At 68.9% G+C, this 110899-nt stretch carries 110 protein-coding genes and 1 tRNA gene (2 of these 111 cut by a window edge); 63 read left to right on the forward strand and 48 right to left on the reverse strand.

Annotated features, from left to right (window positions below; translation table 11 throughout):
- The 3 genes from rpoZ to folK all read right to left on the reverse strand — a co-directional run.
- On the reverse strand, positions 1-145 hold the start of the coding sequence (gene rpoZ, locus O4N75_RS13775) for a DNA-directed RNA polymerase subunit omega (RefSeq protein WP_183770296.1). The gene continues 215 nt to the left of window position 1, outside the view; the window shows 145 of its 360 coding nt (coding positions 1-145); it begins with the start codon at positions 143-145; its stop codon lies off the left edge, out of view.
- Between the two features lie 85 nt (positions 146-230).
- A complete protein-coding gene (locus O4N75_RS13780) occupies positions 231-869 on the reverse strand; it encodes an HAD hydrolase-like protein (RefSeq protein ID WP_269626085.1) in 639 nt (212 codons plus the stop codon).
- 82 nt (positions 870-951) lie between these two features.
- A complete protein-coding gene (folK, locus tag O4N75_RS13785) occupies positions 952-1488 on the reverse strand; it encodes a 2-amino-4-hydroxy-6-hydroxymethyldihydropteridine diphosphokinase (protein ID WP_348649500.1) in 537 nt (178 codons plus the stop codon).
- On the opposite strand from folK, the gene O4N75_RS13790 reads away from it, so the two are divergent.
- Together O4N75_RS13790 and O4N75_RS13795 are read left to right on the forward strand one after the other, a co-directional pair.
- The gene (locus tag O4N75_RS13790) at positions 1487-2089 is read left to right on the forward strand and encodes an NYN domain-containing protein (RefSeq protein WP_269626087.1); all 603 of its coding nucleotides are present in this window, start codon (positions 1487-1489) and stop codon (positions 2087-2089) included. The genes folK and O4N75_RS13790 overlap by 2 nt on opposite strands.
- The gene (locus O4N75_RS13795) at positions 2089-2748 is read left to right on the forward strand and encodes a uracil-DNA glycosylase (RefSeq protein WP_269626088.1); all 660 of its coding nucleotides are present in this window, start codon (positions 2089-2091) and stop codon (positions 2746-2748) included. The genes O4N75_RS13790 and O4N75_RS13795 overlap by 1 nt, the downstream gene beginning before the upstream one ends.
- On the opposite strand, the gene O4N75_RS13800 is transcribed toward O4N75_RS13795, so the two are convergent.
- Genes O4N75_RS13800 through dapA form a run of 3 tightly spaced genes read right to left on the reverse strand, consistent with a single transcriptional unit; the run spans position 2745 to position 4811 of the window.
- The gene (locus O4N75_RS13800; RefSeq protein WP_269626089.1) at positions 2745-3485 is read right to left on the reverse strand and encodes a GNAT family N-acetyltransferase; all 741 of its coding nucleotides are present in this window, start codon (positions 3483-3485) and stop codon (positions 2745-2747) included. The two genes, O4N75_RS13795 and O4N75_RS13800, sit on opposite strands and share 4 nt — an antisense overlap.
- Positions 3472-3927 (reverse strand): SsrA-binding protein SmpB, encoded by a 456-nt coding sequence (gene smpB / locus O4N75_RS13805; protein ID WP_267232838.1) that lies wholly within the window; start codon positions 3925-3927, stop codon positions 3472-3474. Before smpB ends, O4N75_RS13800 begins: the two co-directional genes overlap by 14 nt.
- Complete coding sequence (gene dapA / locus O4N75_RS13810; protein ID WP_269626091.1) at positions 3927-4811, reverse strand: 4-hydroxy-tetrahydrodipicolinate synthase; 885 nt, start codon at positions 4809-4811, stop codon at positions 3927-3929. The genes smpB and dapA overlap by 1 nt, the downstream gene beginning before the upstream one ends.
- A gap of 125 nt (positions 4812-4936) precedes the next feature.
- Between dapA and O4N75_RS13815 the strand changes: the two genes are divergently transcribed.
- A complete protein-coding gene (locus tag O4N75_RS13815) occupies positions 4937-7108 on the forward strand; it encodes a lytic transglycosylase domain-containing protein (protein ID WP_269626092.1) in 2172 nt (723 codons plus the stop codon).
- 24 nt (positions 7109-7132) lie between these two features.
- Here O4N75_RS13815 and O4N75_RS13820 read toward each other — a convergent pair whose 3' ends face one another.
- Together O4N75_RS13820 and O4N75_RS13825 are read right to left on the reverse strand one after the other, a co-directional pair.
- Positions 7133-8437 (reverse strand): serine/threonine protein phosphatase, encoded by a 1305-nt coding sequence (locus tag O4N75_RS13820; protein WP_269626093.1) that lies wholly within the window; start codon positions 8435-8437, stop codon positions 7133-7135.
- 22 nt (positions 8438-8459) lie between these two features.
- Entirely contained in the window at positions 8460-10835 is a 2376-nt protein-coding gene (locus O4N75_RS13825; RefSeq protein WP_269626094.1) for a TonB-dependent receptor, read from the reverse strand.
- Positions 10836-10980: 145 nt separating this feature from the next.
- Here O4N75_RS13825 and O4N75_RS13830 point away from each other — a divergent pair, with 145 nt between their 5' ends.
- Positions 10981-11613, forward strand: coding sequence for a TetR/AcrR family transcriptional regulator (locus O4N75_RS13830; RefSeq protein ID WP_269626095.1), 633 nt, complete (start codon positions 10981-10983; stop codon positions 11611-11613).
- A gap of 19 nt (positions 11614-11632) precedes the next feature.
- Here O4N75_RS13830 and O4N75_RS13835 read toward each other — a convergent pair whose 3' ends face one another.
- From O4N75_RS13835 to O4N75_RS13845, 3 genes are read right to left on the reverse strand one after another with little or no spacing between them, the layout of a single operon-like run.
- Positions 11633-13165, reverse strand: a complete 1533-nt coding sequence (locus O4N75_RS13835; RefSeq protein WP_269626096.1) for a DHA2 family efflux MFS transporter permease subunit — start codon at positions 13163-13165, stop codon at positions 11633-11635.
- A gap of 12 nt (positions 13166-13177) precedes the next feature.
- Complete coding sequence (locus tag O4N75_RS13840; RefSeq protein ID WP_269626097.1) at positions 13178-14329, reverse strand: HlyD family efflux transporter periplasmic adaptor subunit; 1152 nt, start codon at positions 14327-14329, stop codon at positions 13178-13180.
- 38 nt (positions 14330-14367) lie between these two features.
- Positions 14368-15780 (reverse strand): efflux transporter outer membrane subunit, encoded by a 1413-nt coding sequence (locus tag O4N75_RS13845; protein WP_269626098.1) that lies wholly within the window; start codon positions 15778-15780, stop codon positions 14368-14370.
- A gap of 111 nt (positions 15781-15891) precedes the next feature.
- On the opposite strand from O4N75_RS13845, the gene O4N75_RS13850 reads away from it, so the two are divergent.
- On the forward strand, positions 15892-16527 hold the full coding sequence (locus O4N75_RS13850) for a TetR/AcrR family transcriptional regulator (RefSeq protein ID WP_269626099.1): 636 nt from the start codon (positions 15892-15894) through the stop codon (positions 16525-16527).
- A gap of 115 nt (positions 16528-16642) precedes the next feature.
- Here the strand turns inward: O4N75_RS13850 and O4N75_RS13855 are convergent, their stop codons facing one another.
- Positions 16643-17278 (reverse strand): TetR/AcrR family transcriptional regulator, encoded by a 636-nt coding sequence (locus tag O4N75_RS13855; RefSeq protein WP_267232850.1) that lies wholly within the window; start codon positions 17276-17278, stop codon positions 16643-16645.
- 198 nt (positions 17279-17476) lie between these two features.
- Here O4N75_RS13855 and O4N75_RS13860 point away from each other — a divergent pair, with 198 nt between their 5' ends.
- The 4 genes from O4N75_RS13860 (at position 17477) to O4N75_RS13875 (ending at position 20542) form a co-directional block, all read left to right on the forward strand.
- Positions 17477-17698 (forward strand): hypothetical protein, encoded by a 222-nt coding sequence (locus O4N75_RS13860; RefSeq protein WP_269626100.1) that lies wholly within the window; start codon positions 17477-17479, stop codon positions 17696-17698.
- A 49-nt stretch (positions 17699-17747) separates the two neighbouring features.
- Positions 17748-18650 carry a class I SAM-dependent methyltransferase gene (locus O4N75_RS13865; protein ID WP_269626101.1) on the forward strand — a complete coding sequence of 301 codons (903 nt, stop codon included), beginning with the start codon at positions 17748-17750 and terminating at the stop codon, positions 18648-18650.
- The gene (locus O4N75_RS13870; protein ID WP_269626102.1) at positions 18647-19432 is read left to right on the forward strand and encodes an RNA methyltransferase; all 786 of its coding nucleotides are present in this window, start codon (positions 18647-18649) and stop codon (positions 19430-19432) included. The genes O4N75_RS13865 and O4N75_RS13870 overlap by 4 nt, the downstream gene beginning before the upstream one ends.
- A gap of 84 nt (positions 19433-19516) precedes the next feature.
- Complete coding sequence (locus O4N75_RS13875) at positions 19517-20542, forward strand: protein kinase (protein WP_269626103.1); 1026 nt, start codon at positions 19517-19519, stop codon at positions 20540-20542.
- A 19-nt stretch (positions 20543-20561) separates the two neighbouring features.
- Here the strand turns inward: O4N75_RS13875 and hrpB are convergent, their stop codons facing one another.
- The gene (gene hrpB, locus O4N75_RS13880) at positions 20562-22997 is read right to left on the reverse strand and encodes an ATP-dependent helicase HrpB (protein ID WP_269626104.1); all 2436 of its coding nucleotides are present in this window, start codon (positions 22995-22997) and stop codon (positions 20562-20564) included.
- 175 nt (positions 22998-23172) lie between these two features.
- Here hrpB and O4N75_RS13885 point away from each other — a divergent pair, with 175 nt between their 5' ends.
- The 5 genes from O4N75_RS13885 to O4N75_RS13905 all read left to right on the forward strand — a co-directional run bounded on the left by O4N75_RS13885 (position 23173) and on the right by O4N75_RS13905 (position 28035).
- Entirely contained in the window at positions 23173-24720 is a 1548-nt protein-coding gene (locus tag O4N75_RS13885) for an amino acid permease (RefSeq protein WP_269626105.1), read from the forward strand.
- 64 nt (positions 24721-24784) lie between these two features.
- Positions 24785-25453 carry an MBL fold metallo-hydrolase gene (locus tag O4N75_RS13890; RefSeq protein ID WP_267232863.1) on the forward strand — a complete coding sequence of 223 codons (669 nt, stop codon included), beginning with the start codon at positions 24785-24787 and terminating at the stop codon, positions 25451-25453.
- 43 nt (positions 25454-25496) lie between these two features.
- The gene (locus O4N75_RS13895; RefSeq protein ID WP_267232864.1) at positions 25497-26243 is read left to right on the forward strand and encodes a response regulator; all 747 of its coding nucleotides are present in this window, start codon (positions 25497-25499) and stop codon (positions 26241-26243) included.
- On the forward strand, positions 26240-27589 hold the full coding sequence (locus O4N75_RS13900; RefSeq protein WP_269626106.1) for an ATP-binding protein: 1350 nt from the start codon (positions 26240-26242) through the stop codon (positions 27587-27589). Before O4N75_RS13895 ends, O4N75_RS13900 begins: the two co-directional genes overlap by 4 nt.
- A gap of 227 nt (positions 27590-27816) precedes the next feature.
- Positions 27817-28035, forward strand: coding sequence for a general stress protein (locus tag O4N75_RS13905; protein ID WP_056018305.1), 219 nt, complete (start codon positions 27817-27819; stop codon positions 28033-28035).
- A gap of 32 nt (positions 28036-28067) precedes the next feature.
- Here the strand turns inward: O4N75_RS13905 and egtB are convergent, their stop codons facing one another.
- Entirely contained in the window at positions 28068-30293 is a 2226-nt protein-coding gene (gene egtB, locus O4N75_RS13910; RefSeq protein ID WP_269626107.1) for an ergothioneine biosynthesis protein EgtB, read from the reverse strand.
- A 211-nt stretch (positions 30294-30504) separates the two neighbouring features.
- On the opposite strand from egtB, the gene O4N75_RS13915 reads away from it, so the two are divergent.
- Both O4N75_RS13915 and O4N75_RS13920 read left to right on the forward strand, forming a co-directional pair.
- Positions 30505-31041, forward strand: coding sequence for a sigma-70 family RNA polymerase sigma factor (locus O4N75_RS13915; RefSeq protein WP_267231899.1), 537 nt, complete (start codon positions 30505-30507; stop codon positions 31039-31041).
- A gap of 154 nt (positions 31042-31195) precedes the next feature.
- A complete protein-coding gene (locus O4N75_RS13920; protein ID WP_269626108.1) occupies positions 31196-32467 on the forward strand; it encodes a M20/M25/M40 family metallo-hydrolase in 1272 nt (423 codons plus the stop codon).
- On the opposite strand, the gene O4N75_RS13925 is transcribed toward O4N75_RS13920, so the two are convergent.
- Positions 32464-33084, reverse strand: coding sequence for a hypothetical protein (locus tag O4N75_RS13925; RefSeq protein ID WP_269626109.1), 621 nt, complete (start codon positions 33082-33084; stop codon positions 32464-32466). The genes O4N75_RS13920 and O4N75_RS13925 overlap by 4 nt on opposite strands.
- 166 nt (positions 33085-33250) lie before the next feature.
- Between O4N75_RS13925 and O4N75_RS13930 the strand changes: the two genes are divergently transcribed.
- The 9 genes from O4N75_RS13930 (at position 33251) to O4N75_RS13970 (ending at position 44630) form a co-directional block, all read left to right on the forward strand.
- Positions 33251-33973 carry a hypothetical protein gene (locus O4N75_RS13930; RefSeq protein ID WP_269626110.1) on the forward strand — a complete coding sequence of 241 codons (723 nt, stop codon included), beginning with the start codon at positions 33251-33253 and terminating at the stop codon, positions 33971-33973.
- Between the two features lie 193 nt (positions 33974-34166).
- Complete coding sequence (locus O4N75_RS13935) at positions 34167-34769, forward strand: response regulator transcription factor (protein WP_269626111.1); 603 nt, start codon at positions 34167-34169, stop codon at positions 34767-34769.
- 146 nt (positions 34770-34915) lie between these two features.
- Entirely contained in the window at positions 34916-36457 is a 1542-nt protein-coding gene (locus O4N75_RS13940) for a globin-coupled sensor protein (RefSeq protein WP_269626112.1), read from the forward strand.
- The gene (locus O4N75_RS13945; RefSeq protein ID WP_269626113.1) at positions 36450-38384 is read left to right on the forward strand and encodes a PAS domain S-box protein; all 1935 of its coding nucleotides are present in this window, start codon (positions 36450-36452) and stop codon (positions 38382-38384) included. Before O4N75_RS13940 ends, O4N75_RS13945 begins: the two co-directional genes overlap by 8 nt.
- Positions 38385-38453: 69 nt before the next feature.
- Positions 38454-39623 carry a TetR family transcriptional regulator gene (locus O4N75_RS13950; RefSeq protein WP_269626114.1) on the forward strand — a complete coding sequence of 390 codons (1170 nt, stop codon included), beginning with the start codon at positions 38454-38456 and terminating at the stop codon, positions 39621-39623.
- Between the two features lie 121 nt (positions 39624-39744).
- On the forward strand, positions 39745-42024 hold the full coding sequence (locus O4N75_RS13955; protein ID WP_269626115.1) for a TonB-dependent receptor: 2280 nt from the start codon (positions 39745-39747) through the stop codon (positions 42022-42024).
- Between the two features lie 14 nt (positions 42025-42038).
- Complete coding sequence (locus tag O4N75_RS13960; RefSeq protein ID WP_269626116.1) at positions 42039-43238, forward strand: Ca2+-dependent phosphoinositide-specific phospholipase C; 1200 nt, start codon at positions 42039-42041, stop codon at positions 43236-43238.
- A 248-nt stretch (positions 43239-43486) separates the two neighbouring features.
- Positions 43487-44260: an alpha/beta hydrolase gene (locus O4N75_RS13965; RefSeq protein ID WP_269626117.1), complete on the forward strand. Its 774-nt coding sequence runs from the start codon at positions 43487-43489 to the stop codon at positions 44258-44260.
- Between the two features lie 46 nt (positions 44261-44306).
- Positions 44307-44630, forward strand: a complete 324-nt coding sequence (locus O4N75_RS13970) for a hypothetical protein (protein WP_269626118.1) — start codon at positions 44307-44309, stop codon at positions 44628-44630.
- Between the two features lie 72 nt (positions 44631-44702).
- Here the strand turns inward: O4N75_RS13970 and O4N75_RS13975 are convergent, their stop codons facing one another.
- Together O4N75_RS13975 and O4N75_RS13980 are read right to left on the reverse strand one after the other, a co-directional pair.
- Positions 44703-45833: an acyltransferase gene (locus tag O4N75_RS13975; protein WP_269626119.1), complete on the reverse strand. Its 1131-nt coding sequence runs from the start codon at positions 45831-45833 to the stop codon at positions 44703-44705.
- A 247-nt stretch (positions 45834-46080) separates the two neighbouring features.
- Positions 46081-46170, reverse strand: a tRNA-Ser gene (locus tag O4N75_RS13980).
- A 172-nt stretch (positions 46171-46342) separates the two neighbouring features.
- Here O4N75_RS13980 and O4N75_RS13985 point away from each other — a divergent pair.
- On the forward strand, positions 46343-46603 hold the full coding sequence (locus O4N75_RS13985; RefSeq protein ID WP_269626120.1) for a hypothetical protein: 261 nt from the start codon (positions 46343-46345) through the stop codon (positions 46601-46603).
- A gap of 186 nt (positions 46604-46789) precedes the next feature.
- Here the strand turns inward: O4N75_RS13985 and O4N75_RS13990 are convergent, their stop codons facing one another.
- The gene (locus tag O4N75_RS13990) at positions 46790-46999 is read right to left on the reverse strand and encodes a hypothetical protein (protein ID WP_269626121.1); all 210 of its coding nucleotides are present in this window, start codon (positions 46997-46999) and stop codon (positions 46790-46792) included.
- Positions 47000-47149: 150 nt separating this feature from the next.
- Here O4N75_RS13990 and O4N75_RS13995 point away from each other — a divergent pair, with 150 nt between their 5' ends.
- Together O4N75_RS13995 and O4N75_RS14000 are read left to right on the forward strand one after the other, a co-directional pair.
- Complete coding sequence (locus tag O4N75_RS13995; protein ID WP_269626122.1) at positions 47150-47989, forward strand: alpha/beta hydrolase; 840 nt, start codon at positions 47150-47152, stop codon at positions 47987-47989.
- Positions 47990-48408: 419 nt separating this feature from the next.
- A complete protein-coding gene (locus O4N75_RS14000; protein ID WP_269626123.1) occupies positions 48409-49905 on the forward strand; it encodes an exopolysaccharide biosynthesis polyprenyl glycosylphosphotransferase in 1497 nt (498 codons plus the stop codon).
- A gap of 6 nt (positions 49906-49911) precedes the next feature.
- Here O4N75_RS14000 and O4N75_RS14005 read toward each other — a convergent pair whose 3' ends face one another.
- From O4N75_RS14005 to O4N75_RS14025, 5 genes are all read right to left on the reverse strand, one after another.
- Positions 49912-50400, reverse strand: coding sequence for a hypothetical protein (locus O4N75_RS14005; protein WP_269626124.1), 489 nt, complete (start codon positions 50398-50400; stop codon positions 49912-49914).
- A 17-nt stretch (positions 50401-50417) separates the two neighbouring features.
- Entirely contained in the window at positions 50418-51026 is a 609-nt protein-coding gene (locus O4N75_RS14010; protein WP_269626125.1) for a TetR/AcrR family transcriptional regulator, read from the reverse strand.
- Positions 51027-51204: 178 nt separating this feature from the next.
- Positions 51205-51900 carry a sugar kinase gene (locus O4N75_RS14015; RefSeq protein WP_269626126.1) on the reverse strand — a complete coding sequence of 232 codons (696 nt, stop codon included), beginning with the start codon at positions 51898-51900 and terminating at the stop codon, positions 51205-51207.
- An 87-nt stretch (positions 51901-51987) separates the two neighbouring features.
- On the reverse strand, positions 51988-53310 hold the full coding sequence (locus O4N75_RS14020) for a lipopolysaccharide biosynthesis protein (RefSeq protein ID WP_269626127.1): 1323 nt from the start codon (positions 53308-53310) through the stop codon (positions 51988-51990).
- A 252-nt stretch (positions 53311-53562) separates the two neighbouring features.
- Positions 53563-54612 (reverse strand): helix-turn-helix domain-containing protein, encoded by a 1050-nt coding sequence (locus O4N75_RS14025; protein WP_269626128.1) that lies wholly within the window; start codon positions 54610-54612, stop codon positions 53563-53565.
- Between the two features lie 287 nt (positions 54613-54899).
- On the opposite strand from O4N75_RS14025, the gene O4N75_RS14030 reads away from it, so the two are divergent.
- Positions 54900-55430, forward strand: coding sequence for a PEPxxWA-CTERM sorting domain-containing protein (locus O4N75_RS14030; RefSeq protein ID WP_269626129.1), 531 nt, complete (start codon positions 54900-54902; stop codon positions 55428-55430).
- On the opposite strand, the gene O4N75_RS14035 is transcribed toward O4N75_RS14030, so the two are convergent.
- From O4N75_RS14035 to O4N75_RS14045, 3 genes are all read right to left on the reverse strand, one after another.
- Entirely contained in the window at positions 55427-55552 is a 126-nt protein-coding gene (locus tag O4N75_RS14035; protein ID WP_269626130.1) for a hypothetical protein, read from the reverse strand. The two genes, O4N75_RS14030 and O4N75_RS14035, sit on opposite strands and share 4 nt — an antisense overlap.
- Before the next feature lie 103 nt (positions 55553-55655).
- Positions 55656-56417: a class I SAM-dependent methyltransferase gene (locus O4N75_RS14040; RefSeq protein WP_269626131.1), complete on the reverse strand. Its 762-nt coding sequence runs from the start codon at positions 56415-56417 to the stop codon at positions 55656-55658.
- Between the two features lie 14 nt (positions 56418-56431).
- Positions 56432-56695 carry a sel1 repeat family protein gene (locus O4N75_RS14045; protein WP_267231878.1) on the reverse strand — a complete coding sequence of 88 codons (264 nt, stop codon included), beginning with the start codon at positions 56693-56695 and terminating at the stop codon, positions 56432-56434.
- A gap of 380 nt (positions 56696-57075) precedes the next feature.
- Here O4N75_RS14045 and O4N75_RS14050 point away from each other — a divergent pair, with 380 nt between their 5' ends.
- A complete protein-coding gene (locus O4N75_RS14050; protein ID WP_269626132.1) occupies positions 57076-57606 on the forward strand; it encodes an RcnB family protein in 531 nt (176 codons plus the stop codon).
- Between the two features lie 45 nt (positions 57607-57651).
- Here O4N75_RS14050 and gatB read toward each other — a convergent pair whose 3' ends face one another.
- Positions 57652-59148: an Asp-tRNA(Asn)/Glu-tRNA(Gln) amidotransferase subunit GatB gene (gene gatB / locus O4N75_RS14055; RefSeq protein ID WP_269626133.1), complete on the reverse strand. Its 1497-nt coding sequence runs from the start codon at positions 59146-59148 to the stop codon at positions 57652-57654.
- 124 nt (positions 59149-59272) lie between these two features.
- Between gatB and O4N75_RS14060 the strand changes: the two genes are divergently transcribed.
- Together O4N75_RS14060 and O4N75_RS14065 are read left to right on the forward strand one after the other, a co-directional pair.
- Positions 59273-59587, forward strand: coding sequence for a hypothetical protein (locus tag O4N75_RS14060; RefSeq protein WP_269626134.1), 315 nt, complete (start codon positions 59273-59275; stop codon positions 59585-59587).
- Positions 59588-59744: 157 nt separating this feature from the next.
- A complete protein-coding gene (locus O4N75_RS14065) occupies positions 59745-60677 on the forward strand; it encodes a slipin family protein (protein WP_269626135.1) in 933 nt (310 codons plus the stop codon).
- Positions 60678-60698: 21 nt separating this feature from the next.
- On the opposite strand, the gene gatA is transcribed toward O4N75_RS14065, so the two are convergent.
- The gene (gatA, locus tag O4N75_RS14070; protein WP_269626136.1) at positions 60699-62171 is read right to left on the reverse strand and encodes an Asp-tRNA(Asn)/Glu-tRNA(Gln) amidotransferase subunit GatA; all 1473 of its coding nucleotides are present in this window, start codon (positions 62169-62171) and stop codon (positions 60699-60701) included.
- Entirely contained in the window at positions 62171-62458 is a 288-nt protein-coding gene (gene gatC, locus O4N75_RS14075) for an Asp-tRNA(Asn)/Glu-tRNA(Gln) amidotransferase subunit GatC (protein ID WP_267231873.1), read from the reverse strand. Before gatC ends, gatA begins: the two co-directional genes overlap by 1 nt.
- Positions 62459-62536: 78 nt before the next feature.
- On the opposite strand from gatC, the gene ruvX reads away from it, so the two are divergent.
- A complete protein-coding gene (gene ruvX / locus O4N75_RS14080) occupies positions 62537-63010 on the forward strand; it encodes a Holliday junction resolvase RuvX (protein WP_269626137.1) in 474 nt (157 codons plus the stop codon).
- Here ruvX and O4N75_RS14085 read toward each other — a convergent pair.
- Positions 63007-63375 (reverse strand): PilZ domain-containing protein, encoded by a 369-nt coding sequence (locus tag O4N75_RS14085; RefSeq protein WP_269626138.1) that lies wholly within the window; start codon positions 63373-63375, stop codon positions 63007-63009. The genes ruvX and O4N75_RS14085 overlap by 4 nt on opposite strands.
- A gap of 115 nt (positions 63376-63490) precedes the next feature.
- Between O4N75_RS14085 and O4N75_RS14090 the strand changes: the two genes are divergently transcribed.
- The 9 genes from O4N75_RS14090 (at position 63491) to rnr (ending at position 74601) form a co-directional block, all read left to right on the forward strand.
- A complete protein-coding gene (locus O4N75_RS14090; RefSeq protein WP_269626139.1) occupies positions 63491-64468 on the forward strand; it encodes an aspartate carbamoyltransferase catalytic subunit in 978 nt (325 codons plus the stop codon).
- Positions 64468-65058, forward strand: coding sequence for a TIGR00730 family Rossman fold protein (locus O4N75_RS14095; protein WP_269626140.1), 591 nt, complete (start codon positions 64468-64470; stop codon positions 65056-65058). Before O4N75_RS14090 ends, O4N75_RS14095 begins: the two co-directional genes overlap by 1 nt.
- Positions 65055-66341, forward strand: a complete 1287-nt coding sequence (pyrC, locus tag O4N75_RS14100; RefSeq protein ID WP_269626141.1) for a dihydroorotase — start codon at positions 65055-65057, stop codon at positions 66339-66341. The genes O4N75_RS14095 and pyrC overlap by 4 nt, the downstream gene beginning before the upstream one ends.
- Before the next feature lie 94 nt (positions 66342-66435).
- Entirely contained in the window at positions 66436-66978 is a 543-nt protein-coding gene (locus O4N75_RS14105) for a hypothetical protein (RefSeq protein ID WP_269626142.1), read from the forward strand.
- A 131-nt stretch (positions 66979-67109) separates the two neighbouring features.
- Positions 67110-67706, forward strand: coding sequence for a hypothetical protein (locus O4N75_RS14110; RefSeq protein ID WP_269626143.1), 597 nt, complete (start codon positions 67110-67112; stop codon positions 67704-67706).
- A 58-nt stretch (positions 67707-67764) separates the two neighbouring features.
- Entirely contained in the window at positions 67765-68403 is a 639-nt protein-coding gene (gene plsY, locus O4N75_RS14115) for a glycerol-3-phosphate 1-O-acyltransferase PlsY (RefSeq protein WP_269626144.1), read from the forward strand.
- Entirely contained in the window at positions 68400-69491 is a 1092-nt protein-coding gene (gene dprA, locus O4N75_RS14120) for a DNA-processing protein DprA (RefSeq protein WP_269626145.1), read from the forward strand. The genes plsY and dprA overlap by 4 nt, the downstream gene beginning before the upstream one ends.
- 88 nt (positions 69492-69579) lie before the next feature.
- The gene (gene topA, locus O4N75_RS14125) at positions 69580-72240 is read left to right on the forward strand and encodes a type I DNA topoisomerase (protein ID WP_269626146.1); all 2661 of its coding nucleotides are present in this window, start codon (positions 69580-69582) and stop codon (positions 72238-72240) included.
- A gap of 54 nt (positions 72241-72294) precedes the next feature.
- Positions 72295-74601, forward strand: a complete 2307-nt coding sequence (gene rnr, locus O4N75_RS14130; protein WP_269626147.1) for a ribonuclease R — start codon at positions 72295-72297, stop codon at positions 74599-74601.
- Between the two features lie 62 nt (positions 74602-74663).
- Here rnr and O4N75_RS14135 read toward each other — a convergent pair whose 3' ends face one another.
- Complete coding sequence (locus O4N75_RS14135) at positions 74664-75578, reverse strand: type II toxin-antitoxin system prevent-host-death family antitoxin (RefSeq protein WP_269626148.1); 915 nt, start codon at positions 75576-75578, stop codon at positions 74664-74666.
- A gap of 251 nt (positions 75579-75829) precedes the next feature.
- Here O4N75_RS14135 and O4N75_RS14140 point away from each other — a divergent pair, with 251 nt between their 5' ends.
- Entirely contained in the window at positions 75830-77533 is a 1704-nt protein-coding gene (locus O4N75_RS14140) for an acyl-CoA dehydrogenase family protein (protein ID WP_269626149.1), read from the forward strand.
- A gap of 36 nt (positions 77534-77569) precedes the next feature.
- Here the strand turns inward: O4N75_RS14140 and ybaL are convergent, their stop codons facing one another.
- On the reverse strand, positions 77570-79534 hold the full coding sequence (gene ybaL / locus O4N75_RS14145) for a YbaL family putative K(+) efflux transporter (protein ID WP_269626150.1): 1965 nt from the start codon (positions 79532-79534) through the stop codon (positions 77570-77572).
- A gap of 117 nt (positions 79535-79651) precedes the next feature.
- Positions 79652-80338 (reverse strand): phosphatase PAP2 family protein, encoded by a 687-nt coding sequence (locus O4N75_RS14150; RefSeq protein ID WP_269626151.1) that lies wholly within the window; start codon positions 80336-80338, stop codon positions 79652-79654.
- 26 nt (positions 80339-80364) lie between these two features.
- Between O4N75_RS14150 and O4N75_RS14155 the strand changes: the two genes are divergently transcribed.
- From O4N75_RS14155 to O4N75_RS14200, 10 genes are all read left to right on the forward strand, one after another.
- Positions 80365-80793, forward strand: coding sequence for an EamA family transporter (locus tag O4N75_RS14155; RefSeq protein WP_269626152.1), 429 nt, complete (start codon positions 80365-80367; stop codon positions 80791-80793).
- Between the two features lie 96 nt (positions 80794-80889).
- Positions 80890-81558, forward strand: coding sequence for an NUDIX domain-containing protein (locus tag O4N75_RS14160; RefSeq protein ID WP_269629374.1), 669 nt, complete (start codon positions 80890-80892; stop codon positions 81556-81558).
- Positions 81559-81659: 101 nt separating this feature from the next.
- Positions 81660-82337: a PepSY-associated TM helix domain-containing protein gene (locus O4N75_RS14165; protein ID WP_269626153.1), complete on the forward strand. Its 678-nt coding sequence runs from the start codon at positions 81660-81662 to the stop codon at positions 82335-82337.
- Positions 82338-82348: 11 nt separating this feature from the next.
- Complete coding sequence (locus O4N75_RS14170; protein WP_269626154.1) at positions 82349-82864, forward strand: DUF2271 domain-containing protein; 516 nt, start codon at positions 82349-82351, stop codon at positions 82862-82864.
- 11 nt (positions 82865-82875) lie between these two features.
- Positions 82876-83694, forward strand: coding sequence for a DUF4198 domain-containing protein (locus tag O4N75_RS14175; protein WP_269626155.1), 819 nt, complete (start codon positions 82876-82878; stop codon positions 83692-83694).
- The gene (locus tag O4N75_RS14180; protein ID WP_269626156.1) at positions 83694-84686 is read left to right on the forward strand and encodes an FAD:protein FMN transferase; all 993 of its coding nucleotides are present in this window, start codon (positions 83694-83696) and stop codon (positions 84684-84686) included. The genes O4N75_RS14175 and O4N75_RS14180 overlap by 1 nt, the downstream gene beginning before the upstream one ends.
- A gap of 113 nt (positions 84687-84799) precedes the next feature.
- Positions 84800-84967: a 50S ribosomal protein L33 gene (rpmG, locus tag O4N75_RS14185; RefSeq protein WP_269626157.1), complete on the forward strand. Its 168-nt coding sequence runs from the start codon at positions 84800-84802 to the stop codon at positions 84965-84967.
- 123 nt (positions 84968-85090) lie between these two features.
- On the forward strand, positions 85091-85840 hold the full coding sequence (locus O4N75_RS14190; protein WP_269626158.1) for an AraC family transcriptional regulator: 750 nt from the start codon (positions 85091-85093) through the stop codon (positions 85838-85840).
- Positions 85841-85885: 45 nt separating this feature from the next.
- Complete coding sequence (locus tag O4N75_RS14195; protein ID WP_269626159.1) at positions 85886-86845, forward strand: DMT family transporter; 960 nt, start codon at positions 85886-85888, stop codon at positions 86843-86845.
- The gene (locus tag O4N75_RS14200; RefSeq protein ID WP_269626160.1) at positions 86823-87194 is read left to right on the forward strand and encodes a tRNA-binding protein; all 372 of its coding nucleotides are present in this window, start codon (positions 86823-86825) and stop codon (positions 87192-87194) included. The genes O4N75_RS14195 and O4N75_RS14200 overlap by 23 nt, the downstream gene beginning before the upstream one ends.
- An 18-nt stretch (positions 87195-87212) precedes the next feature.
- Here the strand turns inward: O4N75_RS14200 and O4N75_RS14205 are convergent, their stop codons facing one another.
- Entirely contained in the window at positions 87213-88577 is a 1365-nt protein-coding gene (locus O4N75_RS14205; RefSeq protein WP_269626161.1) for a PleD family two-component system response regulator, read from the reverse strand.
- 8 nt (positions 88578-88585) lie between these two features.
- The gene (locus O4N75_RS14210; RefSeq protein ID WP_267231847.1) at positions 88586-88951 is read right to left on the reverse strand and encodes a response regulator; all 366 of its coding nucleotides are present in this window, start codon (positions 88949-88951) and stop codon (positions 88586-88588) included.
- Positions 88952-89061: 110 nt separating this feature from the next.
- On the opposite strand from O4N75_RS14210, the gene O4N75_RS14215 reads away from it, so the two are divergent.
- On the forward strand, positions 89062-89730 hold the full coding sequence (locus O4N75_RS14215; protein ID WP_269626162.1) for a hypothetical protein: 669 nt from the start codon (positions 89062-89064) through the stop codon (positions 89728-89730).
- Here O4N75_RS14215 and O4N75_RS14220 read toward each other — a convergent pair.
- Positions 89727-90437 (reverse strand): YceI family protein, encoded by a 711-nt coding sequence (locus O4N75_RS14220; protein WP_269626163.1) that lies wholly within the window; start codon positions 90435-90437, stop codon positions 89727-89729. The two genes, O4N75_RS14215 and O4N75_RS14220, sit on opposite strands and share 4 nt — an antisense overlap.
- A 125-nt stretch (positions 90438-90562) precedes the next feature.
- Between O4N75_RS14220 and O4N75_RS14225 the strand changes: the two genes are divergently transcribed.
- From O4N75_RS14225 to clpA, 4 genes are all read left to right on the forward strand, one after another.
- Positions 90563-91456, forward strand: a complete 894-nt coding sequence (locus O4N75_RS14225) for an ROK family protein (RefSeq protein ID WP_269626164.1) — start codon at positions 90563-90565, stop codon at positions 91454-91456.
- A complete protein-coding gene (locus O4N75_RS14230) occupies positions 91453-92721 on the forward strand; it encodes a DNA polymerase IV (protein WP_269626165.1) in 1269 nt (422 codons plus the stop codon). Before O4N75_RS14225 ends, O4N75_RS14230 begins: the two co-directional genes overlap by 4 nt.
- A 151-nt stretch (positions 92722-92872) precedes the next feature.
- Positions 92873-93202, forward strand: a complete 330-nt coding sequence (clpS, locus tag O4N75_RS14235) for an ATP-dependent Clp protease adapter ClpS (protein ID WP_056734830.1) — start codon at positions 92873-92875, stop codon at positions 93200-93202.
- A 6-nt stretch (positions 93203-93208) separates the two neighbouring features.
- Positions 93209-95530, forward strand: a complete 2322-nt coding sequence (gene clpA / locus O4N75_RS14240; RefSeq protein ID WP_269626166.1) for an ATP-dependent Clp protease ATP-binding subunit ClpA — start codon at positions 93209-93211, stop codon at positions 95528-95530.
- A 75-nt stretch (positions 95531-95605) separates the two neighbouring features.
- Here clpA and O4N75_RS14245 read toward each other — a convergent pair whose 3' ends face one another.
- Positions 95606-96043 carry an HIT family protein gene (locus O4N75_RS14245; RefSeq protein WP_269626167.1) on the reverse strand — a complete coding sequence of 146 codons (438 nt, stop codon included), beginning with the start codon at positions 96041-96043 and terminating at the stop codon, positions 95606-95608.
- 138 nt (positions 96044-96181) lie between these two features.
- Between O4N75_RS14245 and O4N75_RS14250 the strand changes: the two genes are divergently transcribed.
- A complete protein-coding gene (locus tag O4N75_RS14250) occupies positions 96182-97720 on the forward strand; it encodes an acyl-CoA synthetase (protein WP_269626168.1) in 1539 nt (512 codons plus the stop codon).
- Between the two features lie 121 nt (positions 97721-97841).
- Here the strand turns inward: O4N75_RS14250 and O4N75_RS14255 are convergent, their stop codons facing one another.
- The 4 genes from O4N75_RS14255 to phaP form a co-directional block, all read right to left on the reverse strand.
- Positions 97842-99002, reverse strand: a complete 1161-nt coding sequence (locus tag O4N75_RS14255; RefSeq protein WP_269626169.1) for a GNAT family N-acetyltransferase — start codon at positions 99000-99002, stop codon at positions 97842-97844.
- On the reverse strand, positions 98999-99745 hold the full coding sequence (locus O4N75_RS14260) for a glycerophosphodiester phosphodiesterase family protein (RefSeq protein WP_269626170.1): 747 nt from the start codon (positions 99743-99745) through the stop codon (positions 98999-99001). Before O4N75_RS14260 ends, O4N75_RS14255 begins: the two co-directional genes overlap by 4 nt.
- Positions 99742-100203 carry a RidA family protein gene (locus tag O4N75_RS14265; RefSeq protein WP_269626171.1) on the reverse strand — a complete coding sequence of 154 codons (462 nt, stop codon included), beginning with the start codon at positions 100201-100203 and terminating at the stop codon, positions 99742-99744. The genes O4N75_RS14260 and O4N75_RS14265 overlap by 4 nt, the downstream gene beginning before the upstream one ends.
- Before the next feature lie 132 nt (positions 100204-100335).
- Positions 100336-100770 (reverse strand): TIGR01841 family phasin, encoded by a 435-nt coding sequence (gene phaP, locus O4N75_RS14270; RefSeq protein WP_267231837.1) that lies wholly within the window; start codon positions 100768-100770, stop codon positions 100336-100338.
- 308 nt (positions 100771-101078) lie between these two features.
- On the opposite strand from phaP, the gene O4N75_RS14275 reads away from it, so the two are divergent.
- On the forward strand, positions 101079-102371 hold the full coding sequence (locus O4N75_RS14275; protein ID WP_269626172.1) for a D-alanyl-D-alanine carboxypeptidase: 1293 nt from the start codon (positions 101079-101081) through the stop codon (positions 102369-102371).
- 3 nt (positions 102372-102374) lie between these two features.
- Here O4N75_RS14275 and O4N75_RS14280 read toward each other — a convergent pair whose 3' ends face one another.
- Positions 102375-102794: a DnaJ domain-containing protein gene (locus O4N75_RS14280; protein WP_269626173.1), complete on the reverse strand. Its 420-nt coding sequence runs from the start codon at positions 102792-102794 to the stop codon at positions 102375-102377.
- A gap of 10 nt (positions 102795-102804) precedes the next feature.
- On the reverse strand, positions 102805-103629 hold the full coding sequence (locus tag O4N75_RS14285) for a division plane positioning ATPase MipZ (protein WP_269626174.1): 825 nt from the start codon (positions 103627-103629) through the stop codon (positions 102805-102807).
- Positions 103630-103798: 169 nt separating this feature from the next.
- Between O4N75_RS14285 and panC the strand changes: the two genes are divergently transcribed.
- Complete coding sequence (panC, locus tag O4N75_RS14290; RefSeq protein WP_269626176.1) at positions 103799-104650, forward strand: pantoate--beta-alanine ligase; 852 nt, start codon at positions 103799-103801, stop codon at positions 104648-104650.
- Positions 104651-104654: 4 nt separating this feature from the next.
- On the opposite strand, the gene O4N75_RS14295 is transcribed toward panC, so the two are convergent.
- Both O4N75_RS14295 and O4N75_RS14300 read right to left on the reverse strand, forming a co-directional pair.
- The gene (locus O4N75_RS14295) at positions 104655-105053 is read right to left on the reverse strand and encodes a DUF1489 domain-containing protein (protein ID WP_269626177.1); all 399 of its coding nucleotides are present in this window, start codon (positions 105051-105053) and stop codon (positions 104655-104657) included.
- Between the two features lie 5 nt (positions 105054-105058).
- Positions 105059-105895, reverse strand: a complete 837-nt coding sequence (locus tag O4N75_RS14300) for an enoyl-CoA hydratase-related protein (RefSeq protein WP_269626178.1) — start codon at positions 105893-105895, stop codon at positions 105059-105061.
- A gap of 98 nt (positions 105896-105993) precedes the next feature.
- On the opposite strand from O4N75_RS14300, the gene O4N75_RS14305 reads away from it, so the two are divergent.
- The gene (locus O4N75_RS14305) at positions 105994-107772 is read left to right on the forward strand and encodes a patatin-like phospholipase family protein (protein WP_269626179.1); all 1779 of its coding nucleotides are present in this window, start codon (positions 105994-105996) and stop codon (positions 107770-107772) included.
- Positions 107773-108070: 298 nt separating this feature from the next.
- On the forward strand, positions 108071-108877 hold the full coding sequence (locus O4N75_RS14310) for a helix-turn-helix transcriptional regulator (protein WP_269626180.1): 807 nt from the start codon (positions 108071-108073) through the stop codon (positions 108875-108877).
- Here the strand turns inward: O4N75_RS14310 and O4N75_RS14315 are convergent.
- The 3 genes from O4N75_RS14315 to mgtE form a co-directional block, all read right to left on the reverse strand.
- On the reverse strand, positions 108874-109188 hold the full coding sequence (locus O4N75_RS14315) for a DUF3574 domain-containing protein (protein WP_269626181.1): 315 nt from the start codon (positions 109186-109188) through the stop codon (positions 108874-108876). The genes O4N75_RS14310 and O4N75_RS14315 overlap by 4 nt on opposite strands.
- Before the next feature lie 146 nt (positions 109189-109334).
- Positions 109335-110597 (reverse strand): glycoside hydrolase family protein, encoded by a 1263-nt coding sequence (locus tag O4N75_RS14320; protein WP_269626183.1) that lies wholly within the window; start codon positions 110595-110597, stop codon positions 109335-109337.
- A gap of 67 nt (positions 110598-110664) precedes the next feature.
- Positions 110665-110899, reverse strand: partial view of a magnesium transporter gene (gene mgtE, locus O4N75_RS14325; protein WP_269626184.1) — the final stretch only. It continues 1196 nt past the right edge of the window; 235 of the gene's 1431 nt are visible here — the last part of the coding sequence; its start codon lies off the right edge, out of view; it ends in the stop codon at positions 110665-110667.

Here is a 110899-nt window from a genome sequence, read left to right on the forward strand (position 1 = left end):
ACACGACCGGGTTCTTGTCGTTGTCGCGGTCGACCATCAGCGGGGCGCCGGCGGAAATGGCGCGGGCGCGATGGGCCGCCAGCAGCACGAGGCTGAAGCGGTTGGGGACCTTCTCGACGCAATCTTCGACGGTGACGCGGGCCATGGAATCCTCAGAGCGACGGTAGAACCGCACAAAATAGAGGGTCCGCGTCGATTGTGCAACGCCGCATACCCTCGGAAAACGAAGCTCAGGCGCCGCAGAGCCCGGCTTCGCGCAATACATCGTCGGTGGTCTCGAACACCGCGCTCGGCCGCTGGGCCCGCAGGATGTCGGCCGTGGCGTAGCCCCAGGTCACCGCCCCGGCAGCCAGGCGCATCTGCCGCGCTGCCTCGATGTCGCGCACCTCGTCGCCGACGCTCAGCACGTCGGCCTCGGCCACCCCGGCCGCGCGGATCACCTGCCGGAACTTGGCCGCCTTGCCGAAGATCGACGCCCCGCAGCCGTAGTACGCCACCAGGCCGGCCAGCTCCCGCCCCAGCACCTGGCGGACCACCGCCTCCCCGTTCGAACTGACGACGGCCACCTTCACGCCGCGCGCCGCCAGGCGGCGCAGCATGTCGGCCACGCCCGGGAACAGGGCGATCGTCGGCGCGGCCTGCGCCGCCAGCTTGCGCATGTGCGCGGCGATGAACGGCAGCTTCCAGGGGCTGACCTTCAACGCCTGCATGATCTCGCGATTGGGCCGCCCGCGCAGCTCGGCCATCTCGGCCAGGTCGATCTCGCGAAAGCCGTAGCGGCGCGCCACGCCGTTCAGCGCGCCGGCGAACCAGGCGGCGCTGTCGGCCAGCGTACCGTCGAAGTCGAAGATGATGAGCCGATAGCCCACGGGCCGATCCTGCCGCCTCGAAAGGGGCCGCGCCGTATACCCGCCTGACGGGCGCGTCAACTTCGGCGATCGCCCTGCGACGTTATAGCGGGGTCGAGTCCAGCCCGACCGTGGCGCTCGCCGCCAGCTCGGCCGCCGTCCGCCCCAGCACCGGATGGCGCCACTCGGGCGCGATCTGCGCCAACGGCCCCATGACGAACAGCCGCTCGTGCGCCCGCGGATGCGGCAGGGTCAGTTCCGGGTCGTCGGAGACGATTCGACCATGGGCGATGAGGTCGAGATCGAGCGTCCGCGGCGCGTTCCGGACGCTGCGCATGCGTCCGAATTCGTTCTCCAGCATGAACAATGTTCGGATTAGCGCCTGCGGCGAAAGCCGAGCCTCGACAAGCACAACGCCGTTGCGATACTCCTGATCGCTCGGGTCGGGCCAGGCGGCCGAACGCCACCAGGACGACCGACGCAGGATGGGCAATCCCGCCTCCGCGAAACGAGCAAGCGCCGCCTCGAGAAGGGCTTCGGACGAACCATAGTCGCCGGCGACATTACCGCCCAAGGCGACAACAGCAGCCTCGTCCGGACTTACGCCCAGAGACATTTTCGCAGGATTATTCGCACTCATGACTTTCTACCCTACGGACAGGCTGGCGCTCTTCATTGACGGAGCGAACCTGTACTCCGCCGCCAAGGGGCTGGGCTTCGATATCGACTATCGCAAGCTGCTGGAAGAGTTCCGCAAGCGCGGCGTGCTGGTGCGGGCCTATTACTACACCGCCCTGGTCGAGGATCAGGAATATTCGCCGATCCGCCCGCTGGTCGACTGGCTCGACTACAACGGCTTCCGGCTGGTGACCAAACCGGCGCGCGAATACACCGACGCCCAGGGCCGCAAGCGCTGGCGCGGCGACATGGACGTCGAGATCGCCGTCGACATGATGGAGATGGCCGCCCACGCCGACCATCTGGTGCTGTTCTCCGGCGACGGCGACTTCCGGGTCCTGGTCGAGGCTGTGCAGCGTCGTGGTTCGCGCGTCACCGTGGTCTCGACGGTCAAGTCGCAGCCGCCGATGGCCTCGGACGACCTGCGCCGCCAGGCCGACAACTTCGTGGATCTCGCCGACCTCGCCGACATCATCGGCCGGCCCTCGCGCCTGCCGCGCTTCATCCAGGAAAGCCGCGCCGCCCGCGACGAGCACGGCCACGACGTCGACGCCGAGCTCTGATGTCCGTTGAACTTTGGGGCGCCGAGCCGCCCCGCGACTGCCCGCTGTGCCCGCGCCTGGTGGCCTACCGCCAGGCCAACGCCGCTCAGAACCCCGACTGGTGGAACGGCCCAGCCCCGTCGCTCGTGCCGGTCGGCGGACCACAGAGCGTGCGCCTGCTGGTGGCGGGTCTTGCCCCCGGCCGCACCGGCGCCAACCGCACCGGCCGCCCCTTCACCGGCGACCATGCCGGCTGGATGCTCTACGACACCCTCTTCAAGACCGGCTTCGCCAACGACAAGTTCGACGCCCGCACCGACGACGGCCTCGAACTGTACGACTGCATGATCACCAATGCGGTCCGCTGCGCCCCGCCCGGCAATAAGCCCGAGACCAGCGAAGAGAACACCTGCCGCCCGTTCCTGACCCAACGGTTCAAGGACCTGCCGAACCTCAAGGTGATCGTCACCCTGGGCGACGTCTCGCGCCGCAACGTGCTCAAGGCCCTGGGCCTGAAGGCTTCCGCCGGCATTCCGGGCCACGGCACTGAATTTCAGGCCGGCCCCTACATCGTGCTGAACAGCTACCACTGCTCGCGGCTCAACACGAACACTGGCCGCCTGACCGCGCCGATGTTCGAGGCCGTCTTCCGCCGTGCCCGCGAGTTGGCCGACGCCTAGCGGCTCCAGTAGAAGTACCGCCAGGCCTGCGTGAACCCGGCGCGCCGATAGAGACTGCGCGCGCCGGCGTTACCTTCCTCGACCTGCAGGAATACGCGCTCCACGCCCCGCGCCTGGGCCGCGGCCGCCAGCCCTGCCAGCACGCGACCAGCCAGCCCCTCGCCTCGCCGCGAGGCGTCCGTGCGCATGCCATGCACGCTGGCCCACCCATGGCCGAAGGCGGCGACACCGACCGCCAGAGTCAGGTCGCCCTCCGAAATTCCGCCATAGACTGCGTCCGGCGAACGCGTCAGCGCCGCCACCCGATGACGGCCGTCCGCCTCGTCGAAGCCTTCGCTGGTGAACACTCGGGCCCAACCGGCGTCTGGTGCCTGCGTCAGCTCCGCCGCCGCGCCGCGGGCCGCGGCGATCATGCCGGCCGCGCCGCCGACCTTGACCAGCGTCGGCTGCTCGAAGCCATAGCCGCGCCGCGCCAGTTCGGCGCGCACGGCCTGCAGTCCGGGCGCGTCGGCGACCCGGAACGCGGGCGCCAAGCCGCGCGCGGCATAGGCCACCTCGATCTGCTCGATCACGCCGGGATCGGCCGCCAGCTTATGGCTCAGCGGCACTGCGCTCGCAGCCCTGCGAATGGTTCCGTCGTTCAGGGCGACCAGCCAGCCGCCGATCTCCAGCGCCTCGCGCGGCGCGACCGCCGCGACGGTCGCCCGCTCGATCGCCTCGACGTCAGCCCCGGTCACGCAGCAGCCGGGCCTTGTCGCGCTGCCAGTCGCGCTCGGCTGTCGCCTCGCGCTTGTCATGCGTCTTCTTACCCTTGGCCAGCGCGATCTCCAGCTTGGCCAGGCCCTTGTCGTTCCAATAGAGCTTGGTCGGGATGATCGTACGCCCCTCGCGGGTCACGGCGCCGATCAGCTTGTCCAGCTGCTTGCGGTGCAGCAGCAGCTTCCGGTGCCGCCGCGGCTCGTGATTGAAGCGGTTGGCCTGGGCGAACGGCGGGATATCCGAGTTGATCAGCACCACCTCGTCGCCCTCCACCGAGGCGTAGGACTCGGCGATGTTGGCCCGCCCGTTGCGCAGCGACTTGACCTCCGACCCGGTCAGCATCAACCCCGCCTCGAAGGTCTCTTCGAGGAAGTAGTCGTACCGCGCGCGGCGGTTCTCTGCGATCAGCTTGCCAGCCATCAGATGACGCCGGCTTCCCTCATCCCGGCCAGCACCTCGGCGCGCGAGGCCTCCGACGCCGGCACGATCGGCAGGCGCGCGTCCTCGGTGCAGAGGCCCAGGTGAGCCAGGGCGAACTTGGTCGGCGCCGGCGAGGCGTCAGAAAACAGCGAGCGGTGCAGGCGGAACAGGCGGTCCTGCCAATAGAGCGCGGTCTTCCAGTCGTCGCCCATGGCGGCGTTGTAGAAGGTGGCGCACAGGTCTGGCGCGATATTGGCGGTGACCGAGATGCAGCCGTGGCCGCCGTGGGCCATGTAGCCCAGAGCGGTCAGGTCGTCGCCCGACAGCAGCACCCAGTCCTCGCCGCACAGCTGGCGCTGGACGGTGGCGCGGGTCATGTCGGCGGTGGCGTCCTTGATGCCGATGATGTTCGGCAGCTTCGACAGCCGGCCCAGGGTCTCGTTGCTGATGTCCACCGCGGTGCGGCCGGGCACGTTGTAGACCAGCACCGGCAGCTGCACCGCCTCGTTGATCGCCGCGTAGTGGGCGTAGAGGCCCTCCTGGCTGGGGCGGTTGTAGTACGGCGTCACCACCAGGGCGGCGTCCGCGCCGATGGTCTTGGCGTGCTGGACCAGCTCGATCGCCTCGTCGGTCGAATTGGAACCGGCGCCGGCGACCACCGGCACGCGGCCGGCGGCGGTCTTCACGGCCAGCTCGACCACCCGGCGGTGTTCGTCATGGGAAAGCGTCGCGGTCTCGCCGGTCGTGCCCACGGGCACGATGCCGTGGACGCCGCCCGCGATCTGACGCTCGACGAGGGCCACGAACGCCTTCTCGTCCACCGCGCCGTCGCGGAACGGAGTCACCAGGGCCGGCATCACGCCCTTGAACAAGGTATCTGACATGGTCTGCAAAAAGCCGTGAAAGCGAGGCCAGTTGTTGCGGCCTCATGATTTGGCCGGACAATATGGCGGGGCGCCCCCGCGCCGCAACATAGTTTCATCCTTCAGCGAGACCGGAGTTCGTCACCTTGCCGTCCAAGGCCCGTAAAGCGTTTCTGACCACCGCCTCGATCGCCCTGCTGGCCACCGTGGCCAATGCCCAGGCGCCGGCCGGGGGGGCTCCGGCCCAGGGACCCTACCGGCCGTTCTCCGGCGCCGATCGCCCGCCCTCTGAGGGTCCGCGCCCGATCGAGCTGACCCAGACCCCGCCGACGGCTTATCGCCAGTCGCTGTCGATGACCGATTCCACGACCCTCGCTTCCGCCCTCGCCGCGGCCAAGCGCGGCGACGTCACCACCGCCCGGTCCGCCATCGCCGCGCTCTCCGACCCGATCGCCAAGAAGCTCGCCACCTGGGCCCTGGCCGACTCGTCGGCGGAATCGATGTCGTTCTTCGAGCTCGACCAGGCTCGCCGCGATCTCGCCGGCTGGCCCCGCGCGGGCCGCCGTCAGCTCGGCGCTGAAAAGCTGCTTGAGACCTCGGGCCAGACGCCCCAGCAGGTCATCGCCTGGTTCGGCGGCTCCGATCCCCAGACCGCCGAGGGCGCCATGGCCCTAGCCAGCGCCTATCAGGCCAGCGGCCGCCAACAGGACGCCCAGGACCTGATCCGCCGCTTCTGGCGCGACAAGCTGTTCGAGGTGACGCCCCAGCGCACCATGCTGGCCCGCTTCGGCGCGATGCTGACGCCTGAGGACCACGTCCGCCGCGCCGACATCCTGCTCTATGGTCCGCAGGGTCCGGCCGCGCGCGACATCCTGCCGCTGCTGCCGCCCGACCAGCTCCAGGTCGCCCAGGTGCGGATGGCCTACCGCGCCGGGTCCTCGGCCGCCAATGACCAGGCTAACGCCCTGCCCGGCAATCTTTCCAACGATCCGGGCGTCGCCTTCGAACGCGCCAGCTTCTACCGCCAGCGCAACCTCGAGACCCTGGCGCTCGCCAATCTCCGCTACTTCCCCACCGACCTGGCGCACGGCGACATGGCCGACCGCATCTGGGCCGAGCGCTATCGCCTGATCCTCTACGCCCTGCGCAACGGCGACGCCGCCGGCGCCTACGCCGCCGCCGCCAATAGCGGCCTGACCACCGGCGGACCGGCCGCCGACGCCGAGTTCTACGCCGGCTGGATCGCCCTCACCCGCCTGAAGCGGCCCGACCAGGCCGCCGTCCACTTCGCCAACCTGGAGCGGATCGGCCAGTCGCCGATCACCCGCGGCCGCGCCTTCTACTGGCAGGGCCGCACCGCCGAAGCGCGCGGCGACCAGGCCGCGGCCAAGGGCTTCTACGCCGCCGGCGCCAAGTTCAACACGACCTTCTACGGCCAGCTCGCCACCGAAAAGCTCGGCCAGCCGCTGGTGCTCGGATCGGACCCGCAGGTCACCCAGGCCGATCGCGCGCGGTTCGAGAGCCGCGACACGGTGCGCGCCGCCCGCCTGCTCTACGAGATCGGCAATCGCGACCTCTTCAAGACCTTCGTACTGGCGCTGGACGACATCCTGCCGACGGTCGAGGAACAGGCCCTGCTGGTCGACCTGGCGCGCGGCTACGGCGACCAGGACACCTCGATGAAGGTGGTGCGGACCGCCGCCCAGCGCGGGTTCATCCTGCCCGAACGCGGCTATCCGCTGCGCAACCCGCCGCCGGTGGCCGGCGCGCCCGAACCCGCCCTCACCCTTGGCATCACGCGCCAGGAAAGCGGCTTCGACCCCATGGCCCGCTCGGGGGCCGACGCGCGCGGGATGATGCAACTGCTGCCCGCCACCGCCGCCAGCACCGCGCGTGGCCTGGGCATGAGCTTCGAGACCTCGATGCTCTGGCAGCCTGACTACAACATGCAGCTGGGCCAGGCCTTCCTCGGCCGGCAGATCAACAACTTCTCGGGCTCGTACCCGATGGCGATCGCCGCCTACAATGCCGGGCCGGGCCGCCCCCCGCAGTGGGTGCAGTTCTGCGGCGACCCGCGCGGCGGCTCGACCGATCCCATCGATTTCGTCGAGTGCATTCCGTTCTCGGAAACCCGCAACTACGTGATGCGGGTCATGGAGGGCATGCAGGTCTATCGCGCCCGCCTGGCCGGCGGCTCCGCGCCGATCACGCTCAGCGCCGACCTAAAGCGCGGTTCGTACGGCGGCTATGCCGGGCCGGCCGCCCCGCAGCAACCGTTGCCCCTGGGCGGAGCGAACGCGCCGATCCCTAATCCCTAGGGACCGGCGCTCGCGGCGCGCGCTCTACTTCGCGCCGTTTCCGAACCGCTTGCGGAAGTCCTCAAGGCGGATCGTAAAGTCGTCAGCGGCCAGGAACTCCTGGTCGCTCATCTTCGGCTGCTCGACCTTGCGGTACCAGGCCGCGTATTCGGGCGTCTCGCCGGAGAATTTCTTGTAGTAGGTCGAATAGGTTCGGACCTTGATGACCGGCGTCTCGCCGCTCATGTCGAAGGTCATGAACCGCATCCAGCCGTCGCCGATGCCGACCGGCCAGGCGGCCTTCACCCCGGCCGCGATCGCCGTCTGTCCGCGATCCTGATAGTCGGCCAGCACCTGATGCACCATCGCCCCGCCGGCTCCGGCGTCGGCGCGATAGGCTTGGCCGTGCTGGTGGCCGTTGAGCGCCAGGAAGATCTGCGGGTGGCGGCTCAGGAACTTGTTCCACACCGCCTCGGGATTGTTGTGCTCGGGATGGACCATGGCCATGTCGACCATTGGGTTCGGGGCCCGCTCGCCGGCGGTGTTCAGGTGGTCGTGGGTGCTGACGATGGTCGGCAGCCCCGGATGGGCGGCGATCACCTTCGCCGCCCATTCCAGCACCTCGTCGCTCGGCGCCATCTCCAGGCCGATATGCAGGAAGCGGTAGCCGCCCGCGGTGAAGATCTGCGCGCTGTCGGCCCCGCCGTTGAAGGAGGCGACATACCAGGGCTTGTCCTTGAAGAACGCGGTCTGCGCCCCGAAGACCTCACGCCAGTTGTCCAGCCCGCCCGGGTGCAGCATCCCGTACGGCCGCGGATGGTCGCCCGGGCTCATAAAGTCCTTGATCGGCAGGTAGCGGGAGTCCGTCCACATCGCGTCGTAGTCGTGATTGCCCGGAACCACCGAGAACGGCGTCTTGCCGGCGATGATCTCGAAGCCCTGCTTGGCGGTCGGCATCTCGACGCTGCGGACCTTGTCGGTCGGCGCGAAGTGGGCGTCCAGCAGCGGGTTGGCGCCCTTGCTGACGCCGAACCCCGCATGGGCCTCGTCGAACGGCTTGGTCTGGTGCTGCCAGGTGTCGCCCAGCGAAGTGACGAAGGCGATGTCCCCGCCGTTCGTCTGCAGCCGGCTGGCGATGTAGCTCATCTGCTCGAAGAACAGCTCGCGCGCATTGAACGGAAAGCCCTCGGCCTTCTGGTGGGTGTAGTCGACATAGTTCTGGGTGTCGGGGATCACCGCCAGGGTGAAGCTGTCGTCTTTCGCCCAAGCCGCGGCGGGGGCGAACATGGCGGCGCTGGCGGCCAGGGCCAGCGCCAGCGCCAGCGCCAGACGGCGTGTCTTGCCGATCATAAAATCTCTCCGGAATTGGGGCTTAGAACTGCAGGCCGAGCTCAAGGCCGAAAGTCCGCGGCGCGCCGGCGATCGCGGTCGGGGTGCCGAAATTCTCGCCGGAATTGCCCGCGTCCAGCAGGTATTCCTCGTCCAGCAGGTTGTCGGCGAACAGCCGCACGCTCCACCCCTGCGCCTCGTTGCGGACGCCCAGGTTGCCGCTGACGAAGACGTGGCCCTTGTCCATCTTCGGGGCGACGTTCTCGTTGTCGAAATAGATCTTCGACTGGTAGCGGACGCGGCCGGAGAAGAAGCCCGTCAGGTCGCCGCTCAGCGGCCGCTCGGCGTTCAGCCCGACCGCGGCCTGGTATTCCGGCGAGATCCGGAAACGGTGGCCAGTGAAGTCCCCCTCCGACGACTTGAAGTCGTCGAACTTGGCGTCGAGGTAGGAGAAGTTGGCGAAGGCGTCGATGCCGGTCGCCAGCAGGAAGCTGCCGGCGAACTCGAACCCGGTGGCGCTGGCCGAGCCGGCGTTCACCGCCCGCTGGCCCAGGGTCGGGTTGGCGGGATCGATCAGCTCCATGGTCTGAAAATCGGTCCAGGCGTAGTGGAACAGCGCCGCGTCGAACCGGATGCGGTCAAACGCCCCTTTCAGGCCGACCTCGTAGTTCCACAGCTGCTCAGGATCGACCGGCGCCACCGCGCCCTTGCTGTCGGCCTGCAGGAAGCCCGAGCGCTGGCCCTTGGCCAGGCCCGCATAGGCGTGCAGCCCATTGTCGAAGTCGTACTGCACCGACAGGCGCGGCAGCACCGCATCGAAGTCGGCGTCCCCGTCCAGGGCCCCGTCTGTCGCCGCGAACAGCAGGTTCTTGGGCGCGGCCGCGTAGGCGCCCGGCAACGCCGCCTGAACCGCCGAATAGTAGCTCGTAAACAGCGGGTGGCGCGGGTTCGCCGCGCTGAAGGTCGGGTCCAGGGCCACGAACTTGGCCGCCACCGCGCTCGACACTGCGCTGTAGACGCCCAGCTTGATCAGGCCCGACTGGCCGACCGCCGGCTGGTTGGAGACGAACCGCCGCTCGTTGCGCACATAGCGGACCCCGCCGTTCACCGTCAGCTGGTCGGTCAGCTCGTAGCTCACGTCGACAAAGGCCGAGGTGTCGGCCTTGCGGCCCTTCTGCTCGCGGTATTCGCGGCGGTTCGGATCCAGTGTGATCCCCAGCGACGCCGGCAGCGCCAGCTGATTCGGCTGGCCGTTGGGCAGCACCCACACGCCGCTCTGCAGGATCCCGAAGATCGGCTCGCTGAAGGTCAGGCCGATGGTCTCGTCGACCGCCTCGCGAATATAGCTGACCCCCGCAAAGCCCTGCAGCCGTTCGCCGGACGAGAAGTTGACCCGCGCCTCCTGGTAGAAGCTCGAGGTCTCATTGGCGATGTCGCTGTCGACCAGCGGCACGAAGCCGCCGTCCATGTCGAAGTACTGCTGGTAGTCGTACTCACGATAGCCGGTGATCGACGAGAAGCTCAGCTTGTCGTTCAGCTCAGCCTCGAGCAGCAGCGTGCCGCCAAAGACGTTGCGCTCGAAGTTCGAGGGCTTGCGCGGGGCCTGGTAGGTTTCCTTGTAGTAGTCGGCATAGCCCAGGCTCGGCGTCGGGATCGTGAAGCTGGTGAACTGCGTCCCGGTCGGATTGTCGTGCTGGACATAGGCGACCGCCGTCAGACTGAAGCGGTCGTTCGGTTCGAACTTGAACGACGCCCGCGCCCCGGTGGTGTCCAGGCCCATATAGTCCTGCGCATCGCCGCCGGCGGCCGCCTTGTTCTCGATGTAGCCCGTGCGTTCTTCATGGAAGCCGGCGAGACGGAAGGCCGCGACGTCGGAGACCGGCAGGTTCACCGCCCCCTCGACCCGCCGATAATCCAGGTTGCCGACCGCTGCGTTCACATAGCCACCGACTTCGTCCTGCGGCTTGCGGGTGATCAGCGACAGGCCGCCGATCTGCGAGGCGGTCCCGAACAGCGTGCCCTGCGGCCCGCGCACGATCTCGATGCGGTCCATGTCGTAGATCGCCATCTGCGCGCCCTCGCGACGGCTGATGTCGACCCCGTCCAGATAGGTCGAGACGGCAGATTCCGACCCCGCGCCCGACTCGTCAGAGGTGATGCCGCGGATGCTGATGCTGGGCGCCGCAGGGCTCTGGTTCTTGTAGTTGGTGCTGGGCGCCAGACTCGCCACTTCCTCGACCGAGCGCAGCCGCATCTTCTCGATCGTCTGGCCGCCATAGGCCGAGATCGCGATCGGCACGTCTTCCAGCGCCTCGGCGCGCTTCTGGGCGGTGACGATCACCTCCTCCAGCGTACCCGGCAGGTCGGCCTCCTCAGCCAGCGCCGGCGCGGCGACGATCAGCACCGACGCCAGCGACATCAGGCCTGCCGCGCGGCGGGCCACACCCCGGCGGCGCACTGATTGCGCGCACCCAGAGAACTTACTCGACATGATTGACGCCCCTTGCCATCGCAATTTACGTTCCTGGCGTGTAACGTTATTGAACGATGGTTTTGCGACGCCGATGCAACGCAATGACGACAGCCGCCCCGATCAGGCCGCCCCGCCCCGCCGCGGCCGCGGCAGGCCTCGCGACCTGTCCATGGAACCGGCGATCATGCGGGCTGGCTGGGAGTTGCTGGCCGAGCGCGGCTATGCTGGCCTGGCCTTCGAGGAGTTGGCCGAGCGCGCCGGCTGCAGCCGCCCGGCCCTCTATCGGCGGTTCGCCAACAAGCGTGAGCTGATCATCTGGATGCTCGACAACGCCGCGCGCGACACCGACCCGGCGCTGCCCGAACATGTCCCGCCGCGCACTGTGCTGATCGAGAACCTCTGGGCGTTCGTGCGCCACCTGGGCGGCCCGGCCGGCGTGGCCACGCCTGAGCTCGCCCAGGCGCGGCGGCGCGACTCCGAGCTCTCGGCCGCCCTCGACGCGCTCTATGAGCGCGAGCGTCAGCCCTATCTCCTCGCGCTGAGCCGGGCCTTGAAGGACGCCCTGCCCGCCGCCGACATCTCGGCGCTGGTGGACAACATGGTCGGCGCGGTCCTCTTCCGCGTCGGTCTCCAGGGCCAGACGCTGAAACTGGCTCAGGTCGAACAGATCGTCGACCAGGCCCTGGTCGGCGGCCGGGCCCTGACCCGCAAGGCGCGGCGCTGAGGGCCCAGATGGCGGGGGCCTAGTGCCCCCCGCCCGGGCCGGCCGCCCGCTTGGGTCGCGGCGCGAGCCAGATCGTCGTCGCCGCGATCGCGAAGACCACCGCGGTGGTCAGGAACATCAGGTTGGTCGACAGCATCACCGCCTGGCTCTGCACCAGCCCTTCCAGCTGACGCAGCGCCTGGTCGGGCGAAAAGCCCTGCGCGACCATGCCGTCCAGCGCCGACTGCGGCTGGTTCAGCGCCCCGACCAGTTCGGCCCGCTTGGCGCTGGCCTGGTTCTCCCAGGACGTGGTCATCAGCGAGGTCGCGAACGCCCCGGCCACCACCCGCAGGAAGTTGGCGATCCCGGCGGCCGCCGCGGTCTCCTCCTCGTCGACCGCGCCCAGCGCGATGCTCTGGGTCGGGATGAAGAAGAACGGCATGGCGAAGCCCAGCGCCAGCTGCGGCAAGGCGATGGTCAGGAAGTCGGCGTTGGTGGCGAAGTGACTGCGCCAGATGGCGACCCCGGCCATCCAGAACACCCCGAACGAGACCAGGGCCCGTGGATCGCGTCGGGCGACCTGGCTGGCGACGATCGGCGACATCACCACCGCCAGCACGCCCTGGAACGCCGCCGCATAGCCGGCCCAGGTGGCGGTGTAGCCCATGTTGGTCTGCAGCCAGAGCGGCAGGATCACCACGCTGGCGAAGAACGCCCCGAAGGTGAGACTGAGCGTCGTCACCCCGATGGAGAAGCCGCGGTGTCGGAACACCCGCAGGTTCACGATCGGATTTTCGGCGGTCAGCTCCCAGATCAGGAAGGCTGCGAAGCCCACCGCCGCGACGACGGCCAGGCCGACGATGAACGACGAGGCGAACCAGTCGTGCTCCTTGCCGGTGTCGAGCATGATCTGCAGCGCCCCGACCCAGACGATCAGCAGCGTCAGGCCCATATAGTCGACCGGCGCCCGGCGCGTCGCGCCCTGGCGCCCGATCAGCGCGCGGTAGGCCAGGAACGCCACCCCGAACGCCACCGGGATGTTGATGAAGAATATCCAGTGCCAGCCGATGGTGTCGGAGATCGTGCCGCCCAGGATCGGCCCGGCGATCGGGCCGACCACGGTGGTCATGCTCCACAGGCCCAGCGCCTGGGGCGCCTTCTCCTTGGGGAAGATCTGCAGCAGCAGGGTCTGCGACATCGGCATGATCGGACCGCCGCAGAGGCCCTGCAGCACCCGGGCGAACACCAGGAAGCCGAAGGTCGGCGCCAGGCCGCAGAGAATCGAGCAGACCCCGAACCCGACCAGGCCGAATACGAACACCTTCACCGCCCCGAACCGCTGGGCCAGCCAGCCGGACAGCGGCACGGTGATAGCCTCGGCCACCGAATAGGAGGTGATGACCCAGGTGCCCTGGCTCGGCGACACGGCCAGGCCGCCGGCGATGTGCGGCACCGCCACGTTGGCGATGGTGATGTCCAGCACCACCATGAAGTTGGCCAGCCCGAGCAACAGCCCGGTGACCAGCAGCGCCATCCCGGTCAGGGGCGCCGGCGTCGATTGGCTCTGGCTCACGGGCCTGGCCCCTTACTTCGAGATGTCGATCACGGCTTCCATGGACAGCCCGACCCGCAGCGGATGCTCGGCCAGTTCCTTGGGGTCGAGGGCGATGCGGACCGGCACGCGCTGGACCACCTTGATCCAGTTGCCGGTGGCGTTCTGGGCCGGGATCAGCGCAAAGGCCGAACCGGTGCCGCCGCCGACGCCGGCGACCTTGCCGTGGAACTTCACGCCCTTGCCGTAGAGGTCGCTGGTCAGCTCGACCGGTTGCCCCGGCAGCACCTTGCGCAGCTGCACTTCCTTGAAGTTGGCGTCCACATACGCGGTCTGGATCGGCACGATGCTCATCACCGGCGCGCCGTTGGCGACCTTCTGGCCGACCACCACGCTCTTGCGCGCCACCACCCCGTCGACCGGCGAGCGGATGGTGGTGCGGGCCAGGTCCAGTTCGGCCTGGGCCAGCCTGGCGCGGGCGGCGGCGACCTCCGGATTGTCGGCGGCGCTGGTTCCGGCGACCAGGGCGTTGGCGGCCTTCTGCTGGCCGGCCGACTGCGCGGCGGCGGCCTTGGCCTGGGCCAGGCCCGCCTGGGCGGCGGCCAGCGCGGCCTTGGCGGCCTGATAGCGGTTCTCGGCCTGAGTCAGCTCGTCGCCCGACACCGCGCCGGATTCGGCCAGGTTGCGGCGGCGGCCGTACTCGACCTCGGCCCGCGAATAGTCGGACCGGGCGCTGGCCAGCATCGCCTCGGCGCGAGCGATGTCGGCGCCGCGCGCGGCGGTCTGCGCGGCCAGCGCCTCGTCATTGGCGAAGTACTGCCCGACCCGGCGCTCGGCCTGGCCGAGTTCGGCGCGGGCGCGGTCGACCGCCAGCTTGAAGTCGGCCGGATCGATCACCGCGATCACCTGGCCGGTCTTGACCACCGTCGTCTCGCCGACCGGCGCCTGCACGATCGGCCCGGCGACCAGCGCCGTCACCTGGGCGGTGTCGGCGTTCACATAGGCGTTGTCGGTGGTCACGTGGCGCGATCCGACCAGGAAATAGTAGAGCCCCCAGATCAGCGCCCCGGCGAGCACCACGCCCCCGAGGATCATGAACAGGCGCTTGCGCCGCGCGCCGTTGGCGGCGGGCGCGGTCGCGACGGCGGCCGCGGGTTGGGGATGCGATCCGATATCGTCGGGCATGGAAGGCCTTTCCGGGGGAGGACGGAAAATGGTTGGGGTCAGGCGGCCCGGAAGCCGCCGCCCAGGGCGCGGACCAGGGCTGCGTCAAGGGTCAGCGCGCGCGATTCCAGGTCGGCGGCGGCGCGCCGCTGCAGGATCACGGCGTTCTCGGCGGTCAGCACCGAGGTGTAGGAGTCCAGCCCGCCTTCGTAGCGGAGCCGAGCGATGCGATAGGCTTCCTCGCCCTTGGCCAGCGCCTGCCGCGCCGCGCCCAGCCGGACGGCCAGCGCCCGCTCGCTCACGGCGGCGTCCGCCACTTCCTTCAGCGCCTGGGTCAGGGTCGCGTCATAGTCGGCGACGGCGGCGTCGTACTCGGCCCGCGCGCCGCGATAGGCGCCCGACAGCCGCCCGCCCTGGAAGATCGGCAGGCTGAGCGCCAGCCCGGCCTGGCCGATCTCCGAGCCGCTCTCGGTCAGCAGGTCCAGGCCCAGCGACTGGGCGCCGATGAAGCCGGCCAGGTTCACGTTCGGATAGAAGGACTTGCGCGCCACATCGATGCGCTTGCCGGCCGCCTCGGCCCGCAGCCGCGCGGCGACGATGTCCGGACGCCGGCCCAGCAGATCGGCCGCCAGGTTCGTAGGGAGCCCGAATTCGCGCACCGCCGGCGCGGCGGGCCGGGCGATCGCCAGGCCGCGGTCGGGCCCGGCGCCCAGCAGGGCGGCGATCGCGTCGCGGGCCAGGCCCACCTGCTCGCGGTTGGCCGCCAGGTCCTGGTCGGCGCTGGCCAGGGCGGCCTCGGCCTGCTTCAGCTCGCCCTGGTTGGCCGCGCCGTTGGCGACCTGCTGGGCGACCAGCTTGCGGGTGGCCTCGCGGTTGGCCTGCGCCTGGGCGGATGCTTCTTCGGCGGCGAACGCCCGCGACAGCTCGGCATAGGCGCCGACCACCGAGGTGGTCAGCATCAGCCGCGCCTGGGCCGCGTCCATCTCCGCGGCGGTGGCCTCCGAGGTCGCTGCGGCCAGCGCCGCGCGGTTCTTGCCCCAGAGATCGAGGTCGAAGGAGAGGTCCAGCGTCGCGCGGCCGGTGTCGTTGTAGCCCTCCGGCACGAAGGCCGGCGGAATGCCGTTGTTGTAGCTCTGCTTGGTCTGCGCAGCCTGCGCGTTGAGCGCCGCGCTGGGCAACAGCGCCGCGCGGCTCTGCTGTGCCCGCGCCTGAGCCGCCCTCACCCGCGCCTGCGCCTGGACCAGGCTCGGCGACCCGGCCAGCGCCTCGTCGACCAGAGTGTCGAGCTGGGCGTCGCCATAGCCCTTCCACCACTGGTCGGCCGGCCACTGAGCGGCCGGGGCGTCGAAACTCGAGGTTGCGGCATAGGCCTGCGCAGGCCTGACCTGGGGGGCTGGACCCAGGTTTGGTACGGCCGCGCAGCCCGCCAACAGGAGGGCCGCCGTCACGGGGGGGAGAATCAGGCGTGCCATGCCGCGTCTCGAGAATCGACTAGGGAGAAGTACGGTCTGGAAAACCGTACGGTACGGTCATATGTTCCGGACACTGGATTTCGTCAAGGACAAACCGTACAGGATGGTCAGATGGTGACAGCCACGCCTCAGAGCAGACGTGAGGAGCGTCGCGACGAACGCCGCGACGGCATTCTGGACGTCGCGCGCGACTGCTTCCTGGCCGACGGCTACGCCGCGACCTCCATGTCGACCATCGCCGCCCGGCTCGGCGGGTCGAAGGGCACGCTCTACAACTACTTCAAGTCCAAGGAAGAGCTGTTCGAGGCGGTGATGCAGCGCCAGTGCGGCGCCCTGGCCGAGACCCTGTTCGACGTCGACCACGACGGCGACGACATGCGTGAACGCCTGCAGCACTTCGCCGGCAAGTTCCTGACCCTGCTGCTGACCCCCGAGTCGCTCGGCATCCACCGCGTCGTGGTCGGCGAGACCGGCCGCTTCCCCGAGCTCGGGCGCATGTTCTTCGACATGGGCCCCAAGGTGATCCTGACCAAGATCGCCGGCTACCTGTCCGACCTCATGGATCAGGGCGTCCTGCGCCGCGCCGACCCCTTCGTCGCCGCCCAGCAGTTCAAGGACCTGACCATCTCGGGCGTGCTGCAGCCGCGGACCTGGGGCGTCATCACCGGCGACATGACCGACGCCGAGATCGAAAACCAGGTCAACAACGCCGTCGACACCTTCCTGCGCGCCTACAGGCCGGACTAGGCCTGAGCCCCCTCATCCCGGCCAAGGCGGGAGCCAAGCTGAATCGCAAACGAAAAAGCGGCGCTCCAGCCCTGGCCGAAACGCCGCTTTTCAGTTCTCGGTGTCGACGCCGATCTTAGTCGGCGACCAGGCCGTGCATCAGGCCGTCCAGCGTCACGCTGATCAGCTCGTCGGTGGGGGCCCACGCGAAATTCGGCCGGGCGATCATCATGCTGACCACGCCGTGGCAGGCGGTCCACAGCGCCTGGGCGGCGCTGTCGGCGGTGCCGGTGCGCAGCCGCCCTTCGGCGGCGATCTCCCGGACCACGCCTGAGAACACCTGATAGCACTGGTCGCCCAGGTCGGCGGTCGTCTCTTCTTCGCCGATCACCGCGGCCAGCCGCGCGACGTTGCAGAACACCAGTTCGTAGGCGTTCGGGTGTTCCAGGCCCCAGCGCATATAGGCGTCCAGCATCAGCTTGACGCGGTTCACCGCGTCCATCGGCTTGGCCGAGATCTCGGCGTTGCGCTCCAGCAGGTTGCGGATCGTGCCCTGGCAGATCTCCAGCAGGATGCAGCTCTTGTCCGGGAAGTGCATATAGAGCGCCGTCGACGACACCCCCACCTCGTCGGCGATCTTGCGGATCGTCGCGCCCTCATAGCCCTCGGCCACGAAGATGCGCTCGGCGGCCTCCAGGATTTCCTGCCTGCGGAGGTGGCCGTCGCCCTTGGGTTTCCGGGCTGAGCGCCGCGTCGTCACTGCGATGGTCACAGCTATCCTTCCGAGTCCGTCCTGTAACAAGCGGAAACCAAAACCACCCAGGTTGCAAGCCTCGACGAAAAGAAAAGGCCTGCTGAATCCGAGACTAAGGGCGCCCCTGCGTAAGCTTTTTCGCAAGCGATCGCGCCCGAACAGCAGCGTTTCGACCGCTCAGGCGTTTCAGTCCGGCGAATGGATGAGGGAGCGGCCATGAGATTGCCCGACGACCAACTGCAACGCCTGGCGCTGCACAGCGCCTTCGGACTTCACCTCGTCGCCAAGTGGATGGCGACCCGCACGGACGTCGATCCGGAGATCCGCGAGCGCCTGTCGGTCCACATGAGCGCCCTCGACGGGGTGCTGTCGGCCACCGGCCACGACTGGATCCGGGAAGAGATCGAGGGCACCGAGGCGGCCCTGCAGGGCCGCTGAGCCTTCGCAGGACTGGACCTGCCGCCGGGAACCCGGCTAGTGGGCGGCCATGACCAAGACCGCCCCCGTCGTCGCCGAACTGCCCGGCGCCATGCGCACCACCGGCTGGGCCGACTACGCCCTGCTGGACTCGGGCGGCGGCCGCAAGCTCGAACGCTACGGCCCCTATACCGTCGTGCGCCCCGAACCCCAGGCGATGTGGGATCCGCGCCTGCCGCAGGACGCCTGGGACAAGGCCGACGCCGTCTTCGATCCGTCGGACGAAGAGGACGCCGGCAAGTGGCGCTTCCGCGGCAAGCCCAAGGAGAGCTGGCCGATGGCCTGGGGCGACGTGCGCTTCCATGCCCGCTTCACCGCCTTCCGCCACCTGGCCTTCTTCCCGGAGCAGGCCGCCAACTGGGCCTGGCTGGACCAACGCGTGCGCGCCCTGCCCGGCCAGCCGCGGATCCTCAACCTGTTCGGCTACACCGGCGTCGCCAGCCTGGTCTGCGCTGCGGCCGGCGCCCACGTCACCCACGTCGACGCCTCCAAGAAGGCCATCGCCTGGGCGCGCGAGAACGCCGCCCTCTCGGGCCTGGACGACCGCCCGATCCGCTGGATCTGCGAGGACGCCCGCCGCTACGTCCAGCGCGAGGTGCGCCGGGGCTCGCGCTATGACGGCATCATCCTCGACCCGCCGAAATACGGCCGCGGGCCGGACGGCGAGGTCTGGCGTCTCTTTGAAAACTTGCCCGAGCTTTCGGCCCTATGCGCCGAACTTCTTGGAGAAAACGCGTCTTTCCTGCTGCTCAACGCCTATGCCGAGCGGATCTCGGGCGCGGCCCTGTCGTCGCTGTGCGCCGCCAAGCTTTGCGGCCGCGCCGGGGCCATCGACTGGGGCGAGCTGACCCTGGTCGAGGACGCCGGCGACCGCCAGATCGGCATGTCCTTCTACGGCCGGTGGTCGGCATGAGCCGCCTCGTCACCTCCCTGACCAACCCGACGGTGAAGTCGGTCCGCGGCCTGCACCTGCGCAAGGAGCGCGAGCAGTCGGGCCTGTTCGTGGCCGAGGGCCTGAAGATCGTCACCGAGGCCGTCGAGCTCGGCCACGCCCCGCGCATCCTGATGTACGGCAAGGACGCCGAGGGCCATCCCCTGCTCAAGCGCGCCATCCAGGCGACGCTGGCCGCCCGCGGCGAGGTGATCGAGGTCACCCAGGACATCCTCGCCAAGGTCTCGCGCCGCGACAACCCGCAGGCCGTGGTCGCCGTCTTCGCCCAGGTCTTCACGCCGCTGACCGCCCTCGATCCGTCGGCCGCCACCTGCTTCGTCGCCCTGCACCGGGTCCGCGATCCGGGCAACCTCGGGACTATCGTGCGAACCGCCGACGCCGCCGGTTGCGGCGCGGTGATCCTGGTCGGCGACTGCTGCGACCCGTTCTCGGTCGAAGCGGTGCGCGCCACCATGGGCTCGATCTTCGCCGTCCCGATCGTCAAGGCGAGCGAGGCCGAGTTCGCGAGCTGGCGCGCGAGCTGGCCCGGCTCGGTGGTCGGCACCCTGCTCAGCGCCACCGTCGACCACCGCCAGGCGTCCTACGCCCAGCCCGCGATGATCCTGATGGGCAACGAACAGCAGGGCCTGACGCCGGAGATGGCCGCGCTCTGCGACGTCAACGTCAAGATCCCGATGCGCGGCCGCGCCGACAGCCTCAACCTGTCAGTCGCCACCGGCATCATGATCTACGCCGCGACCTAGCTCCGCACCGCCCAGGCGCTTGTTCGCCGCGGCTTCAATCCATAATTCACATCGCAACCAGGCCTTTTTGGGGACACTTGAGCGATGACGCATGCCAAGGACCGCCTGGAAAGCCGCCGACGCGTCCACGACGCGCTCGCCGCGCGCCTGGCCTCCTTGAGTGACGATGACCTGACGGCTCTGCTCGCAGGAACGACCGGCTGGCACGACCACGTCCTCGGCAACCAATCGGGGATCGTCGCCTTCGAGGGCGCGACGATGTTCGTCAAGAAGATCACGCTCAGCGACCTGGAGCGCGCGCCCGGCAATTTGAACTCGACGGCGAATCTGTTCGACCTTCCCACCTACTATCATTATGGCGTCGGGTCGGCAGGGTTCGGGGCCTGGCGTGAATTGCAAGCCTATGTCAGGGCAAGCGGATGGGTGCTCTCCGGTGAGTGCCCATACTTCCCTCTAGTCTATCACTGGCGAGTGACGCTGAGGGCGGAGCGTGCACCGCTCCCGGCTGCGAAGCAGGCGTGGCTAGATCAGGCGCCCGACCACTGGAACGGTTCGGACGCCGTCCGCCAACGCATGGACGCCATTTCAGCGGCCACGACCTCGATCGTGCTCTTCTTGGAATATGTCCCGGAAATGCTGCACACGTGGCTTGAGGACAGGTTGTCCGGCCAACGTTTTGACGCCGGCCTGGAGCCGACGTTTCTCAGCTTCCACGATCAGTTACGCGCCGCCACCAGCTTCATGAACGACCGCGGCATGCTGCACTTCGATCTGTACGCCCGCAACGTGCTGACCGATGGCGATCAGGTGTACGTCACCGATTTCGGCTTGGTTCTGTGCTCCGACTTCGAACTGTCCGCGTCCGAACGCGCGTTTCTTGAGGCTCATCGTTACTATGACCGCGCTTACCTGGACTGGGTTGTCGGCGAGTGGCTGGTTCCTCGCGCGGTCGGCCTGACCCCGGCGCTAGCCGAGCTCGCCGATAGGGCCGCGCCAGCCGCCAAGATTTTCGGCGACTTCTTCGAAGCCCTGTCGCAGACCAGCCGGCGCACGCCCTATCCCGGCGACGCGCTTGAAGCAGCGTTCATCAACTCAACCAAGACCGGCTGACACCGAGACGGACGGCGGCCTACGTCCCCCGCGGCTTGGCGCGCGCGGTCGGCGCGGCGGTGGCCGGGTCCTCGGGCCAGACGTGCTTGGGATAGCGCCCGCGCATGTCCGAGCGGACGTCCTTCCACGAGCCGCGCCAGAAACCCGGCAGGTCCTTGGTCGTCTGGATCGGCCGATGCGCCGGCGACAGCAGCGACAGGGTCAGCGGCGCGCCGCCGACGCTCGGATGCTCGGCCAGGCCGAACACCTCCTGCACCCGCACGTCGACCCGCGGCCCGCCCTCGGCGGCGTAGTCGATGGAGAAGCTGTTGCCGGTCGGCGCCGTCCAGCGCGCGGGCGCCGAGGCTTCCAGCCTGCGCTGCTGCTCCCACGGAACCAGCGCCCGCACCGCCCGGTCCAGCACGTCCGGCTTCAGCGCCCCCAGCGAGCGCACCCCCGCCAGCAGCGGCGTTAGCCAGTCGTCGAGCCGCTCCAGCAGCGCGCCGTCGCTGAGGTCGGGCCAATCCTGGCCCTGGGCGCGCAGGAACCCGGCCCGTTCGCGGAACGAGCGCGCCGCCTCGCCCCAGGGCAGCTTGCCCAGGCCCTCGGCCCGCACGCGGCCCGCCAGCGCCGCGGCGATCAGCGCCGGATCGGGGTTCTCGTCGATCTCTTCGCGCACGGTCAGCTTGCCCAGCCGCGTCAGCCGCTTGGCCCGCAGCCGCCCGCCGCCGCTCTCATCGAGCCGATACTCGGTCTCCATCTGGTCCCTGAACGCGGCGATCAGCTCGCCCTCGTCGACCGGCGCGGCCAGCAGGATGCGGTCGCGCCGCTCGCCGCCGCCCATCTCGGCGATGGCCAGCCACTTCGCGCGCGCCAGAGCGTCGGTCGGCTCCACGAACGCGCCGCGGCCGCTGACCAGCTGGAACTCGCCGCTGCCGCCCCGCGCCTTGGCCACCCGCTCCGGATAGGCGAACGCCAGCAGCAGCCCGTCGTCCAGCGGCTCGCGCCTGCCCGGCTTTCCCGCCAGCCGGGCCCAACGCTCGGCCAGGGCCCTGGCGTCGCGCGCCCGCGGCGAGCGGTCCCGCGCGAGGCCCTCCAGCCGATGGCGCAGGTCGGCGTCGCGCCCGCCCAGGCCCCGCTCGGTGACTAGGGCGGCGATCTGCGCGGCCCGCTCGGCCTGCCCGCTCTCGCCGGCCTTCAGCACCATGTGCGCCAGCCGCGGGGCCAGCGGAAACTCGCTCAGCGCCTCGCCGTGCGCGGTCAGAACCCCGTCCTCGCCCAGCGCCTCCAGCCGCCGCAGCAGCATCCGCGCCTCGTTGAAGGCCGCGGCCGGGGGCGGATCAAGGAACGCCAGCTCGGCTGGATCGCGCGCGCCCCAGCGCGCCAGGTCCAGCGCCAGCCCCGACAGGTCGGCGTCGAGAATCTCCGGATCGGCGAAGGCCGGCAGCGCCCGGGTCTCGGCCTCGTCCCACAGCCGGTAGGCGACGCCCGGCTCGGTGCGCCCGGCCCGGCCGCGCCTCTGGTCGGCCGCCGCGCGGCTGACCCGCACGGTCGCCAACCGGGTAAGCCCGCTGGCCGGATCGAAGCGCGGCACACGGGCCAGGCCTGCGTCGATCACGACCCGCACGCCCTCGATGGTCAGGCTGGTCTCGGCGATCGAGGTCGCCAGCACCACCTTGCGCACGCCCGCCGGGGCCGGGCTGATCGCCGCGTCCTGCTGGGCCGGATCCAGCGCGCCGTACAACGGCGCGATCCGCACGTCGGGCCGCCGCACGCGCTCGGCCAGCCGTTCGGCGGTCCGCAGGATCTCGCCCTGCCCGGGCAGGAACACCAGGATGCTGCCGCTTTCCTCGGCCAGCGCCCGCTCCACGGCGCGGACCACCCGGTCCTCGAGCCGCAGCCGCTCGTCCCGGCCAAGGTAGCGAGTATCCACAGGAAAGCTGCGCCCCTGGCTCTCGATCACCGGCGCCTGATCGAGCAGCCGCCCGACCGCCGCCCCGTCCAGCGTCGCCGACATCACCAGGATGCGCAGGTCCTCGCGCAGCACCCCTTGCGCGTCCCGCGCCAGGGCCAGGCCGAGATCGGCGTCCAGGCTGCGCTCGTGAAATTCGTCGAAGATCACCGCGCTGACGCCCTCCAGGCTCGGATCGGCGAGGATCATGCGGCTGAACACGCCCTCGGTGACCACCTCGATGCGCGTGCGAGCCGACACCTTCGACTGCATCCGAACGCGGTAACCGACTGTTTCGCCGACCTTTTCACCCAAGGTCTTGGCCATGCGCTCGGCCGCAGCGCGCGCCGCCAGTCGCCGCGGCTCCAGCATCACGATCTTACCGCGCTCCAGCCACGCGGCGTCCAGCAGCCGCAGGGGGACCAGCGTCGTCTTGCCCGCGCCGGGCGGCGCCACCAGCACCGCCGACGTCCGCTCGTCCAGAGCCGCCAGCAGGGCGGGCAAAATTTCCTCTACCGGAAGCATGCGGTGGTCTAGCCGCGCCTGCCCTCCAGGCCAAGACGGACGCTCATCCTTCGGGCGCCCGCTTTCGCGCAAACGCCAGCGACGGCTTGGCGCTTGACCGCAAGGTTACGAAGAGGCCACGTAACGGCCAATCAGACCGCGCGGCGGGGGCCGCACGGGTTTTCCTGGAGGAAATATGTGGCGAGTTAAATCGCTCGACGCGATTCTCGCGACCGCAGAGAAAAAGTCTCTGCACCGGTCGCTGGGCGCGTTTCAGCTTACCATGCTTGGCATCGGGGCCATCATCGGCACGGGGATCTTCGTTCTGACCGCCGAGGCGGCGCAGAAGGCTGGGCCCGGCATGATCGCCAGCTTCATCATCGCTGGCTTCGTCTGCGCGGTCGCCGCGCTCTGCTACGCCGAAATGTCGTCGATGGTCCCGGTTTCCGGGTCCGCCTACACCTACAGCTACGCCGTGATGGGCGAACTGCTGGCCTGGATGGTCGGCTGGGCGCTGATCCTCGAATACGCCGTCGCCGCGGGCGCGGTCTCGGTCGGCTGGTCCGGCTACGTGGTCGGCCTGATCGAGCACGCCCTGCACATCGATATCCCGAACGCGCTGGTGCTCGGGCCGATGGACGGCGGCATCGTCAACCTGCCGGCCGCCCTGATCGCCCTGGCGGTCACCGGCCTGCTGGTCATCGGCACCAAGGAATCGGCCACCGTCAACGCCATCCTGGTGGCGGTGAAGGTCTCGGCCCTGACCCTGTTCGTCTTCCTGGCCGTGCCGGTGATGAACATGGAGAACTTCCATCCCTTCGCCCCGCTCGGCATGGCCGGGATCTCGGCGGCCGCGGCCTCGATTTTCTTCGCCTATGTCGGCTTCGACGCGGTTTCGACCGCCGCCGAAGAGACCAAGAACCCGCAGCGCAACATGCCGATCGGCCTGATCGGCTCGCTCGGCATCTGCACCATCTTCTACATCCTGGTCGCCTCGGGCGTGATCGGCACCGTCGGCGCCCAGCCGCTGACCGACGCCAACGGCGCGGGCCTGCGTCCCGGCAGCCCCGAGCTCACCGCCGCCTGTAAGGCCGCCGGCGACGCTGCGGTGGTCTGCTCGAAGGAAGCCCTGGCCTGGACCCTGCGCTCCATCGGCTGGCCGCAGGTCGGCAACCTGATCGGCCTCGCCGCCGGCCTGGCCCTGCCCTCGGTCATCCTGATGATGATGTTCGGCCAGACCCGGATCTTCTTCGTGATGAGCCGCGACGGCCTGCTTCCGGCGGTGCTGTCCAAGGTCCACCCGAAGTACCACACCCCGCACGTGATCACCGTGATCACCGGCGTGTTCGTGTCGCTGTTCGCCGCCTTCTTCCCGGTCGGCGTGCTGGCCGACATCTCGAACTCCGGCACACTGTTCGCCTTCGCGATGGTGGCCATCGCGGTGCTCGTGCTGCGCCGGACCGACCCGCACCGCAAGCGCCCGTTCCGCGCGCCAGCGATCATGATCGTCGCGCCGCTGGCTGCGGTCGGCTGCGTCTATCTGTTCTTCAGCCTGTCGACCGAAACCAAGCTGCTGTTCCTCGGCTGGGCGCTGGTCGGCCTGGTGGTCTACTACCTCTACGGCTACCGCAAGAGCCACGTCGGCCGGGGCATCGTCGAAGTCCCCGAATTGTCGCCCGACGCGCCTCCTGGTCCCGTCGCGCCGATGCCCGGCGCGCCGGCGCCTGGCGATCGCCAGCACTAAGTTGGAGAGGCCCGGGTTCGTCCCGGGCCTTTTCTTATGGCGCGACAGGCCCGATGTTAGGGCCATGAACGCCGAACCCGCCATCCGCGCCCTGATCGCGCCGGTCACCCCGCTGCAGCAGAACTGCACCATCGTCTGGTGCGCTAAGACGCTGAAGGCCGCCATCATCGATCCGGGCGGCGAGGTTCCGCGCCTGCTCGAAGCCCTGAAGGCCAATGGCCTGACGCTCGAGAAGATCTGGATCACCCACGGCCACCTGGACCATGCCGGCGGAACCGCCGCCCTGCAGGCCGCCACCGGCGCCGTGGTCGAGGGTCCGCACCCCGACGACGCCTTCTGGATCGACGAGATCACCGCCTCGGGCGCCAAGTGGGGCATGCCGGACGCCCGCTCCTTCACCCCCGACCGCTGGCTGGCGGACGGCGACACGGTGTCGCTGGGGGAGACGCAGTTCGAGGTCTTCCACTGCCCGGGGCACACCCCCGGCCATGTGGTGTTCTTCCACCGCCAGGCCCGCTTCGCTCAGGTCGGCGACGTGCTGTTCCAGGGCTCGGTCGGCCGCACCGACTTCCCGCGCGGCAACCATCAGCAACTGATCGACTCGATCACCGGCAAGCTCTGGCCGCTGGGCGACGACGTCGCCTTCGTGCCCGGCCACGGCCCGATGTCGACCTTCGGCCAGGAACGCCGCACCAACCCCTTCGTCGCCGACGAGGTGCTGGCCGGCGCCTAATGCTTTCAGTCATGAAATCTGCGCGTTACGCGGGCGCGTGAAGATGGCCCGGATGGAGACACGTACCGAACAGTCCGGGCCCGCCGGCGCCCGCATTCTGATGGTCGACGACGATCCGGGCATCCGCGACGTCGTGTCCGACTTCCTGGGCAAGCACGGCTACCAGGTCGAAACCGCCGGCGACGCGCGCGAAATGGAGCAGGCGCTGGATCGCGGCTCGGTCGACCTGATCGTGCTCGACGTGATGCTGCCGGGCGAGGACGGCCTGGCCATCTGCCGCCGCCTCGCGGTCGGCGAAGGCCCGCCGATCATCATGCTCTCGGCCATGGGCGAGGACACCGACCGCATCGTCGGACTGGAGCTCGGCGCCGACGACTACCTCTCCAAGCCCTGCAACCCGCGCGAACTGCTGGCCCGCGTCCGCGCCGTGCTGCGCCGCGCCGAACAGCGCGGCCAGGCCGCCAGCGCCAGCGCCGGCTGCGAGTTCGCCGGCTGGCGCTTCGACCTCGTCCGCCGCGAACTGCGCTCGCCGCAGGGCGTCGTCGTCAACCTGTCGTCCGGCGAGTTCTCGCTGCTGCGCACCTTCGTCGAGCGGCCGCAGCGGGTGCTGACCCGCGACCAGCTGCTGGAGTTCGCCCGCGGGCCCGATTCCGACGCCTTCGACCGCGCCATCGACGTCCAGATCAGCCGTCTGCGCCGCAAGCTGGACGACGGCGGCGGCGGCCAGGACCTGATCCGCACGATCCGCAACGAAGGCTACATGTTCACCGCCAAGGTGAAGCGCCTGTGACCGCCCCTTGGGCCGGGCGGCCGACCGCATCCCTGTTCGGTCAACTGCTCGCCCTGATCGGGCTCAGCCTGGTCGCCGCCCAGGCGATCAGCCTGTTCCTGCTGTTCAACCTGCCCCCGCCCGCCCCCGACTTCTATCGGATCAGCGAGATCGTTCAGACCCTGCGCGGGGCGCCCCCGACCTTTACCGAGCGGCACCCGCTGGCCGTCACTATCGCCAAGACCCCGCCGCCCCTGGTCATGGACGGGCGGATGACGCCGAAGATCCGCGCCCAGATCGCCGCCGGCCTCGGCGTCCCGGTCGAGCGGGTGATGGTGGCCTCGACTTCGCGCTTCCCGTTCTCCGACCGCCGCGTGTTCCGCGTCATCCGCGACCGCATCGCCCGCGAGGGCGGCGAGGTCGAGGAGCACTTCCTGATCGCTCCGTTCAAGGTCGCCGTGCAGCAGCCCGACGGCCGCTGGAAGGTGCTCTCGCCCGAGCGCGGCATCGGCCTGGACGCCTGGCAGCAGCGGATCGTGCTGCTGTTCCTGCTCTCGGCGCTGGCCATGACCCCGGTGGCCTTCGTGTTCGCGCGCCGGCTCTCCGCGCCCATCCGGCTGTTCACCGACGCGGCCGAGCGGCTCGGCCGCGATCCGCGCGCCCCGCCGCTGTCGCTCAAGGGCTCGGCCGAGATCAGCGTCGCGGTGAAGGCGTTCAACGACATGCAGGAGCGCCTGCGCCGCTACGTCGAAGACCGCACCGCCATGGTCGGGGCCATCGCCCACGACCTGCGCACGCCCCTCACCCGCCTGCGCTTCCGCATCGAAAACGTGCCCGAGGACGTGCGCGTGAAGATGGCCGCCGACATCGACCAGATGGAGGAGATGATCTCCGCCGCCCTGACCTTCGTGCGCGACACCAGCCGGCCGGGCGAGCGGACGCTGCTGGAACTGTCTTCGCTGCTCGAAAGCGTCTGCGACGAGATGGCCGACACCGGCGCCGACACCCAGGTCGAGCTCGGCGAGAAGGTGGTGCTCGAGGGCGACCCGCTGGCCCTGCGGCGACTGTTCGCCAACCTGCTGGAAAATGCGGTCAAGTTCGGCGGCCGCGCCCGCGCCCGCGTCTATCGCGACGGGGCCAGCGCCATCGTCGAGATCGAGGACGACGGCCCCGGCATCCCGCCCGAGGAGAGCGAGCGGGTGTTCGAGCCCTTCTATCGGCGCGAGCCCTCGCGCAGCCGCCAGACCGGCGGCATCGGCCTCGGCCTGGCCGTGGTCCGCTCGGTGGCCCGCGGGCATGGCGGCGACGTGGTGCTGGAAAATCGCCCGGACGGCGGCCTCACCGCCAGGGTCCAGCTGCCGATCTGACCGCTCCGGAAAAATTTAACGCCGCCCCAACGGCGCGCGCCCGCACCGCTATCCCCTGCCGGACCACGAACACCGTGTCCGGACAAAGCTTTGCGGTACGAAACGTCGCAGGGCTCAATCGCATTTTGCGCGCAACCTCCTTCGCCCTTGGCGAGTTTGCTTGACCGTAAGGACAGCGAGGCGTCGGCCGCCCTCCCCCCGACGGTCGATGCATAGAGGAGCCGCTCATGGATCTTGAACCCACCGCCAAGCCGAAATCCCGCCGCGGATTTGCAGCAATGAATCCGGAACGCCGCCGCGAGATCGCGCGCAAGGGCGGCGCCAGCGTGCCGGGCGAGAAACGCAGCTTCGCCAAGGACCGCGACCTGGCCGCCTCCGCTGGGCGCAAGGGCGGTGAGTCCTCGCGTGGCGGCGGCCGCAGCCGGGGCGATCGTCTCGAGAGCTAAGACGCCGAGGCGCCTGCCGACTCCAAGGTCGGTCAGGCCCTCAGCAGCACCACTGCGAAGCTCGGGGCGGGACTTTCCCAGTTCCGCTCCAGCTTCCAGCCGGCCTCCGCGGCCAGCTCAGCAAACCCCTCCAGCGTGAACTTGTAGGAGTTCTCCGTGTGGATGGTCTCGCCGGCGGCGAAGCGGAACCTGCGCCCTGCCACGCTGACGACCTGGTCGCGCTCGCTGACCAGATGCATCTCGATCCGGCTCTGCTCGGCGTTCCACACTGCCTGGTGCCGGAACGCCGCCAGGTCGAAGTCCCCGCCAAGCTCGCGATTGATCCGCGCCAGCAGGTTCAGGTTGAAGGCCGCCGTCACGCCTTGGGCGTCGTCATAGGCCGCTGTCAGCGTCGCCTCGTCCTTGGCCAGGTCGATGCCGACCAGGAACCGGGCGTCCTCGCCCAGCAGCCGCCGCGCCCCTGACAGGAAGCCGACGACCTCTTCCGGGGTGAAGTTGCCGATGGTCGAGCCTGGGAAGTAGCCGATCCGCGGATGGCGCGCGGCCTGCGGCAACGCCAGCGCCTTGGTGAAGTCCTCGGCCAGCGGCGCAACCGCCAGCTTCGGATAGTCCCGCCCGATCGCCGCGGCCGCCGCGTCCAGCGCCGAGGCGCTGATGTCGATCGGCGCATAGACCGCCAGCTGCGGCGCGGCGTCCAGCAGCAGCCGGGTCTTGGTGCTCGCCCCGCTGCCGAACTCGACCAGGCTGGCCCCGGCCGGAATCGCCGCGGCCATCTCGCCGGCCGTCCGGCGCATCAGCGCCAGCTCGGTGCGGGTCGGGTAGTATTCCGGCAGCTCGGTGATCGCCTCGAACAGGTCCGAGCCCGCCGCGTCGTAGAAGTACTTCGCCGCCAGCGTCTTCTGCGGCCGCGACAGCCCGGCGACCACGTCGCGCGCGAACTCGCTGTCCGCCGCCGCGCCATCCGGCTGCGCGGGCCCGTCCCAGGCCAGCCGCACGCCGGAGAACATCCACCGCTGCTGCGGGTAGAAGAAGTTGCGGTAGCTGGCCCGCACGTGCCCGGCCGGCGTCGCGCAGCAGCCGCCGCGCAGCACCATCTGGCCGATCATGAACTTGCCGTTGTACTCGCCGACCGCCCCGCCCGCCGGATGGAAACCGGGATAGGGGCCATAGGCGCTGCGGGTCCATTCCCAGACGTCGCCGAACATCTGGCGCAGGCCGGGCGCAGATCCCGCCGCCGCCGGTCCGAACTGCAACTGCTCGCGCATGTTGCCGACCGCCGCCAGCCCTTGGGCGGCATGCTCCCATTCGGCCTCGGTCGGCAGCCGCGCCCCGGCCCAGGTCGCATAGGCGTCGGCCTCGTAGAAGCTGACATGGGTCACCGGCGCGTGCGGCGCGATCGCCCTGCGGCCCTGCAGGGTCATGGCCAGCCAGCCGCGCTCGCCCTGCTCCCAGTAGAGCGGCGCCTCCCAGCCCTCGGCCTGGACCCGCGCCCAGCCCTCCGACAGCCAGAGCTCAGGCCGCCGATAGCCGCCGTCGGCCATGAAGGCCAGCCACTCGCCGTTGGTCACCAGCCGGTCGGCCAGCCGGTACGGCTCCAGATAGACCCTGTGCCGCGGCCCCTCGTTGTCGAAGGCGAAGCCCTCGCCGTCGTGCCCGATCTCGACCACGCCGCCGTCGAAGGCGACCTCGCCCGCCGGCCCGGGATCGCGCCCGACCGGCAGGGCCGGCGCCGGCACATAGGCTGGCTTCAGCGGCGACTGCGCGAACAGGTGCAGCACGTCCATCAGGATCAGTTCCTGGTGCTGCTCCTCGTGCGCCAGCCCCAGTTCGACCAGTTCGGCCATGCCATCGAACGGCGCGGCCAGCAGCCGCCCCATCGCCTCGTCGACATGCGCCCGATAGGCCAGCACCTGGGCGAGCGACGGGCGGGTCAGCAGGCCGCGCTGCGGGCGCGGCTGCCGCGGCCCCAGCGCCTCGTAGTACGAGTTGAACAGATATCCGAAGGCCGGATCGAACACCCGGTAGCCCGGCAGGTGCGGGACCAGCAGGAAGGTCTCGAAGAACCAGGTCGTGTGCGCCAGGTGCCACTTCACCGGGCTGGCGTCCGGCATCGACTGGGCGGCCTGGTCCTCGGCCGACAGGTGCGCAGTCAGCGCCAGGCTGGCGTCGCGGACCTTGCGGTAGGGATCGGGGGCGCTGCGCGCCCGCGCGGCCCGGGCCGGCGCGGGCGCGAGCCTGGCCTTGTCGAATGACGCCATCGTCCCGCTCCACTCTGTTCCGATTGTGCCGGATTTCGCCGATGCCCGGCGAAGCCGTGCTCGCCCCGCCAAACGTCGTAATGCGAACGCAGTTCCTTGCATTTGGGGGCTCGGGGCGTTCCCGCAAGCCGGAACGGTTGCCCCAAGGACGCGTTGAGGTCCCACGAAAAGCGTACGGCCCGTCGAGGGGATCGGGCGTTTCGAGGACAGCATGGGCGGAGACACCGAGTGGCGCAACGAGGTGGTGGCGATGATCCCCGCTCTGCGCGCCTTCGCTTGGTCCCTCAGCCACAACGGCTCCGACGCCGACGACCTGGTGCAGGACACCCTGATCAAGGCCTGGTCCAATCGCGATAAGTTCGAGCCGGGCACCAATCTGCGCGCCTGGCTGTTCACGATCCTGCGCAACACCTACTACACTCAGGTGATCCGCCGCCGGCGCGAGGTCCGTGACGAGACCGGCGAGTACGCCAACAACATGCGCACCCCGCCGACCCAGGACTGGAGCATCGCCATGCGCGCGCTTCAGGCGGGCCTCGCCCAGCTGCCCGACGAACACCGCGAGGCGCTGATCCTGGTCGGCGCCGCCGGCCTCTCCTACGAGGAAGCCGCCGAGATCTGCGGCTGCGCGCTGGGCACCATCAAGAGCCGGGTCAACCGCGCCCGCGCCCGGCTGCTGAAGATCATGGACGCCGAGGAGGCCGCCGACGTCATGGTCCTCGACCACGCCGAGGCCAGCCGGGCCTGAGTCCGCCCCATCCAGCCCCTTTCGGTGCGAATGGATCCCGGTCTTGCGTCGCAAACCGGGATGACACCGGAGCGGACTGTTCAAGAGCCCAGCGGCTGGCGGAGCCAAGCCCGGCCGCTACTATGCCCGGCGACTCGTTTCGCCTGGAGTATCCATGTCCCGTTCCCTGCCCGCCGCGCTCGCGCTGTCCGTCCTGATCGCCGCGCCGGCCTTCGCCGCGCCAAAGGACGACGCGGCCAGGATCGTCGCCAGCCCCGCCTTCAAGGCGGCGACCGCGGTGCTCGACCGTGAGCATGAGCGCACCGTTCAGGACATCATCACCCTGACCGAAATCCCGGCCCCGCCCTTCAAGGAAGAGGCCCGCGGCAAGGCCTACAAGGCGATGCTGGAGGCCCACGGCCTGACCGACGTCGAGATCGACGCCGAGGGCAACGTCATGGGCCTGCGCAAGGGAACCCGGCCCGGCCCGCTGGTGGTGGTCTCCGCCCACCTCGACACTGTCTTCCCGGAAGGCACCGACGTGAAGGTCCGCCGCGAGGGGACCAAGCTGTTCGCCCCGGGCGTCGCCGATGACACCCACAACCTCGCGGTCCTGCTCGCCTGGATCCGCGCCCTCGACGCGGCCAAGATCAAGACTTCCAGCGACATCCTGTTCGTGGGCACGGTCGGGGAGGAAGGCCCCGGCGACCTGCGCGGCGTCCGCTACTTCTTCAACCAGGGCAAGTACAAGGACCGCACCAAGGCGTTCTTCTCGGTCGACGGCCTCGACCCCAGCGGCATCACCCACGTCGGCGTCGGCTCCAAGCGCTATCGCGCGATCTTCAGCGGTCCGGGCGGCCACAGCTACGGCTCGTTCGGCATCGTCAATCCGATGGCCGCCATGGGCAAGGCGATCGCCGACTTCTACGAAGTCCAGGTCCCGACTTCACCGAAGGTGACCTACTCGGCCTCGGTCACCGGCGGCGGCACCTCGGTCAACGCCATCCCCAACAAGGTCTTCACCGAGTTTGACATGCGCTCGGCCGACGCCGGCGAACTGGCCAAGCTCGACGGCCGCTTCAAGGAGATCATGCAGGCCGCCGTCGACCACGAGAACAAGGCCCGCTCCACCCGCGTCGGGCAGGTCAGCGTCGAGATCAAGCCGATCGGCGACCGCCCGGCCGGCCAGACCGCCAAGGATGCCGCCCTCGTGGCCGGAACCGCTGCGGCTATCGAGGCGCTCGGCTACAAGCCCCAGTACGAGGCTTCCTCCACCGACGCCAACGCGCCGATGGCCCTGGGCATTCCGGCCATCACCATCGGCGGCGGCGGCTCAGGCGGCCGCGCCCACTCGCTGGACGAATGGATCGACGTCGAAAAGGCCAACAGCGTCCGCGGCATGAGCGTCGGCCTCGCCGCCGTCCTCGTCGCGGCCGGCATGAACTAGCGGCTGAAGACCGACAGCAGCCCGCGCAGCCAGTTCACCAGCCCGCTCCAGAGGTCGGCCAGCCACGACGTCGGCGTGGCCGGCTTCTCGGGCACGAACCAACTCGGCGCAGCTGGCGGCGCGCAGTTCATGTTCATGCCCACGCCCTTCAGGTAGCCGCGCCGCACGCCGCCGGCCTTGATCGCGGCCTCCACCGCCTTGCGGTGGCGGTCGGCGCCGCTCAGCTTGCGCACCCAGCCGCGGAACGGCAGCAGGTCCTGGGTCTCCCCGCGCACCTCGGCCACCGCGGCGGCCTTGGCCTGCGCGCCCAGCTTCTGCATCCGCGTGCGCTCGTCGGGGGCCGGCGCCTCGTCCAGGTCGGGGCCCAGCACCGCGTCCAGCCGGCCGATCTCGGCGGCGATCGCCTCGCAGCGGGTCAGTTCGCGGGCCTCGTACGGATCGGCGTGCGCCCGGACCAGTACGTCGGGGATCTGCGCCTGCTTTAGGTTCAGGTCCTCCAGCGGCGCGGTCACCGCCCCGCGGAAGCCCTCGTCGACCTGGGTCGTGCCCCGGTCCGCCGCCGCCGCCGGCCCCGCCGCCAGCAGCGCCGCGGCCGCCAGCCACATCTGTCTCGTCACCATTGCTCCACCCTAGCCTCTGGCGGCGCGTTGGCGCTGCGGCGTTTCGCGCGCCGGCGCATCGCCCGGGGGGCCGCCAGCCATCGCCCGAGTCGCCGCGCACGGCGACGGAACACCCCCTCGGCCCCGTCGTTTTCGAAGGAAGGAGCTATCGAGGATCAGGTCCATGCCCCATCGCCCGACCCCGCCCGACGAACCGCGCCGGCGCAGCCGTCGCCGTAACGAGGCCAAACGCCCCGCGGCGGAACCTCACAGCTTCGGCGAAGAGGGCCGCTACTCCTCCGACCAAGCCCGCTACTACGGCGCCGACACCCGATCGTTCGACGCCTTCGGCGCCCACCGGCCCAGCGAGACCCGCCCCGATTGGCGGCGCGGCCGCTACGAGTCGGGCCGCGACAGCGCGCCGGACGCGCCCTTCGACGAAGCCGACGCCCTGGCCCGCGGCTACTACAGTCTCGACGCCCCGCACGGCGGCCAGGAGTACGGGATCGAACCGCACGGCTATCGCCAGTCCATCGTCCGCCGCCGCGCCCGTCCGGTCGGCGCGGCCCCTACCGAGGCCGAGCGCGCGCCCTACGGCGACCAGCCGCTGGATCCCCGCGACCTCGGGGTGCGCGAGTTCGGCCCTCCCGCCGACTACGCTTATCACCCCGACGCCGAGGCCGAGTTCGAGCTGGAGTACCTCGACTGGCGCGAAGCCAAGCTCTCCGCCCACGATCGCGACTACGCCGTCTGGCGCGCCGAGCAGCAGCGCAGGTACGACGCCGAGTACCGCACCTTCCGCGGCGAGTGGCAGGAACGCTTCGACCGCGGTTTCGCCGAGTGGCGCAGCCGGCACGAGGGCGCGCGCCCCGCCGACGATGATCCGCCGCCGGACGATCGCATGTAATTCTCCTCACGCGCGATCCCTTCGCGCAGGAAACGAAACGTCGTTCGACGAACCTGTCCGGCGAGCGCCGAAGACGGCCGGAATAGTCCTATCGGCCAGATGACTCGCCTGCCCGAACCCCATACTAGCGTTACGTCAAATTGACGGGCGGCGCGTAGAGGCCGCCAGGGGGTGCGTGATGCGTGTGGTCGTGGTGAGCAGACAACCGCTTTGGCGGGACGCCCTGAGCGTCCTCGTGGCGGCCCAGCTCCCCGGCGATCCCGTGGTGACGCTCGACGATGTCGCCCAGCTGGCCCCGCTCGCTCCGGATGCGGACGACCTGATCCTGCTGGACCCGCCGGCCCAGTGCGACCCTGGCGACTGGCTGGAGCGGCACGCCGAGCAACTGACCGTCGGTCGCCTGGTCCTGATGCCGCCGCACAAGAACGTCCGCTGGGCCAAGATCGCCTACGCCCGCGGCTTCCGCGCCCTGGTCCCCAAGGACACCGCCTCCGACATTCTGGTGGCCGTGCTGCGCCTGGTCGTCGTCGGCGGCGAGTACTTCCCCTGCTTCGAGGAGTTGGGCGCGATCCCCGACCCCATTCCCGGCCACGGCCCGCGCCTGTCGCCGCGCCAGATCGAGGTCCTGCGCGAACTCGAACGCGGCCGGACCAACAAGGAGATCGCCGAACACCTCGGCATCGCCATCGCCACCGTCAAGCTGCACGTCCAGGCGATCCTCAGCGCCACCGGCGCCCGCAACCGCACCGAGGTGGTCAGCCGCATGGCCTCCGGTCAATCGCGCCCCCAGGCCTAGCCGAACGGCTAACAAAATATAGCCAGGCGAACTAATAAGAATAATTACGCCACTATACTTTTCTATTACTTTTGATATTTGTCATTTTAGGACATCGTTAACGAAAACGCGTCCAGCGTCCTGCCCAATATAGCGGGGGGACTAACATGTCTATTACTGCGCAACTCAGTGAACGACTAAGCTTCATGCGTATGGACGACCTCGCCTGCGAGAGTCTCCGGGACATCAAACCCATCGTCATGAGCGCCTTGCCCGGCGCGCTCGACGCCTTCTACGGCCAGGTCTCGCAACGTGAGGAGACCCGGGCCTTCTTTTCCGGCTCCACCCACGTGGCCAGCGCCAAGGGCCGCCAGATCGATCACTGGGAGACGATCTCCAGCGGCCGCTTCGATGAGAGGTACGTCGCCGCCGTCACCACCGTCGGCGAAACCCACGCCCGCATCGGCCTGGAGCCGCGCTGGTACATCGGCGGCTACGCCCTGGTGCTGGAAGGGCTGATCGCCGCGGTGACCGCCGCCCGCTGGCCGCGCGGCGGGATCCTGCGCCGCGGGCCCACGCCCGACCAGGTGGCCGCCGAGTTGGGGGCGCTCACCAAGGCGACCCTGCTCGACATGGACTATGCGATCTCGGTCTATCTCGCCGCCGCCGAGGCCGCGCGCCGGCAAGCCGAGGCCCAGGTCCTGGCGGCCGAACGCGCCGCCATCGTCCAGACCATCGGCTCGGGGATGAGCGCCCTGGCCGGCGGCGACCTCGGCTACCGGATCGAGGCCGGGTTGGCGGCCGCGTACGCCCAGATCCGCGAGGACTTCAACGCCGCCCTGGTCCGGCTGGAAGAGACCATCGCCTCGGTGGCCGGGAACGCGGCCGGCGTCGAGGCCGGCGCGGCCGAACTCGCCCGCGCCTCCGACGACCTCTCTCTGCGCACCGAGCGCCAGGCCGCCGCCCTGGAGGAGACCGCCGCGGCGCTCGACCAGATCACCGCCACGGTGAAGGCCACCGCCGACGGCGCGCGTCAGGCGGGCGAAGTGGTCGCCGTCGCCAAGGCCCAGGCCGAATTTTCCACCACCGTGGTCGAGCGCGCCGTCGGCGCTATGGGCCAGATCGAGCAATCGTCCGGCCAGATCGGCCGCATCATCGGGGTGATCGACGAGATCGCCTTCCAGACCAACCTGCTGGCCCTCAACGCCGGGGTCGAGGCCGCGCGCGCCGGCGAGGCCGGGCGCGGCTTCGCCGTCGTCGCCTCCGAGGTCCGCGCCCTGGCCCAGAGGTCGGCCGACGCCGCGCGGGAGATCAAGGATCTGATCGGCGCCTCCGCCGGTCACGTCGACGAGGGCGTCGGCCTGGTGCGTGAAACCGGCGCGGCCCTGCAGGCCATCGCCGACAAGGTCGGCGAGATCGACGAGGTGGTCACCGGCATCGCCGCCTCGACCCAGGAACAGGCCTCGGGCCTGGCCCAGATCAACTCGGCGGTGAACCAGATGGACCAGGGACTGCAGCAGAACGCGGCCATGGTCGAGCAGGCCGCCGCCGCCACCCGCGCCCTGCGCGGCGAGGCCGCCGAACTGACCGCCCTGGTCGCCCGCTTCCGGCTGTCGGGCCAACCGCCGCGCAGCGACGCCAGCCCGGTCGGCGCGATGACCCGGGCGCTGGCCTCGGCGGTCTCCGGCGGCCGGCTCGCCCATGGTTGAGGACCGCCTCGAGCGGGTGCAGCGCCTGGCCAACGCCGGCGCCTGGGAGTGGACCGCCGCCGACGGCGCCCTCTCCTGCAGCGAGCCGGCCCTGCGCCTGCTCGGCCTGCCGCCCGGCCCCTGCACCGCCGCCCAGGCGCTGGACATGCTCCCGGCCGACGACCGCCGACGTCTCGAGGAAGCCGTCCGGCGGGCGCTCGACACCGGCTGCGCCTACGCGCTCGACCACCGCGTCAGGCTGCCCGACGGGGCGGTTCGGGTCCTGCGCCATCAGGGCGCGCCGCGCTTCGACCAGACCGGCGCGGCCGTCGGCCTGGTCGGCGCAGTGCAGGACGTCACGCCGCTGCGCGTCGCCGAGGCCGCCTCCCACCGCAGCCAGCAGATGCTGGCCGGCATGCTGAAGATCTCGCCCGAGGCGATCGTCGTCGCCGACGCCGACGCGCGCATCATCCTGTTCAGCGCCGGGGCCGAGGCCATGTTCGGCTACAGCGCCGAGGAGGCGCTCGGTCGCAGCGTCGAGGACCTGATGCCCGCCCGATTCCGCGCCCGCCACCAGCAGGCGGTCTACCGTTTCGCCTCCGGCACGCGGCCCAGCCTGCGGATGCACGAGCGCGCCGAGATTCTCGGCCTGCGCAGCGACGGCGAGGAGTTTCCCGCCGAGGCCTCCCTCGCCCGTCTTGAGACCCCGGCCGGTACGGCCTTCACCACCATCGTCCGCGACCTCACCGAGCGGAAGGCCGCCGAGGCCCGACTGGTCCAGGCCCGCGAGGAAGCCGAGGAGGCCAGCCGCGCCAAGTCGACCTTCCTGGCCAATATGAGCCACGAGATCCGCACCCCGCTGAACGGCGTGCTCGGGGTCGCCGGCGCCCTGGCCCGCACCGAGCTGGCCGAGATTCAGCGCGAGATGGTCCAGCTGATCGAGACCTCCGGCCGTGCGCTGCAGGACCTGCTCAGCGACATCCTCGATCTGGCCAAGGTCGACGCCGGCCGGCTCTGCATCCGCGACGATCCCTTCGACCTGGCCGAGATGGTCCGCGCCGTCTTCGCCCTGTTCCAGGCCAGCGCCGCCGAAAAGGGCATCGGCTTCCGGCTGGAGATGGACCGCGAGGTCTGCGACCGCTTCCACGGCGATGACCTGCGCATCCGCCAGGTGCTGTCCAACCTGCTCTCCAACGCCGTGAAGTTCACCGCCCGCGGCGAGGTGCGGCTCAAGGTGCTGTCGCGCGGCGTGGCCGGCGACGTGCGCCGCGTGCGCTTCGTGGTCGAGGACACCGGCGTCGGTTTCTCCCAGCAGGTCGCCGAGGCGCTGTTCGACCGCTTCGAGCAGGCTGACTCTTCGATCACGCGCGAGTTCGGCGGCACCGGCCTTGGCCTGGCGATCTCCCGCTCGCTGGTCGACCTGATGGACGGCGAGATCGTCGCCTCCTCCAGCCCGGGCCAGGGCGCGACCTTCGCCTTCGAGCTGCCCTTGCGGCGCGTGGCCCCCGACCTCGCCCTCCAGGCGCCGGCCCCATCCTCCTCGCCGCCCCCCGCCGACCGCCCCGTGCGTGTGCTGCTGGCCGAGGACCATCCGACCAACCGCCGGGTGGTCGAGCTCATCCTCGGCGGCCTGCCGGTCGACCTGACCTGCGTCGAGAACGGCCAGCAGGCGGTTCAGGCGGCGGCCGAGGCGACCTATGACCTCATCCTGATGGACATGCAGATGCCGGTCATGGACGGGGTCACCGCGGTCAGCCGCATCCGCGCCGCCCGGCCGCTGCGCCTGGGCCCGCGCATCTGCATGCTGACCGCCAACGCCATGCCCGAGCACCGCGAGGCCAGCCACCGCGCCGGCGCCGACGCCTTCCTGGTCAAGCCCCTCGACGCCGCCGAACTGATCGCCGAGGTCATGGAGGCCCGCGACGCGGGGGCACAGCCCGGCGCCTGACCGAGCGTCTCCGTTGATAGCGTCGGCGACCTGTGCGCAAGACTGGCGGCCCGCGCAGCAGGAGCCCGCATGGAATCGGCCGAAACGAGCAGCGCCCCCACGGCCGAGCGCATCCTGGAGGCCGCCCGCCTGCGCCTGGCCGCCGGCGGTTTCCGCGACCTCACCCTGCGGCCGCTGGCCGAGGCCAGCGGCTCGACCGTCGCGGCCCTTACCTATCACTTCGGCTCCAAGCGCGCGCTGATCGAGCGGCTGGTGCAGGCCGAGCGCCAGGCCGACGCCGCCCGCCACGCGGCCTTCCTGGCGCGCTTCGCCGGCCTGCGCGCCCTGGCCCCGGCCGCGCTCGTCGCCCTGCTCGAACACTATCTGGACGAGGCCGCCGGCCGCGAACGGGTGACCAGTCTGATCTGGTGCGAGCTGCTGCTGGCGGCGGTCGGCGACCCGGAGGCGCGCGATCTGGTCGCCCCATGGATCGCCGAGCGCCGCGCCTTCTGGGACGCGGTGTTCGAGGGCCGCATCGGCGATCCCCAGGCCTGGGCGCGCGCCTGCCTGGGCTACGTCACCGACGAGACCGCCCACGGCCTGGCCCAGCAGGACAGCCCCGACTACCGGCTGATGCGGGCCATGACCCTGGAGCGGCTGGCCGGCCGCGGGGCGAGCCTCGGGCTGTCCGAACCGGCCTTCTTCGAAGCCGTCGTTCGCCGGCTGGACCCGGCGCTCGCCCTGCCCGGCCCGGCCTCGCAGGCGCCCTACGCCGGGCGCGCGCTGGACATCGCCATGGCCGCCGGCGAGGTGATCGTCGCGCGCGGCGCCGAAGGGGTCACCCACCGCGCGGTCGGCGAGCGGGCCCAGGCTCCGGCCTCGTCCGTCGCCTATCATTTCCGCACCCGCCTCGACCTGCTGCGCGCCGGCCTGACGGTGATCTATCTCGTCGCCCAGGGCCGGCTGGCGCCGCGCCAGGACCAGGCCGAGATCGAGGCCTTCGTCGCCCGGGGCACGGTGTCGGTAGCCCTGGCCGCGGCCCGCGAGAGCGAACTGCGCCCCTACGCCGTCGACCTGCGCCGCCTGCGCGGCGAGAACCTGCGCCGGCGCGCGGCCGAACGCCTGGGCCGCGACCTCGACCTCTGCGCCGCCCAGAGCGCCTCGGTCGCCCGGCTCGGCGCCACCCTGCTGGCCCGCGCCGAGGGCTCGCCGCCGCAAAGCGCCGAACTGGTCGACTGGATGCTCGCCCGCGCGACCTGAACATCTGTTCTGTTGCGCGGCCTTTTCAGCCAAAGTCGTCGCAAATATTTCGCACAACTGTTTTCCTGAACGCCGTGCAGACCCCCTAGAAGGCCCGCGTCCGAGCCACAGGGGATTACAGATGCTCAAGACCGCGCACGCCCGCCGCCATACGCTGCGGGCGCTTCTGGCCATCGGCGCCAGCGCCATTGCGACTGAACAAGCGTTCGCCCAGGCCGCCGCCGCCGACCCGCTGGCGGTCGAGGAAGTGGTGGTCACCGCCCAGAAGCGCGAGCAGAAGCTGAAGGACGTGCCGATCTCGATCGCCGCCTTCGGCGCGGCCAACATCGAGCAGCAGAACTTCACCGACTTCGAGCGCCTCTCGACCCGCACCCCGGGTTTCTTCGTGCAGCAGCAGACCGACTCCTCGGCCAGCTTCGTCATGCGCGGCATCGAGGCCGGCAACGCTGGCGCGGTGTCCGAGCCCAGCATCTCGTTCTTCCTCAACGACGTCGACACCAGCCGCTCGCGCGGCATGCTCAAGGAGCTGTTCGACATCGAGCGGGTCGAGGTCGCCAAGGGCCCGCAGGGCACGCTCTACGGCCGCGGCTCGCAGATCGGCGCCGTCGCCGTCGTCACCCGCCGCCCCGACCTGTCGCGCATGGGCTGGTCGGTCGAAGGCCAACTCGGCTCCTACGATCTCTACAGCCTGACCGGCACGGCGAACCTGCCGATCATCGAGGACGAGCTGGGCCTGCGCATATCGGCCCGCCGCCGCGAGCGCGAGGGCTATGTGACCAACCTCGCCGGCGGCAAGAAGCTGAACGACGACGATCTCTGGGCCGCTCGCGCCTCGCTGCGCTGGGCGCCGAGCCAGGACCTGACCTTCGACCTGATCCTCGACCACCAGGCCGACAACGACGCGGCGGCCGCGACCAAGGCCATCAACATCGCCTCCCCCGGCGGCGACACCGGCTGGTTCAGCGATGCGGCCCAGAACCGCTACCAGCCGCCGCAAAAGCGCCGCCAGACCGGCGCCGCCCTGCTGGCCGACTGGGACCTCGCCGACGGCTGGAACCTGAAATCGATCAGCGCCTGGCGCGAGGTGGACTTCGCCGAGTCCTGGGACGTCGACGGCACCACCTACGAATTCCTGATCGGCCGCAACAACGTCGACGACCAGAGCATCCTCAGCCAGGAGGTCCGGCTGGCCTATGACAACGGCGGCCCGTTCCGCGCGGTCGGCGGCGTCAGCTTCTACAAGGACAAGACCTTCAATCAGTCCGAGTTCGTGATCAACGAACAACTGCTGCTGGCCGGCTTCCCCAAGCGCACGACGCCGGTCACCCAGTTCCCGGTCCCGGGCACGAACGTCCTACTGCCGGTCACCACCGGCAACTCGACGCTCTCCAACACCCGCAACAACCGTGAAAGCTGGTCGGCCTACATCAACGGCGGCTACGATCTCACCGACCGCCTGGTTCTGGACGCCGGCGTCCGCTTCACCCACGACGAGGCCACGGTCCGCAACTCGTCCCTGGTCACCACGCTCGACGGCGTGCGCCCGATCGCCCTGCCCAACGGGCTCTCCAACTCGCTGGGCCAGGAGTTCTCCAACAGCCGCGACTACGACCTGGTCCAGCCGCGGATCGCGCTGACCTACCGCCTCACCGACCAGGTCAACATCTATGCCGGCGCCTCGCGCGGGCTGAAGGCCGGCTACCCGCAGACCACCTTCGGCGCGCCGGTCAACGGCAAGCCCACCCCGACCTTCAGCGAGGTGAAGACCGAGGAGGTGGTCAACTTCGAGGTCGGCGCCAAGGGCACGCTGATGGACCGGCTCTACTTCGAGGCCGCCGCCTTCACCTATGACTACAACGACTTCCAGACCCGCGCCGTCGACCTGACCCTCGGAACCGTCAACGCCGGCAAGGCCTCGGCCTGGGGCGTGGAGCTGAACGGCGGGCTGAAGGTGACGCCCGAACTGACCCTCTCTGGGGCCTACGCCTACCTGCACACCCAGTACGACGAGTTCCGCGAGGTCGTCGGCGGCCAGCCGGTCGACCGCTCCGGCAACGTCTTCCGGATGGCCCCGGAACACACCGCCTCGTTCAGCGCCGACTACCGCCGTCCGGTGTTCGGCGACTGGGACGGCTTCGTGAACGCCAACTACGCCTGGCGCTCCAAGTACTTCCTGAACAACGACAATCTCGACAGCGAGATGCAGAAGGCGTTCGGCCTGGTCGACCTGCGCCTCGGCGTCGAAAGCGCCGACGGCGTGCTGCTCGAAGCCTACGCCGAGAACCTGCTCGACCAGGACTGGGTCCGCGACGTCGGCAACGGCGGCAAGTTCTTCGGCGTCCCCACCTCGATCCGCGCCAGCCCCCGCATGCTCGGCCTGCGCGTTCGCATCACCCGCTGATTTCGAGAGATCTCATGAAGACGCTGATGACCAGCCTCGCCGCCCTGGCGTTCGCCTCCACGGCGGCCGCGGCCCCTGGCGACGACCTCAAGCTCAACCAGATCCAGGTGGTCGGCACCCACAACAGCTACAGCCAGCCGGCCGACCCGCGGGTGTTCGCGGTGATGAAGCCGCTGATCCAGCCGACCCTGGACGGGATGATGAAGATGATGCCGCCGGCCATGGCCGCGCGCTTCGCCGACGAGCACCCCAATCCGCTCGGCGCCGACCTGCAGGCGGGCCTGGAATACGTCCATCCCCCAGTCGAGATGCAGCTGCGCGCGGGCCTGCGCAGCCTGGAGTTCGACCTCAATGTCGACCACGAGGGCGGCCGCTTCTCCGATCCCCTGGCCTATCGGCTGCTGCGCGAGAAGGGCGCCAAGAACCTGGCCCCGCTCTATTCCGAGGCGCTCAAGGAGCCGGGCCTGAAGACCCTGCACGCCGCGGACATCGACTTCCGCAGCAGCTGCCCGACCTTCCGCCTGTGCCTGCAGCAGATGCGGGCCTGGTCGGACGCCAATCCCGGCCACTCGCCGGTGTTCGTGCTGCTGGAGCCGAAGTTCAACAGCCTGGCCGGCTTCGCGCCGGGCGCCACCCAGCTGATCCCCTTCGACGCCAAGGCCTTCGCCGAGATGGACGCCTCGATCGGCGAGATCATCGGCCGCGACCGGGTGGTCGCCCCCGACGACCTGCGCGGCCAGCACGCGACCCTGGAAAAGGCCGCCCTGGCCGGGGCCTGGCCGACCCTCGGCCAGGCGCGCGGCAAGTTCGTGTTCCTGATGATCGTGCCGGGGATGAACCTGGCGGCCTTCAAGCCCTATCTCGACGGCCATCCCAACCTCGAGGGCCGGCTGGCCTTCGTGCAGGGCGAGCCGGGCATGGCGCACGCCGCCTTCGTCATGGTCGACAACGCCCTGACCCGCGGCGGCGAGATCAAGGCGCTGGTGAAGGCCGGCCGCCTGGTCCGCTCGCGCAGCGACATCGATACCTATGAGGCCCGCCAGAACGACCCCGCCCGCCGCGACGCGGCCCTGGCCAGCGGCGCCCAGGTCGTCTCCACGGACTACCCCTGGGCCCCGAACATCTTCGGCAACGCCTATGCGGTGAGCCCCTTCGACGGCGGCTTCCGCTGCAACCCGGTCAGCGGCGCCTGCGCCAAGACCCCGGCGCGCTGACCCCGCAGCGCGCCGCCCGAGCCCCGCCCCTTTCCCCGAGGGGGCGGGGCTCCTTGGCGTGCGCTGCGCGACAACGTGATAGCCGCGTCGGCCGCCAGAGCTATTGCCCCGCTTTTCCGGGTCCATCAGAGTCCGTTCAAGGGGGAGCGATGACGCGCGGGAAGTACGTCGCAAGACTGGGGTTCTGTCTGGCCGTTCTCGCCGCGGCGGCGTCCGCTCACGCTGCTGAGCCGGTAAGCGGACGGCTCGTGACCATCGGCGATCGCCAGATCGACATCCGCTGTGTGGGCGAAGGCCCGCGTACCGCAGTCGTCATCACCGGCGGCGCATCTCCTGCGACGACCTGGCGAAGGGTGCAGGATTCCGCGGCGACCTTCACCCGCATCTGCCTGTACGATCGGCCGGGCTACGGAGCGAGCACGCCGCTGGCCGCGCCCATGACGTTCGAGGATCGTGCGCAAGAGCTTCACAAGGTTCTCGCCATCGCCGGGGAGCGAGGCCCCTTCGTCCTCGTCGCCCACTCCTGGGGCGGCTTCCTGGCTCGGAGCTTTGTTCGTCGATATCCCAAGGAAATCGCGGGCGTTGTCCTGGTCGATGCGGTGGAGGAAGGCCTCGTCTACGACCCCGCCGTCGTCGCCATTCTTCGCCAGCAGCAAGCCGGGCTCAGCGCCGCCGCAGCAGCGGCTCGGAAGACGGGGAGCAACGCCTCCAACGCTCAGGCTCAGGTCTTCGAAACCGGAGCTCTCGAGGCCGAATCCTACTGGATGTCGTCAAAGGCGCAGCAGGCGCCAGGCGGCTTCGGCCGGCTCAAGAACATTCCGCTCGTCGTCATGCGGCACGGGCGACCTTTCCCCCAGTCGCTCGCGCCGCTGGAGACCGGGTGGCCGGATGCTCAGGGACGGCTCGCGGCCCTGTCATCGCGTTCTCAAACGATTGTCGCCGAGAAGAGCGATCACATGATCAACCTCACCGAGCCGGAACTGATCGTTGACGCAATCCGACAACTCGCGGCGCACCCTTAGGCCTTTGCCCCTCCATGATCGACTTCTGGCGGGCGACGACAGCACGATGACGAAGTTGTCCCTGGCGCCATTGTCCTGGGCTCATCCGGATCGTCGTCGGCTCTATCGCGCCCTCCTGATCCTGACCTCGGCTCGACTTTCGCCGGCCCGCGCCGCACTGGCCAGGCACGCCCTGCTGCAAGACCTGGAGATTTTCGACGATCCGCGTCAGGGCCAAGGCGATTGGCTGTTCGCCGACGAGGTCGTGCACGTGGAACGGCTGGGCGAGGCGGCGATGGGCGACCGCGGCGACCGGGGTCGAGAGGTCCAGAAGGCTGCGGCCGTACTGATCCGGTTGATGGAGGCCAACGGCGCCGGGCGCGCCAGCTAGAACCCGGCTCTGCGCCCTCCAGGCGTGAGCGGACCGGCGCGACCTGGGACCGTCTGACGCGCCCACAGTTGGCTAGTGAGCTTCGCCGCCTTGCTCGGCCGACCGCCAGACCAGAGCGCCGGCGTGTGGCGCCGATGGCTCGGCCCTCAAAGGCAAGCCCGCTCGCTCGAAGCGCGTCTTGAGCTTTAGCGCCGGTGCTTCAACCAAGCGCCACGACAACTCTGCAATCGCCGCCGTCGCCGCGAACGTAATCATGATTTGCATCCACGGGCTCTCGGCGGACGAAGCAAGCATCCACAGCACCGGCGCATGCCAGAGATAGAAGGCATACGAGCGGCGGCCTAGCCAGGCTACGGGCGGGAGGGAAAGGATGCGCGTGACAATGCTGCCCGGCGCTTCAATGGCGTGGACGATGAGCAGCACCGTCAGCGCCGCGAAGCCTGCCAGACCCGCACGCCACGTCCAAACATCTCCCCAGGTATTGCGAAAGAACCACGCCGTGATCAGAGCTAGGGCCGTTACGGCGATCCACGGCGAGGCCACAAGCCGAGCGGACCAGGCGGGCAGACCGCGCCAATAGGCGATGGCGCCTGCAGCCCCCACCAATAGCGGCGCGACCCTCGTCGTCGGAAGAAAGTAGATCATCCAGGTGTCTACGCCCATCACCTGCAGGGCGAAGGTGGACAGCAGCCCCATCGCCGCCAACGCGAGGGTCGTGGCCATGAGCCAACTACGCGCTCGCCCCAGGAGAAAGATCATCAGCAGGGGCCAAAGCAGGTAGAACTGCTCTTCTACGGCCAGCGACCACGTATGCCCCATGCTCAGGGAGTCGCCGAGCAGCTTGAACGCCGCCACGAAATTCATCGTGTAGGTAATGACGGCGAAGAATTCGCCCCAGGCATGGGGCTCGTGGCGCGCCAAGGCGAAACCGGTCACCACGACGGCGAAAACCATCAGCGCTGGCGCTAAACGCAAGATGCGTCGGATGTAGAAATCCTTCAGCGATACCCGGCCGAAGTGGTCGTACTCCTTCAGCAGAAGGCTCGTGATGAGATATCCTGAAAGGGCAAAGAACAAGTCTACGCCGAGCTGACCCCCGGGAAGATTATCCGGGACTACATGCGTAATCAGAACCGCCGTGATCGCTATTGCACGCAGGCCGTCGAATGCGGCGACCCGAGCAGAGACCTTGGTCTTTTCCATATGCGAATCGTATGGCTGGCGGAATGTATCTTGTCTACAGCCGAGCTCTCACCAGTGCCCCAGTCGTCTGAAGATCGCTCCGGCTTGATTTCCGGACGTCTATGTCGAGACCTGCGCCTAGTGCCGCAATTGAACCCTGGGCGCCGCCAATGTCCGCGTCATCTTGACCAGGCACGCGCCGGATCGAAGGCGGCGAAGCTGCACGCGTCCGGGAGAGCCGGGACCGTCTGACTTTTCTGAGAAAAATTGGCGGTGACGCAGGGATTCGAACCCTGGATACGCTTTCACGTATGACGATTTAGCAAACCGTTGCCTTCAGCCACTCGGCCACGTCACCAGCCCGACCCGGCGCGCACGGGGCGCGCTCCAAATCGGGTCGCACTCCATAGCCGAAACCGGGCGCCGGGAGCAACGGGGGCGTTAAAAAGAAAACGCTCCCCACCCCGCTCGCCGAAATGTGCGGCGCGACGGCCGCCTCATCGCCTATGGTTAAGCGACGGGAGGGGCGCGTGAGCGGTCAACTGCACGAACGACTGGACGCCAAGATCGGCGAGCTGCGGGCCGCCGGCGTGGCGATCACGCGAATCGACGCCAGCCCCGAGGCGATCGCCCAGCTGTTCGTCGGCAAGGGCGAGGCCGCCATCCTGTTCGACGCCGATCCGGCCCGCGACACCGCCTGGTACGGCGACGTCGAGCTGCAGGCCTGCGCCGAGCCGGGCGCGCGGCTGCTGGTGGTCGGCGCCGACGGTCCCCAAAACATCGAGATCTAGAACATCGGGATCTGACGGCACGAAGCTTGCTGCGCAGTCTCCCAGTGAGACACTCGCGCACCAAAACGAGCCCATCGTCCCAGTGCGCGCGCCGGCGCCCCATGCGCCGGCAAGGCGGGGGAGCGCGTCATCGTCGGCGCGCTCCCCTAGCCTCCTTCGATCAGAATCGCCCCTAGCCCCCTTCGATCAGGAGATGCTCTTGGCGTAGCGGCGGGCGCCGCGGGCCGCGTCCAGGCACTCTGCGTAGGTGTCCAGCAGCCACTTGCGGCTGGCCAGCTTGTCCTTGCCGTCGCGCGACAGAGCCATGCCCTCCAGGTCGGCGACCCGCTCCAGCAACTGATAGGCGATGTACTCGGGCGTGTTCTCCACCGCCCGCGAAACCGGCAGATCGGCCATGGCGTTTTCAGACTTCCTGATAGACATTGCACGCGCGCCCTCGGCCGAGCTTACCCCGCGCCTCAACGTGCTGATCGCCGTGAAGTTGCATTACCCTTTCGTCACCCCAGAGACGCCTTCGGAGACGCCCCGCGACGGGGCCACACGCCCATGCGCCCCTTCCTGCCTGCAGTCCTGGCCCTTGCACTCGCCGCCCTGACGCCGGCGCCCGCTGCGGCCGATCCCAGCGCCGGTCCCGGCCTGCTGGCGCGCCTGCCCGACGGACGCCACCTGAACTTCCGCTGCACGGGCGCCGGCGCCCCGACCGTGCTGCTGGAAGGCGGCTACGGCGCGGACTCGCTGGGCTGGGGCAAGGTCAGGGTCGCGCTCGCGAAGTCCTACCGGGTCTGCAGCTATGATCGCGCCGGGGCCGGCTATTCCGATCCCGGCCCCCTGCCCCGCGACGGCGCGGCCATCGCCCGCGACCTCGACCGCGGCCTGGCCGCCGCGCGCATCCCCGGCCCCTACATCGTCGTCGGCCATTCCGCCGGCGGCCTCTATGTGCGGCTGTTCTCGAACCGCCGGCCGCAGGACGTGATCGGCATGGTGCTGGTCGATCCGTCGGTCGAGCATCAGGACCGCCGCTTCGCGGCCCTGTTCGGCGAGGGCGCGGCCGGGCTCGGCCCGCTACAGGCGCGCGCCGCCCAGTGCCTGGCCGCCGCCGAGGCCGGGGCCCTGCCCTCGGTCGAACCGCCGCTCGACAGGTGCGTGCCGCCCGCCCGGCCCGGCCAGAGCCCGGCCGCCGTCGCCGCCCGCCGGGCCGAGGCCCTGCGCCCGTCCACCTGGCGCGCCCGGATCTCCGAACTCGACACCCTCTGGGGCGCGACCTCCGACGCCCTCGACCTCGGCCGTCAGAGCTACGGCGACCTGCCGCTGGTGGTGCTGACCGCCGACGGGACCTATGCAGCCGCGCCGCAGGCCGCCCGCGAGCCGCTGGCCAGCCTCTGGTAGGGCCTGCATCGCGAACTGGCCCGCCGCTCGACCCGCGGGGTCAGCCGCCAGGTCGAAGGCAGCTCGCACATGATGATGACCGACCGGCCCGACGCCATCGTCGCGGCCGTCCGCGAGGTCGCCGCTCAGGCGAATATGATTAAGGCCAGGTGAACAATTCGCCCACAGGTTGTTCGTTCTTTATGAGCATCCTGAAGTGTGAATGACAGTTGTCGACACGCACACGCCGCCCTGAGATTGATTCAGTCCTCGATCTGCTTGCAATTAGGGTGTTCTACGGGTGCGAATAGTTTACAGATATCGCTACAGAACGCGTGTACGTTAACTGCTCACACAGAGGCCGTGTGGCAGTGTGCTTCTCCGTTATCGCGACAAACCGGTCCCAGATGTCTCTCGCCGCTCCGTTCAAGCCCAGGTCGTTGGCTGACCGCCGCGCACGGCGCCAAGCTGATGCCGACGCGGCCGCTGCGGCCTGGGCCGACCCCGTTCGCGACCGCCGCGGACCGCTGCGCCCGGACAGGCTGACCCCGACCCGGCTGCGCATGTCGGGCCGGCTGCTCACCCGTTTCTTCCAGGGCGGCGACGCCATCGCGCTGATCCTCGGCAGCCTGATCGCCGTGGCCCTGACCCACGGCGCCAGCGTGCTGCTGATCTACGGCGGCGCGTCGGTCGCCACCTTCGCCAGCCTGCGCCTGTTCGACTGCTACAAGTTCGGCCGCCGCGAAGACCTGGCCATGCACCTGATGCGGGTCACCGTGGCGTTCGCCGTCGCGGTGGCGATGTGCTTCGCCATCCTCACCCATTTCGTCGGCGCGGTCATGCTGACCGCCTCGCTCGGCGTCTGGACGCCGATGGCGTTCCTCTGCGTGGCCGGCGCCCACGGGCTCTGGTGGGCCAACGTCAAGCGCTGGCGCGCCAACGGCCGGCTGACCCCCAACCTGGTCATCGTCGGAGCCACCGGCGCGGCCGACCGCCTGATCGCCGCCATTCTCGAAACCCGCGAGGCGCACGTCCTCGGCGTCTTCGACGACCGCGCCGCGCGCACGCCGGCGGGCCTGCACCGCGTGCCGCTGCTCGGCGGCACCGACGATCTGCTGGCACACCGGATCATGCCCTATGTCGACCGCATCGTGATCACCGTGCCGGCCGGCGCGCGCGAGCGCGTGCACGCCCTGCTCGAGCGGCTGAAGGTGCTGCCCAACGAGATCACCCTGCTGCTCGACCGCGAGGGTCAGGCCGGCGAAGCCGACGCCATCGACCGCATCGCCAACATCCCGCTGACCCGCATCTCGGGCGCCGAGATCGACCAGGGCAAGGCGGTGGCCAAGCGCGCCCAGGACGTGATCATCGCCCTCATCGCGCTGTTCGTCGCCGCGCCGATCATGCTGATGGTCGCCCTGGCCATCAAGCTGGACAGCCCCGGCCCGGTGTTCTTCCGCCAGCGCCGCCACGGCTTCAACAACGAAGAGATCGTGGTCTGGAAGTTCCGCTCGATGCGGACCGAATCCGCCGACGCCAAGGCCGCGCGCCAGATCAGCGCCGACGACGACCGCGTCACCAAGGTCGGCAAGTTCATTCGCAAGACCAGCCTCGACGAACTGCCGCAGCTGATCAACGTGCTGACCGGCGAGATGTCCCTGGTCGGCCCGCGCCCGCACGCCATCGGCATGAAGACCGGCGAGGTCGAAAGTTCGCGCCTGGTCGCCGAATACGCCCACCGCCACCGCATGAAGCCGGGCATGACCGGCTGGGCGGCGATCAACGGCTCGCGCGGCGCGGTCGACACCCCCGAACTGGTCCGCCGCCGCGTGGCGCTGGACGTCGAGTACATCGAGCGCCAGTCCTTCTGGCTCGACCTCTACATCATGTTCATGACCGTCCCCTGCCTGCTCGGCGACTCCGAGACGGTCCGCTAGGCCCGCCTAGGCGCCGGCCAGGCTCACGCCCATCTCGGCCAGCTGCTGCTTCCAGCTCTGCGGCGTGATCACCGCGCGATAGCGTTCGGTCTGAGCCGGATCGAACATCTCGATCATGAACACCCCGTCCACCCAGACCTCGGTCAGCTGAAACACGCCCTCGCCCCGGTCGCAGGCGCGCGCGGGCCAGCCGGCGCGCTCTGCCAACGCGATGATCTCGGCGGCGCTCTTTTCGACGCAGATCGCCAGATGCACCTCGGACAATCGGTTGACGTTCTCCGCCGGCCGCCACTCGCCCTCCTCAGGCCCGAAGTGCAGCAGCGCCCCGCGCGGCGCGATCTCCAGCTCCACCTGGCCGTCGGCGGACCAGGCCATCCAGGCGTCCGGGCCGGCCGGCGGGAACGGCAGCGCCTCGCCGCCCAGCATCTCAGCGAGCACGGCGGCGGCCTGGCGGGGATTGTCGGCGGGGATCGAGGCGTGGGCGATGGCGGTCATCGGAGTCTCCGTGGTGTCTAGGGCGTGGTGTCTAGGGGCGTAGCGTCGCCCGCAGGCTTCAGGCCCAGCAGGATGGTGAGGGCTTCGGATGCGGCCAGACCGGCCTCGGTCCCGTCCAGATCCCAGTGCTGCTGCATGACCGCCCAGCCGTAGGCGCTGTTGATCAGCTGGGCGACGGCGGCCAGCCGCGTCAGCTGCGGCTCCTCGATCTGCGGAAACGCGTCCTTCACGCAGGCGCGCATGGCCGCCTGCCGTTCGGCGTTCGAGCCCTGGCGGATCTCGCGCCCGGCCGAGGAAAACGTCGAGGCGCGCACCAGCGCCGCTTCCTGGTCGAAGGCCGGGAACAGGCGCATCGGGCTCTCGACCAGGGCCTGGGCGGTCTGCGGAAACCCCGGCGATCCGACCTGCCTCTGCATCCTCGGCCACACCGCCGCGATCAGCGCGTCCCGCGTGGCGAAATGACGAAACACGGTGCGCTCGGTCACCCCGGCGCGCTCGGCGACCCGCGCCACGGTCAGCGCCTCCAGGTCGCCGACCGACAGCTCGGCGATCGCCGCATCGAGGATGCGGCCGCGCGTCTCGGCCTTGTAGCGCTCTCGCAGCGATGGCTTGGCGTCAATTTTCATGTCATGAGACTGACATCACGTCATTATGCTGTCAATAACCGCGTCATGCGAAGCCGGCGCCACGCGCCATGCGCCCGCTACGCCTGGGCCGGGCCCGGCGGCAGGCATCGAAATTTCGTTGGTGAAACGGCTGTCGCCGGACCGTGCAGGCCCCGCCCGCGCCGGGCGAGCGCCGGGCCTACGGCAGCAGCGGCCACCCCGGCGCCTCGACCACGCCGCGGTTGAAGAACAGGCCGGTCACCTGACCGCCGGCCCCGGTGATCGCGTCGCGCAGCTGCGCCGGGGCGCGCACGTCGGGCTGATCGGCCGCCACCACCAACACCGTCTGATCCATGAACGGGGCGAGCGCCAGGGCCGCGCGCGAACGGTCAGGCGCCGGCCCGTCGACGATGATCACCTCGGCGAAGCGGCGCAGCGCGTTCCAGTAGTCGGCGGTCGGGACCAGCCGCACGCTCTGGCGGCCGACCAGCCGCTCGCGCCGGAAACGGGTCACCCACCAGCGGGCCGAGCCGACGCGATAGGCGGCGAGATACCGGCCGTCCGGCCAGACCGCCCCGTCCGCGGTCTGGGCCGGCGGCTCGACAGTGAAAAAGGCCGAGCCGTCCGGGCTGGCCTGCATTGGACCGACCAGTTCGCCGTAGCGGCCGGCCTCGGCCGACAACGCCGCATGCTGAGCGGCGGTCACCAGGTCCAGGTCGACCAGCCACACCGATCGCCCGGCCTTGCGCGCGGCGTGGTGGGCCAGCTCGCGCGCCACGGTCGAGGCCCCCTCCCCGGTCCGCGCCGCAGTGATCTGGATGATGCGCGAGCGTCCGGCCGCGGGCGATCCCAGCGACGCCCACAGATCGGCCATCTCGGAACTCAGATCGACCATGCTCGAATCGCGCCGCCCATTGGGGGGAGGCTAGAGCATTTCCCCTCGATCTGGCGGGGTCGGAGTTGTCTCAGGCGCGAACCGCCCTCACCGTCCCTTAAAGGACGCGGCCCCCAGCACCGGCAGGCCCAGGGTGCGTGCCGCGGTCTGCGGCGTCGGCAGGCCGGGGCGCAGCACCATCGCCAGCAGCCCCGCAAACAGGGCCGAGACGGCCGCGACCAGGAACGCCGTCACGATCACCGGCCCGCGCAGGCTCTTGCCCTGCGTCGGCGGCGCGGCCCGCTGGACGATGCGGATGTTCTCGCTCGCCCGGGCGGCGATCTCGCGGTCCGCACGGCGCTGCTCCTCCTTGACCGCGAAGTCGCGCAGGCCGGCCTGCAGCACGGCGCGGTTCAACGACAGCTCCTGGAAGCGCGGCTCCAGCGCCGCCAACGCCAGCCGCCGCTCGGTCAGGCGCCCGGCCTGCGCCTTGAGCTCGGCCTGCGCGCGGCGCAAGGCGCCGATCTCCGATGTCAGCTGGATCTTCTCGGTCTGCAGGGCCTGGTGCACCGGATTGATCCCGAGCCACCTGCCCCCCTCGCCCTGGGCCCGAGCGCCGGGCGCGCCGGGGGCGTCGCGATAGATCACCACCTCGCGCGGCGCCTGGTCGAGCTGCGCGCTCAGGCTCGCCAGCCGCCCGAGCCGGGCCTGCAACTGGGCGTCGGTCTGCAACCTCTGCTGCTCGACCCCCGCCTGCAGCTGCGACACCGAAGCCTCTTCGGCCGCGAAGTCGCCAATTCGGTTGTCGGTCAGGAAGGCCTCATAGGCCGCCTCGGCGTCCGCCAGCCGCGCCTCGAACACCTGGCGCTGCTGCTCCAGCGCAGGCGAGCCGGGGTCGATCAGCACCGCGCGGCGGAAGATCAGATATTCCTCAAGCAGGGTGTTGAGGATCAGGGCGGCGGCCTTCGGGTCCTGGTGGCTGAACCTGACCCGCACGATCGGGGTGTTCGGCGCGGTCTCGATCGCCAGGCCCTGCTCGATGGCCCGGACCGCCCTGCCCATGACGGCGGTCTTCTCGGCCGGCGTCGCCGCCTTGGCGTACGCCCTGGCCAAATCCGGATAGGTCTGCGCCAGGCCCAGCCGCTCGATCACCCGCAGCTTCAGCGGCGCGGCGCCCAGGATCTCCAATTCCGACTGGACCATCCGTCCGGAGTCGAGCGAAGTCCCACGCCCGGCGTCCCCGACCCGCGGCTCGTAGACGTACTCCTGGCCCAGCCGCACCAGCACGCTCGAATAGGCCTCGTAGCGGGTCTTCAAGGTCAGGGCGGCGGCCATCCCCAGGACCGACAGGGTCAGAAAGACCGCCAGCATCAGCCGGCGCTCGCGCCACAGCAGCGCCGGCAGATCGCTCAGCGCATAGCGGCGCCCCACCCAGGCTGAGCCTGACCCAAGGCCCTGCGCCGCTGCTGTCCAGCCGCCGTCCGTCACCTTCAGAGAATCCCGATCCCCGTACTCCAGCCGACCGTGAGTCGGCGCGATTAACACTCAGTTACCCATTCTCCCTAGCCTTTGCGCCATGCTTCGGACGCGCCGTTCAGCCCCTGCGCTCGCCGCCTGCGCCGGCCTCTACCGCTCCGAGCGCGCAACTAGCGGCCCTGGGCCCGCGACGGGTGGCGTGGCGATCTAGCGTTCGCTCCGGCCGGTGCGCCGGTCCCATGCGTCCATCATGGCGCGCGCGGCCTGCTCTTGGAGCATGGCGCGATCGTCTTCGCTGGCCGAGAGCACTGTCTCGGGGCTCACCGCAAAGCGCTCGCTGAAGGCCTGGACGAGGCGCGTCCGGCCGGGATAGCCGCAGCGGGCGGCGATTTCGCCAAGCGAAAGATCTCCCGCTGACGTCAGCAGGACCCAGGCCTGCTGCGACCGCCGGTCGTCGATGAAGCGGGTGACGCCGCCATATGCAGCGAAGGCGCGGTAGAGAGTGGCGCGGGAGACGTCGAGGCGTCCGGCGATCCAGGCCGGCGACAGGGCTGGATCGTCGAGGTGGTCGTCTACCAGCGCCTCGGCCATGGCCTTGAGCGCTCGTGGCGCGGTCCGCGTGCGTCTCACATCCGTCAGCGCCAGGCCGAGCATCTCTATCGCGGCGCGCAACACTACCGAGCCCTGCGCCTGCGTCATCCGCGGCGCGTCTTCGCAGAGGCAAGCCAGCGTGCTGACGATCGTTCTCGCCAACGGGTGATCGCCGCGAATCTCCGCGCCGTGGAGATCGAGGCGACGTAGGGGGTCGGGCAGCGCCCCGCGCGCAAGGACCATCATGATCGCCCCGTAGTCGGCTCCCAGCAGCGTGACCGCCTGCGCCAGGTCGATGATCAGGATGTCGCCGCCGCGCAGGCGCCGGCCGGACCGGGTCGGCTTCACGTCGAACTCGCCGTCCACGATCACATAGACGAACAATTGGTCCGCGCCGGTGGCGGCGATAAGAGCGGCCTCCCGCGTCATGGCTATCCGACCGCGCACCCTCGACCGCGCGACGACGGCTTCTGGCAGCACCAGCGCCTCGGCGGAGAAGTCGAAATCCGGCTGTGCGGCGGTCCGAGCAGGATCGATGGAAAAGGCGAAAGCGACCGACTGCGCCATGCGACGCGCCAGGTCCAGCCGCGTCTCCCCCGGCAAGATCGCGTGGCGCACGCGCGGGATCGGCTGGCTGAGCACGAGTTCGCCTCTGGACGCGTCCATGACTCTTTCCATTCAGGCCGAATGGCCCAGCCGCCAGGCTCGGCCAACTATTTTCCGCGAAATGAGATAGATCAGCGGAATTAGGTGATCAACTGAGACACCCAGGACTTCTCCACGTCCACAGCGCATGTTAGGCGTAAACCCGATCCATGATGATCAGATATCTAAAATCATCATACAACAAATACGTCGAACTTAGTCTGAACATGACGGCAAACTTACACGAGACACTCCTCACTATGCTTATATATCACAGAACTCTACAACAATAACGGAGCTTTGGCACATTGCTTCTTAGCCTCAAAACCAGGATTGCGAGTTTTTCGATCGCCGCGGCTCTTGCGTTTGCGACGTCGAGCATCGCCGCAACGGAACTGGACGGCGTGACAATGCGTGACATCCAGATCCTCGGGTCGACTTACGATGTCGTGTTTCACGACGGGCCCTTCGATACGGTCTTCCCGACGGGTAAGCTGACATTTGCGACGCAGAGCGAGGCCAGCGAGGCCGTCATGGCGATCATATCGGCGACCGCCTATCGGGCCATCTACCCGATGGACTCGAACTTTACCGGTTTCGTGGTGCCGTTCGCCCTCGACGAAACCATGATCTCTGGAGAATTCGGAGGCGGCTTCAGCTTCCCGGCCAGCGGCCGCTGGCGTCGGTCCGTCGATTACGGCCAGCAATACACCTGGGCGCAGTTCAGCCTGTCCGCCGTCCCCGAGCCCGCGACCTGGGCGATGATGATCATCGGATTTGGCGTGGTCGGCTCGACGGTTCGCGCCTCGCGTCGCCGAACAGCTCTCAGCGCCGCCTAGTCAGCCGAGTTCATCGGCGACGAGTGGCCCAGCCGCACCAGCACGCTCGAATAGGCCTCGTAACGGGTCTTCAAGCTCAGGGCGGCGGCCAGGCCCAGGACGAGCAGGATGGGGAAGATCACTAGAAACAGCCGGCGTTCGCGCCACAGCAGGTAAAAGCAGGGCGTCGGCGTTAGGGCGGCGAAGTCGCGGAGGACGCCGCGGCCGGTACGCGGAAGTCCACGCTCAGGATTTGAGCTGCGCCAGATAGAGGTGCGTCTCGTTGCGCAGCGAGAGCGCGCCCAGCGGAGCCAGCACCGTCTCGACCTCGGCCAACAGCCGGTCGCGTCGGCCCCGGGAGATCACATTGTAGTCCGATCGGGTCCGCAGCTGCCGCACGAAGCCGGCGGCGGACACGGGCTCGGACCAGGCGTAGGCCTTGCAGGTCACCGGTCCGAACAGGCCGGAGGCGTCGATGAGCGAGCGGACCGGACCTTCCGGCAGGTACCAGGCCTGCGGCGGCGGCCGCCAGAGCTCCGGCGCGATCGCGGCGTAGATCGGCTCCAGCAGCTGCAAGATCTCAGGCGGCGGAGACAGCGGAACGTGCCCGAAGATGGCGAGCCATCCGCCCGGCTGCAGGGCCGCCGCGGCCTTGGGAAAGCTGATGCTCGGGTCGATCCAATGCCAGGCCTGCGCAGAGGCCACGAGCCGAAAGCTCGCCGGCTGGGGAGCGAACGTCTCGAACCGGCCGACGTGAAACTCGACGCTGGTCAGGCGCGCCTTCGCCAGCGCGATCAGCTCAGCGCCCGGATCGACGGCGACAACCGTCCACCCGCAGCCGAGCAGGCCGGCGGTCGCCTGGCCGCTGCCGCAACCGACCTCCAGCACCGGCTGGCCGGGTCCCCCGGCCACAACCGCAAGGTCGTCGAACAACTCGATTGGATAGAGAGGACGAACCGCGTCGTACTCGGCCGCGACCTCGTCGAAGGTGTCCCTCTGATCGCTCACGACCGCGCCAGGCGTCAGCCGTGGGCCAGCCACTCGCGGGCCTGGCGTTGGGCCTCGGCGACGTCTTCCGACTCCATCTCCTGGCTCAGTTCCTTGCGGTAGACCTTGGCCTCGACCGAGCCGCGCATGGCCGCCAGGTTGAACAGCATGTGCGCCGAGACGTAGTCCAGCGGCGCCCCGCCCTGGCCGGTCGAATAGAGCAGGCCCATTTTGAACAGCTCGTCCCCCGTCGACTCGGCGGTCGGCAGCGGCATTTGGTTTTCCACGCTCGCAAGCATGACTTCGTTTCCCTAGCCCCGTCGGTCCGCCCCCGTTCTGGGTTCCGATCCCGACGATCCTGAGGCTAGGTAAGTCGATGCGCACTGAAGATAGGGTTAACTCGAAAAACGCCGTGTTATTTGAGCGAACTTTCTGACTATTCGCGTTTTTTACTGACCGGAAAGCTCCGTATCCAGAGTCTTAAGGCCACGCTGCGCGCGCCCGCCACGGCCAGCGGCGGGTTTCTGGAGGGCCAGACGCAAAACCTGCCGATCCGCCTCCAAATGCGAGCCTATCGGCGCCGATTGTGAAGCTGAAAGGCCCGTTCAGCGACGGTTCAGCCGCCTACCGTCAGGTTTGCCGATATCGAGTACGAAAGATTGGAGCCAGGAGGCCCGCCATGAAACGCCTGATCTTGAGCCTTGCTGCGGTCGCCGCGGTCGCCGGCCCGATGGCGTTCGTCGCCACCTCGGCCCAGGCCGACGACGACCATCGCGGCCGTGGCCGCGACCGCCACGAGCAGCGTTGGGACCGTCACGACGACCGTCGCGACTGGGATCGCCGCGGGGGCTACGACCGCCGCGATTGGGATCGCCACGACAACCGCCGCGGCGAGCGCTGGGGCCGTCACGACAACGGCCTCCACAAGGGTTGGGACCGCGGCCGCCACAACGGCTATTACTATAACAACCGCTGGTACTACGGCCCGCCGCCGCAAGCCTATTACGGCAATCCGTACTACCGCCCGGGCTACGCCGCCTGGCGCCGCGGGGCGCATCTGCCGCCCTACTACCGGGGCTACGTGGTCAACGATTACCACCATTACCACCTGCGCCAGCCGCCGCGCGGCTACGCCTGGTACCGGGTCGGAGACGACTATCTTCTGGCGGCGATCGCCACCGGCATCATCTTCGACATCATCAACAACTAACTGATCTGAAAAGAAAAACGCCCCGGATCACTCCGGGGCGTTTTGCTATTCGATGCCCAGCTTTGCCTTGAGCAGGCCGTTGACGGCGCCGGGATTGGCCTTGCCGCCGGTGGCCTTCATGACCTGGCCGACGAACCATCCGATCGCCTGCGGCTTTTCCTTCACCGAGGCCGCCTGCCCCGGATTGGCGGCGATCAGCTCCTCGATGATCTTCTCGAGCGCGCCGGTGTCGGAGACCTGCTGCAGGCCTTGCTTCTCGACGATCTCGCGCGGGCGGCCCTCGCCGGCCCACATGCGCTCGAAGACGTCCTTGGCGATCTTCGAGGAGATCACGTCCTCTTCGATCAACGCCACCAGTTCGGCGATCGCGTCCGGCTTCAGCGGGCTGTCCTCGATGGCCAGGCCGCCGGCTGTCAGCTTGGCGGCCAGTTCGTTGGTCACCCAGTTGGCGGTCAGCTTGGCGTCGCGGCCCTTGGCGGCTTCCTCGAAATAGTCGGCGCGCGCCTGCTCGGTGATGAGCACGCCGGCGTCATAGGCCGACAGGCCGTACTGCGACTGCAGGCGCGCCTTCTTGGCGTCCGGCAGCTCGGGCAGCGAGGCCTCGATGGCCTTGACCCAGGCCGGGTCCAGTTCCAGCGGCAGCAGGTCCGGATCGGGGAAGTAGCGGTAATCGTGCGCCTCTTCCTTCGAGCGCATCGAACGGGTCTCGCCCTTGTTCGGGTCGAACAGGCGGGTCTCCTGGTCGATCTTGCCGCCGTCCTCGAGGATTTCGATCTGACGGCGGGCCTCGTACTCGATCGCCTGCTGGATGAAGCGGTACGAGTTGACGTTCTTGATCTCGCAGCGCGTGCCCAGGTGGCTGAAGTCGCCGGTTTCGCGGAACTTCTCGTAGGAGCCGACACGGCAGACCGAGACGTTCACGTCGGCCCGCAGGTTGCCCTTCTCCATGTCGCCGTCGCAGGTGCCCAGGTAGACGAGGATCGTGCGCAGCTTTTTCACATAGGCCGCGGCCTCGGCCGACGAGCGCATGTGGGGCCGCGAAACGATCTCCATCAGCGCGGTGCCGGCGCGGTTCAGGTCGACATAGGTCGCGTTCGGATCCTGATCGTGCAGGCTCTTGCCGGCGTCCTGCTCCAGGTGCAGGCGCTCGATCCCGACCTTGAAGGTCGTGCCGTCGTCATGCTCGACGATGACCTCGCCCTCGCCGACGATCGGGTCCTTGAACTGGCTGATCTGATAGCCCTGCGGCAGGTCCGGATAGAAGTAGTTCTTCCGGTCGAAATGGCTCTTCAGGTTGATCTGCGCCTTGAGCCCCAGGCCGGTCTTCACCGCCTGCTCGACGCAGTGCTTGTTGATCACCGGCAGCATGCCCGGCATGGCCGCGTCGACCAGCGAGACCTGCTGGTTGGGGCCGGCGCCGAATCCCACCGCCGCGCCGGAAAACAGCTTGGCGTTCGAGGCGACTTGGGCGTGAACCTCCAGGCCCAGAACCACTTCCCATTGGCCGGTGCGGCCGGCGATCAGCTTCGACGTATCAGTCATGGCCGCTTCCTAGCGCCCCTCGCGCGCGAGCGAAAGCGGGCCGCTCGAAATCCCTTGCGCAAAAGGCGGAACTGACGCTGAAATCCGCGCCGGATAACCTGGGGATGAGGAAACACCCGAAATGATGAAAACGTTTACTGCCGGCCTCGTCGGCCTGTCGCTCTCGCTCGGCGCCATGGCCGCCCCGGCCCTCGCCCAGGACGCCCACGCCGGCCACGCCGCGGCCCTTTCGGCCGCCGACACCCCGATCGAGTCGATCGCCGCGGTTCCGGAAGGCAAGGTCGCCCTGGACAAGAACCTCCCGGGCCTGACCACCCACGAGGCCTATGAGCAGTTCAAGGGCATGAGCCTGAAGCAGGTCCAGCCGATGAGCGGCGGCGCCATCACCGACGACCAGATCAAGGCGCTGCAAGCCGACCTCGACAAGCTCAAGAAGTAAGGCTCGCGCCGAACCGACAAGGCCCCCGCCTACTCGGGCGGGGGCCTTTTTCATGCCCGCAACCTGGGCCGCAAGGCGCGCGTTCTAACAGGTAAGGCCGGTCCCGACGCGAGTGGCCGCCGGGGCGTCCGCGCCTCGAACCAGAAAGGCGTGTCCGATGCGACAGGCCAGCGCGATTCCCACCACCCTGTTCTTCCTCATCGCCGCCGCCGGCCTCGGCCTGGCCTACGCGGCCTACAACTCCATCGGGCCTGCGACCGGCGTCGCGGTCAGCGCGCTGTCGCTGATCCTGGCCGCACTGGTCGGGGCCGCCACCAGGATCGCCAGCCAATGGGAGCGGGCCGTGGTGCTGCGGCTCGGGCGTTTCCAGGCCCTGCGCGGGCCTGGGCTGTTCTTCATCGTCCCGATCGTCGACACCGTCGCCTACTGCCTCGACATCCGGGTCATCACCTCGTCGTTCAAGGCCGAGAAGACCCTGACCAAGGACACGGTCCCCGTCGACGTCGACGCCGTGCTGTTCTGGAAGGTGGTGGATCCGCAGCGAGCGGCCCTTGAGGTCGAAGACTACGGCGCCGCCATCGCCTGGGCCTCCCAGACCGCCCTGCGCGACGTCATCGGCAAGACCATGCTGGCCGACATGCTGGAAGGCCGCGAGAAGATCAGCCGCGAGCTTGGCCGGATCATCGACGACCGCAGCCAACCCTGGGGCGTCAAGGTCATTTCGGTCGAGTTGAAGGACGTGCTGATTCCCACGGGCCTTGAGGACGCCATGTCCATGCAGGCCCAGGCCGAGCGCGAACGCCAGGCGCGGATCATCCTCGGCGACTCCAAACGCCAGGTCGCCGAGAAGTTCCAGGAAGCGGCGAAGACCTATGCCGACGACCCGACCGCCTTCCACCTGCGGGCGATGAACATGCTCTACGAGGGCCTGAAGCAGAACTCGACCATCGTCGTCGTCCCCTCGACCGCCGTCGAGACGATGAACCTGGGCGGCGTGATCGGAACTACGGCGCTAGGCCTGGAACTGGAGCGCCGGCGCGAGCGCAAGGCGCGCGAGCACAAGCCTGCTGCGGTCAGGCCGGCGGCCTGACCGTCGCTAGGAGTCAGGCGCCTACCACCACTTGGCGGGCTTGGCCTTGAAGTCGGCGGCCTTCTCGATCGCGCCGCCGAGCGAGAACAGCGTGCCCTCGTCCAGCGCCTTGCCGATCAGCTGCAGGCCAAGCGGCAGGCCGTTGGCGTCGACGCCGGCCGGGATGCTCATGCCCGGCAGGCCGGCCAGGTTCACCGTCACGGTGAAGATGTCGTTGAGGTACATCGCCACCGGATCGTCGGCGTTCTCGCCCAGCCCGAACGCCGCGGACGGCGCGGTCGGGGTCAGCAGAGCGTCAACTTTCTGGAAGGCCTGGTCGAAGTCGTCGGCGATCCGCCGACGGACCTTCAACGCCTTGACGTAGTAGGCGTCGTAGTAGCCGGCCGACAGCACATAGGTGCCGATCAGGATCCGCCGCTTGACCTCCGCGCCGAAGCCGGCGGCGCGGGTGTTCTCATAGGTCTCGGTCAGGTTGCCGCCGGTCTCGCGCAGGCCGTAGCGCATGCCGTCATAGCGCGCGAGGTTCGACGAGGCCTCGGCCGGGGCGACGATGTAGTAGGCCGGCAGGGCGTACTTGGTGTGCGGCAGGGAGACCTCGACGATCTCGCAGCCGGCCTCCTTGAGCCAGGCGATGCCTTGCTCCCAGAGCTTCTCGATTTCGGGCGGCATGCCGTCGACGCGGTATTCCTTCGGAATGCCGACGCGCAGCCCCTTCACCGACTTGCCGACGAAGCTCGGATAGTCCGGGGTCTCGATATCCAGGCTGGTGGAGTCCTTCGGGTCGTGCCCCGACATCGACTTCAGCAGGATCGCCGCGTCCTCGACGGTCTTGGCGATCGGGCCGGCCTGGTCGAGCGACGAGGCGAAGGCCACCACGCCCCAGCGCGAGCAGCGGCCGTAGGTCGGCTTGATCCCGACGGTGCCGGTGAAGGCGGCCGGCTGGCGGATCGAGCCGCCGGTGTCGGTCGCCGTCGCGCCCAGGCAGAGATCGGCGGCCACCGCAGCGGCCGAACCACCGGACGAGCCGCCCGGGGTCAGTTTGGCGTTGGATCCTTCCGAGCGCCACGGGTTCACCACCGGGCCGAAGGCCGAGGTCTCGTTCGACGAGCCCATGGCGAATTCGTCGAGGTTCAGCTTGCCCAGCATCACCGCGCCGTCGCGCCACAGGTTGGCGGTGACGGTCGACTCATAGGTCGGGACGAAGTTGCCGAGGATGTTCGAGCAGGCGGTCGAGCGAACGCCCTCGGTGCAGAACAGGTCCTTGATGCCCAGCGGCGCGCCGTCCAGGGCGCCGGCCTCGCCCTTCGCCCGGCGGGCGTCGGAGGCCTTGGCCATCTCGATGGCCTTTTCCGGGGTTTCGAGGATGTAGGCGTTCAGCGGCTTGGCGGCGGCCACGGCGTCGACGTGCGCCTTGGTCAGCTCTTCCGACGAGAACGACTTGTCGGCCAGGCCGTCGAGGGCGGCCTTCAGGGTCAGGGAGGTGAGCGCGCTCATTATTCCACCACCTTCGGCACGACGAAGAAGCCATCCACGGTCTTGGGCGCATTCGACAGCACCTTGGCCGGATCGCCGCCGTCGGTGACCACGTCCTCGCGCATCGGCAGCGTCACGGCCACGGCCGAGGTCATGGGCTCGACCCCGTCGGTGTCGACTTCGCCCAGTTGCTCGATCCAGGTCATGATCCCGGTCAGCTCCTTGGCGAGCGCTTCCAGCTTGTCCTCGGGCTCGGCGATCCGCGCGAGCCTCGCGACCTTACGAACGGTCGCGGCGTCGATGGCCATGGGGCCCTCCTAATGGTTCGAGGCAGGGGTTAGCCGCGTGGGCCTCCCTTTGACAAGCGATGACCGCTAAGAAGCCGCATGGCTGTCGTCGATCTGACCGAACTCCCCGCGCTTTTGCCGCGCTATTCCGCCCTGATAGGACTGGATCTGGGCGAAAAGACCATCGGCGTGGCCGTCTCCGACGTCACCCGCATGGTCGGCTCTCCGCTGGAGCTGATCCGCAAGACCAAGTTCACGGCCGAGGCCAACCGCCTGTTCGCCCTGATCGACGAACGCGAAGTCGGGGCCATCGTCATCGGCCTGCCGGTCAATATGGACGGGACCGAGGGAACGCGCTGCCAGTCCAACCGGGCCTTCGCCCGCAATCTGCTGCGATTGCGCGACATTCCCATCGCCTTCTGGGACGAGCGGATGTCGACGATGGCGGTCAACCGCGTGCTGGTCGAGGAAGCCGACGTCACCCGCGCCCGCCGCGCCGAGCTGGTCGACAAGATGGCGGCCGCCTGGATTCTGCAGGGCGCGCTCGATCGGCTCAGCGCCCTGGCAGACTAGCCGAGGACCGATATCCGGATCTGGCGCAGCGTCTCGCCCAGGCCTTCCTGCGGTTGGTCGAGATCGTAAGTCCTGACGGTGCGCACGCCAAGTTCGGGCGGCCGGCGCCAGGCGACCTCCACCTCGCGCCCCATGCCGGTCACCAGGTCCAGAATGCAGAAGCTGTCGGGCGCCGCCTCGTCGCCCGGCAGGTTGATCCGCAGTCCGCCCTCGGAGCGGTCGAGGATCACGCAAGGGCGTTTGCGGCCGCCCTCCTCAATCAGCAAGGCTGGTAGCAGGACCGGTTCGCGCGGCGTAGCCCGGCGCTCGATTCCGCCATTGGCCCGCGACCAGCGTTCGGTGGGCGTCGCATCAGGTGGTGTCATGCAGGAACTCCAGCCCAGACCCTAGCCTGAGTCAGCCGGTGATCCACAGTGGGGCGTCGGCCCCAGTCGACTGCCCCTTGGCGCCCGCCGCCGCCGCCTCTAAGAGGGCGCTTTAATGAGCGCAGCACCGACCGGCCTGAACGAAGTCCTTGGCAGGACATTCCCTTTTCCCAAGCGCCACTTCCTGTCGGTGGTCGATCTCAACCCCGTGGAAGTCACCGGGTTGCTTGATCTGGCCGACAGCTTCGTTTCGCTGAACCGCCAGACCTCGAAGAAGCTCGACCTGCTCAAGGGCAGGACGCTGATGAACCTGTTCTTCGAGAACTCGACCCGGACCCAGAGTTCGTTCGAGCTGGCCGGCAAGCGGCTGGGCGCGGACGTGGTCAATATGAGCCCGCGGTCCTCGTCGATCTCCAAGGGCGAGACGCTGATCGACACTGCGGTGACGCTGAACGCCATGCATCCCGACCTGCTGGTGGTGCGCCATTCGTCGTCGGGAGCGGCCTCGCTGCTGTCGCAGAAAGTCACCTGCTCGGTGATCAACGCCGGCGACGGCCAACACGAGCACCCGACCCAGGCGCTGCTGGACATGCTGTCGATGCGCCGGGCGTTCGGCCGCGTCGCCGGCCTGCGCATCGCCATCTGCGGCGACGTGCTGCACAGCCGCGTGGCGCGTTCCAATGTCGGCCTGCTGCAGATGATGGGCGCCGAGGTGCGGCTGGTCGGCCCGCCGACCCTGATGCCGACCGACGTCGACCGCTGGAACGTTCAAGTCTTCCACGACATGCGCAAGGGCATCGCCGGCTGCGACGTGGTTATGATGCTGCGGCTGCAGCTGGAACGGATGGACGGGGTGCTGGCCCCTTCGCAGCGCGAGTATTTCCGCTTCTTCGGCCTCGACCGCGAGAAGCTGGCCTTCGCCTCCGACCATGTGCGGGTCATGCATCCGGGACCGATGAACCGCGGTGTCGAGATCGACTCCGACGTGGCCGACGACCTCAATGTCTCGCTGATCCAGGACCAGGTGGAGATGGGCGTGGCCGCGCGCATGGCGGTGCTCGCCGCGCTGGCTGCACGGCTGGACAACGACTGATGAGCGCCCTGAACTCGGTCTGCATCTTCTGCGGGGCCAGTCCCGGCGGAGACGTCGCCTATCGCGCAGCTGCCGAGGCCATGGGCCGGGCTATCGTCGGACGCGGGCTGCGGCTGGTCTATGGCGGCGCCAAGGTCGGGCTGATGGGTGCGGTGGCCGATGCCGCGCTGTCCGCCGGCGGCGAGGTGATCGGCGTCCTGCCGCACGCCCTGACCGACAAGGAGATCGCGCACATCGGCCTGACCCGGCTGGAGGTCGTGGCCTCGATGCACGAGCGCAAGGCGCGGATGGCCGAGTTGTCCGACGCCTTCGTCGCCCTGCCGGGCGGCGCGGGCACCCTGGAGGAGATCTTCGAGATCTGGACCTGGGGCCAGCTCGGCTTCCACGCCAAGCCGGCGGGTTTCCTCAACGTGCGCGGCTACTATGACGGCCTGCGCGGTTTCGTGGACCATGCGGTGGGCGAGGCGTTCCTGCGCGCGCCCCACCGCGACATGCTGATTTTCCGGGAGGATTGCGACGAGATGCTGGACGCGCTCGCCGCCTACAAGCCGCCCGTCGTCGAGAAATGGATCGGACGCCCCGAACTATGACCCAACGCCCGACCGCCTTCGTCAACGCCCGCCTCGTCGATCCCGCCAGCGGCTGGGACGGCCCCGGCGCCCTGCTGGTCCAGGACGGCAAGATCGCCGACGTCGCGCAGGGGCGCGACCTGGGCGCGCTGTCGGCCGACATCGAGGTGATCGACGCGGCCGGCGCCTTGCTGGCCCCGGGCTTGGTCGACCTGCGGGTCAAGACCGGCGAGCCGGGCGCCGAGACCAAGGAAACCCTGAAGTCCGCGGGCCTGGCCGCCGCCGCCGGCGGCGTCACCTCGATCGTCCTGCAGCCGGACACCAACCCGGTGGTGGACGAGGCCTCGGTGGTCGACTTCATCCTGCGCCGCACCCGCGACATCGAACTGGTCCACGTCTATCCGGCCGGCGCCGCCACCAAGGGCGCCAAGGGCGAGCGGATGGCCGAGATCGGCCTGATGCGCGAGGCCGGCTGCGTCTACGTCACCGACGCCGACCGCCCGATCGTCAATTCCAAGGTGCTCCAGCGCGTCCTGGCCTACGCCAAGAGCTTCAACACCCTGGTCGCCCACCGTCCGGCCGATCCCTGGCTGTCGGCGGGCGCTGCGGCCACCGCCGGCGAGTTCGCCGGGCGCATGGGCCTGCCCAGCGTGCCGGCCATCGCCGAGAAGATCATGCTGGAGCGCGACCTGGCCCTGGTCGAGCTGACCCGCGCGCCGTTCCTGGTCGACCAGGTCACCACCGCCGCGGCGCTGGAGAGCCTGGCGCGCGGCAAGGCCAAGGGCCTGCCGGTGACGGCGACGACCTCGATCAACCACCTGTCGTTCAACGAGGTGGACATCGGCGACTACCGGACCTTCCTGAAGTTCGATCCGCCCGTGCGCAGCGAGGACGACCGTCAGGCGACCATCGAGGCGCTGGCCAGCGGCCTGATCGACATCGTCGTCTCGGCCCACGCCCCCGCACCGGCCGAGGACAAGCGCCTGCCGTTCGACGAAGCCGCGCCCGGCGCAGTGGGCCTGCAGACCCTGCTGCCCGCCCTGCTCTCCTTCCAGGATCGCATCCCGCTGATCGACCTGATGCGGACCGTCACCAGCCGTCCGGCCGACCTGCTCGGCCTGCCGGCCGGCAAGCTCGCCAAGGGCGCGCCGGCCGACCTGGTGCTCTGCGACCTCAACGCGCCGATCGTCGTCGACCTCGACAAGCTGAAGTCGAAGTCCCGCAACTCGCCCTTCGACGGACGCCGGCTGTTCGGCGAGGTGCTGATGACGCTGGTCGACGGGCGGGTCGTGTATCGCGCCTAAAATGGTTCTCTTTTTGTTCTTTAAAATTCGCGCATCGTGAGAGAGTGCGTGGGGGCGATTGACGCCCCTCCCACATTCAAAAAGCGAGCACCGAATGGGCAAAGTTCCCTTTAGCGCGGCCGATCCTGACGGCCCTGCTTACGACGCCATGATCGCCGACGAAAAGCGACGACGCGCCGAACGCGAGGCCAAGCGAAACGAGAAGATCAGTGAGACCGCCTCCACAGGCAGTACGATGACGAGCATCGCAGACGCGGTGATGAACAGCGCCGACGATGCGGCAAGGCGCGCCGGCAAGCCGATCGCCAAGACCGCGTTGAAATCCGCCAGCCGAGTGGTTCCCTTGACGGGCTCCGTGCTGGACGGCGTCGACGCTTGGGCGGGCTATCAAGCTGATCGGGAGCGCGGTTTCACCCGGAGACAGGCGATAGATCGAAATGTACGCCGCATGGCTCCAGGACTGGCGGGAACGGCATATGGCGGACTGATTGGCGGCCCGGCCGGCGCCGCCCTTGGCGGCATCGCCGTCCCCTTGCTCAAAGACAAGGTCGGCCCGCACATCGCAGAGCAGATGCGGTTCAACTTTGAGACCTTGAATGATCCCCGCCGCTGGCCGACACGGCGTCTACCTTTCTAGAAGGTGAGCACCCGCGCCGGTCGGGCTCGCTCCTCGCCGTTCAGCATGAACACAACGGCGGCGATGTTCCCCCATTGTTCTTGACGTTCAGCGCGATACCCTCTATGCGCGAACAGGGGGACTAGGCGACCATGCACAGCGAACCGGCCGGCGCGGCGAAGGTCATCGCCCGCGCGAATCCAATCATGCTCGGAACCGGATGGTTGGCCTGCGGCGTGGGCCTGCTGATCCATATCCGAGTGTTCGAGGCACAGGGCTGGCTCAACCCCGAGGCGTTCGTCGGATTGCAGGAGACACGGCAGGCCTGGTTTTACGATATCGCATTCTTCGGCCACGCCGTCGCCGCGGGCCTGGCGCTGGTTCTAGTCGTGACGACGTTCAAGCTCGCTCTGCTGGCAGTACGAGGCTTCAACGACGTGATGATCAAGGACGGGCGGCTATTTTACGCAAGCCGTCCCTGGATGGGAAAAACCGCGACGTCGGATATTTTCGCCCGGATCGTTCGTTCCTATCAGGAAGGGCTCATCTTCCAGCACGATAGCATCGAGATCGTACACACGACTCGGCGGCGATCCGGCCGAAAACTGCGCAGTGTACGCCTCTCACCGCTCACGCATTTTGAAACTGCGGAGCAAGTGGCGGCCAACCTTGAAGCTTGCGGGATCGAGATCCGGCGGCGCCCTTCGGCGCAAGCAGAGCCGATATGGGATCGCAGTACCGACGGCTAACACCGCTTGGCGAGCGCCACACCCGCAGCTACCACTGGACGAACTAGGGGGAACGTCGATGCTTGACCAACTCAGCCCTGTGCTGATCGCAGCCGCCGTCGTGGGCGGATATCTGCTGGGCTCGATCCCGTTCGGGGTCATCGCCACGCGGCTCGGCGGCGCCGGCGATGTCCGCAACATCGGCTCGGGCAATATCGGCGCGACCAACGTGCTGCGCACCGGCCGCAAGGACCTGGCGGCGATCACCCTGCTAGGCGACGGCGGCAAGGGCGCGGTGGCGGTGTTCATCGCCTGGCTGCTGACCCGTAACGCCGGGGGCCAGGCGCAAGCGACGCTGACCGCGCTGGCCGGCGGCTCGGCGTTCCTCGGCCACCTCTTCCCGGTCTGGCTGAAGTTCAAGGGCGGCAAGGGCGTGGCGACGTTCTTTGGAACATTGCTGGCGGCGGCCTGGCCGGTCGGCATCGCCGCCGGCGCGACCTGGATCGTCATGGCCTTCCTGTTCCGCATTTCGTCGCTGGCGGCGCTGACCGCCGCAGCCCTGGCGCCGATCTACGTCTTCCTGCTTGATCGCCCCTACCCGATCGCGGTGATGGCGCTGTTCATGGGCGTGCTGATCTACATCCGCCACAAGGACAACATCGGCCGGCTGCTGAAGGGCGTAGAACCGAAGATCGGCAAGAAAAAAGACGCCGCGTGACGCTCACCCCCGCAGCCCGTCGCGACTGGCTGCGGCTGGCGCGCACCGAGAACGTCGGCCCGGTCGCCTTCGCCCAGCTGATCGCCCGCTATGGCGAGGCCTCGCTGGCGCTTGCCGCCCTGCCCGACCTGGCCCGCCGCGGCGGCCGGGTGTCGCCGCTCGGCGTGCCGCCAGTCGAGGACGTCATGCGTGAGCTGGAGGCGGACCAGGCGCTGGGCGCCCGTCTGATCGCGTCCTGCGAAGCCGATTTCCCTGCCGCCTTGGCCGCGGTCGACCCGCCCCCGCCGTTGCTCTGGACCCGTGGCGACGCCGCCCTCCTGAATCGCTCCAGCATCGCCGTCGTCGGGGCGAGGGTCGCCTCGGCCGGCGGCCAGCGGTTCGCCCGCGGCCTGGCGGCCGAGCTCGGAGCCGCGGGCCACGTAGTCGTCTCTGGCATGGCGCGCGGCATCGACGGCGCGGCGCACGAAGGGGCGCTGTCGACCGGAACCGTCGCGGTGCTGGGCGGCGGCATCGACGACATCTATCCGCACGAGCATCACGTCCTTTATCAACGGATTATCGCCGAGGGCTGCGTGGTCTCCGAAAACGCGCCAGGACGCACGGCCACCGCCCGCGACTTCCCGCGGCGCAACCGCGTGATTTCCGGCCTCTCGCGGGCCGTCGTCGTCGTCGAGGCCGAACTGCGCTCGGGTTCGCTGATCACCGCCCGGCTGGCCGCCGAGCAGGGCCGCGAAGTTCTCGCGGTGCCGGGCTCGCCCCTCGACCCGCGGGCCCGGGGGACCAACGATCTGATCCGCCAGGGCGCGGCGCTCTGTGAGGGGGCCGAGGACGTGCTGCGCGCACTCGAAGGTATCGGCGGCCTGCGCGAGCCCGATCGGCCATATGCGCCGCCGCCGGTCGCCGACGCCGAGGTCGACGCGGTGCGTGAACGCATCGCCGCGCTGCTGTCGCCGACCCCGGTGTCGCGCGACGAAGTGGTCCGCGCCGCCGGCGCCCCGACGCCCGTGGTGCTGGCCGCCCTGACCGAACTGGCCCTGGCCGGCCGCGCCGAGCTGTTGCCGGGCGGGCTTGTCGCGAGCCTCGGATGAGGCCATTGACAGCGGCTAGGCGCCACGCCCACCTTTCGCGCCCTTGATTTTCGGGCGATCCGCCCAAGACGCCCCATATAGAGCGACCATGAACCTTCTCGTCGTCGAGAGCCCGGCCAAGGCCAAGACCATCAACAAGTACCTCGGCTCGGACTACACGGTCCTGGCCTCGTACGGCCACGTCCGCGATCTTCCGGCCAAGGACGGATCGGTGAAGCCCGACGAGGACTTCGCTATGTCCTGGGACGTCGACGCCAAGGCCGCCAAGCGGCTCAGTGACATCGCCGAGGCGGCCAAGAAGTCCGACCGCATCATCCTGGCCACCGACCCCGACCGCGAGGGCGAGGCGATCTCCTGGCACGTGCTGGAGGTCCTGCAGAAGAAGAAGGTCCTGAAGGACAAGAAGGTCGAGCGGGTGGTGTTCAACGCCATCACCAAGTCGGCCGTCACCGAGGCGATGAAGTCGCCGCGCGACATCGACATGGAGCTGGTCGAGGCCTATCTCGCCCGCCGCGCGCTGGACTATCTGGTCGGCTTCACGCTCTCGCCGGTGCTGTGGCGCAAGCTTCCGGGCTCACGCTCGGCCGGCCGCGTGCAGTCGGTCGCCCTGCGTCTGGTCGTGGACCGCGAGCTGGAGATCGAGCGCTTCAAGACCCAGGAATACTGGACCGTCGAGGCCGACGTCTCGGCCGGCGCCGAGCCGTTCCTGGCTCGCATGGTCAAGCACGAGGGCAAGCGGCTCTCCAAGTTCGACCTCGGCAATGAGGCCAGCGCCCTGGCCGCCAAGGCGGCGGTCGAATCGGCGACCTTCAAGGTGGCCGCGGTCGAGAAGAAGCCCGGCCGGCGTTCGCCGCCCCCGCCCTTCACCACCTCGACCCTGCAGCAGGAAGCGGCCCGCAAGCTCGGCTTCTCAGCCCAGCGCACCATGCAGGCGGCCCAGAAACTGTACGAAGGCATCGACATCGGCGGCGAGACCGTCGGTCTGATCACCTATATGCGGACTGACGGCGTGCAGGCCGCGCCCGAGGCGCTGGATGAAGCGCGCGTCGTGATCGGCGGCGTCTACGGCAAGGAATACGTCCCCGAGACCGCCCGCATCTACAAAACCAAGGCCAAGAACGCCCAGGAGGCGCACGAAGCCATTCGTCCGACCAGCCTGGCCCGCAACCCGGGCTCGCTGCGGCTGGAGAGTGATCTAGGCCGGCTCTACGAGCTGATCTGGAAGCGGATGATCGCCTCGCAGATGGAGTCGGCGCGGATCGAGCGCACGACCATCGAACTGGAGAGCGAGGACGGCAAGACCGGCCTGCGCGCCACCGGCCAGGTGGTGCTGTTCGACGGCTACCTGGCGGTCTACGAGGAGGGCCGCGACGACGCCGACGACGAAGAAGGCGGCCGCCTGCCGCAGGTCAACGAAGGCGCTTCGGCGCGTGTCGTCGCCGCCCGCGCCGACCAGCACTTCACCGAGCCGCCCCCGCGCTACTCGGAAGCCAGCCTGGTCAAGAAGATGGAAGAGCTGGGCATCGGCCGGCCGTCCACCTACGCCTCGGTGCTGACCGTGCTGCGCGACCGCGAGTACGTCCGCATGGACAAGAACCGGTTCGTGCCGGAGGACAAGGGCCGCCTGGTCACCGCGTTCCTCGAGCAGTTCTTCTCGCGCTATGTGGAGTACGACTTCACCGCGGCGCTTGAAGAGAAGCTCGATCTCGTCTCGTCCGGCGACATGGACTGGAAGGCGCTGCTGCGCGAGTTCTGGCAGGACTTCCACGCCGCGGTCGGCGAGATCGCCGAATTGCGCGTCACCAACGTGCTGGACGCGCTGAACGAGGCGCTCGGCCCGCACATCTTCCCGGCCAAGGAAGACGGATCGGATCCGCGCGCCTGCCCCACCTGCGGGACCGGCCGGCTGTCGCTGAAGACCGGCAAGTTCGGGGCTTTCATCGGCTGTTCGAACTATCCGGAGTGCCGTTTCACCCGCCAGCTCGCTCAATCGGACGACGAGGCGGCCCAGGAGAGCGGCGACCGTGAACTGGGCGTCGATCCGGTGACCGGCGAGAAGGTGTTCCTCAAGGCCGGCCGCTTCGGCCCCTACGTCCAGCTCGGCGAGGCCGACAAGCCCAAGCGCTCCAGCCTGCCCAAGGGCTGGTCGGCGGCGGCCATGGACCTTGAAAAGGCGCTGCGGCTGCTGCGGCTGCCGCGCGAAGTCGGCGCGCACCCCGAGGACGGCGGCATGATCACCGCCGGCATCGGCCGGTTCGGGCCGTTCGTGCTGCACAACGGCACCTATGCCAATCTGCCGAACGTCGATGAGGTGTTCGAGGTCGGCCTGAACCGCGCGGTCGCCCTGCTGGCCGAAAAGCGGGCCGGCGGCGGCCGTCCCGGCCGCGGCGAAGCCGCCGCGCTCAAGGACCTCGGCGCCCACCCGGCCGACGGCGCGCCCGTCAAGGTGCTGGCCGGCCGCTACGGCCCTTACATCAAGCACGGCTCGACCAACGCCAACATCCCCAAGGGCAAGGATCCGCAGGAGATCACCCTCGAGGAAGCGGTCGCCTTGATCGCCGAGCGCGAGGCCAAGGGCGGCGGCAAGAAGAAGGGTAAGGCCGCGGCCAAACCCAAGGCGGAGAAGGCGCCGGCCAAGAAGGCCGCCGCCAAGAAACCGGCCGCCAAGAAGCCGGCTGCGAAGAAGCCGACCAAGGCGGAGGCCGAGCCGGCTCCCGCCGACGGCCCGGCGCCCTGGGACGAGGAGTGACGGCGGGGGCCAAATCCCCGCCACCGCTGCGCGATTCCTGCGTTACAAGGCGGAATGGCTAAAGCCCGCATTCCGAAGTCCGCCCGTTTCACCGCCAAATCCGTCCGGCCGCCCCAGGGGCTGCCGGATCGCGAAACCTTGCTGAAATTCATTCGCGAGGCGGGCGAGACCGACAAGGCGGACATGGCCAAGGCATTCGGCCTGAAGGGAAATGATCGCCGCGCCCTGCGCGACATGGTCAAGCAACTGGAGGCCGAGGGCGCGCTGGGCAAGCGCGGCCGCAAGGGCTTCTCGGAGGCCGGCGCCCTGCCCCCGGTCGGCGTCGTCGACGTGGTCGAACGCGATCCGGACGGCGAACTCCTGGTCAAGCTGACCAAGGGCGAGGATGCGCCGCTGGTGCGGCTGGCGCCCGATCGCGCCGGCGCGATCGGCGCCGCCCCCGGGCTTGGCGACCGTCTGCTGGTGCGGTTCGAAACCCTGGAAGACGGCGAGACCGAGGCTCGTGTCATCAAGCGGCTGGGCCAGAGCGCCCATCGCATCCTCGGCGTGGTGCGCAAGGCCAACAAGCAAGTCCGGGTCGAGCCCGTCGACCGCCGTTCCAAGGAAAGCCTGACCCTGGTCCCGGCCGAGGCCGCCAACCTTTCCGACGGCGACCTGGTGCTCGCCCAGGTCACCGCCGAGGTCCGATATGGCCCCAAGCGCGGCAAGGTGCTCGAGGTCGTCGGCCGCGAGGACCAGCCGCGCGCCGCCTCGCTGATCGCGATCCACAGCCACGGCATTCCGACCGGCTTCACGCAGGACGCCGAGACCGAGGCCGAAGCGGCGCAGGAGCCGACGCTGAAAGGCCGCGAGGACCTGCGCGCGGTGCCGCTGATCACCATCGACCCGCCCGACGCCCGCGACCATGACGATGCGGTCTATGCCGAGCCGGACACCGATCCCAAGAACGAGGGCGGCTGGGTCGTCTGGGTCGCGATCGCCGACGTCGCCGCCTATGTGCGGCCGGGCTCGGCCCTGGACCGCGAGGCGCGCGACAAGGGCAATTCGACCTACTTCCCCGACCGCGTCGAACCGATGCTGCCCGAGCGGTTGTCGGCGGGCCTCTGCTCGCTGCGCCAAGGCGAGAACCGCGCCTGTATGGCGGTGCGGATGGTGTTCGGGGCCGACGGCCGCAAGCGCTCGCACAGGTTTGTCCGCGGACTGATGCGCTCGGCCGCCAAGCTCTCCTATGAGCAGGCCCAGCGCGCCATCGACGGCTTCCCGGACGACCAGACGAACCCGCTGCTGGCGCCGATCCTGAAGCCGCTGTGGGCTGCCTACGAGACCATGCTGAAGGGCCGTAAGGCGCGCTCGCCGCTGGCCATCGAGAGCCAGGAGCGCAAGATCGTCCTCAACGCCGAGGGAGAGGTCACCTCGATCACGCCACGCGCCTCGCTCGAAGCTCACAAGCTGATCGAAGAGATGATGGTGCAGGCCAATGTCTGCGCCGCCGAGACCCTGGAACAGAAGAAGTCGCCGCTGATCTACCGGGTGCACGACGCGCCGAGCCAGGAAAAGGTCCAGTCCCTGGCCGAGTTCCTGCAGACCGTCGGCATCGCCTGGAACAAGGGCGAGGCGCCGCGCACCGACCGCTTCAACAAGCTCTTGGGCGAGACCCGCGACGGCCCGCACGCCGAGATCGTCAACGAGGTCGTGCTGCGCACCCAGATGCAGGCAATCTACTCGACCGAGAACATCGGCCACTTCGGCCTGAACCTGGATCGCTACGCCCACTTCACCTCGCCGATCCGCCGCTATGCCGACCTGGTCGTTCACCGGGCGCTGATCCGCGCGCTGGGGCTGGGCGACGACGGCCTCACCGATCGCGACATCGCGCAGATGAAGGACACCGCCGAGCGGATCACCGGCACCGAGCGTCGCTCCATGGCCGCCGAGCGCGACGCCACCGACCGCTATGTCGCCGCCTTCCTGTCCGACCGGGTGGGCGCCGAGTTCGCCGGGCGGATCACCGGCGTCACGCGCTTCGGCCTGTTCATCCGGCTGGACGAGACCGGCGCCGACGGCCTGGTCCCCGTCTCCAGCCTGGGCGGCGAGTTCTTCGTCCACGACGACAAGGCCCACGCCCTGGTGGGCGAGCGCACCGGCCGACGCTGGCCGCTGGGCATGCGGGTACAGGTCGAACTGAAGGAAGCCACGCCGATCACCGGCGGTCTGCTGTTTGAAATGGTCAGCGATCCCCTGCCCGTCGATCCGACCGCGCCACGGCCGCGCCTGGGCGTGCGTGGGCGCGCGCCGTTCACCGGGCCGAAACGGGGCGGCGGCGCCGGCAAGGCCCCGCCCAAGCGCGGCAAGCGGCGCTAGAGCATTTCCTCCGACGCGGCGCCGGTTCGGGCAAGATCGGCCCCGGCGGATCGGACTTTGCTCTAGGCCGGCGCGCAGGCCACCGCCAGGCCGACGCAGACGTCGTTGTGTGCCTGACGAACGACCGACAATCGCACGGCGACATGATCCTGGTCGCGAACCAGAAACTCGATCGCGCCCACATGCGTGTCCGCGCGCCCTTGCAGGATCGCGTTCAAGGTCTGGGCGACGTCATGCCGATGCGGCGGCGCGATGAAATCGACAAGCCGCGCGCCAAGGACGTGCGCCCGAGGAAATCCGACGAGGTCGCAGAAGGCGTCGTTCGCCTCCTCGACGTAGCCCATGGCGTTGACGGCGAGCTTCGAGACCACGCCCAGCGCGTCGACCGCCTGGGTCTGGGCCCAGTACATCTCAGCGTCGCGCCGCAGGTCGAGCAACTCTGTCAACTGCGAGAACATGAGGGCGACGCCGCCCTGGAACGGAAAGGCCCTGTTCTCGTAGTGCCGGTGGGGGTTGAAGACGCCCCTGGACTCGAACTGCACGACCTCGCCGGTGCGGAGCACCCGGCGTAGGCGCGCCGCCAGCGCCGCGCCCTGCTCTCCGAACTCCGGACTGTCGGCCGCCGCGCCGATCAGCTCCTGCGGATCCCGTCCTGCGCTCGCGAAAGCGACGGCGTTGAGATGACGCACCCGCAGGTCGCGGTCGAAGGACACGAAGCCCTCGAACATGTTGGCGATGAAGGTGTCGCGGTTCAACTCGCCGACCTGCTCGCCGGCGGCCGCCGCCGGATTGGAGCCGCCGCCGGCGTCGTCGGCGAGACGGGCGAACTCCTCGGCCGAAAGGACGACAAGCCTCGGACGGCCGTGATGGGTGACCAGCACCGGCCCCTGCATCGCCCGATCCTGCCATTGCCCGAAGTTCCGACTGATCTCGGCTGCCGTCGTCCTGGCCCCGGGCCTGTCAAAGCGCTTCAGCACGCGTGTTCCCCTCCGGTTCACCCCAACCGTGCGGCGAAGGTTGTTCACCCGATCGCACTTGACACTGCGCCCTAGGGTCGCAGTTCATTACCTTGATAATTCATAATGTTACGCCACGATTCATGGTCAAGCTTGATCAACGAACTGCGGCCGATTCGCCGAGCGGCAGGAGCCGTTGAAACAGCGCCTTCGCAGGCGATGAAAGCGCGCGCGATGCGCTAAGCTCCCTCCAAAGCTCAAGGAGGGACGCGATGTACGAAAGCCCAGCCCCGCCGACCGGCGCCCAGGCGGTTCCCGACAGCCGCGGCCTCAACCTGTTTCGCGCCGACCCCGATCTGCAGAAGCTGGCTGAGCTGTACCTGCCCGGCGGACTGGCGGGCCACCTTCAGCCGCACCTCGATCGCCTCGGCGCCCTCGCTGGGGGCGAACTGGACGAACTGGCCAGCGTCGCCGACCACAACCCGCCGGTACTGCGCGCGCGCACCCGACGCGGCGAGGACGCGCAGCGCATCGACTACCATCCCGCTTATCGCCGGCTGGAGCAGACCGCCTTCGGCGACTACGGCCTGGCGGCGCTGTCGCACCGGCCCGGGGTGCTGGGCTGGAACGCAGCCATGCCGGCCGCCGCCAAGTACGTGATCACCTATCTGTTCGTGCAGGCCGAATTCGGCCTCTGTTGCCCGGTCAGCATGACCGACAGCCTGACCAGAACGCTGCGCAAGTTCGGCTCGGACGAGTTGATCGCCCGCTACCTGCCCGCGCTCACCAGCCAGGACCTGGACGTCCTGAACCAGGGCGCGATGTTCATGACCGAACAGGGCGCGGGCTCCGACGTCGGGGCGACAGCGGTGACCGCTTCGCCGCAGGCCGACGGGACCTGGGCGCTGCACGGCGAAAAGTGGTTCTGCTCCAACGCCGACGCCGAACTGGCCATGGTGCTGGCCCGGCGAGAGGACGGTGAACCCGGCTTGAAGGGCGTCTCGCTGTTCCTGCTGCCGCGCACCCTCCCCGACGGAACCGCCAATCGCTATCGGATCGTGCGGCTGAAGGACAAGCTCGGCACCAAGTCGATGGCCAGCGGCGAGATCTCGCTGGACGGCGCCACGGCGTGGTTGGTCGGCGACCCCGGCGCCGGCTTCAAACAGATGGCCGACATGGTCAACAACTCGCGGCTCTCCAACGGAGTGCGGGCGGCCGGTCTGATGCGGCGGGCCAGCACCGAGGCGCTCTACATCGCCCATCGCCGCGAGGCGTTCGGCAAGCGGCTGATCGAGATGCCGCTGATGCGCCGCCAACTGTTGAAGATGGTCATGCCCGCCGAGCAGGCGCGCAGCATGATGTTCCAGACCGCCGAGGCGCTGCGCCGCTCGGACGGCGGCGACGAAAGCGCCTATCCGTTGCTGCGCATCCTGACCCCGCTGATCAAGTTCCGCGCCTGCCGCGACGCCCGCAAGGTGACCGGCGACGCCATGGAGGTGCGCGGGGGCTGCGGCTACATTGAGGAATGGTCGGACGCGCGGCTGGTGCGCGACGCCCACCTGGGCAGCATCTGGGAGGGCACCAGCAATATCGTCGCCCTGGATGTGATCCGCGCCGCCCAGCGCGAAGGCTCGCTGCCGGTGCTGCGCGGGCACGTCGCCGGCCTCTGCGCCGACAGCGATGCGCCCGCCGAACTGATGCCGGCCCTCGATCGCGCCATCGCCCTGACGGAGGCCGCGCAGGACGACGTCGCCCAGACCCGGCAGGCGGCCAGCGCCCTCTATCACCTCACCTCCGCCGCCGCCCTGGCCTGGGAGGCCAAGAGGCTCGGGGCGCCCCACCGCCTGGCGCTGGCGCGCGCGGTCCTGCCCCATCGTGTCCTGCCGCGCGATCCGTTGGCGGCGACTCCGGCCGAGGATCCCGACCTGGCGCCGCTTCTGGCCGATCCCGCCGCGGGCTCTAAATTCAAAGATTGATGAGCCATTTCCGATCCAAGCAGATCGGAAACAGCTCTAGGCGGCCGCCGGCTGCAGAGCGGCCAGGAAGCCCTGCTTGGTCAGGGTGACCCGGTCCTCGTCGAGGTCGCGCAGGCAGTCCTTGGCGCGCAGGGTTTCCCAGGCGTGTTCGAGGCGCTCGGGATTGTTGCCACGCAGCACCGCCGCCTCGTGCACCGCCGCCCAGGAAATCGCCTCCCCGGGCCAGATGTCGAAGCTGCGAACCGCCGCCAGGACGGCTCGCTCGGCGTCATCCAGAATCAACAGGCGCGGCGCCCCCGCGGCGAACTCGACCACCTCGCCGGCGGGCTCGGCAGCGGGGCTCTCATCCTCCAGCATGCCGCGGGCGATCTCGGCCTCGCCCATCACCACCCGGTCGGCGCCATGGGCGATCAGGTGGGCGGCCTCGGCGTCGGTATGGGCGCGGGCGATGATCTCAAGCAGGGCGTTGGCCTTGCGCGCATGATCGACCACTCCGCCGCACTCGAAGCCGTCGGTCACCGCGACGTACATCCGGGCGGCGCGTGGAACCCCAGCGGCCTCCAGCACGCGCGGTTCGACCGCCGAGCCGATGATCACCTCGTAGCCTTCCGCCGCGGCCTTGGCGGCGAACTCGGGCTCGGCCTCGACAAGCACGAACGGCTTGCCCTGGCTCTTCAGGCCGGCGCTAACCGCCTGGCCGACGCGGCCGTAGCCGACGACGACAATGTGACCGCTGAGCGCGGTTGGCGACAGGTCGTTGGCAGGCTCCGGTTCCGGCGCCGCGGGCAGCGGGGCCGCCGGCTCGACGGGCGCGGTCTTGGGCGTGCGCAGAGCCACTGCGAAGATCAGCGGGTTTAGCATGATCGAGATGATGGCGCCGGCGAGGATCAGGTCGCGGCCTTCTCGCGGCAGGATCTGAAGATCGACCCCCAGGCCGGCGAGAATGAACGAGAATTCCCCGATCTGGGCCAGGCTCGCGGCGACCGTGATCGCCGTCGTGTCGGATCGCTTGAACAGCTTGAGGATCGCGTAGGCGGCCAGCGACTTGCCGATGATGACGATGGCGAGCACCGCCAGCACGGTGAGCGGATTGGCCAACACCACGAACGGGTTGAACAGCATCCCGACCGACACGAAAAACAGCACCGCAAAGGCGTCGCGCAACGGAAGGGTCTCTTCGGCCGCCCGGTGGCTGAGTTCGGAATCGGCCAGGATCATGCCGGCGAAGAACGCGCCCAACGCGAACGAGACCCCGAACAGCGTCGCCGCGCCGAACGCCACGCCTAGAGCGATCGCAAACACCGCCAGCCTGAACAGCTCCCGCGAGCCTGTGTGGGCCACGTAGTGCAACAGCCACGGCACCGCGCGTCGGGCGACGACCAGCATGAAGGCGACGAAGCCGCCGACCTTCAGCAGGGTCAGGCCCAGCGGCACCCCCCAAGCAGTGAGCGGGTCGGCCGCCCCTTCCCCGGCCTTCATCGCACCGGCCAGCGCCGGCAACAGCACCAGGGCCAGGACCATGGCCAGATCTTCCACGATGAGCCAGCCGACGGCGATCTTGCCGCGTTCGGTCTGAACCAGCCGCCGCTCCTGCAGCGCGCGCAGCAGCACCACCGTCGAGGCCACCGACAACGCCAAGCCGAACACCAGGCCCGAGATCAGCGGCCAACCGAGCAGCGCCGACAGGGCGATCCCGAGGATCGTCGCGACCGCCATCTGGGCCAGCGCGCCCGGCACGGCGATCTTGCGCACCGCCATCAGGTCCTTGACCGAGAAGTGCAGCCCGACCCCGAACATCAGCAGGATGACGCCGATCTCGGCCAGTTCGTTGGCGATCTTCTGATCGGCCACATAGCCGGGCGTAAACGGCCCGACGATCACCCCCGCCAGCAGATAGCCCACCAATGGAGAAAGCCTCAGGCGCTGGGCGAGCGCGCCGAGGGCGAATGCGGCGACGAGGCCGGCGACGATGGTGGCGATCAGCGGGGTATGATGGGGCATGTGCCTCCGTGGTGAGTTTCAGGGGTTCCCACCGTGGAAATTGCGGTCGCAGGGCCTCAGATCAACCAGAAATGAACACCCGCGCCGGACACATCGGCGTCATCGCCCCCGCCGTGGTCAGCTCTGGCGGGGTTCCGTCAACGCCAACAGCAGCCAAGCCGCCAACGCCCAGCCGGCGCCGAGGGCCCAGCCCCCGAGCACGTCGGTGGGCCAATGAACGCCGAGATAGACTCGGCTGACCCCCACCGCGAGCACCCCGCTCACCGCCACCCCGTAGATCAGCGCCTTGGTGCGCCGGCGCGGTTCGACGCTGGCCGTCACGGTCGCCAAAATCAGGAACACCGCGGCCGCCATCGCTGAGTGGCCCGACGGAAAGCTGTGCGAATAGACATAGCTGCCATGCGTCACCAGGGCGGGCCGCTCGCGCTCGTAGAACGCTTTCAGCACCTGGCTGGACGCCTGGGCCGCGATCACCGTGGCCGCGAAGATCAGCGCCTCGCGCCGGCGCTGATGAAAGATCAGCAGCAGCGTCGCCACGAGGGTCAGCAGAGTGAGGACAGTGAACCCGCCCAGGGCGGTAATGTCGCGAACCGCCTCCTCCAGCCAGCGCGGGCCGAGCGGATCGGACGGCTGTCCGGGCGTCCGCAGCGCCAGCAGCAGCCGGCGGTCGAGGGCGTCGGTCCCGCCCTCGGAAACCTCGCCCGCCAGGATCAGAAACAGCCAGGACGCTCCGGCCAGCGCCACCAGCAGCACCAGGGTGCGGGTCTCCAGCTTGCCGATCAGGGATTTCAGGCGTTCGATCATACCGCGTTCGCAAGGGGGTGAAGCCGATGACGTCTACATGGCAGCTTTGGGCGTTGCTGTCGGCCGCGTTCGCGGCCCTGACGGCGGTGTTCGCCAAGGTCGGGGTGGAGAACATCAACTCCGATTACGCCACCTTGATCCGCACGCTGGTGATCCTGGCGATCGCCGCCGGGATCGTCGCGGCGACCGGCGCCTGGCGCCCGGCCGGCGAGGTCACGCCGCGGACCTACCTGTTCTTGATCCTCTCGGGCGCGGCGACGGGGCTGTCCTGGCTCTGCTACTTCCGGGCTCTGAAACTCGGCGACGCAGCGCGGGTGGCGCCGATCGACAAGCTGAGCGTCGTGCTGGTCGCCGTGTTCGCCGCGATCTTCCTGGGCGAGCGGCTGTCGGCCGCCGGCTGGGCGGGCGTGGCGCTGATCGCAGCCGGCGCGGCGCTGGTCGCGTGGGCAGGTTGACGTTACGTCGCCGTTCCCAGGACTCAGATCGGGTCATACAGTTGTTTCATGACCACGACCGTTGTTCCGACCAACCGCGCCCCTGAAGGGGCGCGCATGCGGCCCCCCGGCGCCCGGGCGGTGAAGCCGCGCAACGCCGCGACTCTGATCATCGTGCGCCGCGACCGCCAGAAGCCGCAGGTGCTGATGGGCAAACGCCACGGCGGCCACGACTTCATGCCGAACCTCTGGGTGTTCCCTGGCGGGCGGATCGACCGCAGCGATTTCCGCGCGCCGTTCGCGACCGATCTGCGCCCCGACGTCGCCGCTCGGTTCGAGGCGCATATCCCAATGAACCGCGGCCGCGCCCTGGCCCTGACCGCCATCCGCGAGACCTTCGAGGAAGCCGGACTGCTGCTGGCCAAGCAAGCGCCTGTCCGCCCGCTGGCCGGCCCCTGGCGAGAGTTCGCCGCCGAGGGCGCGGCCCCGGACCTGGAGGCGCTGGAGATCGTGGCCCGCGCGGTCACCCCGCCGATGCTGGCCAAGCGGTTCGACACCTGGTTCCTGATGGCCGACGCCGAGCGGCTGATCAGCCTGGAGCGCAAGCCCGATTGCGGGGAACTGGAAGAGATCGCCTGGGTCGACTTCGACGAGGCCATCGCCCTGCCGTTGCCTTCGGTTACCCGCATGGTCATCGAGGAGGCGATCCATCGATTGGACGATCCCGACCGCCCGCGGCCGTTCATGCGCTTTGGCGCCGGCGCCACCCGGCTGAGCCACCTCTAGACGCCGGAACATTTCAAATGCGAATTGTTCTCAACTAACTTGCGTTGAGAACCACCCCTTGATAGTGCGACCTACTATCAGCACTTGCGGGGATCAGCATTTTGTCGGCTTCGGAGCTCGTGGACGCCAAGGCGGCCATCGACGTGGAAAAGGCCAAGGCCAAGCGTAAGGCCCAGCGCCGCGCCGCCCTGATGCGCCAGATGGTCCAGTGGCACTGGATCAGCGCTGCGGTCTGCCTGCTCGGGATGCTGCTGTTCGCGATCACCGGCATCACGCTCAACCACGCCGGGGCCATCGAGGCCAAGCCCCAGACGGTCGAGGCCGAGGGCCAGCTTCCTGCCGACCTGCTGAACATCGCCAAGGCGGCCCAGACCGAGCAAGGCGCCCTGCCCGATCCGATCCGGGCCTGGCTGGCCAAGGAAATGGGCGTCAAGGCGCCCAAGGCCGCCGCCATCGAGTGGACGGACGCGGAAGCCTACATCTCGCTGCCCCGCCCGGGCGGCGACGGCTGGGTGACCTTCGACGCCGGCGACGGCGCAGTCGTCCACGAGAGCACCAGCCGCGGCCCGGTCGCCTACCTCAACGACCTGCACAAGGGTCGCAACACCGGGACGGCCTGGAGTCTGTTCCTCGACATCTTCGCCATCGGCTGCGTGGTCTTCTGCATCACCGGATTGGTGCTGCTGCAGCTGCATTCGCGGGCGCGCAAGATCACCTGGCCGTTGGTGGGCCTGGGCCTCGCCGTGCCGCTGATCCTTGTCCTGATCTTTGTTCACTGACCGGAGTCCCCATGCGTCTGCCGATCTATACCGCCGCCTTCACCGGCCTGATGGCGGGCCCCGCCCTGGCGGCGGACCTGGAGTTGAGCCTGGAGGTTCCGCGGCTGACGGTCGCCGAGTACCACCGTCCCTACGTCGCCGTCTGGATCGAGACCCCCGACAAGACCGCGGTGAAGACCCTGGCCGTCTGGTACGACGTCAAGCTGAAGAACCAGGAAGGCCAGAAATGGCTGAAGGACATGCGCCAGTGGTGGCGCCGCGCCGGACGCGACATGAGCCTGCCCGCTGATGGGATCAGCGCCGCGACCCGCGCGCCTGGCAAGCACCAGGTGGTGTTCAAGGGCGGCGCCGCGCCGCTCGGGAACCTGCCGGCCGGGCAGTACAACCTGGTGGTCGAGGCCGCCCGCGAAGTCGGCGGCGTCGAAGTGGTCCGCGCTCCGTTCCAATGGCCGCCCAAGGCCCGCGCAACCTCCTCCGCCAAGGGAACCAGCGAACTCGGCGCCGTGAGCGTCACCGTCAAGCCGTAGAGGATACAAGCATGCACATGATCCGCCGCGGCGCCCTGGCCGCCGTCTCCGTCGTCGCCATCCTGGCGATCCCGGCCGCCGCCAGCGCGCACCGCCAGTGGCTCCTCCCCTCGGCCACCGTGCTGTCGGGCAACGATCCCTGGATCACGGTCGACGCCGCTGTCTCCAACGACCTCTTCTATTTCGACCACGTGCCGATGCGCCTCGACGGCATCTCGATCATCGCGCCGGACGGCTCGAAGGGCGAAATCAAGAACGGCGCGACCGGCAAGTACCGCAGCACCTTCGACGTGCAGCTGAGCCAACCGGGCACGTACAAGATCGCCAATGTCAGCGACGGCGTCGGCGCCTCCTACAAGCAGGGCGGCGAGCAGAAGCGCTGGCGCGGCTCGGCCGCCGACCTGGCGACCGCGATCCCGAAGGACGCCACGGACGTCAAGATCATGGAGAACGCCCGGCGCCTGGAAGTCTTCGCCACTCGCGGTTCGCCCACCAAGGAAGCTCTGAAGCTGACCGGCAAGGGCCTGGAGCTCGACCCGGTCACCCACCCGAACGACCTGGTGGCCAGCGAACCGGCGACCTTCAAGCTGGTCATCGACGGCAAGCCCGCGGCCAATGTCGAGGTCGAGGTCGTCGCCGGCGGCAACCGCTACGCCGGCAAGACCACCGAGCTGAAGCTCAAGACCGGCGCCGACGGCGCCTTCACGGTGAACTGGCCGGCGGCCGGGATGTACTGGCTGGAAGCCTCCGTCCGTGGCGGCCAGAGCAGCATTCCGGGCGCCGAGCGTAGCGCCGCCTACGTGACGACGCTGGAAGTCCTGCCCGACTGATGAGCCGCGTCGCCGTCCCGCTGGAGCTCTCGCCGCTCGGCCTGCAGGCCCGCGGCGAGCGTCCGGTCGTTTTCGCCGGCCCCACCATGGGCGTGGCATGGAACGTCAAGGCGTTCGCGCCGGCGGGGCTCGACCTCAAGGCCGTTCCGGCCCAGATTCAGGGCCTGCTGAACGGTCTCGTCGCCCAGATGAGCAACTGGGAACCGGACTCCCATATCTCGCGGTTCAATCGCGCCGCCGCCGGCGGCTGGCTGGATCTCGCGCCGGGCTTCCGGCACGTGATGGACCGCGCCCTGCACTGGGCCGAACTGAGCGGCGGCGCCTTCGACCCGACCGCCGGCCGGCTCGTCGACCTCTGGGGCTTCGGCCCGGCTGGCCCGACGCCCCCGCCAACCGAGGCCGAACTGGAGGCCGCCAGGGCCGAGTGCGGCTGGGACCGGCTGGCCCGCGACGGCGCGCGCGTGTTCCAGCCCGGCGGCCTGCATCTCGACCTTTCGGGCATCGCCAAGGGCTTCGGGGTGGACGAGGTCTCCCGGGCCCTTTCGCATCTGGGCCTGACGGACCATCTCGTCGAGATCGGCGGCGAACTGCGCGGCGCCGGCGTCAAGCCCGACGGTCAGCCCTGGCTCGCCGACATCGCCGCGCCGCCGGGCGAGAGCCTGCCTGGCGGTCAGATTCGCGTGGCCCTGCATGGGCTGTCGCTCGCCACCTCAGGGGATTATCAGCGCTTCATCGACCATGACGGCGCGCGCTACAGCCACACGCTCGACCCGCGCACGGGTCGCCCTACCTCCAATGGCCTACGCTCCATCAGCGTCGTCGCGCGAGACTGCGTCGACGCCGACGCGCTTTGCACCGCGATCGGAGTTCTTGGCCCCGACGAAGGCCCCGCGTTCGCCATCGAACATGGCGTCGCGGCCTATCTGCTGGTGGACAATGGCGAGGGATTGCGCGAAATCGTCACCCCCGCCTTCGAGGCGATGCTGGCCTGAGCCAGGACACTCGCGGATTTTCCCAAGGCCGCATTGACTTTGGGTTCGAGATTCGTATTGTCCGCGGCTCTTTAGAACACTTGCCGGCCCGACCGGCCCCGCGAGGACCGACCATGGCGAAGCCCGCCTCCATCAAGATCCGCCTGAACTCGACGGCTGACACCGGCTACTTCTACGTCACCAAGAAGAACGCCCGCACCAAGACCGAAAAGCTGGTCATGAATAAGTACGACCCGATCGTGCGCAAGCATGTCGAGTTCAAGGAAGGCAAGATCAAATAGGCTTTCCCCAGGCTCTCCAGTCTGTGAAAACGCCCGGCCGTCTGGCCGGGCGTTTTTCGTTGTGCGCTCGACGGATGCGCCCCGGCATGTCGCGGCCCCGCCTCATCGGCTAGGATGCGGGCCATGACGCCTCTGGATCTCAGCATCCGCAGCTACGCCGAAGACAACGGCCCCGACAGCCACAGCTTCGACCAGTTGGTGCTGCCGCTCAGCGGCGCGCTGGAGCTGGACATCGACGGCAAGGGCGGACGCCTGGCGCCCGGACGCGCCGCCTTTGTCGTGGCCGGGACGCCGCACTCGACCATGAGCCGGACGGCCAACCGCTCGGTGATCCTGGATCTGCACCTGGCCCACCTGGCGCCGCAGATGGCCGAACGGCTCGCCCGGGCCCCGTTCGTGAACCTGACCCCAGCCGCGACCAAGCTGATCGACTATATGGGCCTGATGATCGGCGAGGGCCGCGCCACGCCCGCCACGGCGGCGCTCTGGACGCCGCTGCTGATCGACGCACTGGGCCAGGCCCCGGCCAGCGCCGCCTCCCGGCTGGCTCGCCTGGCCGCCGAGATCGAGGCAGATCCGGCCTGGCCCTGGACGGCCGCGGCCATGGCCGAGCGCGCCGCTGTCAGCGTCAGCCGCCTCCACGCCCTGTTCCAGGCCGAGCTGGGCGCGAGCCCGCGTGCCTGGCTCGGCGAGGTACGGCTGCGCCAGGCCCGCAACTGGCTAGCGACCTCTCCCGTCTCGATCGCCGAAATCGCCCACCGCTGCGGCTATGCCGACCAGAGCGCGCTCACGCGGGCGATGCGCCGCGCCACCGGCATGACCCCGGCGGCCTATCGGCGGCAGGAACGCGAGACGCAGACCAAAACGCAGTAGCCTCGGCCAAGACCGCGGGCTCGTTCCATGGCAATGGCCTGCCGCATGACAGGACAGGGCCGGACATTGCTGGGCGTCGGATGCGGGGTGGCCGCAGGCGCGCTCTGGGGCCTGGTGTTCCTGGCGCCCGAGCTGGCGGCGGATTTCACGCCGCTGCAACTGGCCGCGGGACGCTACCTAGCCTACGGCGTGATCGCCGCGGCCCTGCTCGCCCCGCGTTGGCGCAGCGTGAGCTCGGCGGTCGGACGGCGTGAGTGGATCGCCCTGTCCTGGCTCAGCCTCCTCGGCAACACCCTCTACTACGTGCTGCTCGCCAGCGCCGTGCAGATGGGCGGCGTGGCGATGACCTCGGTGGTGATCGGCTTTCTGCCCGTCGCCGTGACGGTGATCGGCGCCCGCGACCATGGGGCGGTCCCCCTGCGCCGCTTGATTCCCTCGCTGCTGCTCAGCGCGGCCGGCGTCATCTGCATCGCCTGGCAATCCATGGCCGCCGCCGCGCCGGGGGCGGAAACCCGCGCCCTCGTAGGCCTCGCCTGCGCGATCGGCGCGCTGGCCGCGTGGACCGCCTACGCGGTCTGGAACGGGCGCTGGCTGGCCCGGACGCCCCATCTGTCAGCCCACGACTGGAGCCTGCTGACCGGGCTCGCCACCGGCGCCCAGGCGCTTGTCCTGGCCATCCCCGCCGCATTGATCGGCGCCGGCGCCCACGCCCCGGCCGACTGGGCGCGCTTTACTGCGGTTTCGGCCGGGGTGGCGATCTTCGCGTCCATCGTCGGCAACGCCTTCTGGAACCGCGCCAGTCGGCTGCTGCCGGGGACGCTGATCGGCCAGATGATCCTGTTCGAGACCCTGTTCGCCCTGCTCTACGGCTTCCTGTGGGAGCAGCGGTGGCCGACCACTGCCGAACTCACCGCAATCACCCTGATGATCGCCAGCGTCGTCACCTGCGTTTCGGCGCATCGCCAGCGCCAAGGAGCTTCCCATGCACAAGATCAGCACGCCTGATGAACCTGCGGCCGCGCAGATCGTCTTCGAAGACTTCGCCAAGGTGGACATCCGCGCCGGCGTGATCGTCTCGGCAGAGCCGTTCCCGGAAGCCCGCAAGCCGGCCTACCGCCTGGCCATCGACTTCGGCCCCGCGATCGGCGTGAAGAAGAGCTCGGCCCAGATCACTGAGCACTACACGCTGGAGGAGCTCGTCGGCCGCAGCGTGATGGCGGTGGTGAACTTCCCGCCCCGTCAGATCGGACCGGTCCGCTCCGAAGTGCTTGTGTTGGGCTTTCCCGACGCGAACGGCGCCATCGTCCTGGCCGCGCCGATGTCAGCGGTTCCCAGGGGCGCACGCCTGGCGTGACCGCTTCGGCAAGCCGCGTCACGCGGCGCGGGCGACGACCTTGTTGCGGCCGTGAGCCTTGGCCTCGTAGACGGCCTCGTCGGCGCGCTTCAGCAGAGCTTCGGGCTTGTCCCCTTCACCCAGGGTGGCCGCGACGCCGACCGAGATCGTGACCGTCAGCAGCTCGCTCCCGCCCTTCACCCGGAAGGGCGAGCCGGCGACGTGCAGGCGGATCCGCTCGGCGATCCGCTCGGCGTCCTCCAGCTTGGTGTCCGGCATCACCACGACGAACTCTTCGCCGCCGTATCGGCACGGCAGGTCGATGGCGCGGACGTTGGAGGCCACCCGCACGGCGAACTCACGCAGGACCTCGTCGCCGACGTCGTGGCCATAGCCGTCGTTGATCTTCTTGAAGTGGTCGATGTCGATCAGCAGGCAGGCCACCGGGTCGCCGCCATGGGTCGCCCGGCGCACCAGCGCCTCGAGCTGGCCGGCCATGTAGCGGCGATTGTGCAGGCCGGTGAGCTGATCGGTGACGGCCAGTTCCAGGGAGTGATCGAGGTTGTCGCGCAGATAGTCGGTGTAGCGCTTGCGCCGGATCTGCGTGCGGGCGCGGGCGGCCAGCTCCTGCGGGTCTATCGGCTTGGGCAGGATGTCGTTGACGCCGATCTCCAGGGCCTTCACCAGCCGCGACCGCTCGTCGAAATCCACCACCGCCAGCACCGGAAGGTGGCGGGTCGCCTCGTCCGAACGCAGCTGGGCGGCGAAGCGCAGGCCGTCGAAGGCGCGCGCCGTGGCGTTGACGATGATCAGGTCGACCGGCCCCTTGGCGGTCATCAGCGCCTTTTCAGGATCGGCCTCGATCACCGGCCGGTGCTCGATGGCCAGTTCGGTGGCCACGCGCTGGGCCTGGCGTTCGTGATCGTCGACAATGAGAATCCGCCCGCCCGTCCCGCCCAGGCGTGAGGCGGCGCCGGCGATGACGCCCATGCGCCGGCCGGAAGCCTCGCGGTCGCGCAGTTCGTCGATCACCATCTTCAGCCGGGTCAGGCTGCGCACGCGGGCAAACAGCAGGACGTCGTCGATCGGCTTGGTCAGGAACTCATCAGCGCCGGACTCCAGCCCGGCGATGCGGTCGGCGCGGCCGTCCAGGGCGGTGACCAGCACCACCGGCACATGGCGCGTCTCCGGATCGTCCTTCAGACGGCGACAGACCTGGAAGCCGTCCATACCCGGCATCATGACGTCAAGCAGGACGATGTCGGGCTTTTCCTTGGCCGCGATGGCCAGGGCGGTCGGCCCGTCGCTGGCCGTCAGGACATCGTAGTATTCCGCCGTCAGCTTGGCTTCCAGCAGGCGCACGTTGGCTTCGATGTCGTCGACGACGAGAATGCGGGCGGACATGGGGCGAACTAGCTCAACAATCGCCGGATGGTATCGAGAAAGTGCGACACCGAAATGGGTTTCGACAGATAAGCCTCGCAGCCGCCTTCGCGAATACGTTCCTCATCGCCCTTCATGGCGAACGCCGTAACCGCCACGACCGGAATCGCGGCGAGGTCGTCGTCCTCCTTCAGCCACTTTGTGACCTCCAGTCCGGAGATCTCGGGCAGCTGGATGTCCATCAAGATCAGATCGGGACGATGCTCGCGCGCCAACGCAAGCGCCTGCAGCCCTTCCCGGGTCTGCAGGGTTTCGTAGCCTTGGGCATCGAGCAGATCATGAAACAGCTTCATGTTCAGCTCGTTGTCCTCGACGATGAGGACCTTCTTGGCCATTTTCGTCTCGACGATGCTTCGAGAGCTCACGAATCGACCGCTGCCCCCACCTTTGGATCGTTAATCCCACGGATATCCTTAAACTCGCGTTAGTCGCACCGGAGAGCTTCTTGGCCAGCGTTTCACCTCAACTGCCGCCGCCGCGGGCGCCCAACCTGCTGGATCTGGGCGTCGATCCCACCCGTCCGCTGCTGCTGGTCGACGTGGACGAGGTGCTGGGCCTGTTCATGCAGGGCTTCGGCCGGTTCCTGGAGGGGCGCGGGCTGGAGTTCCGCGTCGACCGCTTCGCGCTGTTTCAGAACATCTATCGCCCGGGCGAATCCCAGCATCTGCCGGTCGAAGAAGGCCGCATCCACTTCGACGACTTCTTCCGCCTCGGCTGCGGCGACATGGAACCGGCCCCCGGCGGGCCCGAGGCGCTGCGCGCGCTCTCCCAGCGGGCCAATGTGGTGATCCTGACCAATGCGCCGGGACCGGCCCGCATGGCGCGGGCCCGGTGGCTGGGCCGGCACGGGATGGACTACCCGCTGGTGCTCAACACTGGTCCGAAGGGCCCGGTCGCCGCCCTGATGGCGCGGCAGGTCACGGCGAGAGCCGCCTTCATCGACGACCTGATCTCCAATCTCGACTCGGTGGCTGAGAGCGCGCCCGGCGTGAACCGCTTCCAGATGGTCGCCGACCCGCGTCTGCAGCCGCTGGCGCCGACCGCCCCGGAACGCCACACCCGAATCGACGACTGGCGGGCGCTGCGCGAAGCGATCGAGGCGGCCGTCTTCTAGCCTGCCGGCTTGGCGGCGCCGTCCGGGCCGGGCTGGGTGAACTCGGTCTCGATGAGGATCTCGACCTCGTCGCCGACGCCGAAGTGCGTCCCCGGCGCGGGCACCCCGTATGAGACGCCGAAGTCGGAGCGCTTGATCTTGCCCTGGGCCGAGAAGCCGATGCGCGCGCCCGACGGATCCATGCCGCCGGCCGCGTAGCCGCCGTTGAACGTGGCGTCCAAGGTAAGCGGCCGGGTCACTCCATGCAGGGTGAAGTCGCCCGTGACTTTTGCGGTGTTGGCGCCGGTCGGCTCGACCTTCGTCGACTTGAAGGTGATGGTCGGGAACTTCGCGGCGTCGAGCCATTGCGGGCCAGCCAGCTCGGCGTCGAAGTCGGGCTTGTCGAGCGGGAAGTCGGTTTCGAGCGACTTCGGGTCGACGGTGGCCTCGACGCTCATCGCCGCCGGGTTCGCGGGATCGAAGTTCAGTTTACCGGCGATGTCGGTGAACCGCGCCGTGTAGCGGGAGAGCCCCAGGTGATCGACCCGGAAGGTGACGCTGGCGTGGGTGTTGTCCAGCTTGTACTCGCCAGGCGGGGCGGTGTTCTGCACAGCCGGCGCGGCGGCCATGGGCGCAGACGCGGGCGGCTCAGCCGCCTTCTTCTCGGCCTGCGGCTGCGAGCAGGCGGCGACAGCAAGAGCGGTGAACGCCCAGGCGGCTCTCTTCATGGGTCCGATCCTTCGAGTAGCACTAGCCACAACTGAGCGTCGCACCCGACGATCAGGCGCGCCATCGAAAATCGCCCGCCCGGCCCCATTGCGCCCGGTCGCGAAACGGAACAAACCATGACCCCATGATCCGGATCGGCGTGGATTTCGGCGGCACCAAGATAGAAGCGGCGGCGCTGGACGCGCAGGGCCGTTTCCAGGCCCGCGTGCGCGGGGCCTCGCCGCGCGACTACGCCGCCGGCCTGGAGGCGGTGCGCGAGCTCGTCGCCGAAGCCGAGCGCCAGGCTGGGGCGAAGGGCGCCAGCGTCGGCGTGGGCGGGCCCGGCTCGCCCTCACCGTCCAGCGGCCTGATGCGCAACGCCAATTCCACCGAGCTCAACGGCCACCCGTTCCCGGCCGATCTCGCCCGTGTGCTTGAACGTCCGGTCCGCTACGCCAACGACGCCAACTGCCTGGCGTTGTCAGAAGCCGCCGACGGCGCCGGCGCCGCCCATCGGGTGGTGTTCGCCGCGATCCTGGGCACCGGCTGCGGCGCGGGCGTGGCGGTCGACCGTACGATCCTGGAGGGCCGCAACGCCTTCGCCGGAGAGTGGGGCCACATGCCCCTGCCCTGGCCGACCGACGACGAGCACCCCGGCCCCTCGTGCTGGTGCGGGCGACGCGGCTGCATGGAACTCTGGGTGTCGGGGACCGGGCTCGCCAGGGACCATGGCGGCGGCCTCTCAGCCGAACAGATCATTGGCGCGGCGCGGAACGGCGAACGCGCCGCCGCTGCGGCGCTCGACCGCTATGTCGATCGCCTGGCGCGCGGCCTGGCGGTGGTCTGCGACGTTCTCGATCCCGACGTCATCATCCTGGGCGGCGGCATGTCGAATGTCGGCGAACTCTACGAACGCCTGCCCGCGGCCATCGCGCCGCTGGTGTTCTCCGACCAGTTCGAGACCGACATCCGGCCGGCGATGCACGGAGATTCGTCCGGCGTGCGGGGCGCGGCCTGGCTGTGGCCGCTGCAGCCATGAGCGCCCTCTGCCGCGACTGCTTCAGGCGCGGCCCGTTCGAGCGCCGCTGCCCAGCCTGCGGCTCGCCGCGGATCGTGGCCCACGCCGACCTCGAGACGCTCTCTATCGCGCACATGGACTGCGATGCCTTTTACGCCTCGGTGGAGAAGCGCGACGATCCTTCGCTGCGTGACCAGGCGGTGATCGTCGGCGGCGGCAAACGCGGGGTCGTCACCACCTGTTGCTACATCGCCCGCATCAGCGGCGTGCGATCGGCCATGCCGATGTTCAAGGCCCGCCAGCTCTGCCCCCAGGCGGTGATCCTCAAGCCCGACTTCACCAAGTACCGCACCGAGAGCCGGCGGATCATGGAGATGGTCCGCGACCTGACGCCGCTGGTGCAGCCGCTGTCGCTGGACGAGGCCTGGATGGATCTTTCCGGCACCCAGCGCCTGCACGGGGCGCCGCCCGCCGAAACCCTGGCGCGGCTGCAAACGAGGATCGAGGCCGAGATCGGCATCACCGTCTCGATCGGCCTGTCCGCCAACAAGTTCCTCGCCAAGATCGCCTCGGACCTCGACAAGCCGCGCGGCTTCTCGGTGATCGGCGCCGCCGAGGCGCAGGGCTTCCTGGCCTCGAAACCGGTGGGGATCATCCCAGGCGTCGGCCCCGCCATGGTCAAGTCGCTGGAAGGCGCCGGTTTCAGCAAGGTCGGCGACCTGGCCCGCGCCGACATCAAAGTTCTGGCCCAGCGCTTCGGCGCCCAGGGCCTGCGGCTGCACGACCTGGCCCACGGACGCGATAACCGCACCGTCAATCCCAACGAGGAGCGCAAGGGCATCAGCGCCGAGACCACCTTCAACGAGGATCTGTCCGCCAGGTCCGACCTGGAGGACAAGCTGGCCCCGCTTTGCGAGCGCGTCGCCCGCCAGGCCCGCGCCGGCGGCGTCGCCGGCCGGGTCGTGACGCTGAAGCTGCGCCGCACGGACTTCAAGATCATCACCCGCCGCCGCGCCCTGCCGGTGCCGACCCAGACGGCCAAGACCCTGTTCGCCGTCGGCCGCGAACTGCTGGCCAAGGAGGCCGACGGGCGGCCCTGGCGGCTGATCGGCATCGGCATGGCCGACCTGATCGACGCCGACGCCGTGGAGCACGACTTTTTCGCCGGCGCCGAGCAGAAGGCCCTGGTCGAGGAACGCGCCGTGGATAAGCTACGGGCGCGATTCGGTCCCGGCGCGGTCACATCCGGTCGGGCCTTGGGGGCGAAACGCACCTCCCATGATTGAGGGTTGCCATGTTCCCCCGCATTCGGGGTGACAAAAACGCGCGGTTAGACGGGTTGGAGCCTTTGGGCGACATTTCAACCCTTCCATACGGCAGCCTTTTCCATATCTAATCCATTGTAGAGAGGGCGGCTGCCCTCAGGAGACCTGTTCGATGGCCGAGCGCAAGCAAGGTGATCAAGATACGGGCGTCCGGTCGACGGTCATCACTCAGACCAAGCCGAAGACGCAGAAGCCGTCGATGTATCGCGTGCTCATCCTGAACGATGACTACACGCCGATGGAATTCGTCGTCTACGTGCTTGAGCAATACTTTAACAAGTCGCGCGAAGACGCGACGCGTATCATGCTGCACGTTCACCAACACGGTGTCGGCGTGTGTGGCGTGTTCACATACGAAGTGGCGGAAACGAAGGTGGCCCAGGTGGTTGATACCGCCCGCCGGCATCAGCACCCGCTGCAATGCACAATGGAAAAGGATTGAGGCTCAGTGCCGTCATTCTCGCGCCAGCTTGAAGAATCTCTCCACCGCGCGGTGGCTTTCGCAAACCAGCGCAAGCACGAGTACGCGACGCTAGAGCATCTGCTGCTCGCCCTCATCGACGATGAGGACTCGGCGGGTGTGATGCGAGCGTGCGACGTGGATCTGGCCGCCCTGCGCACCACGCTCACCAACTACGTGGACAACGAGCTCCGCTCCCTGGTCGTCGACGACGGCGAGGACGCCAAGCCGACCTCGTCGTTCCAGCGCGTGATCCAACGCGCCGTGATCCACGTCCAGTCCTCGGGCCGCGAGGAAGTGACCGGAGCCAACGTGCTCGTGGCCATCTTCTCCGAGCGCGAGAGCCATGCCGCCTATTTCCTGCAGGAGCAGGACATGACGCGGTACGACGCGGTGAACTACATCGCCCATGGCATCGCCAAGAAGGCCGGGGCTGACCAGCCCAAGACCGTCAAGGGCTCCGAGGATGAGGACAAGCCCGCCGTGAAGACCGGCGGCGAGGCGCTCGAAGCCTACTGCGTCAACCTCAACGAAAAGGCCAAGCAGGGTAAGGTCGACCCGCTGATCGGGCGCGCGGCGGAAGTCGAGCGCTGCATCCAGATCCTCTGCCGCCGGACCAAGAACAACCCGCTGCTGGTGGGCGACCCCGGCGTCGGGAAGACCGCGATCGCCGAGGGCCTGGCGCGCAAGATCATCAGCAACCAAGTCCCGGAAGTCCTGGCCGGCGCGACGATCTTCTCGCTCGACATGGGCTCGCTGCTGGCGGGTACCCGCTACCGCGGCGACTTCGAAGAGCGCGTGAAGCAGGTCGTCAAGGAGCTGGAAAACCACCCCGACGCGATCCTGTTCATCGACGAGATCCACACGGTGATCGGCGCCGGCGCGACCAGCGGCGGGGCGATGGACGCCTCGAACCTGCTGAAGCCGGCCCTAGCCTCCGGCACCCTGCGCTGCATGGGCTCGACGACCTACAAGGAGTTCCGTCAGCACTTCGAGAAGGATCGGGCCCTGGTCCGCCGCTTCCAGAAGATCGACGTGAACGAGCCGACGATCGAGGACACGATCAAGATCCTCAAGGGTCTGAAGACCTACTACGAGGAGTTCCACAAGCTCCGCTACACGGGCGACGCCATCAAGGCGGCGGTCGAGCTGTCGGCCAAGTACATCACCGACCGCAAGCTGCCGGATAAGGCCATCGATATCATCGACGAGGCCGGCGCCAGCCAGATGCTGCTGCCTGAGGGCAAGCGGAAGAAGACCATCGGCGTGAAGGAGATCGAGACGGTCGTCGCCAAGATCGCCCGCATCCCGCCGAAGTCCGTGTCCAAGTCCGACACGGTGGCGCTGAAGGAACTCGAAGTCGATCTGAAGCGCGCCGTCTACGGCCAGGACAACGCGATCGAACAGCTCTCTGCCGCCATGAAGATGGCGCGGGCCGGTCTGCGCGACGCCAACAAGCCGATCGGCTGCTACCTGTTCTCGGGCCCCACCGGCACCGGCAAGACCGAGACCGCCCGCCAGCTGGCCTCGACCATGGGCATTGAGCTCCTGCGCTTCGACATGTCGGAGTACATGGAGCGGCACACGGTCAGCCGCCTGATCGGCGCGCCTCCCGGCTATGTCGGCTTCGACCAGGGCGGCCTGCTGACCGACGCCGTCGATCAGCACCCGCACGCGGTCGTCCTGCTCGACGAAATCGAGAAGGCCCACCCGGACGTCTTCAACATCCTGCTGCAGGTCATGGACCACGGCGTCCTGACCGACGCCAACGGCAAGAAGGTCGACTTCCGCAACGTGGTCCTGATCATGACCACCAACGCCGGCGCCTCGGACGCCCAACGCAACGCCATCGGCTTCGGTCGCGGCAAGCAGGACGACGAGGTCGACGAGGCCCTGAAGCGGCTGTTCACGCCGGAGTTCCGCAACCGTCTGGATGCGGTGGTCCAGTTCAAGCCGCTGACCCAGGAGATCATCCGGCAGGTCGTCCAGAAGTTCGTCATGCAGCTGGAAGCCCAGCTCGCCGATCGTCACGTCACGATCGAGACGACCGAGGAAGCGGCCGACTGGCTGGCCAAGAACGGCTTCGACGAGCTCTACGGCGCCCGGCCGCTGGCCCGGGTCATCCAGGAGCACATCAAGAAGCCGCTGGCCGACGAGATCCTGTTCGGCAAGCTGGTCAAGGGCGGCCACGTCAAGGTGGTGCTCAAGGACAGCAAGCTGGGCTTCGAGATCGAAGGCGACGACCGCGAGCCGGGCGCCCCGATCATCGAGGATCCGGCGGAGGACGCCGCGGCGGAGCTGGCCGGCTAAGCAGCTCCACAGCCTGACATGTGAAACCCCGGAGCTTCGGCTCCGGGGTTTTTCTTTGCACGCCCTGCGGACCGGCTAGGCGATCTTGGCGGCGATCTGCTCAGCCAGCGCCTTGAGCTCGACGGGATCGGCCATGCCGCCCGCGCCATGACGGCCCAGCTCGACGCCCGCCCAGCGTGGGATGATGTGGAAGTGCAGGTGATAGATCGTCTGGCCGGCGGGCGCGCCGTTGTATTGGGCGACCATGATCCCGTCCGGGTTCAGCGCCGCGCGGACCGCGCGGGTGATCCGCTGCACGCCGAACATCAGCGGCGCGAGGACCTCCGGCTCCACTTCCAGCAGGTTGCGCGCCTGGGAGTGCTTCGGGATCACCAGGGTGTGGCCCTTGGACTGCGGAAAGACGTCCATGAACGCGAGAATCTCGCCGTCTTCGAACACCTTCGCCGCCGGCGCCTCGCCGCGCAGAATCTTGGCGAAGATATTTCCGTCCTCGTAGGTCCCGTCCAGGCTCATGGGCCGCTCCTCCAAACTCGTCGCTTGGTGGTAGCGCATTGGCTGGAAGGACGGAACACGGCGACGGGTTTACGCATGTTCGCCTTGCGATAACCTGCAAGGACAGACGGCCGCAAAGGCCGCAGAGGGAGGGAAGCGATGTATCTCGCCGATCACGCGCGGCTGACGCCCGACAAGCCGGCCATGATTTCCGCCGACACCGGCCAGGCGGTGAGCTTCGCCGAGCTAAATGAGCGTTCCAACCGCCTGGCGCAATACCTCTACGACCAGGGCCTGCGCCGCGGCGACCACATCGCCGTCTTGATGGAGAACAACCTCGCCTTCATGGAGCCGGTCTGGGCGGCCTTCCGATCGGGCCTCTACGTCACCACCATCAACCGCTACCTGCCGCCGGACGAAGCCGCCTATATCGCGAACGACTGCGGCGCCAAGGCGTTGATCACGTCCTACGCCAAGCGCGAGACCGCCGCCGAGCTCCTGGACCTGATTCCGAACTGCCCGATCCGCCTGATGGTCGGGGGCGTCATCCCCGGTTGGGATTCCTACGAGGCGGCGGTGGCGTCCGGTTCGCCCGAGCCCCTGGCCCAGGAGTGGATGGGCGATTCCATGCTCTACTCGTCGGGCACCACCGGGCGACCCAAGGGAATCCTGCGCCCCCTGCCCGACATCACGCCGGCCGAGGGGTTCGACGCGCGCCAGATGGCCAATCGCTATGGGCTGTCGGCGCAGAGCGTCTACCTGTCGCCGGCCCCGCTCTATCACGCCGCGCCGCTGGCCTATGTGCTGACGGTGCAGTCCTTCGGCGGCACGGTAGTGATGATGGAGCGCTTCGATCCGGAGCAGGCGCTGCAGCTGATCGAGACGCATGGCGTCACCCACAGCCAATGGGTGCCGACCATGTTCGTGCGCATGCTGAAGCTGCCGGCCGAGGTTCGCACCCGCTACGACCTCTCCAGCCATCAGGTCGCCGTCCACGCCGCCGCGCCCTGCCCGGTCGAGGTCAAGCGCCAGATGATCGAGTGGTGGGGGCCGATCCTCTACGAGTACTACGCCGGCACCGAGGCCTCGGGCTCGACCTTCATCACCAGCGAAGACTGGCTGGAACATCCCGGCTCGGTCGGCCGCGCTGCGCTAGGCGTCCTGCACATCTGCGACGAGGACGGCAAGGAGCTGCCGATCGGCGAGACCGGCCTCGTCTACTTCGAGCGCGAGGCGCCGACCTTCGAGTACCACAACGACCCCGCTAAGACGGCCTCGGCCCGCCACCCCGACCACCCCAATTGGAACGCCCTTGGCGACGTCGGGTACCTAGACAAGGACGGCTACCTCTACCTCACTGACCGCAAGGCATTCATGATCATTTCCGGCGGGGTGAACATCTATCCGCAGGCGATCGAGGACGCCCTCGTCACACATCCGAAGGTCGCCGACGTGGCGGTCTTCGGCGTGCCGGACGCCGAGATGGGCGAAGCGGTGAAGGCGGTGATCGAGCCCGCGCCCGGTCAAACGCCGAGCGACGACCTGGCAGCGGAGTTGTTGGCCTACGCCCGCGAGCGGCTGGCTCACTACATGGCCCCGCGCTCCATTGACTTCATCGAGGAAATGCCGCGCCTGCCGACCGGCAAGCTGTACAAGCGGCTGCTGCGCGACGCCTATTGGCAGGACCGGAAGATCTGAGCCGGCCTAGAGCCCTTTCCACTCACGATTGATCATCGTGAGTGGCTAAGAAGGGCGCTAAAATCAAAGAACCGACCCTGTTCATCCCGGTTGGCTTCTTTCAAGCCGACCGGGACAGGGTCTAGCCCTGCCGGAAGGGCGAATACTCCTCGGCCAGCCACTCCATCTCGCCGTTCACCGCCTCGCGCTCTCGGCGGACGAAATCGCCCACAGGCCCGCGCAGCCGCGGGTCGGCGATGTGGTGGGCGGAAAAGACCGGAGCCGGCAGATAGCCCCGGGCGATCTTATGCTGCCCCTGGGCCCCGGCCTCGACCCGCGCCAGGCCCTTGTCGATCGCCCATTCGATAGCCTGGTAGTAGCAGAGCTCGAAATGCAGGAACGGGACGTCCTCGATGCAGCCCCAGTTGCGGCCGTAGAGACAGTCCTCGCCGATCAAGTTCAGCGCCCCGGCGATCCAACGCCCGCCGCGCCGGGCCATGACCAGCAGCACGCGGTCAGCCATCCGCTCGCCCAGCAGCGAGAAGAACAAGCGGTTCAGGTACGGGCGGCCCCACTTGCGCGAGCCTGTGTCCATGTAGAAGGCGAAGAACGCGTCCCAGTGATCCTCAGTGATCTCCGCGCCGGTGAGCGCGACGATCTCGACTTGCGCCTGCGCGTCGCGCCGCTCGCGCCGGATGGTCTTTCGCCGCCCGGACGACAGCGCCTCCAGGAACCCCTCGAAACTGGCGTAACCCTGGTTGAGCCAGTGGTACTGCTGGCCCTGCCGTTGCAGCAGTCCGCGGTCGCCCAGCCAGTCCCACTCGCCCTGAGTCGGGAAGTTCACGTGCAGCGACGACACCTCGTACTGCTCGCACACCGCCAGGGCGCCGCCCAGCAGGATGCGGCGCGCCTCCTCCAGATCGGCGTCCGGCCGCACCAGCAGCCGCGGCCCGGTCACCGGACTGAACGGGGCGGCCGAGATCAGTTTCGGATAGTACTGGCCCCCCGCCCGCTCATAGGCGTCGGCCCAGGCGTGATCGAAGACGTATTCGCCCTGGCTGTGCGATTTCAGGTAAAGCGGCATCACCGCCGCGACCTGGCCTGCCTCGTCCTCGACCGCCAGATGCTGCGGCCCCCAGCCGGTGCGCTCGACCGCGCAGCCGGCCGCCTCGGCGATGTCCAGGAAGTCGAAGGCCACGAACGGATTGCCGCGATGGTCCGGGTGGCCGGCGCAAGCGTCCCACGCCTCGCGCCCGATCTCGGCGATTCGGCGGCTGATCTGCACCGCCGGCTTCAGCTTCACGCTTCGAAACCCTCGAAGATCAGGTTGTCGCAATAGTCCTTCACCGCGTCCCACTGCCCCGGCTCGCGCACTGTCCAGGCCACGACCGGCATGCCCTCTCCCCGGTACTTCGCCACCTGCTCGTCCGGCAGCATCCCGATGTGCAGCGCCAGGAAGTGCGGGCGAGCGATCGCCACATGCTCGAGCCTGGCGAAGGATTCGCGCTGCGCCTCGTTCATGTGCGGCACCTGCTTGTAGTCGTAGCTGTCCAGCCCCCGCAGCACGCCCGGGAAGCGGTCGGCGAACCAGGCGTGCGAGTAGGGATTGAACCCGATCACGCAGGTCGGGCCGGCGTGGTCGATCAGCAATTCGTGGACGCGCTGCTCCAGCGGCCCGACCTCGCCATAGGCGGTCTTCAGCTCGATGTGCACCATCGCCCGGCGGCCGATCAGCGCCAGGGTCTCGCGCAGGGTCGGGATCTTCTCGTCAGTGTCCTTCAGGGTCAGCTCGCCCAGATCGGCGGCGGTGCGGTCGCGAAGCTTGCCCTCGACGCCGGTCATCCGCTTCAGGTCTTCGTCATGGAAGACCATCGCCTCCCCGTCCGACGACAGGTGCACGTCCAGTTCGACGCCGTAGCCGGCCTCGCAGGCGGCCTGGAAGGCGGCGAGCGAGTTCTCCGGCGCCCCGCCGCGCGTCCACAGCCCCCGGTGCGCCACCGGCGGGTGGAACAGCAGGTCCCAGGCCTCGCCGAACGGGTTGCTCACCGCACCTGCACCACGGCGTCGACCTCGACCGAGAAGCCGAGCGGCAGTCGATAGACGCCGACCGCCGAGCGGGCGTGCTTGCCGGCCTCGCCGAAGGCCTCGACCATCAGGTCCGAGGCGCCGTTCACGACCTGCGGGATCTCCAGGAAGTTCGCGCCGGCCTGCACGAAACCGCCCAGCTTGACCACCCGGACCACGCGGTCCAGGTCGCCGTCGCAGGCCGCCTTCATCTGGGCGATCAGGTTGACGCCGCACAGACGCGCCGCCGCCTTGGCGGTCTCGATGTCGACCTCCTCGCCAACCGTGCCGCGAATGCCGCCGCCGGCGTCGACCGACACCTGGCCGGAGATGTGGACGAGATCGCCGACCCTCACGAAGGGCACATAGTTGGCGACCGGCGGATTGGGCTGCGGCAGGGTGAGACCGAGCGCAGACAGGCGTTCTTCGACCTTCGACATGCCGAAGGTCTACCGCTGCGCCCCGAACCCGAAAAGCGAAAAGGGCGCCGGAAAGAGAAAAGGCCCGCGCCTGGGATGGCGCGGGCCTTCTCCGTGCGGACACCCCGCCGGAGCGGGGCGACTGGGAGGTCTTTAGCGGGCGGCCTGCAGGCGCTCGACGGCGGCGGTGACGCGTTCGTTGAGCGGCTTGACCGCATCCTTCACCGACGACGACACGATGTCCGACATCTTCGAGACTTCGGCGATGTAGGCGTCGAGGGCCGACTTGGCGTAGGTGGTCTGAAGCTCGATCACTTCCTGCACCGACTTGGCGCCCGAGAGCGACTTGGCGGCGGCGACGTGATCTTCCACGGCCTTCTTCGAGTAGGCCATGGCCTGGGCGCCCAGGGCTTCGGCGCCCTTGGTCGAGGCGGTCACCGAGGCGATGACGGCTTCCAGGTTCTTCTTCGAATGGGTGTTCATCTCGTTCAGTTGAGCGAGCGACTTCTCGACAGCGTCCTTGAAGGCGACGTTGCCGGCGGTGGTGAACTGTTCGACGGTGTTCTTAACGGTCTCGGCGGCGGCCATGGGCGGGCTCCTGGGGTCGGGATTGGGCGGTGATACCGCGACGCAAACGTGGACGGGGGATTTGCCTTGAACTCGCCCGTCATTTCCCATGTTGCAGTGCAGCAGTCAAGCGAATTTTGTGCACCGCACAATAACCCTGCCCGCCCTTTGGGCGCCGGACGTTCACGGAAGTGTTGATCGGTTCAGGCGCGACAAATGGGCCCGTTCAAGTCCTGTTTACCATCGCGCAAGGCTACGGCTGGCATGCTACGACTCATCCGGAGTGGCCCGGGGGGCCGCTTAAACCTTTGTATTGACGGACGAACCGCATGTTCGAGCGTGCCCGCCGCCTGATTGCGTCCCTTGCCCTCGCCGCCGCGACAGCCATCGCGCCGGTCGCCGGGGTCGCACAGGCCCAGGTTCCTTATCTCCAGCTGCCCGCCAGCCAACCCAAGTATGCGGCCATCGTGGTCGATGCGAAGACCGGCGAGGTGATGTACGCCAAACGCGCGGACAGCCCCCGGTATCCCGCCTCGATCACGAAAGTGATGACGCTTTACCTGGCGTTCGAGGCGCTGGCAGCCGGCCGCATCCGTCTCGACGATCCGGTGGTGATCTCGCCCCGCGCCGCCGCCCAGGCGCCGACCAAGCTCGGCTTGCGCCCCGGCGAGACCCTGACCGTCGAACAGGCGATGCAGGCGCTGGCGATCAAGTCGGCCAACGACATCGCCGTGGCCCTGGCCGAAAAGCTGGGCGGGTCGGAAGCGCGCTTCGCCGCGATGATGACCCTGCGCGCCGAAGAGCTCGGCATGCAGAACACCCGCTTCGTCAACGCCTCGGGCCTGCCCGACAGCCGCCAGGTCTCCACGGCCCGCGACATTGCGATCCTGTCGCGCGCGGTGATGCGCGACTACCCGCAGTACTACAAGCTGTTCAGCCAGCAGAGCTTCACGTTCCGCGGCGTGACCATGCGCAACCACAACGGCCTGCTGGGTCGCATGCCCGGCGTCGATGGCCTGAAGACCGGCTATACCAACGCCTCGGGCTACAACATCGCGGTGTCGGCCGTGCGCGACAATCGCCGTCTGATCACCGTGGTCCTCGGCGCGCCGTCGACCGCCGTGCGCAACAACAACGCCGAAGACCTGATCCTGACCGGTTTCGACGTCATGGCCCGTCGTGACCGCGGCGAGAAGATCACCGTCGCCCAGAACCTGTTCGAGCCGGAGCCCTCTGGCCCGGTCCTGCGCCCCTCCATCGAACAGGGCGACAACGAGCAGGACGGCCTGAAGATCGTGCTCGCCTCGGCCAGCCCGACCCCGGCCGCCGCCCGCACCAAGATCGTCGAACCCTCGAAGAGCGCCCTGCGCGACAAGAAGGCGGCCGGCAAGTGGTCGGTCCAAGTCGGCGCCTTCAAGTCCAAGGCCGACGCCAAGGAACAGATCGCCCTCGTCTCCAAGCGCTTCGGCAAGCACTTCCGCGCCGCCAACGGCGAAGTCGGCGGCAAGGTCGGCGGCACATACCGCGCGCGGTTCTCAGGCTACACCGAGGCCTCCGCCAAGGACGCCTGTCAGGCCCTGAAGGCCAAGCGCCTGGCCTGCATGGTCGTGCGGCCGGCCTGACGACTACTTCTTCAGTAGACGATCCCTGGCCGCGTTCAGTTGCGCGGCCAGGCCGCTGGTCCCGCCCTTGTCCGGGTGGGCCATGCGCATCAGCCGGCCATAGGCTTCCCTGATCTCGGCTTCGGTGGCCTCAGGCCCGACCCCGAGGATCGAGCGCGCCTCGCTGTCGCTAATGCGGCCGGCGGTCGGCGGAGCCGCTATCCCCGTCCGGCGGGTCGACACCGCCAGCCACAGCCCCATGACCACCAGCACGATGGACTTTCCCCAGCCGCCGCGCACGCCGACATAGGCCGCGGCCGCGAAACAGGCGATCGCCAGCGCTCCGGCCAGGAACCGCCACTCGCGCCGCTTCAGCAAAGGCTTGCCGCGGGTGAGCCAGACCAGCAACAACAGCGCCGCACAGCCAAGGGCCAGGTAAAGCATCTGAAGGGGGCTATTGCGCCGCCAGCAACTCTTCGCCGGCCAGGCCCGAGAGGCCCAGCGCGCCCATCAGCGCCCGCAGCTCCTGGCGGGCGGCGACATGCTGCAGCGACATCGCCACCGGACGGATCGTCGGCGACAGGTCTGCGATGGTCAGGCCGAACGGGAACAGCTCGCGATAGATGACCCGGTCGCGCAGGCCCGGCCCGACGCGGAACCCGACCCGCCGCGACAGCGCCTGGACGCGCTCATCCAGCCGCTTGCGGTTGCGCGCCTCGGTGGGGGCCAGACGGTTACGCAGCACCACCCAGTCGATCGACTGGCCGCTCGCCACCGCCCGCGCCTTGCGGCTGTTCCAGACGGTTTCGGAGTAGAGGCTGGGCCGCTTCAGCTCCAGGCTTACCGGATCGACCACGCCGAGCATGTCGAAGTCGACGAAGCTGTCGTTCATGGGGGTGACGATGAGATCGGCCAGCCCGTGCGCCGCGCGTCCGATGGCCGTGTCGCTGCCGGGGGTGTCGATCAGCACGAAGTCGGCCTGCTCGGCCGCCCGGCCGAACGCCTCCTCGAACTGGGCCAGCGCGTCGACGTCCGCCGCCTTGGCCAGTTCGGCCGGCAGCTGGAACTCGATCGGCATCGGGGCGACCGCGCCATTGGCGTCCAGCCACGCGCGGCGATGGGCGAAGAAGTGGCCCATCGACTGCTGGCGCACGTCCAGGTCCAAGGTCGCGACCTTGGCTCCGCCGTGCAGCAGGGCCGTGGCCACGTGGATGGCGATGGTGGATTTCCCCGCCCCGCCCTTTTCGTTCCCGACGACGATCACCTTGGCTTGTGACATCGATTCTCAACTCCAAACCGATTCGGCGACTTCGCACCGATTCTATTTGTTAACAGGAACCTTCACCACGACGCGGCGTCAACGTAAGGCGCTGCATCGACTGTGGATGGAATGGACGCCATGGGCCGACCGCGCCATAAGCGCGCCACCCCGTCCAGCGAGTTTTCCCATGTCCCAGATCGCCATCGTCCGCACCGTCGCCGAACTCCGCGCCCAGGTGGCGTCGTGGAAGCGAGCCGGCGAACGGGTCGCGCTAGTGCCGACCATGGGCGCCTTGCACGAGGGCCATCTGTCGCTGATCGCCCTGGCCAAGACCAAGGCCGACCGGGTCGTCGCCAGCGTGTTCGTCAATCCGACCCAGTTCGGCCCCAATGAGGACTTCGACGCCTATCCGCGCGGCGAGGCGCGCGACGCCGAGCTGCTGGCTGGCGCCGGCTGCGACCTGCTGTTCGCCCCGACGGTCGGCGAGATGTATCCGCAGGGCTTCGCCACGTCCGTCAACGTCACCGGCGTCTCCGAGCCGCTGGACGGCGCGGCCCGCCCCGGCCACTTCGCCGGCGTCGCCACCGTGGTCAGCAAGCTCTTGCTGCAATGCGGCCCCGACGTCGCGGTCTTCGGCGAGAAGGACTTCCAGCAGCTGCAGGTCATAAAGCGCGTGGTCCGCGACCTGGACATTCCGGTCGAGATCGTCGGGGCCCCGACCTCTCGGCTCGAGGACGGCCTCGCGCGCTCCTCGCGCAACGCCTATCTCAGCGAGCCCGAACGCGAAGTCGCCGGCCGGATGAATGTCGCCCTGGCCGACGCGGTGCGCCGCCTGCAGGCCGGCGAGCCCGTCGAGCGGGTGGAGGCCACCGGCATCGCCGCGCTCGAGCGCGCCGGCTTCCAGCGCATCGACTACTTCGAGGTCCGCAACGCCGACGACCTCAGCCACCCGGGTCCCGGTCCGCTGACCGTTCCGGGCCGCGTGCTGGCCGCCGCGATGATCGGCAAGACCCGGCTGATCGACAATATGGCGGTCTGAGCGGCTACCAGGCGCCGGCTTCCCGGAGCTGGCGCGCCAGCTCCGCAGGAATGTCCCCATCGACGCCGCCTGAGAGATCCGGCGGCGCGTCCTTCGCGTCGAGATAACGCCAGCCCTGGAAGGCGCGCCGGGGGGTCGGCGCCACCCGGACGATCTCAGGATCGACGGTCACCTGGCAGCGCGCGGTGACGCCCTCGCCCACCGTATCGACCGCCAGAATGCGCTGGCGGCACATGATCACGCCCTTGAAAACCCGGTAGAGCGATCCGCCGTCCAGCAGTTCGACGGCCCGCTTGGGCGTCTGGCGGGTGTGCATGATCCAGGGCCTTCCCGCCTCGTGCCAGGCGAGCAGGTCCTCGATGGTGTCGCAGCCCACCACCAGCTTGATCATGTGCAGCGACATGGCCTCTAGACCAGCCAGCTGGGCTTGCGCTTCTCAAGGAAGGCGCGGACGCCCTCCTGGCCTTCGGGGCTCACGCGCACACGGGCGATCCGCCGCGCGGTCTCCTCCATCACGTCTTCGACCGGACGGAAGGCGACGTCCTCGACCAGCTTCTTGGACTGGGCGACCGCCTCAGGTCCGCAAGCCATCATCTCGCGGGCGATCCGGTCGCGCGCCTCGGTCAGCTGGGCGCCGTCGGCGACCACCTCGCTGACCAGCCCGACCTTCTCGGCATAGGCGGCGTCGAACACCTTGCCGGTGGCGAACAGCGCGCGCGCCTCGCGCGGACCGACCGCGCCCACGACATAGGGACTGATAGTCGCGGCGATGAGGCCGAGCCGGACCTCCGAGAAGCTGAACTTGGCGTCGGCGGTGGCGACCGCCATGTCGCACGCCGCCGCCAGTCCCGCGCCGCCGCCATAGGCGCCGCCCTCGACCAGGGCGACCGTCAGCGCCGGGATGTCCCAGAGGCTCTTGAGCATCCGCGCCAGCAGCATTGCATCGTCGCGATTGTCAGCCTCGCTGCGGTCCACGGCCTCGCGCATCCAGTCCAGGTCCGCCCCGGCGCTGAAGGTCGAGCCCGCGCCGCGCAGGAACACCACGCGGACCCCCTCGGCGCCCTGCAGCGTCTCGAACGCCTCGTGCAGGGCCGCGATCAGCTCGGCGTTGAACGCGTTGCGCCGGATCGCCCGATTGAGCGTCACGGTCGCGACGCCTTCGAGGGTCGCGTCGATGTCGACCAGCCTGGAGTCGGCGTCGGTGTCGGTGATTTCGACCAGCGGGTCGGCGATCGGATTGGTCATGGCTTGCGGTCTCCTGGGATCCTTAAAGAACGCTGGACCGGAACTTTGGATCAGGCCAAGCCATAGCCGCCCACGGCGACGCAAGCTAGGCTGCCGCCGTGGTCAGCTTGCCCGATATTCCCAGCGAATCGGCCTTGGCCCGTCTCTTCTACGAGGAGCGCGGCCACGGCGAAGCGACGTGGTTCGCCCTGCCGGGCGGAGCAACGCTGTTCAAAGCCGGGGAACCGGCCGACCACCTCTATTTCCTGCGCGCCGGACGTTTGGGCGCCTTCCGCAAGGAAGAGAACGGCGAACCGCAGTTCCTGGGCGTCATCCGGCCGGGCGAGCCCGCCGGGGAGATGTCGCTGATCACCGGGACCCCGCACAGCGGCACCGTGGTGGCCTTGCGCGATTCCGAGATTTTCGCCCTGCCGCGCGAGGCCTTCTTCGAGGCGGCCGAGGCCGACGCCTCGGTGATGACCGAGCTGGCGCGGTTGATGATCCTGCGCACCCGGCAGGCCGCCAGCAAGACTTCGATCGGCGAGCCGTCGGTGTACGGCTTCGTCGGAACGGGCGCAGCCGTCGCCGTCCGCCGCCTGATCGACAAGGTGGCGCGGGAGGTCGGCCGCCTCGGCTATTCGGTGACCGTCGTCGGCAGCGAGGCCCAGCACGCCCCGACCGAGTGGTTCTCCGAAGTCGAGCGCGACTACGACTTCGTGCTCTACGCCGCCGAGGCGGAGGACATCGGCTGGCGCCAGGTCGTCGGCCGGCAGGTCGACCGCCTGTTCCGGATCGCCCGGGGCGACAGCGCCCCGCCGCCCGAAGGTCTTGCCCATGGCGAGCCGCTTCAGGCCCAGGGGCTCGTCGACCTGATCCTGGTTCAGCCCAAGACCTGCAAGGCGCCGCGGGGATCGCAGGCCTGGGTGGACGCCTTGCGCCCCGCGCGGCTGTTCCAGGTTCGCCGCGACAACGGCGACGACGCTCGGCGGATCGCCCGCCTGCTGACCGGCCAGTCGGTCGGGCTGGTGCTCTCCGGGGGCGGCGCTCGCGCCTACGCGCACATCGGGGCGATCAAGGCCTTGCGCGAACGCGGCGTGCCCATCGACTTCGTCGGCGGCGTCTCGATGGGCGCGATCGTCGGCGCCGGCCTGGCGGTCGGCTGGGACGGCGAGGAAATGGAGCGGCGCATCCGCGACGCTTTCGTCACCACCAGTCCGCTGGACGACATCGCTCTGCCGCTGCTGGCCATGACCCGCGGCGAGAAGGTGCGCGAGCGGCTGGCGAGGCATTTTGGCGAGATCCAGATCGCCGACCTCTGGCTGCCGTTCTTCTGCGTGTCATCGAACCTCACCACCGGCGCCTATCAGCTTCACAAGAGCGGGCTGCTGCGCAAGGCGCTGCGCGCGACCATCTCCCTGCCCGGCGTGCTGCCGCCCGCCACCACGGACGACAACAACGTGCTGGTCGACGGCGCGGTGATGAAGAACTTCCCCGCCGACATCATGCGGTTGACCCAGCTTGGCCCCATCGTCGGCGTCGACGTCAGCCGAGGACGCTCGATCACCGCCGATGACGTAGCACGGCCGGAATCGGTCTGGCGCTGGATCCGCTCGGGTCAGTGGCGCAAGGGGCCGCCGATCGTCTCGCTGCTGATGCGGGCAGCCACGGTGTCCAGCGGACGCGATCTGGCTGCCGCGCGCGAAGCCACGGACGTCCTCATCACCCCCGACCTGACCGGGGTCGAGATCCGCGACTGGTCCGCGTTCGAGCCGGCGGTCGAGGCTGGCTACCGCGCCACGATCGAGGCCCTCGACAAGCTGCCGCGCCCGGTCACCGAGCTTCGCCGCCGGGCCGGCCGCGAAGACGAACCGGCCGCCGCCGGCGTCACGCTCGCTTGAACGGCGATGAAGGGGTTTGCGAACCGGAAAATCCGTCCCATATTGATGGTCCTGTTCAACAGCTGAAAGGAGGTGACCCAGTGTCTCATTGTCCTCATCCGAGTGTGGAAGCCGCGACCCGGGTCGCCGCTTACGAGGTCTCCAAGTAAGCGCCGAGTTGCGGGCCGCACTGCGGTCCGACAATGGAAGGGCCGGTTCTCGAAAGGGAGCCGGCCCTTTGTCTTTTCGGGCGTCAGATCTTGCGCTCATTACTTCTCAGGTCATGGAGCCCGCCCCCCGGCCCAGCTAGTGTCGCGCCATGATCGCGACAGCAACCGCAGTGGGCGACCACCTCCGTCAATGGCGTCAGCGCCGCCGGCTCAGCCAGCTCGACCTGGCGCTCGACGCCGAGATTTCCACCCGCCACCTCAGCTTCCTCGAAACCGGCCGCGCCCAGCCCAGCCGGGACATGGTGCTGCGTCTGGCAGAGCACCTGGAGATCCCATTGCGGGAACGGAACACCATCCTCGTAGCGGCCGGCTTCGCGCCGGTGTTTCCGCAACGCTCCCTGGACGACCCCGCCCTGGCCGCGGCGCGCAGGGCCGTCGACGTCATCCTCGCCGGGCACGAGCCCTACCCTGCCCTGGTCGTCGATCGTGGCTGGAACCTGGTTAGCGCCAACCGCATGATCGCGCCGATGCTGGCCGGCGTCGCGCCCCACCTGCTGGCCGCACCGCTGAACGTGCTGCGCCTGACCCTGCACCCCGAAGGCCTGGCGTCGCGGATCGCCAACCTGCACGAATGGCGCGCCCACCTGCTTGACCGGCTGCGCCGCGAGGTCGAGCTGACCGCCGACCTGGCGCTTTCCGAGCTGCTGACCGAGTTGAAGGCCTATCCGATCCCGGGCGGCCAGCCGCCGCGCAAGCCGTCCGACGAGTTCGGCGGGGTGGCCATTCCGTTCCGGCTGCAGACCCCCGCTGGCTTGATGTCGTTCTTCAGCACGACCACCGTCTTCGGCACGCCGGTCGACGTGACGCTGTCGGAGCTGACGCTCGAGACCTTCTTTCCCGCCGACGCCGAAACCGCCCAGGCGCTCCGCAACCTGGCCGACAGTCTGCCGGCCTAGAAATCCACGCAGGCCGGCTGCGTCACCAGCAGCACCGACTCCTGGTGGAACTTGGCCTTGTAGGCCTTGCGCGCCGCGTTGAGCTTCAGGTTCGCCTCGATGCCGTTGGGCAGGACCAGGACCACGACCTTGGACGCCTCGCGGATCAGCTTGTTCTCGTCGCCCTTCCACTGGCCGCCGCCTTCCAGCACGGTCAGGCCGCTCGGGAAGCGCGGGGTCAGCTCTTCGTCGACGAACTTGCGGAAATCGGCCTCGGAAACGCCGTGTTCGCCGCCGATGTTCTGGCCGAAGAAGAGCTGGGCGGTGCGCATCGACTCCTGCCCAGCGGGGCAGCTAGGCCCGATCAGGCTGGCGCAGCCCCCAAGCGCCAGGGCGCTCAAGGCTGCCGTAATGGGAACGGCGCACTTCATGTGGCATGGTTAGCACGCGTCGCGGCTAAGGCGGAACGGGCCCGTGGCTATTCGTCGCGCTCGAGGATGGCGTCCACGTGTTCGATGTCCTGGCGGCCCAGTCGGTCGAGGATCATGTAGACCGCCACCCCGATCAGACCGACCCCGGCGATGCCGGCCAGCCAGATCACCGTACCTGGGTTCATCGTCCCGGCGGCCTGCGGCTGGGGCATGCTCAGCGCCCAGAACAGGCAGCCGCCGAACAGCGCCACTCCCGCGCCAGCGAGACCGACCGCCGGCAGAAGGCTCGGCCGCCGGACCGCCCTCGGCCGGTCCCAGGTCGGCGGCTCAGGCTCGGGCGGCGCAGCTTCCAGCACGGCCTCGACCTCAGGCGCCGTGGACGCCTGCGGCGCCTCGAACAGCGTAGGCTCGGGCTCAGATTCGTTGGCCGCGACCAGTTCGAGTTTCGGCGTCTCGAACGCGTCCGGCGCGGCGAACTCCTCCTCGCCCGGCGGGGTCAGGACGAAGGCCGGCTCGTCGGGCGGCTCGGGGAACCGCAGCCCGGTCACCGGGGCGGGCTCCTCGACGACCAGCCGCGGGGGCGGGTCGACGACCGGTCCCCTCTGAACCGGTTCGTTGAAGATGTTGGACAGCCGCGACGACACCGATGCGGCGGCCGCCGCCGTCGGGCTCTGCTGGTCGTCTTCCGGGACGGCTCCGACCGGCTGCTCTTGGTGGGCGGCGTCGCGCTCCACGATCGCCAGGGCGCCGTCCATCGGCGCGTTCAGCGCCGTCGGCGTCTGGCGCGGCACCACGCCGGTCGCGTCCAGGTCGATATTCGGCCGCACCACGGGCGACGGCGCCGGGATCCAGCCGTCGACCGGCGTCAGGAACAGCGTCTTTTCCGCCGAACGGCGGCGCACCAGGGCGTCGACCACGATGGTCTCGCCCTCGAACTTCGCCTTGCGCCACAGCTCCATCGCGCAGGCGGCCTGGATCAGGCTGCCCTCATTGAGCCGCCGCAGCACCGATGAGCGCCGAAAATTCTCCAGGCCGATGTTGAAGGCGAACGCCGTCAGGGCGTCGAACTGGTTCTGGTTCAGAGGGGTGAAGACCCACTCGTTGATCGAGTGCGACACGGCGATCAGATCGTAGAGCAGCAGGGCCTCGGCGTCCTGTTCCGAGACCTCGGCCCCCTCGCGGGCGGTCAGAGTGTGGCCATGGCCGATGGTCCAGCGCCCATCGGGCAGCTGGGCGGATTTCCGGCGGTAGCCTTCGAAGCGCTTGATCAGCTCGATAGCCGATCTCGACACCTGGTTACGCGGTTTCATGGCCGATTGACCCATCCTGACACATGGGCGCATGCGCCCACGGCTTAGCCGGCAAAATAGGGGCCGGTTACAGCAGGATCACGGCGGCGAGGCCGAGAAAGGCGAAGAAACCCGTGAAGTCCGTGGCGAAAGTCACGAAAACTGAAGACGAAACCGCCGGATCGCGCCCCATCCGCTCGAGCACCAGCGGGGCGAGCACCCCGGCCAGCGAGGCGACGAACAGGTTTATGATGAGCGCGAGTCCAAACGTGACGCTCAGCATCACGTCTCGAAACAGGAAATAGATCACCCCGCCGGTCACC

This window comes from Phenylobacterium sp. NIBR 498073 (assembly GCF_027286305.1).
Taxonomy (GTDB): domain Bacteria; phylum Pseudomonadota; class Alphaproteobacteria; order Caulobacterales; family Caulobacteraceae; genus Phenylobacterium.

Coding starts and splice junctions, on each gene's coding strand:
- O4N75_RS13790 (WP_269626087.1), top strand. CDS start 1,487: ATGACTTTCTACCCTACGGACAGGCTGGCGCTCTTCATTGACGGAGCG.
- folK (WP_348649500.1), bottom strand. CDS start 1,488: ATGAGTGCGAATAATCCTGCGAAAATGTCTCTGGGCGTAAGTCCGGAC.
- O4N75_RS13795 (WP_269626088.1), top strand. CDS start 2,089: ATGTCCGTTGAACTTTGGGGCGCCGAGCCGCCCCGCGACTGCCCGCTG.
- smpB (WP_267232838.1), bottom strand. CDS start 3,927: ATGGCTGGCAAGCTGATCGCAGAGAACCGCCGCGCGCGGTACGACTAC.
- dapA (WP_269626091.1), bottom strand. CDS start 4,811: ATGTCAGATACCTTGTTCAAGGGCGTGATGCCGGCCCTGGTGACTCCG.
- O4N75_RS13820 (WP_269626093.1), bottom strand. CDS start 8,437: ATGATCGGCAAGACACGCCGTCTGGCGCTGGCGCTGGCGCTGGCCCTG.
- O4N75_RS13825 (WP_269626094.1), bottom strand. CDS start 10,835: ATGTCGCTGGCGTCGGTGCTGATCGTCGCCGCGCCGGCGCTGGCTGAG.
- O4N75_RS13830 (WP_269626095.1), top strand. CDS start 10,981: ATGCAACGCAATGACGACAGCCGCCCCGATCAGGCCGCCCCGCCCCGC.
- O4N75_RS13840 (WP_269626097.1), bottom strand. CDS start 14,329: ATGCCCGACGATATCGGATCGCATCCCCAACCCGCGGCCGCCGTCGCG.
- O4N75_RS13845 (WP_269626098.1), bottom strand. CDS start 15,780: ATGGCACGCCTGATTCTCCCCCCCGTGACGGCGGCCCTCCTGTTGGCG.
- O4N75_RS13850 (WP_269626099.1), top strand. CDS start 15,892: ATGGTGACAGCCACGCCTCAGAGCAGACGTGAGGAGCGTCGCGACGAA.
- O4N75_RS13860 (WP_269626100.1), top strand. CDS start 17,477: ATGAGATTGCCCGACGACCAACTGCAACGCCTGGCGCTGCACAGCGCC.
- O4N75_RS13865 (WP_269626101.1), top strand. CDS start 17,748: ATGACCAAGACCGCCCCCGTCGTCGCCGAACTGCCCGGCGCCATGCGC.
- O4N75_RS13870 (WP_269626102.1), top strand. CDS start 18,647: ATGAGCCGCCTCGTCACCTCCCTGACCAACCCGACGGTGAAGTCGGTC.
- O4N75_RS13875 (WP_269626103.1), top strand. CDS start 19,517: ATGACGCATGCCAAGGACCGCCTGGAAAGCCGCCGACGCGTCCACGAC.
- hrpB (WP_269626104.1), bottom strand. CDS start 22,997: ATGCTTCCGGTAGAGGAAATTTTGCCCGCCCTGCTGGCGGCTCTGGAC.
- O4N75_RS13885 (WP_269626105.1), top strand. CDS start 23,173: ATGTGGCGAGTTAAATCGCTCGACGCGATTCTCGCGACCGCAGAGAAA.
- O4N75_RS13890 (WP_267232863.1), top strand. CDS start 24,785: ATGAACGCCGAACCCGCCATCCGCGCCCTGATCGCGCCGGTCACCCCG.
- O4N75_RS13895 (WP_267232864.1), top strand. CDS start 25,497: ATGGCCCGGATGGAGACACGTACCGAACAGTCCGGGCCCGCCGGCGCC.
- O4N75_RS13905 (WP_056018305.1), top strand. CDS start 27,817: ATGGATCTTGAACCCACCGCCAAGCCGAAATCCCGCCGCGGATTTGCA.
- egtB (WP_269626107.1), bottom strand. CDS start 30,293: ATGGCGTCATTCGACAAGGCCAGGCTCGCGCCCGCGCCGGCCCGGGCC.
- O4N75_RS13915 (WP_267231899.1), top strand. CDS start 30,505: ATGGGCGGAGACACCGAGTGGCGCAACGAGGTGGTGGCGATGATCCCC.
- O4N75_RS13920 (WP_269626108.1), top strand. CDS start 31,196: ATGTCCCGTTCCCTGCCCGCCGCGCTCGCGCTGTCCGTCCTGATCGCC.
- O4N75_RS13930 (WP_269626110.1), top strand. CDS start 33,251: ATGCCCCATCGCCCGACCCCGCCCGACGAACCGCGCCGGCGCAGCCGT.
- O4N75_RS13940 (WP_269626112.1), top strand. CDS start 34,916: ATGTCTATTACTGCGCAACTCAGTGAACGACTAAGCTTCATGCGTATG.
- O4N75_RS13945 (WP_269626113.1), top strand. CDS start 36,450: ATGGTTGAGGACCGCCTCGAGCGGGTGCAGCGCCTGGCCAACGCCGGC.
- O4N75_RS13950 (WP_269626114.1), top strand. CDS start 38,454: ATGGAATCGGCCGAAACGAGCAGCGCCCCCACGGCCGAGCGCATCCTG.
- O4N75_RS13955 (WP_269626115.1), top strand. CDS start 39,745: ATGCTCAAGACCGCGCACGCCCGCCGCCATACGCTGCGGGCGCTTCTG.
- O4N75_RS13960 (WP_269626116.1), top strand. CDS start 42,039: ATGAAGACGCTGATGACCAGCCTCGCCGCCCTGGCGTTCGCCTCCACG.
- O4N75_RS13970 (WP_269626118.1), top strand. CDS start 44,307: ATGACGAAGTTGTCCCTGGCGCCATTGTCCTGGGCTCATCCGGATCGT.
- O4N75_RS13975 (WP_269626119.1), bottom strand. CDS start 45,833: ATGGAAAAGACCAAGGTCTCTGCTCGGGTCGCCGCATTCGACGGCCTG.
- O4N75_RS13990 (WP_269626121.1), bottom strand. CDS start 46,999: ATGGCCGATCTGCCGGTTTCGCGGGCGGTGGAGAACACGCCCGAGTAC.
- O4N75_RS13995 (WP_269626122.1), top strand. CDS start 47,150: ATGCGCCCCTTCCTGCCTGCAGTCCTGGCCCTTGCACTCGCCGCCCTG.
- O4N75_RS14005 (WP_269626124.1), bottom strand. CDS start 50,400: ATGACCGCCATCGCCCACGCCTCGATCCCCGCCGACAATCCCCGCCAG.
- O4N75_RS14010 (WP_269626125.1), bottom strand. CDS start 51,026: ATGAAAATTGACGCCAAGCCATCGCTGCGAGAGCGCTACAAGGCCGAG.
- O4N75_RS14015 (WP_269626126.1), bottom strand. CDS start 51,900: ATGGTCGATCTGAGTTCCGAGATGGCCGATCTGTGGGCGTCGCTGGGA.
- O4N75_RS14025 (WP_269626128.1), bottom strand. CDS start 54,612: ATGGACGCGTCCAGAGGCGAACTCGTGCTCAGCCAGCCGATCCCGCGC.
- O4N75_RS14045 (WP_267231878.1), bottom strand. CDS start 56,695: ATGCTTGCGAGCGTGGAAAACCAAATGCCGCTGCCGACCGCCGAGTCG.
- O4N75_RS14050 (WP_269626132.1), top strand. CDS start 57,076: ATGAAACGCCTGATCTTGAGCCTTGCTGCGGTCGCCGCGGTCGCCGGC.
- gatB (WP_269626133.1), bottom strand. CDS start 59,148: ATGACTGATACGTCGAAGCTGATCGCCGGCCGCACCGGCCAATGGGAA.
- O4N75_RS14060 (WP_269626134.1), top strand. CDS start 59,273: ATGAAAACGTTTACTGCCGGCCTCGTCGGCCTGTCGCTCTCGCTCGGC.
- O4N75_RS14065 (WP_269626135.1), top strand. CDS start 59,745: ATGCGACAGGCCAGCGCGATTCCCACCACCCTGTTCTTCCTCATCGCC.
- gatA (WP_269626136.1), bottom strand. CDS start 62,171: ATGAGCGCGCTCACCTCCCTGACCCTGAAGGCCGCCCTCGACGGCCTG.
- gatC (WP_267231873.1), bottom strand. CDS start 62,458: ATGGCCATCGACGCCGCGACCGTTCGTAAGGTCGCGAGGCTCGCGCGG.
- ruvX (WP_269626137.1), top strand. CDS start 62,537: ATGGCTGTCGTCGATCTGACCGAACTCCCCGCGCTTTTGCCGCGCTAT.
- O4N75_RS14085 (WP_269626138.1), bottom strand. CDS start 63,375: ATGACACCACCTGATGCGACGCCCACCGAACGCTGGTCGCGGGCCAAT.
- O4N75_RS14090 (WP_269626139.1), top strand. CDS start 63,491: ATGAGCGCAGCACCGACCGGCCTGAACGAAGTCCTTGGCAGGACATTC.
- O4N75_RS14095 (WP_269626140.1), top strand. CDS start 64,468: ATGAGCGCCCTGAACTCGGTCTGCATCTTCTGCGGGGCCAGTCCCGGC.
- pyrC (WP_269626141.1), top strand. CDS start 65,055: ATGACCCAACGCCCGACCGCCTTCGTCAACGCCCGCCTCGTCGATCCC.
- O4N75_RS14105 (WP_269626142.1), top strand. CDS start 66,436: ATGGGCAAAGTTCCCTTTAGCGCGGCCGATCCTGACGGCCCTGCTTAC.
- O4N75_RS14110 (WP_269626143.1), top strand. CDS start 67,110: ATGCACAGCGAACCGGCCGGCGCGGCGAAGGTCATCGCCCGCGCGAAT.
- plsY (WP_269626144.1), top strand. CDS start 67,765: ATGCTTGACCAACTCAGCCCTGTGCTGATCGCAGCCGCCGTCGTGGGC.
- topA (WP_269626146.1), top strand. CDS start 69,580: ATGAACCTTCTCGTCGTCGAGAGCCCGGCCAAGGCCAAGACCATCAAC.
- rnr (WP_269626147.1), top strand. CDS start 72,295: ATGGCTAAAGCCCGCATTCCGAAGTCCGCCCGTTTCACCGCCAAATCC.
- O4N75_RS14140 (WP_269626149.1), top strand. CDS start 75,830: ATGTACGAAAGCCCAGCCCCGCCGACCGGCGCCCAGGCGGTTCCCGAC.
- ybaL (WP_269626150.1), bottom strand. CDS start 79,534: ATGCCCCATCATACCCCGCTGATCGCCACCATCGTCGCCGGCCTCGTC.
- O4N75_RS14150 (WP_269626151.1), bottom strand. CDS start 80,338: ATGATCGAACGCCTGAAATCCCTGATCGGCAAGCTGGAGACCCGCACC.
- O4N75_RS14155 (WP_269626152.1), top strand. CDS start 80,365: ATGACGTCTACATGGCAGCTTTGGGCGTTGCTGTCGGCCGCGTTCGCG.
- O4N75_RS14160 (WP_269629374.1), top strand. CDS start 80,890: ATGCGGCCCCCCGGCGCCCGGGCGGTGAAGCCGCGCAACGCCGCGACT.
- O4N75_RS14170 (WP_269626154.1), top strand. CDS start 82,349: ATGCGTCTGCCGATCTATACCGCCGCCTTCACCGGCCTGATGGCGGGC.
- O4N75_RS14175 (WP_269626155.1), top strand. CDS start 82,876: ATGCACATGATCCGCCGCGGCGCCCTGGCCGCCGTCTCCGTCGTCGCC.
- O4N75_RS14180 (WP_269626156.1), top strand. CDS start 83,694: ATGAGCCGCGTCGCCGTCCCGCTGGAGCTCTCGCCGCTCGGCCTGCAG.
- rpmG (WP_269626157.1), top strand. CDS start 84,800: ATGGCGAAGCCCGCCTCCATCAAGATCCGCCTGAACTCGACGGCTGAC.
- O4N75_RS14190 (WP_269626158.1), top strand. CDS start 85,091: ATGACGCCTCTGGATCTCAGCATCCGCAGCTACGCCGAAGACAACGGC.
- O4N75_RS14195 (WP_269626159.1), top strand. CDS start 85,886: ATGACAGGACAGGGCCGGACATTGCTGGGCGTCGGATGCGGGGTGGCC.
- O4N75_RS14200 (WP_269626160.1), top strand. CDS start 86,823: ATGCACAAGATCAGCACGCCTGATGAACCTGCGGCCGCGCAGATCGTC.
- O4N75_RS14205 (WP_269626161.1), bottom strand. CDS start 88,577: ATGTCCGCCCGCATTCTCGTCGTCGACGACATCGAAGCCAACGTGCGC.
- O4N75_RS14210 (WP_267231847.1), bottom strand. CDS start 88,951: ATGGCCAAGAAGGTCCTCATCGTCGAGGACAACGAGCTGAACATGAAG.
- O4N75_RS14220 (WP_269626163.1), bottom strand. CDS start 90,437: ATGAAGAGAGCCGCCTGGGCGTTCACCGCTCTTGCTGTCGCCGCCTGC.
- O4N75_RS14225 (WP_269626164.1), top strand. CDS start 90,563: ATGATCCGGATCGGCGTGGATTTCGGCGGCACCAAGATAGAAGCGGCG.
- O4N75_RS14230 (WP_269626165.1), top strand. CDS start 91,453: ATGAGCGCCCTCTGCCGCGACTGCTTCAGGCGCGGCCCGTTCGAGCGC.
- clpS (WP_056734830.1), top strand. CDS start 92,873: ATGGCCGAGCGCAAGCAAGGTGATCAAGATACGGGCGTCCGGTCGACG.
- O4N75_RS14245 (WP_269626167.1), bottom strand. CDS start 96,043: ATGAGCCTGGACGGGACCTACGAGGACGGAAATATCTTCGCCAAGATT.
- O4N75_RS14250 (WP_269626168.1), top strand. CDS start 96,182: ATGTATCTCGCCGATCACGCGCGGCTGACGCCCGACAAGCCGGCCATG.
- O4N75_RS14265 (WP_269626171.1), bottom strand. CDS start 100,203: ATGTCGAAGGTCGAAGAACGCCTGTCTGCGCTCGGTCTCACCCTGCCG.
- phaP (WP_267231837.1), bottom strand. CDS start 100,770: ATGGCCGCCGCCGAGACCGTTAAGAACACCGTCGAACAGTTCACCACC.
- O4N75_RS14275 (WP_269626172.1), top strand. CDS start 101,079: ATGTTCGAGCGTGCCCGCCGCCTGATTGCGTCCCTTGCCCTCGCCGCC.
- O4N75_RS14280 (WP_269626173.1), bottom strand. CDS start 102,794: ATGCTTTACCTGGCCCTTGGCTGTGCGGCGCTGTTGTTGCTGGTCTGG.
- O4N75_RS14285 (WP_269626174.1), bottom strand. CDS start 103,629: ATGTCACAAGCCAAGGTGATCGTCGTCGGGAACGAAAAGGGCGGGGCG.
- panC (WP_269626176.1), top strand. CDS start 103,799: ATGTCCCAGATCGCCATCGTCCGCACCGTCGCCGAACTCCGCGCCCAG.
- O4N75_RS14295 (WP_269626177.1), bottom strand. CDS start 105,053: ATGTCGCTGCACATGATCAAGCTGGTGGTGGGCTGCGACACCATCGAG.
- O4N75_RS14300 (WP_269626178.1), bottom strand. CDS start 105,895: ATGACCAATCCGATCGCCGACCCGCTGGTCGAAATCACCGACACCGAC.
- O4N75_RS14310 (WP_269626180.1), top strand. CDS start 108,071: ATGATCGCGACAGCAACCGCAGTGGGCGACCACCTCCGTCAATGGCGT.
- O4N75_RS14315 (WP_269626181.1), bottom strand. CDS start 109,188: ATGCGCACCGCCCAGCTCTTCTTCGGCCAGAACATCGGCGGCGAACAC.
- O4N75_RS14320 (WP_269626183.1), bottom strand. CDS start 110,597: ATGAAACCGCGTAACCAGGTGTCGAGATCGGCTATCGAGCTGATCAAG.